Source organism: Sinisalibacter aestuarii (genome assembly GCF_027923545.1).
Classification (GTDB): Bacteria; Pseudomonadota; Alphaproteobacteria; order Rhodobacterales; family Rhodobacteraceae; genus Sinisalibacter; species Sinisalibacter aestuarii.
In genome coordinates this window covers 221,372-309,047 of sequence record NZ_BROH01000003.1, presented here as the reverse complement: position 1 = coordinate 309,047, position 87,676 = coordinate 221,372, and the positions used below count along the sequence as shown (strand labels likewise).

The 87,676-nt window shown below is 63.8% G+C and carries 82 protein-coding genes and 2 pseudogenes (1 of these 84 only partly in view); 37 read left to right on the top strand and 47 right to left on the bottom strand.

The window, feature by feature from the left end; genetic code table 11:
* The 3 genes from QMG28_RS08265 to QMG28_RS08255 form a co-directional block, all read left to right on the top strand.
* Window positions 1–281: transposase (locus QMG28_RS08265; RefSeq protein ID WP_281841745.1), on the top strand; the 281-nt coding region annotated here is incomplete at its 5' end.
* Window positions 282–928: 647 nt separating this feature from the next.
* Entirely contained in the window at window positions 929–1,294 is a 366-nt protein-coding gene (locus tag QMG28_RS08260) for a hypothetical protein (RefSeq protein ID WP_281841744.1), read from the top strand.
* A complete protein-coding gene (locus tag QMG28_RS08255) occupies window positions 1,281–2,390 on the top strand; it encodes a tellurite resistance/C4-dicarboxylate transporter family protein (RefSeq protein ID WP_281841743.1) in 1,110 nt (369 codons plus the stop codon). Before QMG28_RS08260 ends, QMG28_RS08255 begins: the two co-directional genes overlap by 14 nt.
* 91 nt (window positions 2,391–2,481) lie before the next feature.
* On the opposite strand, the pseudogene QMG28_RS08250 reads toward QMG28_RS08255, so the two are convergent.
* Window positions 2,482–2,709: pseudogene (locus tag QMG28_RS08250) on the bottom strand (DUF1330 domain-containing protein); the annotation flags it as partial.
* 197 nt (window positions 2,710–2,906) lie between these two features.
* On the opposite strand from QMG28_RS08250, the gene QMG28_RS08245 reads away from it, so the two are divergent.
* The gene (locus tag QMG28_RS08245; RefSeq protein WP_281841741.1) at window positions 2,907–3,386 is read left to right on the top strand and encodes a sulfite exporter TauE/SafE family protein; all 480 of its coding nucleotides are present in this window, start codon (window positions 2,907–2,909) and stop codon (window positions 3,384–3,386) included.
* On the opposite strand, the gene QMG28_RS08240 is transcribed toward QMG28_RS08245, so the two are convergent.
* Window positions 3,370–4,118, bottom strand: a protein-coding gene (locus QMG28_RS08240) for an IS5 family transposase (protein ID WP_434784433.1) whose coding sequence is annotated in 2 segments (ribosomal slippage) — window positions 3,370–3,800 and window positions 3,800–4,118 — 750 coding nt in all. Because the reading frame shifts where the segments join, the coding sequence is not laid out codon by codon here. The two genes, QMG28_RS08245 and QMG28_RS08240, sit on opposite strands and share 17 nt — an antisense overlap.
* A gap of 66 nt (window positions 4,119–4,184) precedes the next feature.
* Here QMG28_RS08240 and QMG28_RS08235 point away from each other — a divergent pair.
* Window positions 4,185–4,469 (top strand): hypothetical protein, encoded by a 285-nt coding sequence (locus QMG28_RS08235; RefSeq protein WP_281841740.1) that lies wholly within the window; start codon window positions 4,185–4,187, stop codon window positions 4,467–4,469.
* A 90-nt stretch (window positions 4,470–4,559) separates the two neighbouring features.
* Here QMG28_RS08235 and QMG28_RS08230 read toward each other — a convergent pair whose 3' ends face one another.
* From QMG28_RS08230 to QMG28_RS08185, 10 genes are all read right to left on the bottom strand, one after another.
* Window positions 4,560–5,285, bottom strand: coding sequence for an RNA polymerase sigma factor (locus QMG28_RS08230; protein ID WP_281841739.1), 726 nt, complete (start codon window positions 5,283–5,285; stop codon window positions 4,560–4,562).
* The gene (locus tag QMG28_RS08225; protein ID WP_281841738.1) at window positions 5,285–5,752 is read right to left on the bottom strand and encodes a plastocyanin/azurin family copper-binding protein; all 468 of its coding nucleotides are present in this window, start codon (window positions 5,750–5,752) and stop codon (window positions 5,285–5,287) included. Before QMG28_RS08225 ends, QMG28_RS08230 begins: the two co-directional genes overlap by 1 nt.
* A 56-nt stretch (window positions 5,753–5,808) precedes the next feature.
* Complete coding sequence (locus QMG28_RS08220) at window positions 5,809–6,228, bottom strand: hypothetical protein (RefSeq protein WP_281841737.1); 420 nt, start codon at window positions 6,226–6,228, stop codon at window positions 5,809–5,811.
* Window positions 6,229–6,328: 100 nt separating this feature from the next.
* The gene (locus QMG28_RS08215) at window positions 6,329–6,913 is read right to left on the bottom strand and encodes a hypothetical protein (protein WP_281841736.1); all 585 of its coding nucleotides are present in this window, start codon (window positions 6,911–6,913) and stop codon (window positions 6,329–6,331) included.
* Window positions 6,903–7,490 (bottom strand): SCO family protein, encoded by a 588-nt coding sequence (locus QMG28_RS08210; protein ID WP_281841735.1) that lies wholly within the window; start codon window positions 7,488–7,490, stop codon window positions 6,903–6,905. The genes QMG28_RS08215 and QMG28_RS08210 overlap by 11 nt, the downstream gene beginning before the upstream one ends.
* Window positions 7,491–7,495: 5 nt before the next feature.
* Window positions 7,496–8,950: a cbb3-type cytochrome c oxidase subunit I gene (locus QMG28_RS08205; protein WP_281841734.1), complete on the bottom strand. Its 1,455-nt coding sequence runs from the start codon at window positions 8,948–8,950 to the stop codon at window positions 7,496–7,498.
* Entirely contained in the window at window positions 8,943–9,473 is a 531-nt protein-coding gene (locus QMG28_RS08200) for a cupredoxin domain-containing protein (protein ID WP_281841733.1), read from the bottom strand. The genes QMG28_RS08205 and QMG28_RS08200 overlap by 8 nt, the downstream gene beginning before the upstream one ends.
* A gap of 315 nt (window positions 9,474–9,788) precedes the next feature.
* On the bottom strand, window positions 9,789–10,853 hold the full coding sequence (locus tag QMG28_RS08195) for a substrate-binding domain-containing protein (protein ID WP_281841732.1): 1,065 nt from the start codon (window positions 10,851–10,853) through the stop codon (window positions 9,789–9,791).
* The gene (locus QMG28_RS08190) at window positions 10,850–10,972 is read right to left on the bottom strand and encodes a hypothetical protein (RefSeq protein ID WP_281841731.1); all 123 of its coding nucleotides are present in this window, start codon (window positions 10,970–10,972) and stop codon (window positions 10,850–10,852) included. The genes QMG28_RS08195 and QMG28_RS08190 overlap by 4 nt, the downstream gene beginning before the upstream one ends.
* A 344-nt stretch (window positions 10,973–11,316) precedes the next feature.
* The gene (locus QMG28_RS08185) at window positions 11,317–11,772 is read right to left on the bottom strand and encodes a nuclear transport factor 2 family protein (RefSeq protein WP_281841730.1); all 456 of its coding nucleotides are present in this window, start codon (window positions 11,770–11,772) and stop codon (window positions 11,317–11,319) included.
* Between the two features lie 375 nt (window positions 11,773–12,147).
* On the opposite strand from QMG28_RS08185, the pseudogene QMG28_RS20955 reads away from it, so the two are divergent.
* Window positions 12,148–12,219: pseudogene (locus QMG28_RS20955) on the top strand (transposase); the annotation flags it as partial.
* A gap of 8 nt (window positions 12,220–12,227) precedes the next feature.
* On the opposite strand, the gene QMG28_RS08180 reads toward QMG28_RS20955, so the two are convergent.
* Entirely contained in the window at window positions 12,228–12,383 is a 156-nt protein-coding gene (locus QMG28_RS08180; RefSeq protein ID WP_281841729.1) for a hypothetical protein, read from the bottom strand.
* Between the two features lie 24 nt (window positions 12,384–12,407).
* Here QMG28_RS08180 and QMG28_RS08175 point away from each other — a divergent pair, with 24 nt between their 5' ends.
* The 5 genes from QMG28_RS08175 to QMG28_RS08155 all read left to right on the top strand — a co-directional run bounded on the left by QMG28_RS08175 (window position 12,408) and on the right by QMG28_RS08155 (window position 17,525).
* On the top strand, window positions 12,408–12,581 hold the full coding sequence (locus tag QMG28_RS08175; protein ID WP_281841728.1) for a hypothetical protein: 174 nt from the start codon (window positions 12,408–12,410) through the stop codon (window positions 12,579–12,581).
* A gap of 345 nt (window positions 12,582–12,926) precedes the next feature.
* Complete coding sequence (locus QMG28_RS08170; RefSeq protein ID WP_281841727.1) at window positions 12,927–13,955, top strand: TRAP transporter substrate-binding protein; 1,029 nt, start codon at window positions 12,927–12,929, stop codon at window positions 13,953–13,955.
* 36 nt (window positions 13,956–13,991) lie between these two features.
* A complete protein-coding gene (locus QMG28_RS08165) occupies window positions 13,992–14,546 on the top strand; it encodes a TRAP transporter small permease subunit (protein ID WP_281841726.1) in 555 nt (184 codons plus the stop codon).
* A 28-nt stretch (window positions 14,547–14,574) separates the two neighbouring features.
* Entirely contained in the window at window positions 14,575–15,876 is a 1,302-nt protein-coding gene (locus QMG28_RS08160; protein WP_281841725.1) for a TRAP transporter large permease, read from the top strand.
* Between the two features lie 23 nt (window positions 15,877–15,899).
* Window positions 15,900–17,525, top strand: a complete 1,626-nt coding sequence (locus QMG28_RS08155) for an IclR family transcriptional regulator (RefSeq protein WP_281841724.1) — start codon at window positions 15,900–15,902, stop codon at window positions 17,523–17,525.
* A gap of 6 nt (window positions 17,526–17,531) precedes the next feature.
* On the opposite strand, the gene QMG28_RS08150 is transcribed toward QMG28_RS08155, so the two are convergent.
* The 4 genes from QMG28_RS08150 to QMG28_RS08135 all read right to left on the bottom strand — a co-directional run bounded on the left by QMG28_RS08150 (window position 17,532) and on the right by QMG28_RS08135 (window position 22,593).
* Window positions 17,532–18,266, bottom strand: coding sequence for an SDR family NAD(P)-dependent oxidoreductase (locus tag QMG28_RS08150; RefSeq protein WP_281841723.1), 735 nt, complete (start codon window positions 18,264–18,266; stop codon window positions 17,532–17,534).
* Window positions 18,263–20,443: an alpha-ketoacid dehydrogenase subunit alpha/beta gene (locus QMG28_RS08145; protein WP_281841722.1), complete on the bottom strand. Its 2,181-nt coding sequence runs from the start codon at window positions 20,441–20,443 to the stop codon at window positions 18,263–18,265. The genes QMG28_RS08150 and QMG28_RS08145 overlap by 4 nt, the downstream gene beginning before the upstream one ends.
* A gap of 557 nt (window positions 20,444–21,000) precedes the next feature.
* On the bottom strand, window positions 21,001–21,888 hold the full coding sequence (locus tag QMG28_RS08140) for an MBL fold metallo-hydrolase (protein WP_281841721.1): 888 nt from the start codon (window positions 21,886–21,888) through the stop codon (window positions 21,001–21,003).
* Window positions 21,889–21,909: 21 nt separating this feature from the next.
* On the bottom strand, window positions 21,910–22,593 hold the full coding sequence (locus QMG28_RS08135; protein ID WP_281841720.1) for an EthD domain-containing protein: 684 nt from the start codon (window positions 22,591–22,593) through the stop codon (window positions 21,910–21,912).
* 428 nt (window positions 22,594–23,021) lie between these two features.
* Between QMG28_RS08135 and QMG28_RS08130 the strand changes: the two genes are divergently transcribed.
* Window positions 23,022–24,062: a TRAP transporter substrate-binding protein gene (locus QMG28_RS08130; protein WP_281841719.1), complete on the top strand. Its 1,041-nt coding sequence runs from the start codon at window positions 23,022–23,024 to the stop codon at window positions 24,060–24,062.
* Between the two features lie 273 nt (window positions 24,063–24,335).
* On the opposite strand, the gene QMG28_RS08125 is transcribed toward QMG28_RS08130, so the two are convergent.
* From QMG28_RS08125 to QMG28_RS08100, 6 genes are all read right to left on the bottom strand, one after another.
* On the bottom strand, window positions 24,336–25,040 hold the full coding sequence (locus QMG28_RS08125) for a glutathione S-transferase family protein (protein ID WP_281841718.1): 705 nt from the start codon (window positions 25,038–25,040) through the stop codon (window positions 24,336–24,338).
* Window positions 25,041–25,119: 79 nt separating this feature from the next.
* Complete coding sequence (locus QMG28_RS08120; protein WP_281841717.1) at window positions 25,120–25,821, bottom strand: EthD family reductase; 702 nt, start codon at window positions 25,819–25,821, stop codon at window positions 25,120–25,122.
* Between the two features lie 54 nt (window positions 25,822–25,875).
* A complete protein-coding gene (locus tag QMG28_RS08115) occupies window positions 25,876–26,622 on the bottom strand; it encodes an SDR family NAD(P)-dependent oxidoreductase (RefSeq protein ID WP_281841716.1) in 747 nt (248 codons plus the stop codon).
* 35 nt (window positions 26,623–26,657) lie between these two features.
* The gene (locus QMG28_RS08110) at window positions 26,658–27,650 is read right to left on the bottom strand and encodes a LysR family transcriptional regulator (protein ID WP_281841715.1); all 993 of its coding nucleotides are present in this window, start codon (window positions 27,648–27,650) and stop codon (window positions 26,658–26,660) included.
* A 420-nt stretch (window positions 27,651–28,070) separates the two neighbouring features.
* The gene (locus QMG28_RS08105) at window positions 28,071–28,700 is read right to left on the bottom strand and encodes a helix-turn-helix domain-containing protein (RefSeq protein WP_281841714.1); all 630 of its coding nucleotides are present in this window, start codon (window positions 28,698–28,700) and stop codon (window positions 28,071–28,073) included.
* Between the two features lie 27 nt (window positions 28,701–28,727).
* Window positions 28,728–29,768 carry an Ldh family oxidoreductase gene (locus QMG28_RS08100; protein WP_281841713.1) on the bottom strand — a complete coding sequence of 347 codons (1,041 nt, stop codon included), beginning with the start codon at window positions 29,766–29,768 and terminating at the stop codon, window positions 28,728–28,730.
* A 316-nt stretch (window positions 29,769–30,084) separates the two neighbouring features.
* Here QMG28_RS08100 and QMG28_RS08095 point away from each other — a divergent pair, with 316 nt between their 5' ends.
* The 9 genes from QMG28_RS08095 (at window position 30,085) to QMG28_RS08055 (ending at window position 41,576) form a co-directional block, all read left to right on the top strand.
* A complete protein-coding gene (locus tag QMG28_RS08095; protein WP_281841712.1) occupies window positions 30,085–31,671 on the top strand; it encodes an ABC transporter substrate-binding protein in 1,587 nt (528 codons plus the stop codon).
* A gap of 19 nt (window positions 31,672–31,690) precedes the next feature.
* The gene (locus QMG28_RS08090) at window positions 31,691–33,712 is read left to right on the top strand and encodes a hydantoinase/oxoprolinase family protein (RefSeq protein ID WP_281841711.1); all 2,022 of its coding nucleotides are present in this window, start codon (window positions 31,691–31,693) and stop codon (window positions 33,710–33,712) included.
* Window position 33,713: 1 nt separating this feature from the next.
* A complete protein-coding gene (locus QMG28_RS08085) occupies window positions 33,714–35,438 on the top strand; it encodes a hydantoinase B/oxoprolinase family protein (RefSeq protein ID WP_281841710.1) in 1,725 nt (574 codons plus the stop codon).
* Between the two features lie 144 nt (window positions 35,439–35,582).
* Entirely contained in the window at window positions 35,583–36,368 is a 786-nt protein-coding gene (locus tag QMG28_RS08080; protein WP_281841709.1) for an ABC transporter permease, read from the top strand.
* Window positions 36,369–36,371: 3 nt separating this feature from the next.
* On the top strand, window positions 36,372–37,373 hold the full coding sequence (locus tag QMG28_RS08075; RefSeq protein ID WP_281841708.1) for an ABC transporter permease: 1,002 nt from the start codon (window positions 36,372–36,374) through the stop codon (window positions 37,371–37,373).
* A gap of 1 nt (window position 37,374) precedes the next feature.
* Window positions 37,375–38,379 (top strand): ABC transporter ATP-binding protein, encoded by a 1,005-nt coding sequence (locus QMG28_RS08070; RefSeq protein ID WP_281841707.1) that lies wholly within the window; start codon window positions 37,375–37,377, stop codon window positions 38,377–38,379.
* Complete coding sequence (locus tag QMG28_RS08065) at window positions 38,376–39,365, top strand: ABC transporter ATP-binding protein (protein WP_281841706.1); 990 nt, start codon at window positions 38,376–38,378, stop codon at window positions 39,363–39,365. Before QMG28_RS08070 ends, QMG28_RS08065 begins: the two co-directional genes overlap by 4 nt.
* Window positions 39,366–39,375: 10 nt before the next feature.
* A complete protein-coding gene (locus QMG28_RS08060) occupies window positions 39,376–40,536 on the top strand; it encodes a M20 aminoacylase family protein (protein ID WP_281841705.1) in 1,161 nt (386 codons plus the stop codon).
* 8 nt (window positions 40,537–40,544) lie between these two features.
* Window positions 40,545–41,576, top strand: coding sequence for a trans-3-hydroxy-L-proline dehydratase (locus tag QMG28_RS08055; RefSeq protein WP_281841704.1), 1,032 nt, complete (start codon window positions 40,545–40,547; stop codon window positions 41,574–41,576).
* 87 nt (window positions 41,577–41,663) lie between these two features.
* Here QMG28_RS08055 and QMG28_RS08050 read toward each other — a convergent pair whose 3' ends face one another.
* The 12 genes from QMG28_RS08050 to QMG28_RS07995 form a co-directional block, all read right to left on the bottom strand.
* Window positions 41,664–42,014 (bottom strand): RidA family protein, encoded by a 351-nt coding sequence (locus QMG28_RS08050; protein ID WP_281841703.1) that lies wholly within the window; start codon window positions 42,012–42,014, stop codon window positions 41,664–41,666.
* A 3-nt stretch (window positions 42,015–42,017) separates the two neighbouring features.
* Complete coding sequence (locus QMG28_RS08045; protein ID WP_281841702.1) at window positions 42,018–43,319, bottom strand: ArgE/DapE family deacylase; 1,302 nt, start codon at window positions 43,317–43,319, stop codon at window positions 42,018–42,020.
* Window positions 43,316–44,827: an aldehyde dehydrogenase (NADP(+)) gene (locus QMG28_RS08040; RefSeq protein WP_281841701.1), complete on the bottom strand. Its 1,512-nt coding sequence runs from the start codon at window positions 44,825–44,827 to the stop codon at window positions 43,316–43,318. The genes QMG28_RS08045 and QMG28_RS08040 overlap by 4 nt, the downstream gene beginning before the upstream one ends.
* Before the next feature lie 79 nt (window positions 44,828–44,906).
* Window positions 44,907–46,574 carry a hydantoinase B/oxoprolinase family protein gene (locus QMG28_RS08035; protein ID WP_281841700.1) on the bottom strand — a complete coding sequence of 556 codons (1,668 nt, stop codon included), beginning with the start codon at window positions 46,572–46,574 and terminating at the stop codon, window positions 44,907–44,909.
* A gap of 5 nt (window positions 46,575–46,579) precedes the next feature.
* On the bottom strand, window positions 46,580–48,649 hold the full coding sequence (locus QMG28_RS08030) for a hydantoinase/oxoprolinase family protein (RefSeq protein ID WP_281841699.1): 2,070 nt from the start codon (window positions 48,647–48,649) through the stop codon (window positions 46,580–46,582).
* A gap of 103 nt (window positions 48,650–48,752) precedes the next feature.
* On the bottom strand, window positions 48,753–49,727 hold the full coding sequence (locus tag QMG28_RS08025) for an ABC transporter permease (protein WP_281841698.1): 975 nt from the start codon (window positions 49,725–49,727) through the stop codon (window positions 48,753–48,755).
* Entirely contained in the window at window positions 49,724–51,259 is a 1,536-nt protein-coding gene (locus QMG28_RS08020; RefSeq protein ID WP_281841697.1) for a sugar ABC transporter ATP-binding protein, read from the bottom strand. Before QMG28_RS08020 ends, QMG28_RS08025 begins: the two co-directional genes overlap by 4 nt.
* 70 nt (window positions 51,260–51,329) lie before the next feature.
* The gene (locus tag QMG28_RS08015; protein ID WP_281841696.1) at window positions 51,330–52,316 is read right to left on the bottom strand and encodes a sugar ABC transporter substrate-binding protein; all 987 of its coding nucleotides are present in this window, start codon (window positions 52,314–52,316) and stop codon (window positions 51,330–51,332) included.
* Between the two features lie 59 nt (window positions 52,317–52,375).
* Entirely contained in the window at window positions 52,376–52,933 is a 558-nt protein-coding gene (locus tag QMG28_RS08010; RefSeq protein ID WP_281841695.1) for a hypothetical protein, read from the bottom strand.
* The gene (locus tag QMG28_RS08005) at window positions 52,930–54,174 is read right to left on the bottom strand and encodes a metal-dependent hydrolase family protein (RefSeq protein ID WP_281841694.1); all 1,245 of its coding nucleotides are present in this window, start codon (window positions 54,172–54,174) and stop codon (window positions 52,930–52,932) included. The genes QMG28_RS08010 and QMG28_RS08005 overlap by 4 nt, the downstream gene beginning before the upstream one ends.
* 21 nt (window positions 54,175–54,195) lie before the next feature.
* Window positions 54,196–55,197: a 4-hydroxyproline epimerase gene (locus QMG28_RS08000; RefSeq protein WP_281841693.1), complete on the bottom strand. Its 1,002-nt coding sequence runs from the start codon at window positions 55,195–55,197 to the stop codon at window positions 54,196–54,198.
* Window positions 55,194–56,441 carry an NAD(P)/FAD-dependent oxidoreductase gene (locus tag QMG28_RS07995; protein ID WP_281841692.1) on the bottom strand — a complete coding sequence of 416 codons (1,248 nt, stop codon included), beginning with the start codon at window positions 56,439–56,441 and terminating at the stop codon, window positions 55,194–55,196. Before QMG28_RS07995 ends, QMG28_RS08000 begins: the two co-directional genes overlap by 4 nt.
* A 137-nt stretch (window positions 56,442–56,578) precedes the next feature.
* On the opposite strand from QMG28_RS07995, the gene QMG28_RS07990 reads away from it, so the two are divergent.
* Both QMG28_RS07990 and QMG28_RS07985 read left to right on the top strand, forming a co-directional pair.
* The gene (locus QMG28_RS07990) at window positions 56,579–57,298 is read left to right on the top strand and encodes a GntR family transcriptional regulator (RefSeq protein ID WP_281841691.1); all 720 of its coding nucleotides are present in this window, start codon (window positions 56,579–56,581) and stop codon (window positions 57,296–57,298) included.
* Window positions 57,299–57,490: 192 nt separating this feature from the next.
* Entirely contained in the window at window positions 57,491–58,423 is a 933-nt protein-coding gene (locus QMG28_RS07985; RefSeq protein WP_281841690.1) for a dihydrodipicolinate synthase family protein, read from the top strand.
* Between the two features lie 134 nt (window positions 58,424–58,557).
* On the opposite strand, the gene QMG28_RS07980 is transcribed toward QMG28_RS07985, so the two are convergent.
* Together QMG28_RS07980 and QMG28_RS07975 are read right to left on the bottom strand one after the other, a co-directional pair.
* Window positions 58,558–59,655 (bottom strand): M24 family metallopeptidase, encoded by a 1,098-nt coding sequence (locus tag QMG28_RS07980; RefSeq protein ID WP_281841689.1) that lies wholly within the window; start codon window positions 59,653–59,655, stop codon window positions 58,558–58,560.
* A 25-nt stretch (window positions 59,656–59,680) separates the two neighbouring features.
* Window positions 59,681–60,409, bottom strand: coding sequence for a GntR family transcriptional regulator (locus QMG28_RS07975; protein ID WP_281841688.1), 729 nt, complete (start codon window positions 60,407–60,409; stop codon window positions 59,681–59,683).
* 239 nt (window positions 60,410–60,648) lie between these two features.
* On the opposite strand from QMG28_RS07975, the gene QMG28_RS07970 reads away from it, so the two are divergent.
* The 10 genes from QMG28_RS07970 to QMG28_RS07925 all read left to right on the top strand — a co-directional run bounded on the left by QMG28_RS07970 (window position 60,649) and on the right by QMG28_RS07925 (window position 74,688).
* Entirely contained in the window at window positions 60,649–62,679 is a 2,031-nt protein-coding gene (locus QMG28_RS07970) for a hydantoinase/oxoprolinase family protein (RefSeq protein ID WP_281841687.1), read from the top strand.
* A gap of 4 nt (window positions 62,680–62,683) precedes the next feature.
* Window positions 62,684–64,396, top strand: coding sequence for a hydantoinase B/oxoprolinase family protein (locus QMG28_RS07965; protein ID WP_281841686.1), 1,713 nt, complete (start codon window positions 62,684–62,686; stop codon window positions 64,394–64,396).
* Window positions 64,397–64,456: 60 nt separating this feature from the next.
* Window positions 64,457–64,969 carry a GAF domain-containing protein gene (locus tag QMG28_RS07960; protein WP_281841685.1) on the top strand — a complete coding sequence of 171 codons (513 nt, stop codon included), beginning with the start codon at window positions 64,457–64,459 and terminating at the stop codon, window positions 64,967–64,969.
* 138 nt (window positions 64,970–65,107) lie between these two features.
* Window positions 65,108–66,496 carry an aromatic ring-hydroxylating oxygenase subunit alpha gene (locus tag QMG28_RS07955; RefSeq protein WP_281841684.1) on the top strand — a complete coding sequence of 463 codons (1,389 nt, stop codon included), beginning with the start codon at window positions 65,108–65,110 and terminating at the stop codon, window positions 66,494–66,496.
* Between the two features lie 116 nt (window positions 66,497–66,612).
* Entirely contained in the window at window positions 66,613–67,074 is a 462-nt protein-coding gene (locus tag QMG28_RS07950) for a (2Fe-2S)-binding protein (RefSeq protein WP_281841683.1), read from the top strand.
* 2 nt (window positions 67,075–67,076) lie between these two features.
* Entirely contained in the window at window positions 67,077–69,317 is a 2,241-nt protein-coding gene (locus QMG28_RS07945; RefSeq protein WP_281841682.1) for a xanthine dehydrogenase family protein molybdopterin-binding subunit, read from the top strand.
* A gap of 127 nt (window positions 69,318–69,444) precedes the next feature.
* A complete protein-coding gene (gene hpaD, locus QMG28_RS07940) occupies window positions 69,445–70,425 on the top strand; it encodes a 3,4-dihydroxyphenylacetate 2,3-dioxygenase (RefSeq protein ID WP_281841681.1) in 981 nt (326 codons plus the stop codon).
* 127 nt (window positions 70,426–70,552) lie between these two features.
* Entirely contained in the window at window positions 70,553–73,138 is a 2,586-nt protein-coding gene (locus QMG28_RS07935; RefSeq protein WP_281841680.1) for a methyl-accepting chemotaxis protein, read from the top strand.
* Window positions 73,123–74,172, top strand: a complete 1,050-nt coding sequence (locus QMG28_RS07930) for a protein-glutamate methylesterase/protein-glutamine glutaminase (protein ID WP_281841679.1) — start codon at window positions 73,123–73,125, stop codon at window positions 74,170–74,172. Before QMG28_RS07935 ends, QMG28_RS07930 begins: the two co-directional genes overlap by 16 nt.
* Window positions 74,173–74,181: 9 nt before the next feature.
* A complete protein-coding gene (locus QMG28_RS07925) occupies window positions 74,182–74,688 on the top strand; it encodes a chemotaxis protein CheD (RefSeq protein ID WP_281841678.1) in 507 nt (168 codons plus the stop codon).
* A gap of 48 nt (window positions 74,689–74,736) precedes the next feature.
* Here the strand turns inward: QMG28_RS07925 and QMG28_RS07920 are convergent, their stop codons facing one another.
* From QMG28_RS07920 to QMG28_RS07875, 10 genes are all read right to left on the bottom strand, one after another.
* Window positions 74,737–75,114 carry a DUF8776 family protein gene (locus QMG28_RS07920; protein WP_281841677.1) on the bottom strand — a complete coding sequence of 126 codons (378 nt, stop codon included), beginning with the start codon at window positions 75,112–75,114 and terminating at the stop codon, window positions 74,737–74,739.
* Window position 75,115: 1 nt separating this feature from the next.
* Window positions 75,116–75,502 carry a response regulator gene (locus QMG28_RS07915; protein ID WP_281841676.1) on the bottom strand — a complete coding sequence of 129 codons (387 nt, stop codon included), beginning with the start codon at window positions 75,500–75,502 and terminating at the stop codon, window positions 75,116–75,118.
* Window positions 75,502–76,410, bottom strand: a complete 909-nt coding sequence (locus tag QMG28_RS07910; RefSeq protein WP_281841675.1) for a CheR family methyltransferase — start codon at window positions 76,408–76,410, stop codon at window positions 75,502–75,504. Before QMG28_RS07910 ends, QMG28_RS07915 begins: the two co-directional genes overlap by 1 nt.
* Window positions 76,407–76,886 (bottom strand): chemotaxis protein CheW, encoded by a 480-nt coding sequence (locus QMG28_RS07905; RefSeq protein WP_281841674.1) that lies wholly within the window; start codon window positions 76,884–76,886, stop codon window positions 76,407–76,409. The genes QMG28_RS07910 and QMG28_RS07905 overlap by 4 nt, the downstream gene beginning before the upstream one ends.
* Window positions 76,883–78,961, bottom strand: coding sequence for a chemotaxis protein CheA (locus QMG28_RS07900; RefSeq protein WP_281841673.1), 2,079 nt, complete (start codon window positions 78,959–78,961; stop codon window positions 76,883–76,885). The genes QMG28_RS07905 and QMG28_RS07900 overlap by 4 nt, the downstream gene beginning before the upstream one ends.
* Before the next feature lie 4 nt (window positions 78,962–78,965).
* The gene (locus tag QMG28_RS07895) at window positions 78,966–79,334 is read right to left on the bottom strand and encodes a response regulator (protein WP_281841672.1); all 369 of its coding nucleotides are present in this window, start codon (window positions 79,332–79,334) and stop codon (window positions 78,966–78,968) included.
* The gene (locus QMG28_RS07890; protein WP_281841754.1) at window positions 79,331–79,615 is read right to left on the bottom strand and encodes an STAS domain-containing protein; all 285 of its coding nucleotides are present in this window, start codon (window positions 79,613–79,615) and stop codon (window positions 79,331–79,333) included. The genes QMG28_RS07895 and QMG28_RS07890 overlap by 4 nt, the downstream gene beginning before the upstream one ends.
* Before the next feature lie 114 nt (window positions 79,616–79,729).
* Window positions 79,730–80,707, bottom strand: coding sequence for a glucokinase (locus tag QMG28_RS07885; RefSeq protein ID WP_281841671.1), 978 nt, complete (start codon window positions 80,705–80,707; stop codon window positions 79,730–79,732).
* Between the two features lie 2 nt (window positions 80,708–80,709).
* Window positions 80,710–82,041 carry a GH1 family beta-glucosidase gene (locus QMG28_RS07880; RefSeq protein ID WP_281841670.1) on the bottom strand — a complete coding sequence of 444 codons (1,332 nt, stop codon included), beginning with the start codon at window positions 82,039–82,041 and terminating at the stop codon, window positions 80,710–80,712.
* Window positions 82,038–83,075, bottom strand: coding sequence for a substrate-binding domain-containing protein (locus tag QMG28_RS07875; RefSeq protein WP_281841669.1), 1,038 nt, complete (start codon window positions 83,073–83,075; stop codon window positions 82,038–82,040). The genes QMG28_RS07880 and QMG28_RS07875 overlap by 4 nt, the downstream gene beginning before the upstream one ends.
* Window positions 83,076–83,346: 271 nt before the next feature.
* Between QMG28_RS07875 and QMG28_RS07870 the strand changes: the two genes are divergently transcribed.
* The 4 genes from QMG28_RS07870 to QMG28_RS07855 form a co-directional block, all read left to right on the top strand.
* Window positions 83,347–84,615 carry an ABC transporter substrate-binding protein gene (locus QMG28_RS07870; protein ID WP_281841668.1) on the top strand — a complete coding sequence of 423 codons (1,269 nt, stop codon included), beginning with the start codon at window positions 83,347–83,349 and terminating at the stop codon, window positions 84,613–84,615.
* 134 nt (window positions 84,616–84,749) lie between these two features.
* Entirely contained in the window at window positions 84,750–85,772 is a 1,023-nt protein-coding gene (locus QMG28_RS07865) for a carbohydrate ABC transporter permease (protein WP_281841667.1), read from the top strand.
* A gap of 12 nt (window positions 85,773–85,784) precedes the next feature.
* Window positions 85,785–86,936, top strand: a complete 1,152-nt coding sequence (locus tag QMG28_RS07860; protein WP_281841666.1) for a carbohydrate ABC transporter permease — start codon at window positions 85,785–85,787, stop codon at window positions 86,934–86,936.
* 7 nt (window positions 86,937–86,943) lie between these two features.
* Window positions 86,944–87,676 carry the beginning of an alpha-amylase family glycosyl hydrolase gene (locus QMG28_RS07855; protein WP_281841665.1) on the top strand. It continues 938 nt past the right edge of the window, so the window shows 733 of its 1,671 coding nt (coding positions 1–733); its start codon is at window positions 86,944–86,946; its stop codon lies beyond the right edge, outside the window.

Here is an 87,676-nt window from a genome sequence, read left to right as displayed (position 1 = left end):
CACCAGGCACCGTTGTCATCCTCGATAACCTGGCCACACATCGCAACAAGGAGGCCGCACAGGCCTTGCGCGATCACGGCTGCTGGTTCCTCCACCTGCCGCCGTACTCGCCCGATCTGAACCCCATGGAGCAGGCATACTCGAAGCTGAAAGCCCACTTGCGACGGATCGGTACAAGAACCTTCACCGAAGTCTTCGAGGCCATCGGATCAATCTGCGACCTCTACAACCCAGCAGAGTGCTGGAACTATTTCAAGGCTGCCGGATATGTCTCAGGTTAATGTCAAAACGCTTTAGTGACAGTTTTCGCGCGGTAGATTTAGGATGCTCGACGCGGCAGGAAGCGAGAGACTGAGACTGCAGTTGGCCTTTCTCAGTCCCGAGCACCACTGGGGTGGGCAAGCTCGACAGTAGCATTGTCCACCCCGGCGTCCGGGGCTGCGCTGACGAGTTGTATCCTCCTGTAAGGAGCAATGCTTCCGGCACGGCGGAGAGCATCGTCGATCAGACTGTAGACTTCATCCCGACAATCCACGACGCGCTCGAACCGCGGTACCCAGTATCGGACGGTATAGCTGATGCCACCTTCTTCATAGGATCGCACGCGGATAGAGGTGGGATCAGCAAGTATCCGGATCCCATGCCGCGCCAGGCTTCCAGCATGACAAGAATGATGCCGCAGAGCGCCAGAGCCAGCCCGGCCCCCAAAGCCGCCCGCAACGTCTCGCGTCACCTCGGGCGCGACATGGCAGGGCCAAGCCCGCGTAGAACGCGGCGAGGATAAACACGGGAGCGACGGACAAAACGCGGGCGTGGAACTTTTTTTCCTGTTTTCTGAGCCAAGGCTGTCCTCAAATCCGGACACCGATGGCCTTTCGGCTTTCAAATCAATGGGCATTGGTTCAAACTCAATCGGAAAGGGTCGGCCATGACGCCTGACGAGCCCAGAAGTTTGTTCTTTTCATTGTTCTTCGCTCCTGAACTGCGCGCATGGCAGGGGCGGATGTCCTTGCCGGTCGTCTTCTGGGGATATGGCGTCGCGACGAGCATGGCTCTCGCCATCCTGCACGCAACTGCGCTCGATGCAGGACAATTGGCCTTTCAGCAAGTGCTGATCCTGATCTCGGTTGCCTATACGGTCTGGATACTGGTCGCGATCTGGCGCTGCGCGCCGAACGCCAGTCCGTTCTGGGGCACTCTGGCACGATGGCTGACCGTCGCCTTGGCGCTGAACACGGCCCTTGTTCTTTTCTTTCTCCAGCTTGAACTGATGCTCAGATATGCACGGGGATGAGGCGCTCGAACCGGAGAACAGAGGCGTTGAGTCTTCGGGCCTGAAGCGCCTGCTGCACGATGGCGCGGCCTCGCTGTTTCCGGGTTATTTTGCGCTGGTGATGGCGACCGGCGTGGTGTCGATCGCCTGCCATTTCATGGGGCTCCGCCCCGTCGCGCTGGTGCTGATCGCGGTCAACTGGATCGCCTGGCCGGTGCTCTGGGGCCTGACGATCCTTCGCGCCGTGCGGTTCCACGCATTGCTACTACGCGACATCTCGGATCATCAGCGCGCGCCGGGGTACTTCACTATCGTTGCGGGCACCTGTGTTCTAGGCACGCAGAACGTGGTGGTACTCGGGGCCACGGGTGTGGGCACGGTGCTGTGGTGGTTCGGGCTGATCCTGTGGTTCGGTATCATGTATACCTTCTTCACCGCAGTCACCGTGCGGGCGCGCAAGCCCACGCTGGCGCGCGGCATCAACGGTGCTTGGCTGATCGCCGCGGTCTCGACCCAGTCGGTGGTGGTGCTGCGCGGGGTGATCGACGTGGCCGCCCCTCCGCCTGAGGCGATCCAGTTCCAAGTGATCGCGATGTTCCTGATCGGCTGCATGCTCTATCTCGCGATCATCCCTCTGATCTTCTATCGCCTCACCTTCGTGCCGATGAACCGCGAGGATTTCAGCCCGCCCTACTGGATCAATATGGGCGCCGTGGCGATCACGGCACTGGCAGGCTCGATCCTGATCCTGCGCGGCGAGACCTGGCCGCTGCTGGGCCCGCTGTTGCCGTTCATCCGCGGCTTCACCTTCTTCTTCTGGGCGGTGGCAAGCTGGTGGATCCCGTTCCTGTTCGCGCTGATGACCTGGCGCTATCTCTGGATGCGCGACCGTTTCACCTACGAGCCCGCAATCTGGGGCATGGTGTTTCCGCTCGGGATGTACACCACCAGCACTTACCAGTTCGACCGCGCGATGGGATACGGCATCCTCGACCCGGTCCCCGAGGTGCTGGTCTATGTTGCACTTTCCGCATGGGTGCTGGGCATGGCGGGCCTCGGACGGCGCGTTGTTCAAGCCGGTCGCGCTGCAGGACGAAAACCGCCCCACGTCCCATGATCGTCGTTCGAGGAGCCGGGATCATCCGTTCAGTCGACGGGCCTCGGGCCGCCGCACGACTTTCGCCGGGCTCTTCATTGCAGAACAGACGTCAGTCTACCCCCTCGACGATCACGAGATCGGTCTCTGAGGCCTGTTCGCGGACCCGTCGTGCGGCTGGGTAGGCCTCGGACTCATAGAAGCGCTGCGCCGCTGCGAGATCGTCGAACTCCACCACCACGACCGTGCCACGCGGGCCGTCCTCGCGGTGATCCCCATCCGGGTTGCGGACCAGAACGCGGCCGCCATGTTCGGCGATGGCCGGGCCCGCCATGCGCTTGAACTCTTCGTAGCATCGTTATCCTGCACGCGGATGTGGGCCACGACATATCCCTTCGGCATACGATCCTCCTCCTGAGCGATACCCTAAGATCCATCGCCCCTCGTGAATCCGAAAGATCGGAAAAGACGAAGCCACGACAGGTGCGACCCGTCATGCGGTTTGTTCCGTCGAAAGGCTCCGGTATCAAGAAGGACATGGCCGACTTTTCCAATCCCATGCTTTTCGCGATCGCGGCGACTTTCCTTGCTGCGGGGTTCGTCAAGGGCGTAACGGGGATGGGTCCGCCGACCGTGGCAATGGCGGTGCTGGGCGCGCGCGTCTCGCCGCTCGCTGCCGCTGGCCGCCTCGTCATTCCCTCCCTTGTCACCAGTATCCGGCAGTTCCTCGCCAGACCGGCGCGCAGCGCGGTACTGCGACGTCTCTGGTCGATGATGCTGGCGATCTTCGCGGGGATGGCGCTGAGCGCCGGTCTCCTCGTGGGCGGTGAAACCGAAGCCACCACCACGGCGCTGGGTCTCGCGCTTGTCGCCTGCTCTATCTACACTATTTTCGCGAGACAGTTGCGCGCTCCCCGGCAGCTCGAGCCCTGGCTCTCACCGATCGTCGGAGCCGCTACCGGCCTCGTGACGGGCGGCACCGGCATCCTAGGGTCAGGACTCATAGCCAGAACATGACGATGGCGGCGAGTATTGCGACGTTCAGGAAGGTTACCGGGTTTCGGTCGTATCGAGTTGCGAGGCGGCGCCAGTCTTTGAGGCGCGCAAAGCTGTTTTCGATGCGGTGACGATCGCGGTCGCGTTCGGGATCGTATTTCCCCGGCGTGTTGTGCAATTTCCTGTAGGGGATGCAGGGTGTGATCCCTCGTTCTTTCAAGAGGTTACGGATCCACATCGCATCATAGCCGCGATCTGCCAGCAGCCAGTTCGCATTTGGGGCATCGGCCAGGAGAGCGGGGGCCGCGGCGAAATCGTTGCGCTCACCGCCGGTCAGAACAAAGCGCAGCGGGCGCCCCGCGGCATCGGTCAACATGCTGAGCTTCGAGCTCAGCCCGCCGCGCGACCTCCCGATCCCGCGCCCCCCTTTTTGCCCCGGAGCGAGGCGGCGGTGCGATGGGCCTTCAGGTAGGTGGCATCGATCATCAGCCCGTCGAGGTCTTCGCCCTCGGACAGCGCGAGCAGAATGCGCAGGAACACACCCTTCTCGCTCCAGCGTTTCCAGCGGTTGTAAAGCGTCTTCGGAGGGCCATAGTCGGCAGGCGCATCACGCCATCGCAACCCATTGCGATTAATGAAGATAATTCCACTCAGAACGCGCCGGTCATCGATGCGCGGCTTGCCGTGGGATCTCGGAAAGAAGGGCGCCAGACGTGCCATCTGCTCGTCGCTCAGCCAAAAAAGATCGCTCATGTTCACCGCCTGTTTTCCATGCAGTGAACCAGGCGCGCGGCAGAATTTCAATGGGTCCTGACCCTAGTGATCCCCGCGATTCCCTACCTTCAGGCACTCGGGCTGACGCGCGACCATCTGATCCTGGCGCTCGGGCTGTCCTATACCGTCTCCACGCTTGCGCTGGCGGCCGACCTTGGCGCGCGCGGCGCTGTCACCCTCGACGGTGCGGGGCTGTCGGCGCTGGCGGTGCTTCCGGGAATGTGGGCGGGCCAGAAGTTGCGAGCCCGCATCGACCCGATCCTGTTCCGGCGTCTTTGCCTTCTCGGCTTGTTGATGCTCGGCGTAGAGATGGTGCTGCGCGCGATGTGATGACATCGCGCTTCCTCAGCGTTGCGCGTCACGCGCCTGAGAGAGCGAACACCAGGCATTCAGACCGAGGCCCGTCGCTTGACGCAACGGCTAGAGCTTGCCTGTCTCCCTCAGCGCGTTGACCACACGTTCGGTCATGCCAGCGCAGCGGGCGCCCTCGAAGGGAAAGACTGTATCAAAACCACCGCGCAGTTCTGCCTCCAGTGAAGCGCGTAACCGGCGGCGTGCGCGGAAGAGGCGCGTCTTCACCGTGATCGGATTGAGCGAGAGATCGGCAGCGATCTGGCGCACAGGCACGCCCTCGACCTCATGCAGCAGGAAGGGCAGACGCATGTCGGAGGGCAGCGCGGTCACCGCGCGTTCCATCAGCGCGCGCATCTGCGCCCGGCCAAGGGCTGTCTCCGGCTGTTCGGAGCCTACGCGGGGGAACGACAGGACATTGGCGGGATCGGCGCGTTCTTCGGCCACCGTATCGTAGCTTTCCTGGGCGTGCGCGCGGCGCTGCTGCATGCGCGCGGCATTGATGGCGATCCGGGTGATCCAGGTGGCGAACGCCGCCTCGCCGCGGAACTGGTCGATCTTGCCGAAGGCGGCAAGGTAGGCCTCCTGCACGACCTCTTCCGCCTCCGCATCGCTCTCGACGATCCCACGCGCCACACGGAAGAGGCGCGGGTTGAGACGCCGGACCAACTCGCGCACCGCCGCCTCGCGGCGGGCATCCTCCGGTCCGGGTCGGGCGGCTGCGACCAGATCGGCCTCAGGTGTCGCGGGGCAAATCTCCGGTGCAGGCGTCTTGCTGCGGGTGGTCGGTGTCATCACGTCTCCTCGGGGTCGATGCGGCCTTGGCGCAAGATCGCCTCGACCGTTGGAAAGGCCCGCAGTGCCGCCTCGGGCAGATCGCCCGTGTCCTGCGCCACACCCTGCCAGCCCGTATCCGAGGGACGGCCGACCATGATCCGACCCACCATTCCGGCCATCTCGTGCGGCAGGCAATAGAAGTCGTAAACGCCGGGCACCGCCAGCGTCACCTCGAAGCTTTCGTCCGGCAGCAGGAAATCGCTGTCCCACGGCATGGCCCCGTCGGGAATGCGCGCAGCCCGCTCGAAAATCTCGGGATGATAGGCGGTGGCGGTGTGGCTGTTCACGGGGTCGCGGTTGACGAAGCGTAAGATTGTGCCGGGCGTGATGGCGAGGCCGATGGGATTATACCAAATGCGCTCGCCACGCGGCGTGCCGCGCATCTCGATCACTTCGACCTGTTGCGCACGCAAAATGGACGGCATCGCGAGGGTAGCGAGACCGCCACCCCCGGCCGCCAGGATATGGCGACGTGTCAGCATCACTCGGCCAAACGCCCGCGCGCTTCGTCGCCATGGAACAGCACGACATGGGCATGCGGCGCCTCGACGCCCGGATGACCGGCATTGTAATAGATATCGACGCTGGAGACATTGTGCGCGCCAACATGCAAATCGTCGTAGGAAGTGCCGTTTGCAAGTTCCTCAAGCGGGGTCATGTAGACGGTTGCGGACAGGTTGCCGTCGCGGTCATAGGCCAGGAACGGACCGGCGGGCAAAGTTGCCGGATCGACGAAAAGCGTGCCGAGGCCCGGGATGAACTCGGGCAGCGGCAGGGCGTCGCTGACCTGGATGAAGGGGGCGGGCGGCGGTGACTGGCGCAGCGCGTCCTCGGTATGGGCGAGAGCGGGGAGGGCGGTTGCGGCCAGGAGGCCGGCGGCGAGGGCCAATGCCTTGGTCATGGGTGGTCCTTTCGTGTTTGCGGTCGGACAGCGGCTTTTCCGCCGTCTCGCCCCATTGGATGCAAGCGGGCACGAAAGGTTCCCGGCTCGGGTGAATTTTTTAGTTCACGGTTCTGTGACCGCTAGTGCGATCCCGCATGCCCGTGTCGCGCGCGATCATCGCACCTCCAAGCGACCCGATGACCAGGAGCGCGGCCGCGATAAGCAATCCCTGGCCCGCCAGCCGCTGATCCGTCAGCAGATAAGCGCTGCAGAGCCGCGACGGCACGGCGAGCAGCAGCCAGCCCATCACCGCCAGCATCGCCGCTGCATTGGCGATCAAGAAGCCACGCAGCACCATCCCGGCCTGCACCCAGCCCCAGCCCAGCGGCAGTCCGGCAAGGCAGGCGAGGCTCGCGATTTTGGCGACCCGCGTGGCCGGATCGGTGAGGCTTGCGTCGATCCAGCGGGGCAGCAGCCAGAAGGCCAGCGTCAGTATGACGGCCAACAAGGCGGGCGCGGCGGTCCAGGGCGCCGGGCGATCCCGCGCGAGCCGCGCACCGATTACGGCGCCGCCCGCGATGACAACGGGGTATTGGCTCAGGATGTGGGTCGGCAGCCGCGCCTCCAGCAGCGGGCTGGCGGGCGGCAGGGCGGCGAGCGCGATCAGTCCCGTGCCCGTGATGATGACCGGATCAGCGCGCATTGCCGATCAGCCTGGCGCGCAGGCCTTCGGTGTCCTCGGGGTCGAAGACGGCGGTCAGGCGGCCATCGGCATCGACGAGATAGAGCCCGGCGTTATGGACAAATCCGCCCAACCCATCGGGGATCACCACCACCCCGGCGCGATCAAGCAGGGCATCGCGCCCCCGCGCGTCGGCGACGTACGCAACCCGCCAGCGCGGGGGCGCCGCACGATGCCGGTCGGCGAACCAGCCCAGCCGTTCGGTGTCGTCGTTCGGATCGAAGCTGATCGAGACGAGGCGCGCGTCCGCTGGCAAGGTCGCGTCCAGTTGCTCGAAGGCGGTGCCGAGTGTCAGGCAGATATCTGGACAGGTGGCATACACGAATTCCAGCACCAGGGGCGCGCCGCGATACTCCGACAGCGCCATCTCGGCCCCCGTCTGGTCGTGGAGCGTCACATCGGGCAGACGCCGCGGCGTGGCGGCGATGTCGAGCCGCCGCGCCGCTTCCGAGGTGAGGGCGCCTCCCTGGTCCGTCCCCCACCAGAGCGCCGCGGCGCCGAGGGCCGCCACCGCAACCGTGGCGAGCGCCGCGCGCATGACCCTCAGCCCTCGCGCAGGATCGCGGGGGTGCGGACGAGGAACATCGCCACGAACACGGTCGTCAGCGCAATGACGCCGACCGCCATGACCGAGGCGACCTGGTCCCAGATCTGCCATTCGGGCAGGTGCTCCGCCCAGCGGCGCGGCACGCTGGCCCAGCCGCCGATCAGGAACATCGAGACGAACCCCAGCCCGAACAGAAGGTAGAGCAGCGCCGTCAGGTCGCTGCCCTGGGGCCGCGTGTCCTCGCCGCGCGCGAGGTGGATCATGACGGCAAACATCATCGGCAGGAGCCCGAGCAGCAGGTAGAAGTGGAAATGCCCGGGCACCCACATCGTGTTGTGCATGACCGAATTGACCACCACGGTCGCGTCGACCACCGCCGGGATCACCCCGGCCATCCAGCCGAACATCGAGATCAACAGGAGCGTCGAGACCAGATCCCAGCGGATGCCCGAGCGATGCAGGATCGCCAGCGCGCCAAGGCCCGTGACGACCAACACCGGGAAGGAATTGACGTAGGAGAACACCTGTCCGATCGCCATCGCCCAGACCGGCATGGCGAAATCCATCAACAGGTGATGGGGAAAGATGATCAGCACCATGGTGGTCGAGAGCGTCCAGGCGGCCAGGAAAACCTTCGTCGTCTTCCACGGCCGGTCGGTGATCCGCGGCAAGAGTTCGTAGACCGCGACCACACCCATGTAGATCGTGGCGTTGATGAAGGTGTGGCCGAAGAAGTAGATCAGGTTCTTGGCCAAGAGCGGATTGATCTCGACCGCCGGGAAGGCAAGGTTGATCAGGCTCATCACCAGCACCAAAGCCCCTGCGATCAGCGCCAGCGTGGTGACGATCGTCACCATGGTCGCGGCGACGACGGTCGGCGGGGGCACATCCCGCATTGATCCGCCAAAGAGCACATGCCAGCCAAGACCCCGACCCAGCCCGCCATAGGTGGCAATGATCCCGCGGGCCAGTTCAAGGCACCAGATCAGGAAGCCGACCCCGATCACCAGCAGACCGCCCAGATGCAGCGCCGCTGCCCAGGCCGGCCACGCGCCCTGCGATGTCGCCGGCAGCGGGTAGAGGAACGTCCATGCGCCGCCGAAGCGCCCGGGGAAATCCGCCACGAGGATCGCCACGACGCCGATCAGGAACAGCCCGAAATTCGCCCCCATCACCCGGGAATTCAGCCGCACATGGGCCGACAGGAAATGCCACAGCACCGCGGCCCCGCCCAGGGCGGCGATGCCGACCATGCCGGTGCCGTGCACCGTCATCAGCTGATAGAACAGCGCCGGGTCGGTATAGACCCAGCCGGCCTGCGCCAGCCGCATCCAGAGCCCCGCCAGCATCATCAGCAAGAGGACGAGGCCCGTGGTCGCGAGGTAGAGCACGACCCAGCGGCGACCGCGATCGGTCGTGGCGGGGCTGTGTGTGAATGTCGTGTCAGCCATCGCTGCCTCCTTCGGTCACCACGATCTCGGCGATCATGTTGTGATGGACCAACCCGCAATATTCGAGGCAGAGCACCTGATAGGTGCCGGGCGTCTCGAAGACATGGGTCAGGCGGTTGACATAGCCAGGCATCGCCTGTGTCTGGGCGACCAGCGTGCCGGCCGCGTCGTAGATCCCGAAGCCGTGGTTGACGTCGGCGCTGGTGACGCGGAACTCCACCGGTACGCCCGCCGCGACCTCGCTCTGGTCAAGCTCCCAGTACCATTGGTAGCCGGTCACGTTGATGACCTGGGGTGCGGCGGCCTCTGCGGTGTAGGGGTTTTCGCGGAACAGCCAGATGCTGATCGGAAGCCCCACGAGGATCAGAAACCAGAATCCGAAGGCCCGGATGCGATAGGCATTGCCCTGAACCGGGGCATAGTCGCGGCCCTCATGGGCGAGACCGCGAACCCGCAGGAACACCGCGGCAAGCGCCAGGATCAGAATGAATGACAGAAGTACGGAGACGGTTTGAACGTTCATCGGCCGATCCTCCCGCCCAGATCGTGTACTGGAATTGAAAATACCGATTTGATCCAGATCAAGGTGATCGTGCGTGAACGAGATATGGCCGAGCCGTGACTCCGGCCCGACTCACCGGTATCCAATGCCGGTGACGTAATCCATCAACAGGGTCTCTTCGTGCTGCTCTGCCCCTTAAAACTGGACCATTTGAAGCTGGAGTTTTCGACTATGCTTTCCTGGCCGGCAAAAGCTGATCGCCGGCGCAGGGAAAAGACCCCACGCCGACGTAACATACGAGCCTGCGACCCGTGTTTGCTCAGACGAAGGTCACCGCTACTGGATGACGGCCGCCTGGTCCTCGCCGCTCATCTCGGCATCGAGGAACACGGCTCCGGGGAGATCCGGGCGACACGTGACCGGGTTGGGATCACCGGTCACCGAATCCTCGAAGACATCTGATGTGTAGGTTGTCGTTTCGGGAGGCGTGCCGCCCGTTGCAAGGGCAACCGCCCATCTGATTGCCAGTCGGCTATTGTCGATGCCCGCTCCCACGGTGAAGAGCTTGAAGTCGGGATTGGCGTCCTTGTTCTCTTCCCAGTAACAGCTGAGGACATTGCCGCCCTCTGCCACAACAGCGGGAATGGATTTTCCGTTGACTCCGAAGGCCGAAAGGCCACCGATGAGCGCGGACCCGAACTCAGCCAGAACCACGTCGATCCGCTCCTGTTTCACGACTTCCGCAGACAGGATCTGTTGTGTCAGCGCAGGATCCCAGTTGGTCACATGGAAAGGTTCGGGATTCACATAGACATATTCCGGGCCAAGCACTGAATTCAGCCCCTCAAGTTCCTGAAGCGAAACGCTGTTACCGGCCGGCCCGCCAAGAAAGAGGATATTCGCTCCGTCCGGGAATTCGCGCTTGATGAAGTTGCCGAAGTTTACGCCATCGTTCACGAAGGATGCACCAATGAATTTGCTGTAGTTTACACCCTCTTCGCCTCCGACTTCCTGGCGATATGGCACAACCACCGCGCCGGCTCTGTGGGCCGCCGTAATCGCCGGAAGCACTGCGGGTCCTGCATCGGGGAATACAACGATTGCATCAACTCCTCTGGCGGCCATGGTGTTGATGTCGATGATGGCCTTTTGAACATCTCCCTGAGCATCGCTATAGAGATATTCTGTAACGCTCGGGCATTTGGCGGCTTCCTGTTTTGCAGCTGCCGAGGTGATCTGCCTCCAGCCGTTTCCGCCGAAGCCATCGAGCAACGCAACCGAGACCTTTTTCGGACCGCACCACGACGGCATGTCCTGAGCCTGAGCGAATGTGGCACTGCCAGCCAAACCCAATGCGAGGGACATGGCGATCGCTATACCTGTGACTTTTTGTTTCTTCATGGCTTTCCTCCTGTTGTTACTTTGTCTTTGTCTTTGTCTTTGTCTTTGTCTTTGTCTTTGTCTTTGTCTTTGTCTTTGTCTTTGTCTTTGTCTTTGTCTTTGTCTTTAGTCCCCGGCATTTCCGTTCACGCATCCATATAGACAGACGGACTTGGCGGGTGATCCGGTGGCCAGCCACCGCTCTCCGTTTCCTGCTTACTGTGGGTGCCGTCGGGTCCGCCTCCCGGCCAATTCAAACCGAGACGTCTTGCTTCGTGCCCTTGGCAGGTCGGCGATTCCAAACCGGGTGCTGCGGCGTTGCCTGCTGGTCTCTTCGAGGGGTGCATTCATGCACCCTTCGCGCCGGTCGCAGGCAATCGCACCAATTGTCGGGAAAACGGTTGGGGCCGCTCAAAAGAGCCGGGAGCGCAAGGCGAATTCCCCGGATGGCCTTCATGCGGGCGACCCCAAACCGCCAGGTGCGTCAGCTCACTGGTAGGTCGAGATGCCACTCGAGATGGCTGATCCTCCATACCCCGTCGCTTTTTTCCAGCTTATGCAGATACCAGCCGGCGCCATACATTCTGGTCGAGTGGTTTTCCGACGCGGGCGCAACCAGCATCGAGGTTACTTGCGCTGAATTGTCTGTCAGCTCGTCAAACTTGAAGTTGGTGATGCAGTGCCTGGGTTGAAGGGCAAGATCTTTTGTGCCCTCGAACTGGTGATCCATGCGGCCCATAATACCGTCGACGATGTTCTGGCGCCCCTTGATGGGACCATAGTCATGATGCTCTTCGGTGAACCCCTTGTTCACGGCATCTTCGGTAAAGCAGTCTGCAAGCGCGTCGCGGTCCATGAAGTCCAGCGCGTGCCCGTAACGGCTTATTGTTTCCATTATTGCCAGTCGGTCAGCGACCGACTCGATTGAAACTGGGTTCATTGGTTTCCTCCCATACCCAAATGTTAATTTTGCGCTCTCAGTTCGTTGCTGAGTGCGAGGGAGAACGTAGCTCATTGCTAATGCATATTCAATTATTAAATCGCAGATATGCTATTTTGTTATCGCGTAGATGCTATCTTTGGTTCTCGTAGGAACTCGCTTGCGGTGATAGCTTGGCCGGGCAAGGCGCCCAGATCAGGACTGGGTTCTGTCCTCATTAAGTGGATTCCCAGGCGGGTGAGGCTGTGATTCACTGATCCAACGAGGAGGAGGATCATGGCACGGTTTGATTTGAGTGATGCGGAGTGGCGGATCATCGAGCCGCTGCTGCCGAACAAGCCGCGAGGTGTTGCTCGGGTCGATGACTGATGGGTTCTGAACGGGATATTTTACATCCTGCGCACCGGCTCGCCCTGGCGCGATCTGCCGGAGCGCTACGGCCCTTCCACCACCGTCTACAACCGCTGTAATCGCCGGGCCAAGGTTGGGGTCTGGGTCAATATCTTCAATGCCTTGGCGGCGAAGCCACCAGAATCCATGGTCTTCATCGGCAGTTCCATCATCCGCGCGCACCAACACGCCGCCGGCGGTAAAAAGGGGGTGAAGATCACGCCATCGGTTGCTCTCGTGGCGGGTTGAGCGCCAAGATCAACGCGGTTGTGGATGAGGCGGGCCTGCCGAACCGGCTGTCGATCAGCCCCGGTCAGGCCAGCGACAAGGCCGCCGCGCCCGCATTGATCGACAGCCTCACGTGCAGCTCTCATGTCGTGGCCGACCACACGGCCTACACATGGGACGCCAACGTTTGACAAAAGAATCTGATCAACGGGAAACAGGCGAACCCGGGGTGAGCCCCCATTGAGTTCGTCCTCGTCCGCAATGCACCTTACCAGATCGGGGATACGCCGCGCTGAGGCTCAAAAAAGGGGGTGATGCGGTGCTAAACGTGATGTCGAAATGGCGAATCGATTCGCAGTGAAGGGGTGGGCTCAAAGGTATAAGTAATTGGAAAAATATTAGATATGAGATGTGATTGTTGGCTATAATAAATAAAAATTGTAACGACTAGGGATGCGTGCTAACAATCCGGCCAGGCGGCGAGCCAGCGCGGGAGGCGCTGAGAGACTTGGCCGCATTCTAGGGAGGACATGATAATGAACCTTGCAAAAATGGCCTTGGCCGCATGCCTTTTCGCACCATCGCTGCCCGCGGCGGCGGAGACTTTCGATCTGCAAAGCGTGAATGCCCTGAATTCACCGATCATTGGTCAAAGCCCGGTCAACTGGGCTGACATGGTGCGCACGATGACAAACGGCGAGGTGGACGTGAAAGTCCATGGGGCCGGGGAACTGGTGCCGCCACTCGAAGTTCTGAACATGGTGTCGTCGGGTGCCATCCCGATGGGATACGACTGGATCGGTTACTGGTCGGACGCGATGCCGACGGCCCTTCTACTGGCTTCGATGCCGTTCGGGCCGACGCCCGAACAGGCAATGGGCTGGATGTATGCGGGCGGTGGGATGGAGATCCTGCAAAAGGCCTACGATCCGTTCAACGTGAAGGTTATTCCCTGCCATATCGGATTGTCCGAGGCTGCGGGGTGGTACAACCGTGAAATCAACACCATCGAAGATTTTCAGGGTCTGAAGATCCGCATCGCCGGCCTCGGCGCTCAGGTTATCAGTCGTCTCGGGGCCAGTCCGCAACTCTTGCCGGCCGGGGAAATCTACCTGTCTCTGGAGACTGGTCGACTGGACGCGGCCGAATTCTCGATGCCGCTCGTCGATGAGGGATTCGGCTTTCAAGATGTGGCGGATTACTATTACTTTCCCGGTTGGCATCAGCCATCGAGCTGGAGTTCGATCCTGATTTCGATGCCGGTGTGGGACGGTTTCACATCAGATCAGCAGACCTCGATGGTCGATGCCTGCCGTGCAAACGTGATGCAGAGCTTCGGCGAGCAGCTTGGTGCACAGGTTGACGCGCTGGCCCGGATTGAGGAAGCGGGCGCCGAAATTCGCAACTTCTCGCCGGAAATCCTTGACCGCCTGCGCGAAGAATCCATTATCGTGCTGGAAGAAACTGCCGCCGGTAATGAACTGCTTTCCGAGGCCTATGCGTCGCTCAAGGCCTATGTGGAAGCCACCAACGGCTATACATCGCTGCAGTCGCTCGGCCAGTAACCCGGCTGCGTGCTCCCGCCTCAAGAAACGTTCATTATGGATCGCTTTCTCAATCTCTTGTCCGGCGCTCTCGCGGCGCCGGGCCGCATCGTCGCCTGGCTGTTGCTGCCGATGGTGCTGTTCGTTTGCGTCGCGGTCTTCGCGGCGGCGGCCCGGCTCAACGGCTTCTTTACCTGGGAAACCGATATCTTCCTGCTGGGCACCGAAATTGGTCCGACCAGCGTGACCGATGCGCAATGGCACATCTTCGGCCTGTTGGTGATGCTTGGCGGAGGGTGGACCTACCTGGAAAACAGGCATGTGCGCGTCGAAGTCCTGTCTGAACACATGCCGCGCAAGGCCCGGGCAGTGGTCGAAATTCTGGGCATCGCCATCTTCTTGCTGCCTTTTTGCTGGCTCGCGGCAAATTTCGGATATCGCTTCGCGCTGAGTTCGTTCTCGACGGGCGAGGGGTCGAGCTACGGCGGCCTTCAGGACCGTTGGGTGCTCAAGGCAAGCCTTCCTGTCGGCTTTATCCTGCTCGCTCTCGCGGGACTGGTCATCCTGGTTCGCGAAGTGCGCGAGTTGTTCGCGCGTCGGAAGGATCATTGACATGTGGGAACACGCCTATCCTTTGGCCATGGGCATGATGCTGCTTGTGGGGCTTTTCACTGGCTTTCCGGTCGCATTTGTCCTCACGGGTGTCGCGGTCGTCTTCCTGTTCATAAGTGGCACACCACCGCTTTTCGTGACCACGGCGGTTGCACGGATTTTCTCTGGCATCCTGACGAACTGGCTGCTGATTTCGATCCCGCTGTTCATCTTCATGGGCCACATGCTTGAAGTATCGGGCGTGGCGGGCCGCCTATTGCGCGCCTTCGAGCGAGTTCTTAAGGGACGACCCGGAGGCCTTGCGATCGCTGTCTGTCTGATCGGTGTTATCATGGCCGCGGCAACAGGGATCGTAGGGGCATCGGTCGTACTGATGGCCACGATTGCATTGCCCGCGATGCACGCCGCCAGGTACAGCCGCAGCCTGTCGTCCGGCCTGGTGTGCGCAAGCGGGACATTGGGCATCCTTGTGCCGCCATCGATCATGCTGATCATTCTTGGCGACCAGATGCAGATCTCCATCCGTGATCTGTTCCTCGCGGCGATCGGTCCCGGCCTTATCCTTGCGGCCTGTTACCTATTGTTCATTCTTATCCTCGCCAAGTTACGCCCGTCGCTCATGCCGCGCGCCGAGGGGATAGCGGATACGCCTTTCAACTGGGGCCAGATTCTGCTGGATCTCCTTGCGCCGCTGGTTCTGATCGTGCTGGTGCTGGGCTCGATCCTCGGTGGTCTTGCCACTCCAACAGAGGCTGCTGGGCTCGGTGCGGCCGGCGCTACGCTCCTGGCGCTTCTCAGTCGTGGCCTGAACCTGGCCAAGTTGCGGCGGATTCTGCGCGAGACCACGCTGACGACGGTGATGATCGCCTTTGTCATGATCGGCGCGACCGTCTTTGCCGCAGTCTTTCGGCGGCTTGGTGGCGACGAGGCGATCACCTCGCTTTTCGGCGGCTTGCACGGGGCGCCCTATGCTCTTCTCTTCACCGTACTGCTCATCATCTTCATTCTCGGCTTCTTTCTCGATTGGATCGAGATTTCGCTCGTTGTTCTTCCGCTGATCGTCCCGGTGATCGTCGCACAGGACTTCGGCCTTAGTCGTGACATGGTGTTGGTTTGGTTCGGCATTCTCGTGGCAACCAACTTGCAGACCTCGTTCTTGACGCCGCCCTTTGGTCCAGCTTTGTTCTACCTGAAGGGGGCGGTCCCTGATCTTCCGATCGGAACCGTCTATCGTGGGATAGTTCCGTTCGTGCTGCTTCAGGCCATAGTCCTTGCGCTGATCGCAATTTTCCCTGAGTTAGCATTGACACTGGTCCGGCTGGCGGACTGAGCAGGGCGGAGATTGCGGAGCGCATGTCGAAGAAGGAGTTGGGGCGCGGGATCAAGTCGGTTGAGTTGTTCGGCACGATCCTTGCCGCGATGACCAATCTCGGCGAGCGTCCGTCACTTGCCGAGATTGCCGAGGCGACCGGCATGCAACAGCAACAGCTCCGACCCTATCTGGTGAGTTTCCAGCGACTTGGCCTGATCGAAGTCGACCCGGCATCGCGTGGTCGGGCTTTCGGTGCGCTCGCAGCCCGTCTCGGACATTGCCGGCTTGAGACGCTGGGGCAGAGATTTGGCTTCCAGCAGATTGCGCGTGAAATCTCGTCGGAGCATGACCTCCTTGTTGGGCTTGTCTTCTGGGCCGGCCATCGCCCCACCATCGCTAAGGTCATTCCGTCGCGTACTCCGCTTGACATCAACCTGAGGCCCGGAACCCCCTATAACGTGACGGGGACAGCGACGGGTCGAACCTTCCTTACTTATTCCTCGGATCCGCGCGTGGCTGCTCGTGCAGAGGCTGAACTCAAAGGCTCCGTGGATCAGCCTGCGATTGGCGATGCTCCTGACCGGGCGGAGCTTGCGCGACTGATCGGTGATATCCGGGAGAAGGAATACGCATTCGTCCGCGATGCATATTTTCCAGGCTACAATGCCATCGCGGTGCCAGTGTTCGATCAGGCGGGGCAGCTCATATGTACGATGACGATTGTCGGCACCTCTGACGGGTTGCCTGAGAAGGCCGCCGGTCCACTGGCCAGGGATATTGTCGAGAGGCTGAAAAGCTATCGTGATAGGCCGCTGAAGTTGAAGAACCTGACGCGCCTCCCTGATCCAACACTCGCCGCTGCCGCAAACGGGCAGGCCGCGGCCCTCGAAGATCGTCGCGGGGTAGGATCGGCCGAAATCGCCGGTCGGATTCTCGCCGCGCTCGCATTCACGTCAGGGCCGCGAAAACTGAAGGACGTCTGCGATGACGCAGGCATCCTGCCTGCGAAGGCACATGGGTATATGGTCAGTCTCAGAAAGACAGGGCTTGTCGAGAAGGTTCCGGAATCCCCCCGCTATCAGGTCGGGCCAGTTCCGGCCGAGATGCTGTTGGTCAGGCTGCAAAGCTACAACGCCTTCGAAACCACGCGCGCGCTCATACACGAATTGTCCGAGGACACCGGGATGATGTGCTTCCTGTCCACCTGGGGGACCTATGGACCCGTGGTGGTGGATATCGCGCGCCCCCGTGATTCCCGTCACACCGACATTCACATCGGCAGAACGCTCCCGCTGTCGGATACGGCGACTGGCATGCTGTTCAGGGCGCATACCAGCGCCGATGCGCAGCGACAGGCTCTGGCTGCTGCAAAGGCCATCGCGCCTCATCGTGAGGTCAAGGGGCTGCCGGCTAAGGACTGGGCGAGGATATCGCAGGAGGTGAGGGAGACTGGGGTCGCGGCGACCGAACAGCGAGGACAGGTTCGCTTGCGCTCGCTCGCTGCGCCGGTTTTCGACCATGATGGCGAAATCTGGTTCTCCGTCACCCTGACCGGAGACATTGAGGAGGTCGCCGCACAGGAGGCCAAGCTGCTGGAACGTCTAAGGGGAGAGGTCGCGAAGATTTCGACGGATCTCGGGTACCAGCCGGAGACCGCCACCGGATAAGGCCGGTCAACTCGAAACGACCCCGCCGTCCACGTTCAGCGTCTGTCCTGTGATGTAGGATGCATCCGGGCCGCAGAGAAAGCGGATGACAGCGGCCACTTCGGATGCCGCCCCGGCGCGTTGCAGCGGAATGTCGGCGACAAGTTTTTCCCCGCGCAGGGCGATTACGTCAGTGGTCATTCTGGTGGCGATCAGACCGGGCGCGACCGCGTTCACTAGGACGTTCGGCGCCAGTTTTCGCGACAGGGCGCGCACGAGGCCGACAATACCACCCTTGGCCGCAGAATAGGCAATGCGGTCGTGTACTCCCTTGCGAAAGGCGAGCGAGCTGGCAAGCACGAGGCGCGCAGTTGGATCGGCTATGTGAAAGGTTCCGAAGACACGTGCGAGGTCGTAAGCGTTGGTGAGGTTCGACTGGATTGCACGCGGCCAGACGTCACTTTCGTCTTCCGAAAAAGGGTCGTGTTCGTAGATTCCCGCGAGGTGAATAAGTGCATGGGCCGGGCCGCCCGCGGCCTCAAGCGCGGTGCGGCAAGCGGAAACGTTTTCCAGACCTGATTGGTGGGCGACCACCTTGCCAAGTCCGGCGAGTTCGCTCCGTGCATCTTCGAGCGCGTCGGCATTGATGTCGATGAGCGTCACAGCGTTGCCCAGTTCGAGGAAGGCACGCGCGGTCGCGCGACCGATACCACCGGCACCACCGGTGATTACGATACTGCGGTTGGAACTGGGGCCGTTCATACTGTTTCTTCCATGGACATGAGGGCTTTCAGACCGCCGGCGATCTTCTCAGCATCCGCCAGCGCTGCTGCGTTGAGAGGCTTCGATACGACAGGTGATGCGCGACCCCCTGAGATGCAGATGATCTCGTGATCGAGATAGTCGAAGAACCGCGCTTGCGCACCCGCTGCGATGCGCGGACCCAGCGAGAGGCCCTCCGCTGTCTGTTCCGCGACCATCAGCCGGTTGGTGCGGCGCAGGCTGTCGCCGATCGTCTCCCAGTCAACACCGAAGGAATCGAGGGAGCGTAGGTCAATCACCTCCGCATTGACACCAACGGTGTCTACCGCTTTCAGGGTGTCCTGCATGGACCCGGCCGTAACGAGGACCGTGCAGTCGGAGCCTTTTCTTATGACTTTTGCCTTGCCGAACGGGATAAACGCTTCCTCGGCATTTTTCGGCACCGAGCCTTTGATCTGGTAGAGTGAAGCATTCTCGATGATTACGACAGGGTCGTTGGAGCGTAGCGCTGTGTTGAGCATCCCGACATAGTCGAAAGGTGTCGCAGGCGCGAATATACGCCAACCCGGGAACATAGCGAACAGCCCCGCATGGTCGCCCGAATGCTGCGAGCCGTACCCGGTATCTGGGACGACCCGCAATCGAACGAGAAGAGGGACATCGACATCGCCACCGAACATGTGGCGTACTTTTGCGACCTGATTGAAGAGTTGGTCGGCGGCCACGAGGCAGAAGTCCGAGAACATGATCTCGATCACGGGACGTAATCCGTTAAGGGCGGCGCCCAGGCCGAGGCCTACAAATCCGTTCTCCGCGATAGGCATGGCAAGAACCCGGTCCGGGTAGGTTTCGCTGGCGTATTTGGTAACGCCGGTCACTCCGCCGCGCATCCGGTGTACATCCTCGCCGAGAACGATGATCGACGGATCGCGCGCCATGTTGCGCTCCAGCGCCCGCGCGGCCGCGTCGATAAGCGACGACGTGGCGAGGGTATCTTCTGCATAGTCCTCGACCTCGGAATACTTCAGGCTTCTCACTTCTGCGCCCGAGCCGAGGATGCCATCCTCGACGTGAGCGGGATCGGGCCAAAATTCTTCGGGAATAGCGCGGGCGTTGCCTTTGGGGACGGTCAGCGTTTCGGCCGCCTTGACGACGGCTTGGGTTGCCTTGTCGGTAAGCTCGTCCAGATCGGCGTCAGCGATGCCGTGCAGGTTGGTTAGCTGTTTTCGCAGGTGCGCGATCGGATCGCGCTTCTGCCATTCTCCTTCCTCTGACCTGGTTCGGTAGCCGAATGCGCTGCCAGGGTTCAGACCGATCTGGTGGACGTAGCGATAACACAGCGCCTCGATCATCACTGGACCCGCCCCGTTTTCGATGATGCTACGTGCTTCCCGCATCGCGAGGAAAACCGCGAGCGCATCCATCCCGTCCACCTCGATGCTGGGAATCCCCAGCATGGACCCGCGCGAGGTGAGTTGCTGGTCGCGCGTCTGTTCGTCCAGTCGGGTGGCGACAGCATAGAGGTTGTTCTCGACGAAGAAGACCACAGGCAAATCGTACAGCGCCGCTATGTTCATTGCTTCATAGCTCGCGCCCTGCATCAGGGCGCCGTCACCGAAAAAGCAGACAGAGATTTCGTCACGTCCCAGGAGCTTGTCCGCAAGGGCGTATCCGGATGCATGGGGCACGTTGCCTCCGACGATTGCGTTCGTACCGAGTACGCCCGATGCCGGGTCGCGCATGTGCATCGAGCCGCCGCGACCCCCGGCGTAGCCGGACGACAGGCCCATGATTTCGGCCATGAAACGGCGGATCGCTTCGTTCGTCGCGTCAGAGAATGGATCACGCAGGGGATTGTACTCGGCGTCGGTCCCGAGATTGACGAGTTTCGCGAGGATCTGGTGGTGTGCCCGGTGAGTGCCGTTCATGCGGTCGGAGCCGGTCAGTGCAGCCATGCAGCCTACTGCGATCGCCTCTTGCCCGATGCTGGCATGGGCAGGTCCATGAACGAGCCCCATGTTCCCGAATTCGAGGATCTTGTGTTCGAAGGCGCGGACCATGCTGGCCTGTTCAAACCACCGTGCAAGTTCGCGCATCGGGAGTTCTTCCCAATCCTGCGGCTCGGGGTGCAGGCGGACCCACTCTGTCGCAAAGGTTATCGGTTCGCGTTTCGGCAAAGAGGCCTCCCTGGTTTATGGCCTCTGAGTGAACTCAGGAGCGGCTATTTTTCATCTAAATATTTACTTTAGCCAATTAATATATGCAATATTAAACTTTTTAAGTGGAGTCAGTGTAGCCCGGGCGCGCTGGATATTATCATTCGTGTGAGGAAGCGAAGTGCCTGCAATACTTGCAGGCGGCCACCCGCGGCGCTGAGCCGGGAGTTCGGGGCTAACGTCAGGACCGTGGCGACGAGGCGGAAACGGCAGGCCGTGGAAGATTTGACGACTGGGGCCCAAGAAACCGCGCTCGACCAGTCGCAGAGCGGAAGAGGAAGCCGTCTCTATCTTGTCGCAGCCGTTGACCGCTGGACAACCACAGTCAACTCCGCACCCGCCTGGCCGGCTTTCTTGATGCGTACAACGGCGGGTGCCGCCTGAAAACACTCGTCGCCCTCGCCCGCTGCGACTACATCTGCGGGATATCGACTTCAGAACCTGATCGCGTCAGTCCCGATCCGAGCCACCGGATGCCGGGACCGAACAGTTGGCCGGTCAGCGCATTCTGCAGTTGGCTAAAGCTTGTCCAGCCGCGTATGATCGCCCGACGCCAGGCGCACTTCAGCGACGTGCTGCCCCGCCGCCGTGATCCCGGAAGGGAAGCGATCCCACGATTCCCGATCATGGGGGATCAGGACCTTGTTCATATCCCCCTGCACGTAGTCCATGATCCGCTGATAGGTCTTCATCACCGCATAGGGCCCGCCAATCGCCCATTTTGTGTTGGGGATGAAGTGTTCGGCGCCCGGAACCCCTGTAAGATTATGGGTGGAATAGATCGCGTCGCCTGTGATGATGCGCTTGTCGACACCCGCCGAGGTCTGGCTTTCGACCAGCACCAGTTGCGACGCGAAACTATGCCCCCAGCGATCCGGCCACACAGTGATTCCAGGGAACACGTCGTCCATTGCCCCGTCGATCAGGATCATCGAGCCAGCCGCGACCCTCGCTTCGGCTTCATCAATATCTCTTTCGTCCACCGCGGCCCGGAGAGGCCCGAAACTGCTCGGTTCGCCCAGCAGACTCCGCCACAATTCGATTTCCTGCGTCTGAAGGTAGGTTGTGGCGTTGGGAAACACTTCGATCCCGCCAATGTGATCCCAATGCGCATGGGTCAGGATGATGGCGTCGATGTCTTCAGGTTTGAAGCCGATCGCGCTCAGAACTTCGGCAGGGCCCTGCGTCTTGGTTACGCCGAACCCGTCCGCCATGTCCCGTTTCTTCTGTTGCGAAAAGTCGATCCCGCAATCGACGAGAATATTCTTGCCGCCGCCCGAGAGCAGCATGAAGGTAAAGGGAAAATAGAATGTCTCTCCCTGCGCGTAATAGCCTGAATAGATCGCCTCGGCAGGTTGCTCCTCCACCCGGGCATATTCCAGAATCCAAATCGAATAGTCACTCATGTGTGGCTCCTCCCGGCGCGTCTAGGTTTCGTTGATTTCAAGCGGGGTCGTCTCAACGAGATAGGTCGTTATGTCCTGAAGAAACTCGGCCCCGTGCTTCGCGGTTTTGCTGAAGGCATCTGAGGCATAACAGGCATCAAACCCCTCTCTGTCGGGAAACCAGAACTCGACAATGCCATCGACGGGGACTGCCGAGTGCGGCACCGACTGCCCCTTGATGTGGCGGTCGAGCACGAGATTCTGAACGTACCGAACATATCCCGGCATGTCGCGCACCATTTCCGAATGCAATCCCCACCACTCTGTCTGGAACTCCGCGGCGGAAATGCCGTCGGCCCGGCCAAGCAGCGAGACGCGCATCAACGATCCCGGCCTGAGGTCGGCTGGATCGGCGGCACGGTCGACCTTTTTTGCGATGACGAGATGGACGCCATCCAGAAGGCCGAGATCGCCGGCTGCGCGCCATTCCTCAACAGCGGAGCGCATGTCGGACAAGGTATCGAAATCCAATTCAAGAAATGCCGCGCACTCGACTTTGCCCCGCGCGAACGGGCTGCGCTGCTCGTCGTCCACGACCACGGTGAGGCGCGCCGATCGAACATTTCTGAGACCAAGAACAGCGGTCTGAATTTGCGAGCGTGCTTCCTCGGGTCCGCCCAGCCGTGCGACGTCTTCCGAACTCAGTAAAATAAGGTGTGTGATCAACAGATCCTCCCGCCCCTGATCTGATTGTACAGGCAAAATTTTGCCATAACAAATATCTTTGACATCAACGAATCGCGCCCTTCGTTCGCATTGGCCGCATGGGTGTATCAGTTATATAGCTCTGTTGCGAATATAAAATCTCAAGAATGCCATTAATTGTTAATTCGTTTCGGCAGTTTCGGGTCAGAGGCTGTGCCGCCTTTTCGGTGAAGGGATTGCCTGAAATGGCCGCCAACCGAGGAGGGCGCGACCGGCATGGCCAAGGCCGGCACCAGACGAGCCCGAACTCAGGCACAGGGTAAACGCTTGCTATCTTTGATCATTAACGCTAATAAGTAATAGCAGAAAGGCTAAAATAGATCGGTTTGCGATCAACACGGGATGCAAGGGGGCGGGAGGGCCGCCTTCAACTCTGGGAGGAAACCAAAATGAAATACTTTGCCGTTGCCACGGCTGCCGTTGCCGCCGTCTTGTCTGCGGGTGCGGGGCATGCCGATACCTACACTCTGCAGACCTTTGTCAATCTTCAGGCGCCGTCGATCGGACCGAGCCCGGTTCATTTTGCCGAACGGGTCTCATTGATGTCCGGGGGCGACATCACGATCGAGGTGCATGAACCCGGTTCTTTCGTGCCTGCCTACGAACTGTTCGGTGCCGTGAGTTCCGGCGCGCTCGACATGGGGTATGACTGGACCGGATACTGGGCGTCTCAGATCCCGGTTGCGTCGATTGTTGCGGCAATGCCTTTCGGGCCGTCTCCTGACGTGACCCTGGCATGGATGCTGAATGGTGGCGGCAAAGAGATCATCCAGAAAGCCTATGATCCGTTCAATGTCCATTTCATTCCCTGCCATGTGCCGCTTTCCGAAGCCGGCGGCTGGTTCAACAAGGAGATCAACTCGGTCGACGACTTCAAAGGAATGAACATCCGGTTCGCCGGGCTGGGTGGCAATGTCCTGGCCAAGCTCGGCGCCAACACCCAGGCCATCCCGCCGGGCGAGATCTACCTGGGGCTTGAAACCGGCCGGCTCGACGCCACCGAATTCGGCACGCCGCAGCTCGATGTCGGGATGGGGTTCCAGAACGTCACCAAATATTACTATTTCCCGGGCTGGCATCAGGTCGCGACCATCAATTCGATCATCGTGAACGGCACTGTCTGGGATCAGATGGATGCCCGGGACCAGCAGATCCTCGAAGAAGCATGCCTGGCCAATATCGCCTTCAACCTCGCTGACATGGTGCATGCACAGGCAGGAGCCATCGCGCAAATCCGTGAGGCCGGTGTCGAGATCAGGCGCTTCCCCGATGAGGTGCTGCAGGCGCTGCGGGTGGCCTCCGCCGAGGTCCTTGAGGAAGAGGCCACAAAAGACCCGCTCTTCGCCGAAGCGCTCGAGTCGCTCCGGTCCTACGTAGATACGGTCGGCGAATGGGAAGAACTTCAGGCTATTCCTCCCCAGCAAGACTGAGTTCATCCCGGCGGGCGCCCGAGTGTGCCCGCCAAACCCGTCCCGTCGATTGGGGAACCCCAGAATGCCGCCATCCAACTCACCGGCATCTCGGTGGTCGACAGAATGCGCAGCCTGCTCTGCCTGCCTGGCAGGATCGCCTGCGGGCTGACCCTGCCGATTGTCGTTACAATCCTGTTTCTGTCGCCGCCGCGATCAGGGGTGGTCGGTTCTGATCGACCAGGCGGGCGATCGGCCTTTGGGCGGCTCGGCGTTAGAGCCAACAGCAGAAGCTTACTCGCGCGGCGGCTGGTTCAGGCTACGGTCTACGGCAGGTCGTGCCAGACACCTGTCCAGCCAGCCCATCACGTTGGTCAATCCGCTCAGGCCCAGCGCATCGTCTTCGTTGAAATAATCCCGCGCGGTGCGCACCCAGGGGAAATTCGCGATATCAGCAATGGTTAAGTCGTCGCCCATGATATTGGCGCGATCCGAAAGCCGTGTCTCAAGCACGTTGAGAAGACGCACCGTTTCGTTGAAATAGCGCTCCCGGGGCAGCCGATCTTCCATCTCTGCGCCGCCACCGCGCAGGAAGAACGCGTATTGCCCGAACATTGGACCGATCCCCGCCATTTGGAACATGACCCACTGGATGGTCTCGTAGCGTTCAGCCGGGTTCTCGGGCAGGAACTTGCCCGTCTTCTCCGCGAGATATATCAGGATCGCGCCCGATTCCCACAAGCCGAAGGCGCCGCCGTCCGGCCCGCTTGGATCGACGATTGCGGGGATCTTGCCGTTGATGTTGAGCGTCTTGAACTCGGGCGAGCCGGCTTCCGACAATTTCACGGTATGGGCGTCGTAGGGAAGGCCGCATTCCTCCAGCATGGCCGAAACCTTGACGCCGTTTGGCGTGGGGAACGAGTAAAGCTGGATGGCACCGGGCGTTCGCGGTGCCCAGCGTTTCGAGATGGGAAAGTCGTCCAGGGTCTTCTGTGACATGGGTAACACTCCTCTGTCGGTCGCAGTGCCGGGCACCCGTATGTGGGTAGCAGCAAGGCTCTGACCCTTGTTCGGCGATCTAACTAGGTTGAGCTGCCGGGATCAGTTCGACTTCTTCGACGACATAAGTGGTCGCCGCGCTCAGAAAGACATCGCCATGCGCAACGGTGGATTTTGCTTGTGGTGAGGCAAAGGCGGCTTCCATCGCGTCGCTGTCGTCGAACCACATTTCCAGTGCGCCCGCGCAGTGGATGCCGGCTTCTGTCACCGGTCCCTCGGGGAGCGGCAGGTTCTGGACGATCAGATGTTGCAAATATCCCCGCAGGCCGGGGAATTCGGATACCATCGCCGCATGGTCATCAAACCAATGGTGGCGGAATTCGTCGATGCCCATGCCCTCCTTGCAGTAGAGCAGGGTCATGCGCTTGACGGCCTTGCCGGTCACCGATTTCTCCATCACGGGATTGGTTTCGACCGCATATTGCGACATGGATGCGGTGAATTCCGGCAAATCCGAAAACGCCGCGCGGTATTCGGGTGTGCTGCTGGCCTGTTTCATCGCCGCTTCGTCGGCGAACCAAAGCTGGGCGAAGCCGTCCACCTCGGCCCCGCCTCGGGAATGCTTGACCATCTGGCTGGCATCAACCACGTGGTTTTGCTGATATCGCAACAGACCGGGCACTTTCGCGGCCAGAGGGCCGTGAATGTCCCGCCAGTGCTGCGAGAAACGCCCTTGTGAAATGTCACTGCGCCTTTGGAGACAGCTGAAACGCTGAATCATGAGGTATTCTCCCTGTGTTCGAAAAAAATGCGTCGGCGTCGGGCATTGGCCGGGTCAGCCGGCCAGAAATCCGCCGTCGACCGGCAAAGTGGCTCCGGTGACATAACTTGCAGATTCTGACACCAGGTATGCGACCGCGCCCACCAGTTCCTCCGGCTTTCCGACCCGTTTCATCGGTACACGCTGCAGGAAGTAGCCCAGCTTGTCCGCATCCTGGCGTGTGTCTTGTGTCATTCGGGTTTCCATGATCCCGGGCGCGATGGCGTTGGCGCGGATGCCCTCGGGCGCGAGATCCAGCGCAAGGCCTTGGGTGAACTGCTTCACCGCCCCTTTCGAGGCGTTGTAGGCCAAGTTGTTGGGGGTTGCGATGAACGACGCCACGGAGGCTACATTCACGATTGACCCGCGGGTGATGCGCAGGGCTGGCAGAAACGCGCGCGTCGTGTTGAACATGCCTGCCACATTGACGGCAAATGTTATGTCGAGGCCTTCATTGAGCATGTCGTCGTCGATTCCGCCACGCCGCACGATGGCCGCGTTGTTCACGAGAGCTGCGACTTCGCCGAGTTCGGAGGCAACCGCTTGCGCTGTCGCCGTGCAGGCATCCATGTCGGAAATATCGCAGTGATAGGCCTGTGCAGACCGCCCTTCGGCGCGAATGTCCGCGGCCGTTTGATTGGCTGCGTCGCGATCGACGTCGAGCACTGCGACGGCCCAACCCTCCCGCGCCAGACCCAGCGCGATCGCGCGCCCGTTCCCATGCCCGGCACCCGTCACCACGGCGCATCTTTTTTTCGACATATGTGTTTTCTCCTGAGATTATCCCGGCCCTGTCGTCACGACAGACCACCGGTTGATTTGTGCACGAATGCTTCTGGCGAGCGGCTGATCAGCTTTGCCGTTTTCTCAACCGACTTCATGAAATTGAGCAGGGCAGGCGACAGGTAGCTTTCTTTGCGCCAGACGATGCTGACTGGTTCCAAGGTCAGCGAAAAAACGATGGGCAGCGTGACGAAGCCCTCGCTGTATTCGCAGCGACGCGCGAGACTGTCAGCCATCGGTGCCACGGCATCCGTAGCGCTGATCAAGCCAATAAAGAACGGGACTGACAGGGTTTCGAGAATACCAGCCTCGAATCGCAGCCCTTCCTTGTAGAATTTCGACTCGATCTGCTTGCGGGCCGTGAAATCCGAAGTCGGTAGAATCCATTGATATTTTGCGAGATCCGCCAGGCTTAAGTCGGAACTCCGGGCCAGCGGATGGTCGCGTCGCGCGACGATCCGGATCGGCTCGTCGTAGAGCTCGGTTGCATCGAGATGGAAATGGCCATCGGCAGGAAGGCGCAGGATCGCCGCATCCAGAAAGCCCGTGGTCAAGTCGTCTATCAACCTGTCGTTGGTGTCGTCGCGGATCGAGAAGGACACACCGGGGTTCGCCTTCTGAAACACCGCGATCGCCTGCGGTCCGAGCACTGCTGCTGCTACCGAGGCGATGCCGAGACGGATCAGCCCGGTGCTGCCACGCCCGATAGCGTCCAGCTCGTCGACCACTTTGTCTAGGCTGGCAAGGATCTGCGCGGCCTGTCTGACCACCGCCCGGCCTTCATTCGTCGGTTCCATCGATCGTGTGGTTCTGGCGAACAGACTGACGCCCAGGCTTTTCTCGATCCCCGCAAGTTGCCGCGAGAGGACCGATTGCAGCACGTCCAGTTCCTTCGCAGTCTCGCCCATGTTTCGGTGTTTTTCCAGCGCCACGAGCATTTCACATACCCGCGGTGTCAGCGGGTTGCTCGAATGCTGCGCCCTCTTTTTGTTGTTTGACGAAGCCATTCCGATCCTTTCTTCTCAAGAAGCTGGCCACTGGCGTCCAAATCGTTGCTGCTCAGCTAATAAATAATATCATTGTCGCTATTAATGCAAGTTGGAAAGCAGGTCCACCTCGACACTGTCGGGAAGACTATGCCGTTTGAACGGGCTGCACAGTACGAACCGGCCACCTCCAAGGACGCGAATAGCGGTTCTTAGAGAGCTGGAGACGTCACTTGGAGCAGGGCGTGCGACCTGGCAAGGCGAGGGCTGAGACCTGAAGTCCCTGAGCAATGGCCCTCCCGTCGCACATTGCAGCGCCCTGAATATGCGCAGTTGTGCCTTTTCGAAGGGAGAAAGCCCCTGCAAGCCAGATCAACGTGCAACCTCAGCGCGCAGAATGGTCCCTGGGGGCGTCGATATGGGGCGCCACGCCGACTAGCCCTATCCGTTCCGGAGCGGGCCGACGACGCGCGAGCAGATCCACAATACCTTGGCGTCTTCGTCGCCCTGGTTCACCAGCGCGTGGCCCATGGTGCTGTCGAAGTAGCAGCAATCTCCGGGGTCGAGCTTTGTTGGCGCATAGAATTCGGTGTGCAGTTCGATCTGGCCGCTCAGGACATAAATGAATTCTTCACCGGGATGGCTCAGCAACCCGTCGAAGGACTCGACGGAATGGGCCTTGATATCGGCCAGCAACGGAACGAATTGCCGGTTCGCGATATCGGTGCAGAGCATCTCGTAGTCGTATTGTTCCGTTGCATGGATGATCCCGTGCCCTTTGCGGGTCACCGCCTTGCGGCCGCTGACGGAATGGCCCGGCCCGCCGGACACCAGCTCGGCGATGTCGACATCCAGACCCTCGGCCAGCGACAGGATCGTGTCATAGGTGGGCGACATGTTCCCGTGTTCGATTTTCGAGAGGGTCGATGCCGCAAGGCCGGAGCGTTCCGACAGATCTATCAGCGTCAGTCCCGCGGCAGAGCGCAGATCACGCAGGCGGCGGGCAAAAACCTGGCCGCGCCGCTTGCGATTGGCGGTCTGGGCAATGGCAATATTGGAGTCATTTGCCATTTTCGCTCCTCGTCTTGTCACGTCTCTTCACCGCTCAAGGATGGCATTCGCGTTCTCCCCCGGTATGGGCGCGAGCGTCATTAGCTGTTCCCATTCCTCGTCGGTCAAGACAATCCCGTTTTTCAGGTTTTCCGCACGGTTCCGCCGGCGCCTTTCGCCGGGAAGAACGTGCAGGCCCGCCGCCGAGAGGTTCGTCATGAATTCCGACGCCCGGACGGCGAACGGGTTCCCGCCGCTCAGGGCCGGGTCGATCAACAGAATGAACTGGCCTGTCAGCGGTGTCGCTGCGCCCGGATAGCCCGACCAGTCCACCTCCGTCGAGAATTGCCCGCCGGTCAGGGCAGCGCCCAGCAGCTCGATCATCATCGACAGCGCCGAGCCCTTATGCCCGCCAAAGGGCAGGAGCGCGCCGCCGTCCAATACCCGGGCCGGATCCCGCGTCGGCTCGCCATCGGCATCGACGCCGATACCCTCGGGCAGCGGGCGCCCCTCCCGGCGGGCGATCTGGATATCGCCATGCGCCCAGGCCGAGGTTGCCATATCGAAGACGAAGGGGGCACGCCCTTCTGCGGGCGCCGCGAAGGCGATGGGGTTTGTTCCGAGCAGCGGGCGCTTCGCGCCGTAGGGGACGGTGACCGCCATGGAATTCACCACGCTCAGCGCGATGAGCCCGGCCTCGGCAAACGGCTCGATATCCGGCCAGAGTGCGCTGAGATGATGCGATTGGCGGATTGTCAGGATACAGGCGCCGGTTTTGCGCGCTTTGCCGATCGCCAGGCTGCGGGCGGCGGCCAGTGCCGGTTGCGCAAAGCCATTCCTGGCGTCGACCCTCAGGAAAGACGGCGCGACATCTTCGATCCGGGGGGTGGCTGCCGGGTTGACCCAGCCCGAGCGGATCGAGTCCACATAGCCCTTCATACGAAATATCCCGTGGCTCTTGGCCCCGTCGCGCTCACAGGAGGCGCAGTTTTCGGCAAGCAGGAGAGCGATGTCGTGCGGGGTGCCCACGGATTCAAAAATCCGGGCAAGGATTTCGCAGAGCTCTTCATACTGGACCCGTCGCGTCATCCCAAATCAGTCCCCGAGAGGTGAATTTCACTATAGGAAAACAGTAGATGCGTCCTTGCCCCCTGACAAGTCCCGTATTGGCGGCGGGTCGATCAGCTCCAATAAATACTGAATTTCCCCCGATTTCTGCGGTGGTTTCGCGGTCTGTGGGATCGCCGGAGCTGGACAGTGTATTGGTCTTGAGGGGCATCCATGTTGACAGCTTGTCTGATTCGTGACCTAATTTGCCTATAGGAAAATATCGGGACTTTACTGCGTCCCGGCCCGATCATCGGGTTCAAAATACTGTCGTACCGACAAGGGAGAACATCAACACATGCGTATCTCGTTCCGTAATCACGCGCTCCGGGCGGTGCTTGCCGCCGGTGCGTCCGTCATCGCGATGCAGGCTTCGGCCCAGTCGAGCGATCTCGTCGTCAACGCCGGTGTCGCGCCGTCGACCTTGGACCCGGCCTGGGCCTGCGGCCTGCCGGAAATCAGCTTTCTTCAGAACTTCTACGTGCGCCTCGTCCAGCATGGCACCAAGGAAAGTCATGAGGGCACCCGCGAGATCGACTACAGCGTGGTCGAACCCTATCTCGCCGATAGCTGGGAGATGAGCGAGGACGGTCTCGTCTACACGTTTCATCTGAAGGAAGGGTTCACCTTCCCCTCCGGCGCCCCGATTGATGCCGAAGCGGTCCGCTATTCGCTTCAGCGGGTCATGGACATGGCCGGCTGCGGGCGCTTTTTCCTGACCGATGGCCATCTCGATCCGGTCATCATCGAAAACATCGAGGCTCCGGACGCGGCAACCGTGGTGATCACGCTCAACGCGCCGAACGGGAACATGCTGGGAGACCTGGCCACCCATGCCGGGTCGATCGTCGATCCGGCGCTGGTGGAGGCCAATGGCGGCGTTGCCCCGGGCGAGCCGAACGAATGGATGTCGTCCAATGTGGCGGCGTCGGGGCCGTTCCTGCTGGAATCCTATTCGCCGAACCAGACGGCGCGCATGGTGGCCAATCCGGGTTTTGCCGGCATCGCACCGGCCTCGGATGCCATCACGGTGAACTGGATCTCCGCGGCGCCGACCTTGCTGCTGCAGGCCCGCACGGGGCAGGCCGACATCACCTTCGATCTGTCCAAACAGGCGGCGAAATCGCTCGAAGGCAATGAAGGAACCCGGGTTCTCGCCTATTCCAACCCCTTCGTTCAGCAATTGATGCTGAACAACACAAAAGCCCCCTGGGATAATGTGCTGGTCCGCCAGGCGGCGGCGCTTGCGATCCCCTATGAGGATATTATCGAGCGTGTGGCCTATGGCTGGGGCACCGCCTATTACGGGCCGATCCCGCCGGCGCTGCCCGGCTTCAATCCCGCGCTGTCGGCACCGCTCGCCATGGATCTCGACCGTGCGCGCGAGCTGATCGCCGAAAGCGGTCTGGAAACCCCGATTCAGGCGGAACTCACCATTCAGGAAGGCGATGCCGCCCAGCAGCAACTGGCGACGGTGGTCCAGTCCACCTTCGGCGAGATCGGCATCGACCTGTCGATCCGCGTCGCGCCGGGTGCCGAGTTTCAGGATCTGACCCAGGGGCACCAGCTTCCGGCCTTCATGCGGCTCGACGGTCCCGGTGTTTTCGAGGTGGGGTATTATTGGGGCTACGACCTCAAATGCGGCATCTCCTTCAACCTGACCGATACCTGCATTCCCGGCGTCGATGAGATGATCGACGAGATGCGGGCATCTTCCGATCCGGACCGCCGTCAGGCGATCATGGACGAGGTTACGGCCATGTGGCGGGATAACTGGCCGAAAATCCCGATCTACGAAGACAAGCCCGTGGTTGTGCTGAGCGATACCGTTTCCGAGTTCACGTTCGCGCCGCTGCCTGACTATCGCTACTGGGGCAAGAACTGAGCCTGGGGGACACAAGACTATGGCAACTCGTATCGGTGTCGACATCGGCGGCACATTCACGGATCTTGTCTACTTTGATGAAGACACGGGCGAAACCGTCGAGGGAAAGGTGCCAACCGTTCCCTCGGCCCCCGAGGAAGGCGTTGTCGCGGCGATCAGGGATTATGTGCCGCAGGATGTGATCGAACGCGCCGAGTTTTTCCTGCACGGCACCACCGTGGGGCTGAACGCCTTGCTGGAACGGCGGGGGGCGCGGGTGGGCCTCATCACCACGCAGGGGTTCCGCGACGTGCTGGAAATCCGGCGCGGCGACCGGGCGGAAATGTACAACCTTTTCTGGAAGCAGACCGAGCCGCTGGTGCCCCGGCGCCTGCGCCTCGAAGTGGGGGGGCGGATGCTGGGCACCGGCGCCGAATACACCCCTCTCGACGAGGCGGATGTGACGGCGGCGGCGCAACGGCTGATCGCGGAAAACGTCGATGCGATCGCCGTGTCGCTCATCAACGCCTATGCCAACCCGGCCCACGAATTGCGGCTGGAAGAATTGCTGCGCGCGGCCGGCTTTGAAGGCGGCATTTCGCTTTCGCACAAGATTTCCGGCGAATACCGCGAATATGAACGCACATCGACAACCTGTGTCGACGCCTTCGTTCGCGGGCGGATGGCCAATTATCTGCGCCGGCTCGACGGGCGGCTGCGCGACATGGGGTTCAAGGGCACCTCGCTGATCACCCGTTCCGGATCGGGCTCGATGACGTTTGCGGAAGCCGAGGACCGGCCTTTCGAAACCATCATGTCCGGCCCGGTGGGCGGTGCGCAGGGGGCGAGCGAGATCGCCAAACTCCTCGGCATCAAGTCGCTGGCCACGGCCGATGTGGGGGGCACCTCGTTCGATACGGCGCTGGTGATTGACGGCAACCCCCAGGTGCTTTTCGAAGGCATGATCGACAACATGCCGATCCAGTCGCCCTGGGTGGATGTGCGGTCCATCGGGTCGGGGGGCGGGTCCATCGCCCATATCGACCCGGGCGGGCTGATGCGCGTCGGGCCGAGATCGGCCGGTGCCGTTCCGGGGCCGGCCTGCTATGGCAAAGGCGGCACGGAGCCCGCGATGACCGATGCCGCCGCATGGCTCGGGATGCTGGGGCCGGGCAACCTCGCCTCGGGGATCCATCTCGATATCGGTCAGGCCAGGGCGGCGCTGGAAAAGGTCGGCAGCCATATCGGGCAAGATGCGGAAGGGACCGCCGCGGGCATCATGCAGATTTCGTCGGCGGCGATGGCCAACGCGATGCGGGAAATCTCGCTCGACCAGGGGCTCGATCCCCGCGAGATGACGCTGGTGCCCTTCGGCGGGGCCGGCCCGCTGATGGGAACGCTTCTGGCCGATGAGCTGGGGATGGACCGCATTGTCATCCCGCCGCTTGCGGGCAATTTCTCGGCCTGGGGGCTGCTCGGCGCCGACATGGTGCAGTCCATCGCACGGACACGGGTGATCGACCTCGTGCCCGGCGCGCTCGACCAGGTGAACGCGGTCTTGGCCGAGTTGTTCGTCGCCCTTGAAGAGCGCAGCGCCGCCCATGCGCAGAGCTCGATCAGGTCGGCGCGGCTCGATCTGCGCTACAAGGGTCAGGAACACACCCTGACCATCGAGGTCGCCGTGGACGGCGCATCGGTGGCGGAGGATGAGGCGGCCCTGCTGGATCGTTTCGTGGCCGAATATGCGCAGACCTTCGGGGCGACGATGAACCAGGAGGTGGAGCTGGTTTCCATCCGGGCCAGCACGACCGTGCCGCTGCCGCGCAGGGATCTGAAATACAGCCCGAAACGCGGTGGCGAAACCGATCTCGACGAGATCAATGCCTATTCCTTCGAGCGAAAGGCGCGGATGCCATTCCGCATCATTCCGCGCGGCCAGATCACCGGCAAAGTCAACGGGCCGGCAATCGTGACGGAAGACACGACGACGACATATGTCGACGCCGAATGGACGATGTCCGTGGGCAATGCGGGCGAACTCACTCTGGAACGGATAGTGTAACATGACCAATCGACACGAACCTGTGGTCCACGAGGCCGGCAGAAAAGGCCGGATGACCGACGCCAAGGCCGATCCGATCACCACCGAAGTTGTGCGCCATGCGCTGAACTCGGCTGCAAATCAGATGAAGCGCGCGCTTGTCCGCACGTCCTTTTCGCCGATCATCTACGAAGTCCTCGACTTCGCGGTCGCGATCTATGACAAGGATATCCGCCTGCTCGCCCAGGCCCCGTCGCTGCCGCTGTTCATGGGGACGCTCAGCTTTTGCATCGACGAGGCGGTAAAGAGCAATGGCGGGCCGGAAACGCTGAACCCCGGCGATGCGCTGATCTACAACTGGCCCTTCGGCACCGGCTCTCACCCGCAGGACATGGTCATCATCATGCCCGTGTTCTACCGCGATGAGGATCTGATCGGTTATGTCGCCATCAAGGGGCATTGGCTCGATATTGCGGCCAAGGACCCTTATTGCACCGATACGACGGATGTATTCCAGGAAGGCGTCATTTTCCCTGGCGTGAAGATCTACAAGGAAGGCGTGCTCAACGAGGACATCTTCCGCATGATCATGGCCAATACGCGCGTGCCGAATATGGTGCGGGGCGATCTGGATGCGCAGGTCACCGGGTGCCGGGTCGGGGTCAAATCGCTGCTGGAAGTGGTGGAGCGCTTCGGTCTGGACGAGTTTCGGGCGGCGGTCGACGATATGTTCGACCACGGCGAGCGCATCGTGCGCTCCTATTTCGAGAAAATCCCCGATGGCCGCTATATCGGCCGGGGAGAGATGGACAATAACGGCGTCACCCCCGACCGTATTCCGTTCGAGATCGCACTCGAAGTGAAGGGGTCGGAGGTCACGCTCGATTTTTCGAAAGTGCCGGACGAGCAGGTGGGGCCGACCAACTCGCCGCTGCCATCCACCATTTCGGCCAGCCGCGTGGCCATCACGATGCTGGCGGGATATGGCGAAGCGCCGCATGAAGGCCATTTCCGCTCGCTCAAGGTGATTACCCGGCCGGGCTCGATGTTCGACCCGCTGCCGCCTGCGCCGTCATTCATCTATGGCTGGCCCGCGCTGCAGGCGATCGAGGTGATCTATAACGCGATCTCGAATGCCATGCCCAAGGCCGTTCCGGCCTCGTCCGGCGGCTGTATCTGTTCGCTCGTGGCATGGGGGCAGCGCGAAGCCACCCGTCAGCCCTGGGCCGATGGCACGCCGCTGCCGGTGGGGCAGGGCGCCTGGGATGGCGGCGATGGCGGGATCATGCTGCATATCGCGGAATCGGCGACCCGGTTCACGCCGGCGGAGGTGTGGGAGCATCGCAACCCCTGGATCATCGAACAGCTCGCGCTGGCGCCGGATTCCGTCGGGCCGGGCAAGTATCGCGGCGGGCCGGGCCTCAATCTCGATATCCGGATGGTGGAAGACACGCTTATCACCACGGTTTTCGAGCGGGCCTATAACGCCCCCTGGGGGCTGAAAGGCGGCGAAGAGGCCAGGCCGAACAACTGCCTTGCGCAATTGCCGGACGGCTCTGTTCACGAGATCCCGAAGACGACGCACTTTTCCATGCCGAAGGACTCGGTTCTGAGGATGAAAACGGGCGGTGGCGGCGGATACGGCAATCCGAGCGAGCGCCCGGTCGAGGCGGTCATGCGCGATATCGAGGACGGCTACATTTCCGAGGAATTCGCCCGGGCGCATTATCCCCATGCGTTTGCCTGAGCCGGATTGACCGCAAGCCAGACGCCGCTCCGGTCGGTTGCCGGGGCGGCGCTGGCCCGTGAATAAACCAGAGGAAACCCAAAGGTGCTCCGAACTGCCACCAAGATAGTCCGCGATCCCGAAATGGCCCTGGGCGTTGCGATCATGGCCGTGCTTGTCCTTGTCGCCGTTGCCGGACCTTTCATCTGGCGTGTCGATCCGCTGAAAGTGAATGTTCTCAATTCGTTGCTGCCGCCATCCCTCGACCATCCGATGGGAACCGACGATGTCGGGCGCGATGTGTTCGCGCGGTTCATCTGGGGCGCGCAGGTGTCGATCGGGGTGGCGCTGGCGGTGACCGTTATCGGCACCCTGGTCGGCGGGGTGCTGGGGCTGATCGCTGGCCTTCTTTCGGGCGCGGTGGACCTTGTCCTGTCGCGTATCATGGATGCGATCCTGGCCTTTCCGCCGCTCATTCTGGCCATGGCCGTCGCGATCGGGCTTGGGACCGGCATGGTATCGGCGATGGTCGGTGTCATTCTGGCCGCCATCCCGTGGTATTTCCGGCTGCTGAGGGGCGAGGTGCTTCGGCTGCGGCACATGATGTATGTGGAGAGCGCGCGGGCGCTCGGGGCATCGAACATGCGCCTGATCCGGCATCACATCCTGCCGCAGACCGTGTCGACCATTCTGATCCAGGCTTCCTCGGTCTTTTCGTTCTCGGTGATGACGATGGCCGCGCTCGGCTTTGTCGGGCTGGGCATTCAGCCGCCGGTGCCCGAATGGGGCACGATGATCACCGAGGGGCTGGCCTATGCGTTGACCGGGCAATGGTGGCTCGGTCTGTTCCCCGGCCTTGGCATCTTTGCGCTCGCGGTCGCCGGCAACGTGATCGCCGACCGGCTCCGCGACATTTACGATCCGAAATCGGGTCTCGGGATAGGGGGCTGAGCGATGGGCAGGTTTCTGGCCGAACGCCTCTGGTCGGCGGTCCTGACGGTTCTCGGGGCGTCGATCATCGCCTTTGTCGTCCTGCGCGCCCTGCCGACGGATCCGGCCCGCCTTATCGCCGGGCCGTTCGCCTCCGAAGATGTGCTGGCGCAGGTCCGCGCTCAGATGGGCCTCGATAAGCCGCTGGTGACCCAATATCTCGACTATATCGTGAACTTCTTCACCGGCGACTGGGGCTTTTCCTATGCCGCCGGCAAAGACGTGCTGCCACTGGTCGCCGAACGCCTTCCCGCCAGCGGCGAACTGGCGCTGTTTGCGTTTACGATTGCGTTTTCCCTGGCGGTTCTGCTGACCGTTCTGGTGAGTTATTCCGGATCGCGCGTGCTGGACGGGCTGCTGCGCGCCGCATCGTTTGTGGGCGTTGGCGTTCCGCCTTTCTGGATTTCGCTTCTGTTCCTGATGCTGTTCTTCGAAACGCTCGGGTGGTTTCCGGGGCCGGTGGGGCGCGGTCCGGCGCCGCCGCATGTGATCACCGGATTCTATACGTTCGACTACCTGCTTGCCGGGGATATTCGCGGCGCGCTCACCGCGCTGCGTCATCTGGCGCTCCCCGGTTTCGCGCTTTCGCTGGCTTCGTTCGGCTACCTCATCCGCCTGCTGCGCGCCAATCTGCTCGATGTCGTGCACGAGCCGTTCATTACGGTTCTGCATTCCAAGGGGGTGCCGGCATTTTCAGCGCATTTCAGACATATCCTGCCCAATGCCTTTCTGCCCACCATTACCGCCGGCGGACTGATCCTTGCACAGCTTCTTGGCGGCTCGGTTCTGGTCGAGCAGATCTTCACCTGGCCCGGCATCGGCACGCTGGTGATCGACGGGATCACCCGTCAGGATTATGCCGTGGTGCAGGCCTTCATTCTGCTGTCCGCGGTGATCTACATCGTCGTCAACTTCGCCGTGGATCTGCTCTATGGCTGGATCGACCCGCGCGTGAGGAGGAGCTGAGATGAGCGAAGCGCCCCTTCTCGAAGTCGCCAATCTGCGCACCACATTCGATACGCCCCGCGGCAAGGTGGTGAGTGTCGAAGATGTCAGCTTCTCGGTTCCCCGGGGCAAGACGCTGGGGCTGGTCGGCGAATCCGGCTCCGGAAAGAGCGTGACCAGCCTGTCGATCATGCGCCTCGTTGGCCGGGGTGGCGGGCAGGTCGAGGCCGGCACGATCACGCTGCGGGGCAATGACGGCGCCGGGATCGACGTGCTGTCGCTGCCGGAGCGCCAGATGCGCGAGGTGCGTGGGCGCGACATGGCCATGGTGTTTCAGGAGCCGATGACCTCGCTCGACCCGGTCTGGTCGATCGGCGATCAGATCGCCGAATCCATCCGGCTGCACCACGGCGCCAGCAAGCGCGAGGCGCGGGCGCAGGCCGTGGAGATGCTGCGGCTGGTCGGCATCCCCGCGCCCGAACGGCGTGTGAAGGATTATCCGCACCAGCTTTCGGGCGGGATGCGCCAGCGCGTGATGATCGCGATCGCGCTGTCATGCCGGCCCGGCCTTCTGATCGCCGACGAGCCGACCACGGCGCTCGATGTGACGATCCAGGCGCAAATTCTCGATCTGATCCGCCGGTTGCAGGCGGAAATCGGCATGTCCGTGCTCTTCATCACCCACAATCTCGGTGTCGTCGCCGAGATCGCGGATCGTGTCGCCGTGATGTATTCGGGGCAGGTGGTGGAGGAGGGCCCGGTTGCCGAGATCTTCGCCAATCCGCGCCACCCCTATACCGTGGGGCTGATGGCCTCGATCCCGGGGGGCGATCACGGGCTGAAAGACGGGCATTTGCCGACCATCGGCGGCGCGCCGCCCAACCCCCTCGACCGCCCCGCCGGGTGCCGCTTCGCGCCGCGCTGCACGCTGGCAAAAGATGCCTGCCGTGCCGCGGGGCCGGCGCTGGAGGAGGTGGCGCCGCAGCACAAGGTGCGCTGCATTCGCTGGCAGGAGGTGACCCGATGAAAGACATCGCTTCCGAGACCCGCCCGCTGTTCGAAGCCCGCGATCTGACCAAGCGCTTTCCCGCGCCTTCGGGCCTGCTCGGCCCCAAAAAGCAGGTTCACGCGGTCGAGGGCGTAACCTTCTCCATCCGCAAGGGCGAGGTGTTTGGCCTTGTGGGCGAATCCGGGTCCGGCAAGACGACCGTGGGGCGGATGCTGGTTGGGCTCATTCCGCCGACCTCGGGGAACATGGTGTTCGACGGCAAAGAAATCGCCGATCTGCCGCCCGCGAAGATGCAGCCCTACCGGCGCCGCGTTCAGATGATCTTTCAGGATCCTTTCGCCAGCCTGAACCCGCGCCGCCGGGTCGGCGATCTCGTGGCCGAGGGCATGGAAATCCATCGCCTGGGCAACCGTGCCGAGCAGCGCGAGGAGGTTGCCCGCCTTCTCGATCTCGTTGGCCTTCCGGCGGATGCCGCCAGACGGTTCCCGCATGAATTTTCCGGCGGGCAGCGCCAGCGGATCGGCATCGCCCGCGCGCTGGCGGTCAAGCCCGACATGCTGGTCGCCGACGAACCTGTTTCGGCGCTGGATGTTTCGGTTCAGGCCCAGGTGCTGAATCTGCTCCACGACCTGAAGGAAAAGCTCGATCTCACCATCCTTTTCATCTCCCACGATCTCGCCGTGGTCGAGCATTTCTGCGACCGGGTGGCGGTGATGTATCTTGGCCATCTGATGGAACTGGCCCCGCGCGAAAGCCTCTTTGCCCGCCCGCGCCACCCCTACACGGAGGCGCTTCTTTCGGCGGCGCCGGTGCCGGACCCGGCCCGCAAGCGCGCACGCATCGTGATGGAGGGCGATGTGCCGTCGCCGATTGATCCGCCTTCGGGCTGTGTGTTGCGGACCCGCTGCCGCTACGCCACCGCCGACTGTGCGCAAACACGCCCAACCATGAACCAGGTCGCGCCGGGCCATTTCAAGGCCTGCCTGCGCGACGATATCCTGTAGGTTTTGCCATATGCCAATTCTGAACCGCATCAACGATCTTGCCGATGAAATCGCCGCCTGGCGGCACGATTTTCATGCTCATCCCGAACTCATGTATGAAGAGCATCGCACCGCCGCCCGGGTGGCCGAACTGCTCCGGTCCTTCGGTGTCGACGAGGTGGCGACAGGTCTGGGCAAGACCGGCGTTGTCGGCATCATCCGCGGCAGCCGGCCCGGCGCCACGATCGGGCTCAGGGCGGATATGGATGCCCTGCCGATCGAAGAGGCGTCGGAGGCGGAATATGCATCGCAGCAGCCGGGAAAGATGCATGCCTGCGGCCATGACGGGCATACGGCAATGCTGCTCGGTGCCGCGAAATACCTGGCCGAAACGCGGGATTTCGCGGGGAGCGTGGCGGTGATTTTCCAGCCTGCCGAAGAGGGCGGCGCCGGTGGGCTGGCGATGGCCAAGGACGGGCTTTTCGAACGCTGGCCGATTGAAAAGGTGTTTGCCCTGCATAACCTTCCGGGTTTCCCGGAAGGCCAGGTCCTGACCCGGCCCGGGCCATTGCTCGCCTCCGTCGACATGTTCGATATCACGCTGACGGGCGCGGGCGGACATGCCGCCTGGCCACATACCACAAGCGACCCCCTTGTCGCCGCGGCGCAGGTGCTCTCGGCGGTGCAGGCGATCGTGTCGCGCGAAACGGGGCCGCTGCAATCCGCCGTGGTTTCGTTTACCCAGATGCATGCGGGCAACGCCTACAATGTGATCCCGACCGAGGCCCATCTGGCCGGCACGATCCGGACGCTCGATCCCGACCTGCGCGATATGGCCTCCCGCCGCCTCGAAGAGATCGCGACCGGCGTCGGGCAGGCGCTCGGCGTCACGGTTTCGGTCAGGATTGACCGCGTGACCGGGGTGGTCATGAACGATCCCGAGCTGACCGATTTCTGCGCCGGCATCGCCGGAGACATCGTCGGGCCGGCAAACGTCGACAGCGCAATGGAGCCTTTGATGGGCGGCGACGACTTTTCGTACATGGCCGATGAGCGGCCAGCCTGCTACGTCTTCATCGGGCAGGGCGATACGGCGGCGCTTCATACCTCCGGATACGATTTTAACGACCGGATCATCCCGGCGGGCGTCAGCTACTGGGTCCGGCTGGCTCAGACGGCAACACTCGGTTAGGGGGTGCCATGCGCTCGACACGCAGTATCCAGGTGGTCGGCTGCCATGCCGAGGGCGAGGTTGGCGATGTCATCATCGGCGGCGTGGCGCCGCCGCCCGGCGAGACGATCTGGGAGCAATCCCGCTGGATCGCCCAGGATGGGGCACTGCGCGATTTCGTTCTGAACGAGCCGCGCGGCGGCGTCTTTCGCCATGTCAATCTGCTGGTTCCGCCGAAAGACCCGCGCGCCGCGGCCGGGTTCATCATCATGGAGCCGGTTCACACGCCGCCGATGTCCGGCTCGAATTCGATCTGCGTGGCGACGGTGTTGCTCGATATCGGCCTGGTGGAGATGCAGGAGCCCGAAACGCGGTTTTTTATCGAGGCGCCGGGCGGCCTGGTGGAAGTGCGGGCCGTCTGCAGAGACGGCAAGGCGCATTCCGTCCGGATCACCAACCATCCGAGTTTCGTCTCGCATCTGGGCGCGGAGATCGAGGTCGAGGGCCTCGGCACCCTGACCGTCGACACAGCTTATGGCGGCGACAGCTTCGTTCTGGTGGATGCGGAGGCGCTGGGGTTTTCGATCAGCCCCGATGAGGCCGCTGACCTGACGGCTGTCGGCATGAAACTGACCCGCGCGGCCACCGAGCAACTGGGGTTCAGCCATCCCGACAACCCCGACTGGCGGCACATTTCGTTCTGCCAGTTCACCCGGCCGCTGCGCTATCAGGACGGTGTGGCCGTGGGACGGAATACCGTCGCCATCGAGCCGGGCAAGCTTGACCGCTCGCCCACCGGCACGGGGTGTTCGGCACGAATGGCCGTGCTCCATGCCCGCGGCGAGCTTGGCGTCGGCGACAGGTTCATCGGTGAATCGATCATCGGAACGCGGTTTGACTGCCGGATAGAAGAAACCGTGCAACTCGCGGGAACGCCGGCCATCATCCCCTCGGTCGAGGGGCGGGCCTGGGTGACCGAGCACAGGCAGTTGATGCTCGACCCAAGCGATCCGTTCCCGCTTGGGTATCGTGTGGCGGATACCTGGCCGGGCGCTCAGTAACCACATTGGCAGGCTTGTGCGGTGCCGCCGCCCCGGGCGGACCGCACCCGGCAGGCGATGGACCATTGCCCATCGCCCGGGGCGATCTCAGCCGGGTTTCGCCGCCGTTACGATGAATTCCACCTTGTAGCCCGGCGTCGCCAGCTTTGCTTCGCCGCAGGCACGGGCCGGCGGGTTTTCCGGGTCGATCCATGCATCGTAGACCGCGTTCATGGCGGCGAAATCGGCCATGTCGGCAAGCCAGACGATGATCTGAAGCGCGTGCGATTTGCTGCTGCCCATCGCGGCCAGTACGCGGTCGACCTCGGCGAGCGCGGCCTTCGCCTGTTCGGCGACCTCCGCACCCTCCGCGCCGACCATGCCGGCGAGATAGATCGTGTCGCCATGTGCGACGGCCTGGCTCATCCGGGGGCCGGGTTCGAAACGGGTGATGGTCATGGATCAGCTCTCCTGTTCAATCGGTCTGAGGCCGCACCATTCGGCAATGAACAATGCGATGATCTTGGTGGTTTCGCGCATCGAGGCGAGGTTGGTGCGTTCGAGTGGCGAATGGGCGCCTTCGCCATGGCCGCCATAGCACAGGGTCGGGATGCCGTAATAGAGATCGTATTGGCGGGTGTCGGAGGTGGCCGTCTGGCTGAAGGTTTCCATCTCGGTGCCATGCACGGATTTATGCACGCGGGCAAGGGTCGCCTCGGCCTCGGTGCCGGGCTCGAACACATGGCCGTCGGCCTGGAAGCCGATCCATTCGATGACCGGGTCCACGGTTGCTTCGAGCCGCGCCGCGGTGGATCGGACACGCTCGCTGACGCGCGCGCGCATCTGCGGCAGGGTGATGCCGGGCAAGACCGAAATCCGGCACTCGATCTCGGCCCAGGACGGGACGGAGCCAAGCCAGTCGCCGCCCCTGATCTTGCCGAGGCTGAACTTAACCGGATTGTCGATATGGCCGAAGTAAGGATGATCCCTGGCCTCGACGTTGATCTCGGCGGTAAGCGCGCGCAGGTCTTTGACATATTCGTAGGCCGACAAGGTGGCGCTGGAACTGTCGGAGACGGTTCCCAGCACGTGGCCGGGCTTGCCGAAGAGACGCACGCGAACCCAGACCGAGCCAAGCTCGGCGCGGATCATCCTGCCGTTCATGCTTTCGGGGATAAAGCACGCCTCCGCCCGGTAGCCGCGCTCCAGCGTGGCCAGCGCGCCGTTGCCGGTGCATTCTTCCTCGCAGACGGTTTCGATATGAACCCGCGCATCCGGCACGTAGCCGAGGTCGCGCAGCGCATCCAATGCATGCACCATCTCGGCGACCCCGACCTTCATGTCATCCGCGCCGCGCCCGTACATCCAGCCGTCTTTGACGATCGGCTGGAATGGCGGGTTTTCCCAAAGCTCCGGCGCGCCGGGCGGGACCACGTCGATATGGCCCTGAAGGATCAGGCTCCTGCCTTTGCCATCGTCGACCTCGTGAGTGGCGACGACGATCTTCGCGTCGCTGTAATCGGTATCGACCACGGGCGAGGCGCCGGGCCTGCCCGCGATATCCACCTCGTCGATGGTGAAGCTGTCCACCGACCAGCCGCGCGCGGCGAATTCGCCCGCCAGCCAATCCTGACAGGGGCCGACATTGCCGCGCACGCTGTCGAAGGAGACGAGCTTCGCCAGCCAGTCGATCTGACCGGCATGCATGTCGGCAAGCCGGGCGTCGAGCCTGGCCTCAAGCTCTTTCAGCGCGGCGGCGTTCATGTCAGATCACCGGGCAGGAGGGTGTCGGGGAAGTTCTGATAGCTGACCGGGCGCAGGAACCGCCGGATCGCCATTGTGCCGACGGAGGTGCCGGCAAAGGTGGTGGCGGGGTAGGGGCCGCCATGCACCATCGCGTCGCAGACCTCGACGCCGGTCGGAAAGCCGTTGACGAGCAGGCGCCCGGCCTTGCGTTCGAGGATCGGGACAAGCTCGCGCGCAAAACCGCTATCCGCCTCCTCCATGTGGATCGTGCAGGTGAGCTGACCGGCGAGGCCGCGGGCGATCTCGCGCATTTCGTCCCGGCCGGAGGTGCGGATCACGATCCCGAGCGGGCCGAAGACTTCATGGCCGAGATCCGGGTTCGCGGCCCATTCCGCACCACTGGTGACGAAAAGCGACGGCGCGCCACTGCGCCCCTCGCAGGTTTTCGACAGCACTTCGCGGGCCGCCCCGGTGGTGATCAGCGCATCGCGCCCGTGGCGATAGGCATTGGCGATGCCTTCCGTCAGCATCGTCTGGCTGCCGGTTGCCGCGAGCGCGGTGGCGGAGGCCTCGATGAACGCATCGGCCTCCGGGCCATCGGGCACGATGGCGACGCCGGGATTGGTGCAGAACTGGCCCACACCCATGGTGAGCGATCCGGCCCAGCCCGTGCCCATCGCCCCGGCCCGGGCCGCCATGGCGGCGGGCAGGAGGAACATCGGGTTGATCGAGCCAAGCTCGCCATAGAAGGGGATCGGATTGGGACGCGCCGCGCAGAGATCGTAGAGCGCGCGGCCGCCACGCAGCGATCCGGTGAAGCCGGCGGCCATGATCAGAGGGTGTTCGACAAGCGCTTTGCCGACATCGAGCGAGCCGCCATGGACCATCGAGAAGGTGCCCGCCGGCAGGCCGCATTTCGCTACCGCGGCGGTGATCGCCTCGGCGACGAGCTCGGCCGTGCCGGGATGGGCTTCGTGGCCCTTCACGACAACCGGGCAGCCTGCGGCCAGCGCCGAGGCGGTGTCGCCGCCGGCGGTCGAGAAGGCGAGGGGAAAATTCGATGCCCCGAAAACCGCGACCGGACCCAGCGGGCGCTGCACGAGCTTCAGATCGGGGCGCGGCGCGGGGGCACGGTCGGGCAGGGCTTCGTCATGGCGGCGGTCGAGATAGTCGCCCTTGCGAATATGAGTTGCGAACATGCGAAGCTGGCCGGTCGTGCGGCCCCGTTCGCCGTCGAGGCGCACGGGCGGCAGGCCGGTCTCGGCCGATCCGGTTTCGGTGATCTCGACGCCACGATCCTCGATCTCGTCGGCGATGGTCTCAAGCAAGAGCGCCCGGGTTTCGGCATCGGTATAGCCGTAGGTCCAGAATGCCTCCTCGGCGGCGGTCGCGGCGCGGTCGATCAGCGCGGCGCTGCCGGCGCTGAAGGTGAAGGGTGCGCCGGAGACGGGCGTGGAGGTGAAGGTTTCGTCCGCGCCGACGAGGTCGCCGGCGATCAGGTGTTTGCCATGGGGCGTGTAGGGCATAGGCGCCTCTTTTCGGAAAGATGGAGAGGGATCGCCCGCCGCAGGGCTGTGGCGGGCGGATATGTCGGTGCGCGCGGGATCAGGCGTCGTAGCCGTAGATTTCTCTGGCGCGTTCCGGGGTGAGGTAGCCGTCGCGCAGATCGAGGGCGATGTCTTGCGGTGCGCGGTTCTGCGGGGGGCCGTAGCCGCCGCCATTGCCTGTGACCACGCGGATCACGTCTCCGGTATTCACTTCGACATTGGTGGCGAAGGAAAAGCGCTGCCTGCTGCCATCGGTGCGGATGACTTCGACATAGTTCGTCGAGCCGTCAAGGCCGCCATCGACCCCCCAGGGCGGGATGCGCGAGCGGGTGTAGCCGAGCGACAGGAAGTTGTTGTCGGCCCGCACGCGGTAATGCACGTCGATCCCCTTGCCGCCGCGCCACTGGCCTTCGCCACCGGGCTCCGGATTGAGCGCCACCTGATCGACCGCAAGGCCATAGCGGGCCTCGGCCACCTCCGCCGGGCAGTTGAAGGTTTCGCCATGGAAGCCGGAGAACTGACCGGAAGGCCCGTCATGGCCGTTCCAGCCGCCCCAACCGCCAACCTGCGGTTCGACGATGGTATAGTGACGGCCGGTTTCCGGGTGAGGGCCGCCCACCACAGTGCCGCAGATCGAGGCGAAGTTGCCGGCGGGCACGACACCGGGGAAATGGTGCGCGAGCGCGCGCAGCAGCATGTCGAACAGCCGGATTTCGACCTCGGAGTAATAGCCGAGCGCCCCCGGTTCCTGCACGTGGAAGATCGTGCCGGGCCTGGTGATCACGTTCAGCGGGCGGAAGAAGCCGCCATTGCCCGGCGCATCCGGGTCGGTAAAGGATTTGAACGCCAGTTGAACGGCGATCTCGGTGCCTTCGCGCGAGGAGTTGGACGAGCCCGCCTGCGCCGGGTTGTCGGTCAGGTCGACGATGAACTCGTCCTTGGTGATGGTCAGCACCACCTTGTGAACCTGGCCGGTATCCTGCTCTTCGGAGAATTCGTAGCTGCCTTCGGGCAGGTCGCCGAGGGCCTTGCGCGCGCGGGTTTCGCCAAGCGTCATGAAATCCTCGACAGCCGCCTCGAAGGTATCGGCGCCGTATTTGGTGATCAGCTCCATGATCCGGCGTTCGCCGGTCCGAAGCCCCGCGATCCCGGCCCAGAGGTCGCCCCGCAGGTAATCGGGCAGCCGGGTGTTGACGTAGAGGATGTCGAAAACCGCCTTGTTCTCCTTGCCCGCGTCGAACAGCTTGACCGCCGGAATGCGCACGCCTTCCTGAAAGATCTCGGTGGCGTCGGACGACATCGAGCCGGGCACCATGCCGCCCACATCGTTCCAATGCGCGATGTTGGAGACCCAGGCCACCAGACGCCCATCGGCAAAGATGGGGGCGGCGAGCACCATGTCGTTGAGGTGGGTCACCCCGCCGTAATAGGGATCGTTCGAGGCGAACACATCGCCCGGCCTGATCTCGTCGAGCGGAAACTTCGCGAGAATGCCGGCAATCGCCTTGTCGAGCACGCCGATAAAGGCCGGGATGCCCGCCCCCGAGGCCGCGATCTGGCCGCTGGCGTCGAGGATCGAGGAGGACAGGTCGAGCACTTCGTAGATGATCGCGCTCATCGAGGTCTTGCGCTGCGCCACGAACATTTCGTCCGCCACGGCCTGAAGCGCGTTCTGGATAATGTCGAAGGTGACAGGGTCGTGGGAAATTTGCGTTTGGGTGGTCATCGCGATCACTCCCGCGTTTCGATGTGGATATTGCCGAAATCGTCGACAGACACGGTGTTGGTGGGGTGGATCACCACGGTTGTGCCCGGATCTTCGATGATGGCCGGACCGGCAAAGCTCATGCCCGGCTCCAGTTTCTCGCCGTCATAGATCGTCGCCAGATGCACGCCTTCGGTGGCGTAATCCACGTCGCGCCTGCCCTTCACAGCATCCGCGATTGTAGCTCCCGTGGTCGGGATCGGAACGATTTCGAGCTTGCCGACCTCGCTCGATGCGATCAGGTGAATGCCGGTGACTTCCACCGCCGCGTCGAGCGTGTAGGTATATTCGCGTTCGTAATTGACGTGGAATTCCGCGATCATCTTTTCGACGACCTCCGGGGTCACCGGACCGGCAGGGATCTGCACTTCCACGCCGAATTCCTGGTTCTGGTAGCGGCAGCGGATTTGCGGCACGAGCTTCACCGCGTCGCGCGCCACGCCTTCGCGGGCAAATTCGTCGCGCGCCAGTTCCATCGTGTGGTGCAGCAATTCGTCGAGGCTGCCGGCATCGTCGGCATCGAGCAGACGGGTGACGAAATAGTCGCGGCGCAGGTCCGACATCATCATCCCCCAGGCCGAGAATACCGGCGCACCGCGCGGCACGACGACCTTCTTCACCCCGAGTTCCTGGCCGAGCGCGACGCCATGCATCGGCCCGCCACCGCCGAAGACGACGAGGGTAAAGTCGCGCGGATCGTATCCGCGGTTGACCGAAACCAGCTTGAGCGCGTTGACCATGTTCGAATTGGCGATCCGCACGATCCCGCGCGCGACCTCGACCGGGCTGGCGCCCAGCTCCCCGGCGAGCCTGTCGAAGCCGGCTTCGAGCGCGCCGAGATCCGCCTCGACCGTGCCGCCGCAGAAGTAATCCTTGTTGATCCGGCCGAGTGCGAGGTTGGCATCGGTGGTGGTCACGTCGGTGCCGCCCCGGCCATAGGCGGCCGGGCCGGGCGAGGCGCCCGCCGATTGCGGACCCACATGCATCTTGCCGAAATCATCGACCCAGGCGATGGAACCGCCGCCATTGCCGATCTCCACCAGATCGACCACGGGAACCATGATCGGATAGCCGGCGGATTTGGCGTTCCGCTCGATCCAGTAATCGGTCTTGATCTTGGCCTGACCGTTTTCGATCAGCGAGCACTTGGCGGTGGTGCCGCCGATATCGAGCGCGAGGATGTTCGGCTCGCCGATGATCCGGCCCAGTTCGGCAGCCCCCCAGAACCCCGAGGCGGGGCCGCTTTCGACCATCGTGATCGGAACCGCCTTGGTCGCCTCCAGCGAGTCGACACCGCAGTTTGACTGCATGATGAACAGCTGACCCTTGTAGCCACCCTCGACCAGACCCGTTTCGAGCTTTTCGAGATAACGCTGGGCCTTCGGCTGCACGTAGGCAGAGAGAACCGTGGTTGTGGAGCGCTCATATTCGCGCCACTCGCGGGTGATCTGGTGCGAGGCCACGACGGTCACCTCCGGCCAGCGCCGCGCCACTTCGGCGGCGAGCGCCTCTTCATGGGCGGTGTTGGCATAGGCGTGCAGCAGGCAGATCGCGACCGCCTCGACGCCTTCGGCGCGAAACAGCTCCAGCGTTTCGTCAAGATCGTCATAGGAGAGCGGGGTGACTTCGCGGCCCCGGTAATCCATCCGGCCAGTGATTTCGCGGCGCAGGTAGCGCGGCACGAAAGGGGCGGGTTTCTGGTACATCAGATTGAAGAAGTCCGGGCGGTTGCCCCGGCCGATTTCAAGCGAGTCCCGGAAGCCCTTGGTGGTGACAAGCCCCACCTTGGCGCCCTTGCGCTCGGTCAGCGCGTTGATGACGACGGTGGTGCCGTGCGCGAACATGTCGACCGCGTTCACGTCGACATCGCCGCGTTTCAGCACGTTCAGCACACCCTGTTCGAAGTTCGGCGGGGTGGTGTCGGATTTTGCGGTGCGGACGGTCTGGACGCCGGTTTTGGTATCGGTTTCGAAATAGACGAGATCGGTGAACGTGCCGCCGACATCGGTGGAAACCCGTGTGATCGTATCAGCCATGAGTGACCTCTTTGGGTATTGGGAGCCATCGGGGCGGTGAGACCGCGCCCGGCTTTGTTGCGGTTCTGCGCGCGGGGACCGGGCCCGCGCGTGTTTGACGGGTTCAGCGGCGGGATGCGCTCGCAGCGAGGGCCACGGCGATCACGATGATCACGCCGGTGGTCAGATCCTTGAAGAACGGATTCACGTTCAGGATGTTGAAGCCGTTGCCGATCAGCGCCATCAGCAGCACGCCCGAAACCGAGCGCCAGACCGCGCCGGCCCCGCCCATGATCGAGGTGCCGCCGAGGATCACCGCGGCAATGGCTTCCAGCTCCATGCCCGCGCCGGCCTGCGGCTCGGCCATCGAAATCCGCGACACGCTGATCACGCCGGCAAGGCCGGCAGCGGCGCCTGACAGGCTGAAGGTCATCACCTTCACCAGATTGGTGCGGATACCCGACAGGATCGCGGCCTCCTCATTGCCGCCGACGGCAAACACCTTGCGGCCGAATGTGGTGCGGTTGAGGAGGAACATCATCAGCACCATGAACGCCAGGAAGACCAGAACCGCGACGTTCACGAGCCCGATCTTTTCGCGGCCGAGCCACGAGAATTCGGCGATGCGCACCGGGATCAGCGCGCCGCCGGTGATCAGGATGGCGATGCCCCGGTAGACAAGGCTGGTCGCGAGCGTCACGAGGAAGGAGTGAACGCCGAAGCCGGTGATGATGAGCCCGTTGACCGCGCCGAGAAACATGCCGATCAGCGGCCCTGCGGCAATGCCGACATAGGGGTCCACATTGATCGCCAGCCAGCCCGCCGAGACCGAGGCCACGCCGAAAACCGCCCCGGTCGACAGATCGAAGCCGCCGCCGATGATCACGAGCGTCAGCGCACAGGCGATGATGGCCAGCGGGGCGGACTGGTTCAGGATGTTGAGCAGATTGCGCGCGGTGAAGAAGTTTTCCGACGCGAAGCTGAGACCGATCAGAAGGGCGGCGATGATGATCAGCACGCCGTATTGACGGGCGAAATCTCCGATGGTTGCGGCCGTGATCCGGGGTGCGGTCTTGCCCGTGGTGGTCATGTCGGTCATGGGTTCGTCCCCTTTTCCTGCTGGTCGAGTTCGCTCTGGGCGTGGAAGATGCGGTGCAGCGCCGTCTCGACGCTCAGGGTTCGGCAATCGGCTTCGGCGAAGATCCGGCCTTCGCTCATGAGGTAGCCGCGGTGCGAAAGATTGATGACTTCCTCAAGTTCCGACGAGATCAGCAGAACGCCGACGCCGGCGGCCGCCATCTCGACAATGAATTCGTGGATACGCTGGCGGGCCCCGATATCGACGCCCCGGCTGGGTTCGTCGAGGATGAGAAGCCGGGGCTTTTCGACGGCCCATTTGGACAGCAGCACCTTTTGCTGGTTGCCGCCGGAATAGAAGGCGACATCGCCGTCGATCCTGCCGGGCACGATGCCGAAGTGATCTATCATCCGCTTCACCCGTTCGCGTTCCGTCCGGGGCTTCAGGATGCCGCCTCTGGCGATCTTGCCGAGGGAGGCCAGGCTCACATTTGGGCGCGTCGTCTGGGTCAGCACGAGGCCCTGTTTGCGCCGGTCTTCCGGAACCAGCGCCACCCCCTTCGCGACCGCCTGCGGGATGGTGAGGCGCGGGTATTCGACGCCGTCGATGCTGTAGCTGCCCGACAGGATACGGTCGGCGCCGAACATGACATGTCCGATCTCGGTGCGCCCGGCGCCGACCAGCCCGATCAGGCCGACGATTTCGCCGGGCCGGATTTTCAGAGAGATGTCGGTGAGTCCGGTCGAGGTATGGACGTTGCGCAGCTCGGCGACCGGCGCGACCGTGGTTGCGGGCGCGGGCGGCAGGTCTGGCCAGATGATCTCGGACGCCTGACCCAACATGCTGTCGACCAGCGATTGCTTGGTCTCTCCCGCGATCGGATCGGTGCGAATGACCTGTCCGTCGCGCATCACCGTGACGCTGTCGCAATTGGCGATGATATGGTCGAGGAAGTGGCTCACATAGATCACCGTCGTGCCTTGCGATTTCAGGCGGGCGATCAGGGCGTGCAGGCGTTCGGCCTCGTCTTCGGTGAGCGACGAGGTCGGCTCGTCCATGATGATGACCCGTGCTTCGCGGGCCACGGCGCGCATGATCTCGACCTTCTGGCGCTCGGCGATCCGCAGCGTGGCCACCTTTGCGTTCGGATCGAGGGCGAATTCGCAGGTTTTTTCGAGATCGTGGAACCGGGCGAGATCGCCCCTGGTCAGCACGCCGCCGCTATTCGTCTCAAGCCCCAGAAATACGTTCTGGAGCACGGTCAGCTCGGGGACGAGCTGTAATTCCTGGTGGATCATGGCAACCCCGCGCTGCAGCGCGTCGCGGGGCGAAAACCTGGTGACCTGATCGCCGAATATCTCGACGACGCCTTCATCGGCCGAATAATAGCCGCCGACGATCTTGCCGACGCTCGATTTGCCTGCGCCGTTCTCGCCCACCAGCGCGTGAACCGTGCCTTTGTGGAAGTCGATGGTTATGTCGTTCAGAATGCGGGTGCTGCCGAAGCTTTTGGCGACACCCTGCACGCGAACGGCGATGTCGGTCTGGGCCATGACCGTCCTTTCGTCGATTGGTGTGCGGTGTGGCCGGCGCCGAACCGCGCCGGCCACGGATGTGAACGGATCAGCCCTGCCACTCGGCGGTGAAGTCCGGGTTCTCGTCCAGCCATTCCTTGGTCACGACGGCGGGCGAGGTGCCGAGCTTCGATTCGTCGATCCAGGTCGGAACCTCTTCGCCGTTCAGCGACGAAACCATGGCCTTCAGGGCCGCTTCGCCCATCGACACCGGGAACTGGGCGAGCGAGGCATCCCACTGGCCGCCGCGGATCGCGTCGGTTGCGATCTGGTTCAGACCGCCACCGATCAGGTAGATCGCTTCGAGATCGAGGCCCGCATCCAGGATTGCGATTTCGGCGCCCATCAGGTGCTGGTCGGCATTCGAGAGAACCGCATCCAGATCGGAATGCGACTGGAGAATGTCCTGCATCGCCGTCAGCGAGGTTTCGGGGCTGTAATTGCCTTCGCCGGTGGCGACGATCTCGATGTTGGCATGCTCGCCGAGAACCTTCTGGAAGGTCTCATAGCGCAGGTTGTCGAACGGGTAGATCAGCTGGCCGATCAGGACCACGACCTTGCAGGGGTCTTTGTCTTCGCAGAAGGCGACGACTTCGTTCGCCTGACGCTCGGCGCCGATCGACGGGTCGGAGGCAACGGTGGTCACAAGGCCCGTGACCTGCGGCTCCATGTTCTTCAGATCGGGGCCGATCGGGAACAGCGTGGCGGCAACCTTGACGCCGGCGGCGGCGGCATCTTCCAGCGCGGTCGCGATGCCCACCGTGTCGTTCGGGGTGACGATCATCGCGTCGAAGCGGCCACCGGCCACGAGGTCTTCGACCTGGGTGAACTGAACCGGGGCCGAGAATTCGCCGTCGAAGATCTCGACATTGACGTTGTCGTATTCGGCGGCGGCTTTTTCGATCCCTTCATAGATCGCCTGGTTGAAGCCGTTCTGGCTCGAAGATGCGAGATAGGCGATATTGATGTCTTCGGCCTGTGCCGCCAGCGGCGCGATGGCCGTGGCGAGGGCTGCGAGTTTGAGGGTCTTTTTCATCGTCGTGTCTCCTTGTTGGACGAATGGGGTTATGTGAGTGGCGGTGGGGTCTTTGCCTCTTATGCGCCTTCCATGACCGGGCCGGTGGAGGTCAGGTCCGGGTCGATGAAACTGTCTTTCTCGGGGTCTCCCTGCATCAGCAGCAGGAAGCAAAGCGTGGCGATCGGTTGCCATGCGAGCGCGGCGGCAACCTTGTCGGCGGTGTAGTGGCCCTTGGTGTGGAGCAGGTTGACCGTGCCGATCACCCGGCCATTGGCGAGCGCGGGCAGGTTCATGTTGCTTTCCAGACCCAGCGCCTGAATCTTCTCCCAGTCGAAGAAGACCTCGGCGATCTCCCCGATGCTGGTCGAGGAAAACGGCTTCGCGCCTTCTATGACCGTCGCGTAATAGCGGTTCCGGTCGAGCCGCTTGAAGTTGCCGGTGGGGTAGGCGTCCGGATCGTCCGAAAACACCCGGCGGCTGCGCATCGCGTCGAGATCGTAGATCGACGCGGTGGTCAGCTTCGAGCCCACATCGCGGCGCAGCCCGTCGAGCAGATAGCCAAACAGCATCCTCGCGCTTTGCGGGGCGGCCAGGATGTCGGCGACGCGGGCCATATCGTAGGGATACGCGGTCATGCCGCCACCTGCGCGGAGGCAAGGGCGCCGCGGGCGATGCGGCCCGATTTGATGACGGCTGTCAGGTGCTGGTCGGGCTTGCCGAGGATGGTCACATCGGCGAAGGGGTCGCCATCGACCACGATCATGTCGGCGCGCGCGCCCTCGGCGATGACGCCGATCTCACCATCCAGCTTGCACAGTTTCGCGCCGATCCGGGTGGCGCCGTCAATGATCTCGGCCGGGGTCAGAACCTTTGCCAGAATGTCGAATTCCATGCCGCCGTACTTGCGGAGCTGACCGAGAAGATCGGTACCGAAGGCCATCGGCAGGCCGGCCTCGCGCATGATGGCGAGGCTGTCGAGGCCCGCATCGCGCACGATGTCGATCTTTGCGATGGAGGCTTCGCCAAGGCCGAGCTCCTTGCCCTCAAGCTTCAGCCCCTCATAGGCGACAAGCGTCGGCACCGCGATACAGCCCTTTTCCGCGGCAAGTTTCGCGGTTTCGGGGGTGATCAGGTTGCAATGCTCCAGCGAATGAACGCCAAGCTCGACACAGCGGCGGATCGCGTCGTCATGGTAGACATGCGCCGACACATAGGTGTTGGCGTTGCGGGCCTCCTCGACCATTGCCAGGATTTCGGCGTCGGAATACTGGATCGAGTCGATCGGATCGTTCGGCGACGCCACGCCGCCATTTGCCATCACCTTGATGAAGGCCGCGCCTTCCTTGAGCATCTTGCGGCAGGCAAGGCGCACATTGTCGACGCCATCGACGAGAACGCCCATGTTCCCAAGCCGCCAGCCCAGCGCATCGGGGCGGGTATCGGTGCGGGCGCGCAGATCGGTGTGGCCGCCGGTCATCGACAGACCCTTGCCGCAGATGACGAGGTTCGGCCCGTCGATGAAATCATCCTCGACGGCGCGCACAAGGCCGATATCGGCCCCGCCGAGATCGCGCACGGTGGTGAAGCCCTTGCCGAGCAACTCGGTCATAACCGCGCCGGCGCGGAAAGCCGCCAGCGAGTCCGGTGCGATGCAATTGTCCCACAGGTCCAGCGAATGGGCGACCACATGAAAATGCGCGTCGATCAGGCCCGGCATCAGGGTTTTGCCGCCGAGGTCGACGATCCCGGCGGCGGCGGGGGCAGGGGTGCCGACCGAGACGATGCGGTCGCCTTCGGTCACCACGGTGGTGGGCGCGGTCAGTGCTCCGGCGTCCAGATCGGGCAGGCGGGCGTTGATATAGGCGGTCAGGGTCATGTGGTCCTGTCTTTACTTGAGTTACCTGACGACGAAGCCGTGAGCATAGGGGTCGCGGTCGTCGATGAAGATGGTGTTGAAGCCGGTCTGGCGGGCCCAGCCGCCGATCGAGGGGATGATTGCATCGCGGTCGCCAACTTTCGTGGCGGCCTCGACCCGGCCTTCGAACAGGCTGCCGATGATGCTTTCGTGGATGAAGGCGTCGCCGACCGTCAGCTTGCCCCTGGCGGCCCATTGCGCCATCCGGGCCGAGGTGCCGGTGCCGCAGGGTGAGCGGTCGATCGCCTTGTCGCCATAAAACACGGCGTTGCGCGCGGTCGCCTCCGGGTGCTGCGCCGCGCCGGTCCAAAGGATGTGGCTCAGCCCGTTGATGGCCGGGTTCTCGGGGTGGACGACATCGTATGTCTCGTTCAGCGCGGCGCGCAGCTTCGGGCTGAACCCGATCAGTTCGCCCGCGCTGTAATCGGCGATGTCGCGGAAGTTTTGCTGCTGGTCGACGATGGCGTAGAAGTTGCCGCCATAGGCGATGTCGACCGTCAACTCGCCCAGTCCCGGCACCTCGGCCGTCAGGTTCTCGGCATAGAGAAAGGCAGGCACATTGGTCAGGCGGACCTGTTCGACAAAGCGGCCTTCCTGTCTGTATTCGACGGTGACGACCCCGGCGGGCGTGTCGAGCACCAGCTTGCCCGGCTCGCGCGGCGTGACGAGGCCGTTTTCGATGGCCATGGTCACCGTGCCGATGGTGCCGTGGCCGCACATCGGCAGGCAGCCGGACGTTTCGATGAAGAGCACCGCCACATCGCAATCCTCGCGGGTCGGCGGGTAGAGGATCGAGCCCGACATCATGTCGTGACCGCGTGGCTCGAACATCAGGCCGGTGCGGATCCAGTCGTATTCGGCGATGAAATGCGCCCGCTTCTCGATCATGGTCGCACCTTCGAGGCGGGGGCCGCCGCCGGCGACAAGCCGGACCGGGTTGCCGCAGGTATGGCCGTCGATGCAGGTGAATGTGTGGTTGGTCATGCCCGCCCCCTGATGAAACGCCCGGCGCGATAGGGGGCGAGGTCGATGGCGGTGCCCCGGCCGGCGACAAGATCGGCGACGATCTCCGCCGTGCCGGCGGATTGGGTCAGCCCAAGGTGGCCGTGGCCGAAGGCGAGGATCAGGTTCGGATGCCCCGGCGCGGCACCGATGACCGGCAGGCTGTCGGGCATGGAGGGGCGAAATCCCATCCAGCGTTTGCCGCCGGTCGTGTCGAGCCCGGGCAGGAAGGATTTCGCCTTCGCAAGAAGGGCGTCGGCGCGCTTCATGTTGGGGGCGAGCCTCAGCCCCCCAAGTTCGACGGCGCCGCCGACGCGCACACCATCGCCGATCCGGCTGACCACGAAGCCGTGCGAGGAAAAGCTGACATGCGTGCGCAGGTCGAACGCACCGGCGGGCAAGGTGGTGTTGTAGCCACGCTCGGTTTCCAGCGGCAGCCGCAAGCCGAGCGGTGCGAGCAGGGCGCCGGATTGTGCGCCGGCGGCGAGAACGACGCGGTCGAAGTTTTCGGCCCCGGCGCCGGTTTCGAGCCGAACGCCCGCGCCCTGCGGTGCAAGGCGCGCGACGGCCTCGCGCCTGTAGGCGACACCGTGGCGCATCATGTCTTCGGCGATGAACTCGACCCAGGCCCTGGGGTCGGTGACGTTGATCCAGTCCGGGGTGAACACGGCGTTCGTGAAACGCTCGCTGATGCCGGGCTGGATCTCTGCAATCGCGGCGTGGCTGGTCAGCGTCTCGAAGCGAATGCCCGCGGCGGCGCGTTCGTCCCAGCCTGGCTGGCTTGCGCGGAGCTGGCCTGGCGTATCGTAAAGCTGAAGCTGCCCTTCGCGGCGAATCAGCGCGGTACCCCTGATGGCCACGAGAAGATGGTTGAGCGCATCGCTGGAGAAGCGCATCAACGCCGCTTGCGCATCGCGGGCGGCGGCATAGCGGTCGGGCATCGAGGCCCGTGCGAATCGAATGAGCCAGGGCAGGATCTGCAGCGCATAGCCGGGGCGGATCGCGAGGGGCCCGAGCGGATCGAAGAGCCATTTGGGCGCCTGGCGCAGGATGCCGGGGGTGGCGAGCGGAATGATGTCGCTGAAGGCGAAGGCACCGGCATTCCCCTGTGAGGCACCGGCGGCGATCCCCTCGCGGTCGAACACCGTGACCTCATGGCCGTCGCGCATGAGGGCATGTGCGGCGCTCACGCCGATCACTCCTGCACCTACAATGCCAACACGCATTTCGCAGCCTTTCCACCGTGGTCGAGACCTTGGATACCAATCTGCATTTGTTTTGTCGACAACAAATATACGATTTGAACTTGCCCGCGTACTTTGCAATAATTCAAAGTGTTTTCTGATCTGGATTGGGCGATGGAATGAAGAGCGGTACCAAGAAATCCGAAGCAGCCGAGAACGGGCGCAAGCGTGGATCGGGCGTTTCGACGGTCTATGAGACGTTGCGCCGGGAGATCATTGATCTGACGCTGGCGCCGGGCAGCCCGATCGACGAGGCGCAGCTTGCCGAACGCTTTGCCCTGTCGCGGACGCCGATCCGCGAAGCGCTGGTCCGGCTGGCGGCGGAGAATCTGATCACCACCCTGACCAACCGCGCGACGATCGTCTCGCAGATCGACTTTCTGAACCTGTCGTCCTTCTTTGACGCGCTGACGCTGATGTACCGCGTCACCACACGCGAAGCGGCGGTAAACCGGAGCGAGGCCGACCTGGAGGCGATCCGCGCCTGCCAGGCCGAATTCACCAGAAGCGTGGCCGCCCGCGATCCGCTCGAAATGATCTCGACGAACCGCGATTTCCATGTGGCCATCGCGCAGGCGGGCGGGAACAAGTACTACACCGATCTTTTCACGCGTCTTCTGGACGAGGGCCGGCGCATTCTCCGCCTCTATTACTCGTCGTTCAACGATGAATTGCCGCGGCAATACGTGATCGAGCACGAGGATATCATCGACGCAATCGCCGCAGGCGACATTGCCCGTGCCGATGCCCTCGCGGTGGCCCATGCCGACCAGATCGTGCGGCAGATTCAGTCCTACATCGCGGCGGACCGCCGCAACAGCATCGGCCTTTCGCTCTAGTCGGCGCGCAGCGCCTCCGATTGTTTCCCTTGGAAAAACATGTGCTTGTGCGATGTTTTTCCTGTAGATAGACTGGAAAAAATATTTATTGTCGACAATGGGTCGACGTATTGGTATGCATTCAGCATCCAATAGCTGGCATTGCCGGAGAAAACCCTTCCAGCCTTTGCCCGGTTCTTGAAAGGACGAGAGATGAACACCGATATCTTCAGCGGCTGCATTCCCGCGCTGATGACCCCCTGCACGCCGGACCGCAAACCCGACCATGCCGCTCTGACAAGGAAGGGCAAAGAACTCATCGAGGCCGGTATGAGCGCCGTGGTGTATTGCGGCTCGATGGGCGATTGGCCGTTGCTGACCGATGAAGAGCGCATGGCGGGGGTCGAGGCGCTGGTCGAGGCAGGCGTTCCGGTGATCGTCGGCACGGGTGCCGTCAACTCGAAATCGGCCGTGGCCCACGCCGCCCATGCCGCGAAGGTGGGGGCCCGGGGGCTGATGGTGATCCCGCGCGTGCTGTCGCGGGGTACGTCGGTTGCCGCGCAGAAGGCGCACTTCTCGGCCATTCTCGACGCCGCGAAGGGGCTGCCGGCGGTGATCTATAACAGCCCCTATTACGGGTTTGCGACCCGTGCCGATCTGTTCTTCGAGCTGAACGCGGCCTATCCCAACCTGATCGGGTTCAAGGAATTCGGCGGCGCCGACGATCTGAGCTATGCCGGCCAGCACATCACCTCGGCCCGCGACGACCTTACCTTGATGGTCGGCGTCGATACGCAGGTGTTCCACGGTTTCGTCAATTGCGGCGCAACCGGCGCGATCACCGGAATTGGCAACGCACTTCCGAAAGAGGTGCTGCACCTGGTGGCGCTGTCCAGGAAGGCGGCGGCGGGCGACGCCGAGGCGCGCGCGAAGGCCAGGGAGCTGGAAGAGGCGCTGATGGTGCTCTCCACCTTCGATGAAGGCGTCGATCTGGTGCTCTTCTACAAGTACCTTCACGTCCTGAACGGCGAGGAAGAATACCGGCTGCATTTCAACGAAACCGACGAGCTGTCCGATGCGCAGCGCGTCTATGTCGAAAAGCAATACGCGCAATTCAAGACCTGGTACGCCGCCTGGGCGGCCTGACCCGAACGAACACTCCCCGCAGACCCGGCGCCACGAGACATCGCGGTGCCGGGTCTTTGGTGTAAGGGGCGGGCTCACAAAGCGATGGCCCGCGAACCGGGGCAAGCCATTGGCGATCTGCGCCCGGTGCCGCATCAGCCGATGATCCGGGCTTCGCGGGGTAGCGAGGTCAGCGACCGCGATCCGCCATCGGTGACCAGCACGTCATCCTCGATCCGCACCCCGATCCCGGCGGGATCGTATAGGCCGGGTTCGATGGTGATGACCATCCCGGCTTCGAGCGGCGCATGGTTTCCGATCATGAGCTGCGGGGCCTCGTGGATGTCGAGCCCGAGCCCATGCCCGACCTTGTGGTGGATATTCGCCTCGAACCCGGCATCGCGCAGAACGCCCTGAACGGCGGCGTCCAGCTCGTGGGGCGTCAGGCCCGGACGAACCATCTCGCGGCCCAGCCTGTTCGCGGCGAGCACGGTGTCATAGAGCGTTTTGTGAGCGTCGGGGATCTCCTCGCAGAAATAGGTGCGCGTGATGTCGGCGCTGTAGCCGGCAAGGGTCGCGCCGAAATCGAACAGAAGCGCATCGCCGCGCCGCAATCTGCGCCCGGCGGAGGGCACGCCATGACAATCTGCCGCCGCGCCGCCGGCGAGAACGATCAGATCGAAGGCCGCGCCATCGGCGCCGCGCTCCAGCATGTTGATAAGCAGTTTCGAGCGGATCTCGGTCTCGGTCATCCCCGCGCCGATATGGTCGAGCGTGGCCAGCAGCGCGGCTTCGCTGATCTGCACGGCGGCCTCGATGGCCGCGATTTCGGCCACGTCCTTCACGATGCGCAGGGGGGCAAGCATGGTCGTCCCGTCCAGCGGCGCGGTGGCGAAGGCCGTGGCGAGCGCGGCAGCCTCGAACTGGCGCATCCGGTTGCCCTCGACCGCGATCCGGCTCAGCCCGGTCTGTCTGGCAAGCGCCGCCAGGGCATCGGCGTAGCCGTCGCTGTCCTGCCAGTAGATGGTCTGCGCCTGCGGCACCTCTGCAGCCCAGCGGTCGCGCTCCAGGGCTGGGATCGCTGCGTGCATGTCGCCATCGGCGGTAACGATCAGGATCGTCGGGCGCTCCATCAAAGCAAGGGTCACGCCGGTGAGATAGAAAAAGTTGGGTCCGGGCACGAAGGCGATCGCGGGGCAGTCCGCGGCCTTCAGAAGATCGGTCAGCTTGGTGAGGCGGCTTTGGTAATTCATGCGATGTTCTTTCCGTGTGGCGTGGTCAGTCCAGTGCCGAAGTCGACAGGTCGACCTCGTCCGCGATGGACGGCTCAAGCGATGCCCGGATGACGTTCAGGATCGCGGCGATCTGATCGCCGACGATCCGGTTACAGGCGGTAACATCGCCCTTGCCGATTGCGTCGATCAAGGCACGGTGAAGCTCCGCCTGAAGCCGCAGGTCGGCCTCGGCCGCATAGGGAAAGTAGTGGAGGAGGAGGGTGCGCCGCCCGGCATCGAGGCATTGCGGATAGTAACGGCCAAGAAAGAAATTCCGCGCCACATCAGTATAGCCGCGTTGCAGCCCCAGCAGCGCGAGCGCGATCTCCAGCGTTTCCTCGCGCCCGATCGTGGCCTCGAAGCTGTCGACCGCGGCCCGCAGCGTGGCGATATCGTCTTCGGTGCGCCGCCGCGCGGCATCGACGCAAATCGAGCGAAACAGGATGAGCCAGGTGTCGAGAAGATCGTTCAGCCGGTGCATTGATAGCGGCATGACGATGGAGGAGCGGTTTTGCAGCACCTTCACCAGCCCTTCGCCCGACAGCATGAAGATCGCCTCGCGCACCGGCGTGCGGGACAGGTTGAACTCGCTGGCAATGCCAACCTCGTCGAGCCCGCTGCCGGGCTCCCGCTTCAGGGTCAGGATTTCCTCGCGCAGCGCCTGATACACGGTGGTCGCACCGCGCTCGCGCTTGGCGGTGCCGGTCGAGGCGGGTTTTTCGTCTTTGGCCATCGGTTCCTCCTCTGCCGGTCAGCGCTGTGCCGGTCTCGGCTGGCATGCGAGTCTGGTAGCATAAAGTTTGCATAAAAGTCTTGCATAAAATTTGCATGCAACCTAGCGTTTCTGAAAGCAAGGTTGCGAATCCCGTTGTAAAAAAGGGGTTTCGGCTGTGCTGCCGCATGGCTGCGGTCAAGAATCAGATCCCGGAACAACCGGGCTTGCCACGAAAATACAACGGAGAGGTGATCCAGATGGCATCAACCGGATACCGCGTCTCGGCCGATATCGGCGGGACGTTCACGGATATCGTATTTCAGAATTCGGATAACGGCGACGTGCGTGCGCTCAAGGTCTTGTCGACCCCGCACAACCCGGCGCTCGCGGTTCTGGAGGGCGTGGCAAAAGGGCTGGGAGACGACGAGCATATCGACTTCTTCGTGCACGGCACCACGGTCGGCCTGAACTCGGTTCTGACGCGCAAGGGTGCGAAGGTCGCGCTGCTGACCACCGAGAATTTCCGCGATGTCTACACCATCCAGGGCAACAATCGCGGCGAGATCTTCTCGATCCGCTGGCACAAGCCCGAACCGCTGGTCACCGTCGAAGATACCTACACCGTGCGCGAGCGCATCGCGGCCGACGGCACGGTGGAAACGCCCATTGTGCTCGAAGAGCTCGACAGGCTGGTCGATGCGGTGACGGAAAAGGGCTACGAGGCAATCGCCATCTGCTTTCTCTTCGGCTTTCGCAACCCCGAGCACGAGCTTGCCGCCGAGGCTTATCTGCGCGCGCGCCTGCCGGAGATCGACATCGCGCTGTCGCATAAGGTTTCGCCCGAATGGCGCGAATTCGACCGGATTTCCACCACCGCGATGGATGCGTTCACCGCGCCGGTGGTGCGGCGCTACCTGACGACGCTGGTCGAGCAGATGCAGGGCACGCTTCCCGCAGGCGGGCAGGTGCATGTGATGGAATCGAACGGCGGCGCGATGACGGCGACCGCGGCGGCGAGCACGCCGCTGCAAACGCTTCTCTCCGGCCCCGTGGGCGGCACCATCGGCGGTCGCGCGCTGGCCGATCAGACCGGCCGCAAAAACCTGATCTGCGTCGATATGGGCGGCACCTCCTTCGATGCCAGCCTGATCGTCGACGGGCTGCCGTCGACCTCGAACGAGGCGACGCTCGAAGGCTTGCCGGTCCAGATGTCGGTGGTCGACATTCACGTGATCGGCGCGGGCGGCGGCTCGATCGCCTGGGACGAGGCCAACGCGCTTCGCGTCGGGCCGCAATCCGCAGGCTCCGTGCCCGGTCCGGCCTGCTACGGGCGGGGCGGAACTGAACCGACTGTGTCGGACGCCAATCTGGTGCTGAAGCGCCTCGACAGCGCCAACTTTTCCGGTGGCGAGCTGACACTGGATGCGCAGGCCGCGCGGGATGCCTGTCAGCGGCTGGGCGACAAGTTCGGCCTGTCTCCCGAGGCTTTCGCGCAAGGCGTGATCGACATCATCAATGCCAAGATGGCCGATGCGATCCGCACCATCACCGTGCAGCGCGGCATCGACCCGCGCGACTTCGCCTTGCTTGCCTATGGCGGGGCAGGGCCGTCGCAGGCCGCCGCTCTGGCCGAACAGCTCGATATCACCGAAGTCATCATCCCGGTCCATCCCGGCGCCTTCTCGGCTTACGGGATGTTGCAAACCGACATGCGGCACGACTTCAAGATGACCTATTACGGCGACTGGGGCGCTGTCGATCCGGCGGAGATCACGGCGCATTTCGAGGCGCTGGAGGCCGAAGGCCGCGCCCACCTCAAGGAAGAGGGGATGGCCGACGACGACATCAGCTTCGAACGCTCCGTCGATCTGCGCTATGAAGGTCAGGAATACGTCCTGACCGTGCCCGCGGGCACCGGCACCGTCGATCCCGCCACTGTCCGCGCCGTTTTCAACGACGCCTATCAGCAGCAATACGGCCATTCGTCGACGGTCGCCGGAGCCGAGGTCGCCAATCTGCGCGTCGCCGCTCTCGGCCGGCTGAAACGCCCGGGCCTGCCCAGCCCCGTCGACCGGCAAAGCCGCGAGAGCCACAGCCGCCCGGTCTATTTCGATGGCGCCGAACATGCCACCACCGTGGTGCGGCGCGAGGCCTATGCCCTGGGCGACACCATTTCAGGGCCGGCGATCATCGAGGAGGAGACGACCACCACCCTCATTCCCCCCGGCTGGACCGTCGAGGTTATCACCGGCGGCCATCTGTCCATGACCAAATCGAGAGAGGCGTGATCCCATGACTCAAGTGAAAGCAGATCCGATCACCACCGAAGTCGTGCGCAACTTCGTCATCTCCTGCGCCGAGGACATGAACGCGGCCCTTTGGCGCTCGGCCTATTCGCCGGTCATCTACGAGGGCCGCGACAGCGCGGTCGCCATTCTCGACCATGAAGGCGAGATGCTGGGCCAGTCCACCGGAGTGCCGCTTTTCGTTGGCGCGATTGACGCCTGCGTGCGTCTGGTGCTCGAAAAATACGGCGAGGATATCGGGCCGGGCGACATTTTTCTTATGAATGACAGCTACCTTCAGGGCACGCACCTGATGGATTTCACCGCGGTGGGCCCGCTGTTCCACGATGGCAGGCTCGTCGGCTTCGGCGCCGCCCGGGCGCATTGGTCGGATGTGGGGGCGATGGATCCGGGGATGCCGATGGGGTCGTCCTCGATCTTTCAGGAGGGCTGGCGGCTGGGCCCGACCCGCGTGTGCCAGAACTATGAGGAATTGCCCGACTGGATCGACCTGATCCAGCGCAACACCCGGATGAAAGCGGCGATCCTCGGCGATTTCCGCGCGCAGATCAGCGCGATCCGCACCGGCGAGCGCCGGTTGGGTCAGTTGCTCGACCGGATCGGTCAGGAGAGCTATCGCGCTTCCTGCCTGAACATCTTCGAACAGGCCCAGGCGCTCGACCGTGCCGCGATCGGCGCGCTGAAAGACGGCACCTGGTCGCGTGAAGGCTATATCGACAATGACGGCCAGAGCGACGATCCGGTCAAGGTTAGGCTGACGCTGACCATCGACGGCGAAGACATGATCATCGACATGGCCGGCTCGTCGCCGCCTGTGGCCGGGTCGATCAATTGCGGCGCGGTGCAGACGGAATCGCTCCTGCGCCTCGCTTACAAGACCATGATCAGCCCCGAACGCGCGATCACCGGCGGGTCGTTCTCGACGATGCAGGTCAGAATCCCCGATGATTGCATGTTCAATGCCCGCGAACCCTATGCCTGCGCCTGGTATTTCACCGGCCTCGGATTGCTGGCCGATCTGATGATCACCTGTCTGTCCGAAGCCATGCCGGAGCGGGCAACCGCCGCGCATTACGGCGATTCGATGGTGGCCTCGTTCTTCGAGGTCGACCCCCGGAAGCGGCAATGGCTTACGGTCGAGGCCACCGCCGGCGGCTGGGGCGGCACCAATGGCTCGGACGGGGAAAGCGCGCTCATCAACCTGGTGAATGGCGGTTTCCGGAACATGCCGGCGGAGGTCTACGAAACCAAGTTTCCGGTCAGGATCGAGGAATTTTCGATCCGCCCGGATACCGGCGGCGCCGGCCGCTGGCGCGGCGGCAACGGGGTAACCCGGAGCTATCGCCTGCTTGACGACGCCGGGGGCGCCTTGTGGTTCGAGCGGTCGAAAACACCGGCCTGGGGGCTTGCGGGCGGCAAGGACGCGGTCGGCCCGGCCAACACGCTGGTTTTGCCGGACGGGACCGAGGAGAGCCTGCTGAAGATGCGTGCCCGCGCGCTTCCCAAAGGAACGCTCGTGGTAACCCGCACCGGCGGGGGCGGGGGCTATGGTGACCCGCTGGCGCGTCCCTTCGCCGAGATCCAGACCGATCTCGACAGGGGCTGGCTGAGCGGCGAGGCCGCGCGCCGCGATTACGGTGTCGTGGTGATCGACGGACGGATCGACGTAGCGGCCAGCACGCCGCGCACCACGCTCTGACAGACCGGTCCGAAGCCCGCATTGCCGGCGGGCTTCGGACCCAGCAGGCAGGAGAGCCGCATGACCGATACCGCCCAGTCGCTGGCAGCCGCTTTGAGCCAGGCCGCCACAGCGCTTGCTACACCCGGTGCCGAGCCCGGCGCCGTGATCGCGCCGGTTGCCGAACACCTTATCCGTGCCTTCGATCTCGGCCTCGTCACGGTGACGCATCGCGACCCGTCTGACGGCTCGTTCCTGCGCCTCTATTCCTCGATGCCCGGCGCCTACGAGGCTCAGGGCCGCAAGCCCGCGAACGAGACGGAATGGAGCCGCCAGGTGATCGACGAGCAGAAGAGCTTCGTTGCGAACGATTACGAAGGTCTCGCGCAGGTGATGTTCGACCACGAGAAAATCCGCTCCCTTGGCCTCGAATCGATCCTGAACATTCCGATCGTCGTCGCCGGTGACGTGGTCGGCACGCTCAACTGCCTCGGTCCGGCCGGACATTTCAGCGACGAGGTGGTGGCAGGCTGCACCGGCGCCTGCCTGCCGGTCGCGGCCGCGCTCATGATCGAAAGCGGCGCGCCGGGGTGAGGCGGGGATATGGCGCGGGCGGCATGAGCTTTCGGGAGTGAAATTGATTTAAGTCAAGGCCAATTGTGTTTGCCGGGATCATGATTTGTATGCAAAGCAAAGTTTTAAATACGCTACAACGCCACCCGGAGTACATTCATGACACAGAGCGCCACCTTCGACACAACCGATCCGGAAGACATCGCCGGACGCCCGAAGCCCACATATCAACAGGTTCTCGACCACGATTCTCATCAGCCCGACGCCTGCCTGCGCGCCACGTCCTATGCCGATCTCGGGTCGGAGTCGGTTCCGGTCGAGCGCTACGTTTCGGCCGATTACCTTGCACGCGAAATCCGCCTGATGTGGAAGAAGGTCTGGCAGATGGCCTGCCGCGAGGAAGAGATTCCCGAGCCGGGCGATCAGATCGTCTACGACATCGCCGACAGTTCCGTGCTGATCGTGCGAACCGAGGACAACAGCATTCGCGCCTTCGTCAATTCCTGCCTTCACCGCGGGCGCAAGCTGCGCGCGGAGGCTGGCAATGCGCCGCAGATAAGGTGCAAATTCCACGGCTGGAGCTGGAACCTCGACGGCAGCGTCAAGAGCATTCCCTGCCGGTGGGATTTTCCGAACCTGAGCGACGAGGATGCGCATCTGCGCGAAGTGAGGGTCGACAGCTGGGGCGGCTTCGTCTTCATCAATTTCGACAAGGACGCGATCTCTCTTCAGGAATATCTCGGCGTTCTGCCCGAGCATTTCGCCAATTGGCGTCTTGAGGATTGCTACAAGTCGGTCCACCTGGCCGGGATCATGGACTGCAACTGGAAGGTCGCGCAGGAAGCCTTCATGGAATCCTACCATGTGATCGCCACGCATCCGCAGATTCTGCCCTTCTTCGCAGATGCCAGCGCGCAATACGATGTGTTCGGCGATCACGTGAACCGGAACCTCGCGGCGTTCGGCGTGCCCAGCCCGCATATGGCCGGCACCGAGCCCGACGAAAGCCAGATCGTCGGTGCCATGCTCACCATGTGGGGGCAGAACAAGCTGCTGGACGTGAAGAACAAGGAAGAAATCAAGGCGCGGCGGGAATTGGGCGATATCGCCCGAACGGCCTTTACCCGCGCCTATGGCAAAGACCATTCCAGCGTATCGGATGCCGAAGTGCTCGATGCGCTTGTCTACAACGTCTTCCCCAATTTCGCGCCCTGGGGCGGCTTTGCGCCGAACATCGTCTATCGCTGGCGGCCGAACGGGCTGGATGTGAACAGCTGCATCATGGAAGTGATGATCCTCAAGCGCTGCCCGCCCGACGCGCCCCGCCCGAAACCCGCCGAGATGCGCTGGATCGACAAGGGCCAGCCCTGGTCGGATGCCCCGGAACTGCCGATCCTGGGGCCGGTGATCGACCAGGATATCTCGAATATGGGGCTGGTGCAGGACGGGCTGCGAAGCTCGGCCACGGGCAAGGTCGAACTGGCGCAATATGAAGAGCTGCGCATCCGCCATTTTCACCAGACGCTTGAAAAATACGTTGGCGCATAGCCTTGCGGCCCCGGCTTCGGCCGGGCGCCGCCTCTCCGGCGCCGCGAAAATCGGGCGTTTTGTAACGCCGCGCTTGCTGTATGCTGGCCCGACAGGCTTCATCCGGAGGGACGCGCATGAGACTGACGGTAAACGGCACCTCGCATGAGGTCGATGTGGAAGCGGATATGCCGCTTCTGTGGGTGTTGCGCGACGAGCTTGGCCTGACCGGCACCAAATATGGCTGCGGCGTCGCCTCCTGCGGGGCCTGCACGGTGCATATCGACGGGGTCGCCGTGTTGTCCTGTCAGACAGCGGTGGGCGATGTCGGCGCGGGCGCGGTGACCACCATCGAGGGGCTGGGCACGCCCGATGCGCTGCACGCGGTGCAGGCCGCCTGGATCGCGCATCAGGTGGCGCAATGCGGCTATTGCCAGTCGGGGCAGATCATGCAGGCGGCTAGCCTGCTGGCCGAAAACCCGTCGCCCAGCGATGCCGAGATCGACGAGGCGATGGACGGCAATCTCTGCCGCTGCGGCACCTATCCGCGCATCCGCGCCGCGGTGCAGACCGCCGCGCGCAGCCTGCAGGGGGCCTGATCATGGGACGCGCCAGAACAATCGCCCGCCGCACCTTTCTGATCGGCTCCGCCGCGCTGCTCGGCGGCGTGGCCTTCGGGGTCTACAAGGTGAAGACGCCCTATCCGAACCCGCTGGAAGACGGGCTGGCCGATGGCTCGGCCACGTTCAATCCCTGGGTGCTGATCGACAGCGAAAAGGTCACCCTGATCACGCCCCATGCCGATAAGGGGCAGGGCGTGGCCTCGGCGCAGGCGGCGCTGATCGCGGAAGAGCTGGATATCGAGTTCGGCCAGTTCGAGATCAGCTTCGGTGCGCCGGCGAAAGCCTATTACAATACCGGCATGGCCGATGAGGGCGTGCCCTTCATGGCCAGCGACGAAAGCCGCATGGCCGAAACCGTGCGCGGCCTCGCCGGCAGCGCGATGAAGCTGGTGGCGATGCAGATGACCGGCGGGTCGACGACCATGCCCGACAGTTTCGACAAGCTGCGCGAAGCCGGCGCGGTGGCGCGCGAAACGCTGAAAGCCGCCGCCGCGCAGCAAAGCGGCGTGCCGGTGGGCCAGCTCAAGACGGCGCGCGGCGCGGTGATCCTGCCGGACGGGTCTGAGATCGCCTATACCGCGCTGGCGGCGACGGCGGCCGGGATCGCGCCGGTGACCGGCGTGGCGCTGCGCGATCCCTCCGCGTGGCGGCTCATCGGCAAGCCGATGCAGCGGCTCGACATGGTGGCGAAATCCACCGGCACGCTCGGCTACGGGCTCGACATCCGCCACGAGGGGATGCTGTTCGCCACCATCCGGCGCAACCCGCAGAAGGGCGGGGCGATGCTGTCTTACAACGCCGCCGCCGCCGAGGGGATGGCGGGCGTGAAGAAGATCGTGCCACTCGCCGACGGTGTGGCGGTGGTGGCCGACAACACCTGGCGCGCCTTTCAGGCCGCCGATGCGATCACCTTCGACTGGGGGCCCGCGCCCTATCCGCCGGAGCAGGCGGCGCATTGGGAGGCGATCGCCGCCTCCTTCACTGAGGATCGGCTCGACAAGACCTGGCGCGACGATGGCGACACCGGGGCGGCGCTGGCCGCGGGCACGCCGTTCAGCGCCGAATACCGCGCGCCCTATGTGGCCCACCAGCCGCTGGAACCGCTCAACGCCACGATCCTCGTCACCGATGAACGGGTCGATATCTGGTGCGGGCACCAGACGATTTCGATGATCGAGGGCGCGGTGGCGGCAATCACCGGGCATGACACATCGCAGGTGCATTTCCACAACCATTTCATCGGCGGCAGCTTCGGCCACTGGCTTGAACTCGGTTTTGTCGAACAGGCCGCCGAGGTGGCCAACCAGATGCGCGGCGTGCCGATCAAGCTGACCTATTCGCGCGAAGAGGATTTTGCGCAGGATTTCCCGCGCCAGCCCGGTATCGCGCGGGGGCAGGGCATTGTGAAGGACGGCCATGTCGAGGCCGTGGATCTGCAGATCGCCATGCCCTCCGTCCTCGGCTCGCAGATGGGGCGGCTCGGGATCTCGATCCCCGGACCCGACAGCCAGATCTCGGCGGGCGCGTGGAACAACCCCTATGCGCTCCCCAATTACCGGATGCGCGCCTATCGCGTGCCGGAGCTTGCGCCGGTTTCGTCCTGGCGCTCGGTCGGGGCCTCGGCCAATGGCTTCTTCTTCGACTCCTTCCTTGACGAGCTGATCCACGAGGCCGGCGCCGATCCGATGGCCGAGCGTATCCGGCTGATGCAGCATGAGGTGAGCCGCAAGGTGCTGGAAGCGGTGGCCGAGATGTCGTCCTGGGGCGGGGCGCTGGCGCCGGGCAAGGGGCGGGGCGTGGCCTTTGTCGAGAGCTTCGGCGTGCCGGTGGCGGAGGTGGTCGAGGTGACCGATACCGAAGAGGGCATCCGGATCGACAAGGTCTGGGTCGCTGCCGATGTGGGCACCGTGGTCGACCCGGTGAACTTCGAGAACCTCGTGCAAGGCGGCGTGATCTTCGGCCTCGGCCATGCGATGAATTGCGAGATCACCTATGCCGGCGGCGCGGCGGAACAGGTGAATTTCTACGATGCCGAGGGGATGCGCTTTCATCAATGCCCCGAGATTGTGGTGCGCGGGCTGGAAAACGGCCACAAGGTGCGCGGGATCGGCGAGCCGCCGGTGCCGCCCGCCGCCCCGGCGCTGGCCAACGCGATCTTCGCCGCCACCGGGCAGCGTCTGCGCGAGATGCCGTTCAATAAATTCGTCGACTTCGCCTGAAATTCCGGGCCGCTCACCCTGCCGGGCGGTCCGCAATCCCGCCGCCAGGACCTTGGCTTGACATCCAAATATAACCTTAACATGTTAAGCAAAATGATCCGGCCCCCGGGCCAGCACAGGAGCCACCATGCCCATTCCGGCCCCCAACCTCTATCCGCCCTTTAACATCGTGCGCCTCAGCCATGTCGACTTCGCGGTGACCGACCTTACCGCCAGCCGCGCCTTTTACGTGGATACGCTCGGGCTTCAGGTGACCGACGAGAGCGACGCGGCGATCTATCTGCGCGCGATGGAGGAGCGGGGGCACCATTGCCTCGTGCTGCGCAAGGCCGACGCGGCCCATGCCGGCGCGCTGTCATTCAAGGTTTTCGACGAAGACCAGCTCGACCGGGCGCATGACTGGTTCGCGGGCCGGGGCCATGCGGTGCGCTGGGTCGAGCGCCCCTATCAGGGCCGCACGCTGGCGACGCATGATTGCTTCGGGATGCCGATCGAATTCTATTTCAGGATGGACCGTCTGCCCCCCATCCACCAGAGCTATGCCCTTTATCGTGGCGTGAAGCCGCTCCGGATCGACCATTTCAACGTGTTCAGCCCGGATGTGGACAAGGCCGTCGGCTTTTATAACGAGATCGGCTTCCGGGTAACGGAATATACCGAGGACGAAGAGAGCAAGCGGCTCTGGGCGGCCTGGACCCACCGCAAGGGCGGGGTGCATGACATCGCCTTCACCAACGGCCTCGGCCCGCGCCTGCATCACACCGCCTTCTGGGTGCCCACGCCGCTCAACATCATCGACCTGCTCGATCTGATGTCGACCACCGGCTATGTCGCCAATATCGAGCGCGGGCCGGGGCGGCACGGCATTTCCAACGCCTTCTTCCTCTACATCCTCGACCCGGACGGCCACCGGATCGAGATCTACTGCTCCGATTACCAGACGGTCGATCCCGATCTGGAGGCGATCAAATGGGATCTGAAAGACCCTCAGCGCCAGACCCTCTGGGGCGCGCCCGCGCCGCGCTCGTGGTTTGAACTCGGCTCGGTGTTCGACGGGGTGGAGCCGGTGGCCTCGGGCCTCGGCGCCTCGCCGATCATCGCCCCGTGATCCGCGCCGGAAAAATGTGCATCCGTTAACCGGGTAGAAAGGGCTCCGCGCATAGCGTCTCCCCGACATGTCCCGGCGTGTCCCGGCGCCGCCGGGTCTGCCGGGCGCCAGCATGGGGGGCCGCATCATGGCAGAAACCGCGCCGAACGCCGGGCGTTTTCGTTGGAATTCGATCTTCGTCAGGCTCGGCCTGCTGGTGGCGGGCTGCGCCATCTGCATGGCCGGGCTCACCTCCTGGGCCTATTCGCGCTCCAGCGCGCGCCTGGTCGAAACCGAAATCGCCCGTACCGGCGCCGCGATCAACGGGCTGCTGACCCATGCGCTCGCGGATGCGGTGATGGCGCGGGCGGCGGGGCCGGTTCAGCGCGAATTCGATGTGCTGGTGGAAGCACAGGAGGCCGATACGCGCTTCGCCCTCGCGCTCGATGCGCAAGGTGCGGTGCTGAGCGCGCAGGGCACCGCGCCAGCGGATGAAGCGGCGCTCACGGCGCTTGCCCGCCGCGCGATGGCGGCGGGGCAGGTGGTCAGCTCCGGGGACGGGCTGATGATCGCACAGCCGGTGCTCAACGCCATCACCGGCGCGGCCTCCGGGGCCATTGCCACCAGTTGGACCGCCGAATTCGCCCTCGCCGAAGCAACCCGCCTGCAACGCATCACCATTGCCGCCGTCTCGCTGGCGATCCTGCTCGCGGCGGCGGCGATGATGGCGGTGTTTCACCGCTGGGTCACCCGCCCGATGGAGGCGCTGGCGCAATCGGTCGACCGGATGGCCGATGACGATCTGACGGTGAGGCTCGATCAGGCCAGGCGCCAGGATGAGCTTGGCGATATCGGCCGGGCGCTGCGCACCCTCTGCGACCGGCTGGTGACCAGCCGCACCGAGGCGCGCGAAAACCGCTTTCGCGGCACCGCGTTCGCCTCCTCGTCCGCCGCGCTGATGATGGTCGATGCGGATTTGCGCATCACCTCGATGAACCGGACCTTGCAGGATATCCTCACCCGGTATGCCGAGGATTTCCGCCGCGTCACGCCGGATTTCGATCCGGCCAGGGTGCTGGGGCAGGAGATGGATACCTTCCACACACCGGAGCTGCGCGCCCGGGTGCGAGCGATCCTGCTGGACCCCGCGCAGTTGCCTTACAAGGCCGATCTGGCGATCGGCGATGTCCGCTTTGCGCTGGTGATCAACCGCGTCGTCAACATGGCGGGCGAGATGGAGGGCTTCGTCGTCGAGTGGAACGACGTGACGACGCAATTCATGAACCGCGCCATCCTCTCGGCGATCGACGCCAACCAGGTCAAGGCCGAGTTCTGCCTTGATGGCAGCTTGCTGAACGCCAATGATCATTTCGCCGCCTGTTTGGATGCCCCGTTGGCCAGCCTTCCGGGCCGCACGCGCGACGATCTGTTCGTCTTCGGCGCCGATCCCGCCGGCGACAGCGACAATGTGGTCGACCGGGTGGGCAGCGGCGAGAGCGTGTTCGGCACCTTCAGGGTCCGCCGGGCGGATGGCAGCGAAGGGGTCATCGACGGCGGTTTCATCCCGGTCTTCGACGCCCGCAAGCGTCTGCTCCGGGTCGTCCTGATCGGAACCGACCGGACCGGGGCCCATCATGCGCTCGCACAGGCCGAAGCGGCGCGCCACCAGATGCAGGAGGCGCAGGCCCGGGTGGTCGACACGCTGCGCAACGGTCTCGAAAGCCTGGCCGGCGGAGACCTCACCAACCGGATCGCCGAGGCCTTCCCTCAGGAATACGAACGCTTGCGCGACGATTTCAACCTGGCGCTCGACCGGTTGCAGGACGCGATGCGCGGTGTGGTCGACAATGCCGAGCTGATCCGCGGCGAAGCCTCCGAGATTTCCTCGGCCGCCGACGATCTGTCGGCCCGCACCGAGCGGCAGGCGGCAACGCCTGAGCAGACGGCCTCGGCCCTCGATCAGCTCACCTCCTCGGTCAAATCGGCGGCGGACGGTGCGGCGCATGTGAGCGAACTCGTGGAAACGGCGCGCGAAAACGCGGTGTCGTCGGGCGCGGTGGTGCGCGAGGCGGTGGAGGCGATGGGCGAGATCGAAAGCTCGTCGCAACAGATTTCCAAGATCACCGGCGTGATCGACGATATCGCCTTTCAGACCAACCTGCTCGCGCTCAATGCCGGGGTCGAGGCGGCCCGGGCCGGCGAGGCCGGGCGCGGCTTCGCGGTGGTCGCCTCGGAGGTGCGCGCGCTGGCGCAGCGTTCGTCCGAGGCCGCGCGCGAGATCAATGCGCTCATCTCCGCCTCCGGCGGGCAGGTCAGGCGGGGAGTCGATCTCGTCGATCAGGCCGGCGCGGCGCTCAAGGGCATCGTCGACAGCGTCAAGGAGATCAGCCGCAATGTGAGCGAGATCGCCGTCAGCTCGCGCGAGCAAAGCGCCGGGCTGGCCGAGATCAACGAAGCGGTCAACCAGCTCGATCAGGTGACCCAGCAGAATGCAGCCATGTTCGAGGAGACGACGGCGGCAAGCCATGCGCTCACCCGTGAGGCCGAAACCCTGACCGCGACGATGGCGCAGTTCCAGACCGGCGCGGCACCGCGCGACCGGGGCAATGTCGTCGAGGCCGAGTTTTCATCGCGCCGCAGCGCCCCCGCGCCCGAGGCGCAGCCGGCAATCCTCACCGCAGGCGGTGTGCCAGCCCCCGAAGCGCCGGAGGATGACGGGTGGGACGAATTCTGAGGCCGCAGCCAGCCGCAGGCCCGGTGCGGGTGCTGATCGTCGACGATTCCGCCACCATGCGGCAGCTGATCCGTGCCGGCCTTGCAACCGATCCGCGCATCCGCGTGATCGGCGAGGCCGGCAGCGCCCGTGCCGCCCGCGACGCGGTCAAGGCGCTCACCCCCGATGTGATGACGCTCGACGTGGAAATGCCGGGCATGGACGGGATCGAATTTCTCGACCGGCTGATGCGGGCGCGCCCGATGCCGGTGGTGATGTTTTCCTCGCTGACCGCCGAAGGCAGCCGCGCCGCTCTGCGCGCCCTGTCGCTCGGGGCGGTGGAGTGCCTTGAAAAGCCCCGCTTCGCCGAGGCAGGCGAGACCTTTGCGCGGCTCGCCGATACGCTTGTCGCCGCCGCTGCAGCCCGGGTCGGCGGCGCCGGGCGGGGCCAGGCACCAGCCACCGCCGCGCTTCATCCCGGCTGGCGCTGGAACGGCAAGTGGGTGCTGATCGGCGCCTCCACCGGCGGCGTCGAGGCGCTTGAGGCGGTGCTGCGAAGCTACCCGGAAAACGGCCCGCCCACGCTGATCACCCAGCACATGCCAGCCGCCTTTCTGGTCAGCTTCGCGGCCCGGCTCGACAGCACGCTGCGGCCGCGCGTCCGCCTCGCCGCCGAAGGCGACCGCCCGCGTCAGGGCGAGATCTATATCGCGCCCGGCGATGCCCATCTGACGCTCAACGCGGATGGTGAAACGCTCCATCTGACCACTGGCCCGAAGCGCTCCGGCCACCGCCCGTCGGTCGACGAGATGTTCGCCGCCTTCCGCCCGCTGGCCGAGCGCATCGTCGCCGTCATCCTGACGGGAATGGGGCGCGACGGGGCTGCGGAAATGAAGCGCCTGCGCGACGCCGGGGCGACCTGCATCGGTCAGGACGAGGCCAGCGCGGTGGTCTTCGGCATGCCGCGCGTCGCGCAGGAACTGGGCGCGGTCGAAACCGTGCTGCCGCTCGATGCCATTGCCGGCGAGATCCTGCGCCGAACCGCGCGCGCGTGAGGGCCGGCGATGGAGCACCGGACATATATCGGGCAGGGCGAGCACGCGATCGACGGTGGCGACCATGCGGTGATCGCCACGCTGCTGGGCTCCTGCGTCAGCGCCTGTATCTGGGACCCGGCCCGCGCGATCGGCGGCATGAACCACGTGCTCTTCGTCGATGAAAGCGCGGATGCGGCGGAAACCTTCGGCCATGGCGTAAACGGCATGGAGCTGCTGATCAACGGATTGCTGCGCCTCGGCGCCACGCGGCGAAATCTGCGCGCGAAGGTGTTTGGCGGCGCGATCATGGTGCGCGGCCTGTCCTCTGCCGGGTCGCGCAATGGCGACTTCGTCACCCGGTTTCTTGATACCGAGGGCATCGCGATGCATAGCACCGATCTTGGCGGAACCCGGGCGCGCCGGATCGAATTCTGGCCCGGCACCGGCCGGGCGCGGCTCAAATATGTAAGCCAGGACGTGCCCGTGCAGCGGCTGGCGAAACCGGCCCATGCCTCCGCTATCGAGCTTTTCTGATCACATCCACTGAGCGGGGCTTTACGGTCCGGCCGGCATCGGCTCTGGCTAGAACCAGGTGATGCCAGGTGCCGCCGGGCGCGGCCCCGTCTTGCGTGCCGGCGCGGCGCTTCGGGCCGGGAACAGCCGCTCCGCGAGGCTCGCCAGCCGGGTGCTGCGGGCGATATCGGAACGCTGGACCGGCGTGTCGGGGGCAGCGGCGGCAGCCAGGGCGAGCACCCCCGCGAGGGCGCGCAGGGTTTGCTGCAACCGGTCGACATCCTGCAGCATGTGGATGTCCTCGCCCAGATCGGGGTGATCGGCCCGGTCGAGCAGCGTCGAGATCGCGGCCTGCACCGTAAGGCACCCCGCCGCGGCCTCGTCCAGCTCGCCGGCGAGCCGGGCAAGGAGCGTGCCGAGCGCGATGGCCTCGCCGGATCCGTCCATATTACAGGCGGCCCACGACGGCTTCGATCGCGCCGCGCAGATCGGCGGGCTGGAACGGCTTGGCCAGGAAGTTGTTCATCCCCAACCGCTTTCCCGTATCCACGATCTGCCGGTCGGCGCGGCCGGTGATCAGCAGAAACCCGACACCGCGTGTCGCGGCGCCGCTGCGCAGCGCGTGCAAAAGCTGTAGCCCGTTCATGCCCGGCATGTTCATGTCCGAAATCACCAGATGGACGGGCCAGCGCGCGATCTTGGCCAGTGCCGAGGGGCCATCGGGCGCGGTTTCGACCTGGCGCACGCCGAACCCGTCAAGCGCCTGGGTGATAAGGCCGCGGCTGGTCGACATGTCATCGACCACGATGATCCGGATCTGGTCGCGCAGGGGCATCAGGCAAGCCTCCCTTCAGGTCTGGCGGGCGCCGGGATGGCGCCCGCGCGCTGGTAGCTGGTCAGGCCGCGACTGGTGAAATGAGCCTGCGCCGCGGGCGATACCCGCTCCGAATGGCCGAGAAACAGCCAGCCTTCCGGCGCCAGGTGGTGTGCAAAGCGTGGCCAGAGGCGGGCCTGGGTCTCGGCGTCGAAATAGATCACCACGTTGCGGCAGAAGATGGCGTCGAACGCCCCGCGCATCGGCCAGTCGTCAAGCAGGTTGAGGGTGCGGAAGCTGACAAGGGCGGCGAGATCGGGCGAGACCTGCCAGCCGCCGGGAGCGGGAGAGAAATGGCGCGCGCGCATGTCGTCGGAGAGCCCCGTCATCATATGCGCAGGGTAGCGCCCCCGCCGGGCATGGGCGATGACGCCCGGGTCGATATCGGTGCCGAGAATGCGCACGTCCTGCGTGGCGGAAAGGCCGGCATCTTTGAGGCTCGCGGCGATCGAATAGGGTTCCTGCCCGTTGGAGCAACCGGCGGACCAGATCCGCACGCGCCCGCCGGCGCGCACCTTGTCGGCCAGGTGCGGCAGAAGGCGCTCGCGCAGGATATCGAAATGGTGCGCCTCGCGGAAGAAGTGCGACACGTTGGTGGTGAGCGCCGAGATCATCGCGCCGCGTTCGGCCAGTCCTCCGGCGCCCTCGACCATATCGCAATAGGCGGCGAAGCCGGGCAGGGCGAGGGCACGCAGCCGGCGGGCGAGGCGGGTGCGCACCATCGCTGCCTTGGCAGGCGCGATGTAGAGCCCGGCCTCGCGGTGGGCGATGGCGGCGATGCGGCGGAACGAGGCGGCATCGAGTTCGGGGCCATGCAGCCCGGAGGCGGGCGGCGCCTTGCCGGGCGGCGTCGACGGCAGCAGGCTCACGCCGCCGCCTCGCCGGCGGGCGGCAGCAAGGCGGTGAGATCGAGCACGCGGATCATCCGCTCCTCCACGATGGTGAGGGCCGAGACGAAGCTGCGGGCATTGTCGGCCGGAAGATCTGGCGGGGTTTGCAGCGCCTGTCCGGCGACCGACAGGATATCGGAGACCGCATCGACCACAAGGCCCATGGTACGGCCGCCGATGGCGACGACGATGATCACGTTGCGCCCGGTCTCCGCCTCGTGGCCGAGGTCGAGCCGGGCCGCGAGATCCATGATCGGCAGGACGGTGCCGCGCAGATTGATCACGCCGCGCATATAGGGTGGCGCATGCGGCAGCGGCGTGGCCCGCGCGCCACCGCGGATCTCGCGCACCGACATGATATCGACGCAGTAATCCTGCCCGCCGACGACAAAGGACAGAAGCTCGATTTCCGCGCCGGTGCGGTCCGGAGCGGCGGTGGGGATGGCATCGGTCATAGGGCGGTTCCTGTCATCGCGGGCACAAGGGCGGCGGCAGGCCGGGTGCGGCCCGTCGCGGTGGAGATCAGATCGAGGGGGTCGAGGATCAGCGCGATCTGGCCGTCGCCGAGGATGGTGGCGGCGGCGATGCCCGGCACGCGGCCATAGCTGTCCTGCAAGCCCTTGATCACCACCTGGCGCTGGTCTTCGATCGTGTCGACGGCAAGGGCGGCGGTGCTGCCGTCTTCCCGCCCGATCACCAGCACCGCGCTACCGGCATAATCGTCAAGCGGCGTGCGGTAGCCCAGCTCGGCGCCGAGATCGAGGAGCGGCACGAACCGTTCGCGCAGGGCGATGAGCTGGGTGGCGGGGCCGAAGGCGCGCAGCTCGGCCTGCGTGACCGCGAGGGTTTCGTGAATGGCGCTGAGCGGGACGACGAGCGTTTCGCCGGCGACGGTGATCACCATGCCATCGAGCACCGCCAGGGTGAGCGGCAGGGAGATCGTGAACGTGGTGCCCTGGCCCCGCTCCGACGCGATCGAAATCCGTCCACCAAGCGCCTGGATGGCGGTGCGCACCACATCCATGCCAACGCCACGCCCGGACAGGGCCGAGATCGCGTCGGCGGTGGAAAAGCCAGGCAGAAACAGCAGGTTGTCGATCTCGCCATCGCTGAGCCGCGCCTCGGCCTCGATCAGCCCGCGCTCGACAGCCTTGCGAAACACCTTGTCGCGGTCGATGCCGGCGCCATCGTCGCGCAGCTCGATCACCACCCGCCCGGAGCGATGGAATGCGCTCAGAAAGATATCCCCCTCGCGCGGTTTGCCGGCGGCGCTGCGGGCTTCGGCCTGTTCCAGTCCGTGATCGACGGCGTTGCGGATCATATGGGTGAGCGGATCGGCGAGGCGTTCGATAACGGTCTTGTCGATCTCGGTGGCCTCGCCCTCGGTATGCAGGCGAACCTCTTTGCCGATGGCGGCGGAGGCTTCACGCACGATCCGGCTCATCCGCTGAAACAGCGATTTGACCGGTTGGGCGCGGATCATCATCACGCTGTCCTGAATGTCGCGGGTGAGCTGGAGAAACTCTTCCAGCCCGCTGCGTACCGGCGAGTTCGGCGGCAGGCCCGCCGCCTCGACACTCTGGCTCAGCATCGCCTGGTTGATGACGATTTCGCCCACGAGGTTGACCAGCCTGTCGATCCGGTCGAGATCGACGCGCACCGTGGCGCGTGGCGTGGTTGGCGTGGCGGACATGGCGGGGCCAGCCCCGGTCGTTTGTTCCGGCGCAGCGGGCGGCGTGAGCGCCGTGAGATCGGGCGGGGGAGTGGCCGCGGGCATGCTCTCATCTTCGTGGATCTCCAGATCGCACAGCCCGTCGACGAACTCGAAAACCTCGCGGATATCGGCCTCGCCCGCCGCGGCCGCAAGCTCGATATCCCAGGCCAGACAGGCTTGTTCGGGATCGAGCGCGTCGAGCGGCGGCAGATCGTCTTCGATACAGCGGGTCCGGACCGGCCCGAGCTCACGCAGGGCGCGCAACAGGTGCAGCGGCTCGTTGCCGCTGGCATAGAGCATCGCTGCGGGCCGGAATCGGATGCGGTAAAGGTGCTCCGCCGCGGTGGCATCATCGCCCAAATCGAGATCGAGCGCGATCATCGCGGGCTGGAAGTCCATCGCATCGTCGGCGCGGCCATCCACGGCGGCGGCACCGATCAGCATGTCGAGGGCGGCCAGAACCGGGCCGCTGCCGGCCGGGTCGTGCGCGGTGCCATCGCGGGCCTCGCGCACCAGGTCGGAAAGCACATCGGCCCCCTGAAAGAAGGTTTTCAGCGCCGCATCGCCGAGTGCGAGCGTGCCGGCGCGCAGCGCGTCGAGCGCGGTTTCGAAGCTGTGGGCGAAGCTCACCAGATCGTCGAGCCCGAAGGCCCCGGCGCCACCCTTGATCGAATGGACGGCGCGGAAAACGGTATTGACCGTCTCGCCATCGTGTGTGCCATCGAGCATCGTCTGCAGCCCGTCCTGCAGCGCTTCGAGCAGTTCCTCGCATTCAATGAAGAAGGAGGCGCGGATTTCGGCCATCGGGTCCGACATGTGCCTACCCCGTGACCATGCGCAGCGCGCGCACGAGCTGGCTCGGCTGGAACGGTTTGACGATCCAGCCGGTGGCGCCGGCGGCGCGGGCGCGTGCCTTCATCCCGTCGGCGCTCTCGGTGGTGAGCACGAGGATCGGCACAGCGCGCAGCGCGTCGCGGGCGCGCACCGCCTCGATAAGCCCGAATCCGTCGAGCCGGGGCATGTTGATATCGGTGATGATGGCATCGGGCGGCGCGATCTCGTCGAGCTTGCCGAGCGCATCGAGCCCGTCTTCGGCAAGATGGGTGCCAAAGCCCGCGCCGGTCAGCGCCAGGCGGACCATGTCGCGCATCGTGCGGCTGTCATCCACCGCGAGCACCTGCAGGGTCATGGCAACACCTCCCATTGCGTGACGGTCGCGGCGGTGAAGCCGAGGAGCGCGAGTTGATCCGCCAGATCGTCTGAGGCGTTGACGAGGGTGAGGCGATGGCCGTCCGCGGCCCAGCTTCGGGCAGCGGCGCGGATCGCTTGCAAGGGCAGCGCGCCGAGCAGCGTCACCCCGGCGGCATCGAGATCGAGATCAGCGCCACGGGCTGCGAGCAGCGCTTGCGCCAGCGGCGCGGCACTGCGCAGATCGAGCCGGGGATCCAGCCGGAGCACCTGCGCCGTCATGCGCCGCACCCGGCCAGTTTGTGAATGGAATGAGCCACCTCAGCCCCCTGTTGCCGTCCGTTGCATCCGGCATACGGCAGGGGGTGTTAAGATTGCCTTACGCGATCCGGTTTTTTATCGCGCGAGCCGGGCGGCCAGGTGATGGGCGCAGCCGGTCAGCGCGGCGTAGTCGTCTTCGATCACGTAGACGGGGAAATTCTTCATGAAGCCTGAAAAGCGGCCCTTGTCGCGCATCGCCTCGCCATAGCCGAGGGGCCCGAGCCAGGGGGTGACGGCGCGCGCCATGCCGCCGATAAGGAAAATCCCGCCAAAGGGCAGGTGGATCAGAGAGAGGTTGCCGGTGACGGTGCCGAACATCTTGACGAAGAGGCGCAGCGTCTCTTCGGCCACCGGATCGCTGCCCGACTCGGCAGCGGCGAAGATCCCGGCGCTGGTCACCTCGCGCGGGTTGCCCGCCCGGCGCGCCAGCCAGGCATAGGTGTGAACGAGGCCGCGGCCCGACAGCACCTCTTCGACGGAGGGAAAGCCGTGGACGTTTTCCAGCTCGCGGCACAGTTCCAGCTCCGCCTCGGTGCGGATCGGCAGATTGGCGTGGCCCGCCTCGGCCGGGGGCACGTAGCGCCCGCCCGGCGTTTCGTAGACCGGGGCGCAGTTGAAGCCGGTGCCTAGGCCGATCACCAGCTTGGCCGCCTGCGGCCCGGCATCGGGGCCGTCGAGGATGGTGGTCAGCGCCTCGGGGGCGAGATGGCCGAGCGCATGGCCCTGGGCCTGCAGATCGTTCAGCACAGCCACCGTTTCGGCATGGGCGGCGCGGGCGACGGTTTCGCCGTCGATCGTCCAGTCGAGGTTGGTCAGCGTCGCCACCCCGTCGCGCACCGGGCCGGCGGCGGCCACGCAAGCCCCGGCGCAATCGGGATTGCCTTCTTCGGCGAGAAAGGTGCTGAGCACCGTCTCAAGCCCCGGATAATCGGCGTTGCGGTATTTGCGGATCGTATCGGGCAGCAGCTCGGTGCCGCGCGCCAGGGCCACGCGGGTGTTCGTGCCGCCGATATCGGCGAGCAGCGAATAGGTGTCGGCGGGGCCAGTGACCATGATCAGCTCCGGGCAAGCGCGGCTTTGAGGGCCTGATACGAGGCCTTGGGGGTGCGTTCAAGGCTGTCGAAGTCGACATGGACGAGGCCGAAGCGTTTGCCGTAGCCGAGCGCCCATTCGTAATTGTCGAGCAGTGACCAGACGAAATAGCCTTTGACGGGCACGCCGGCATCGAGCGCGCGGCGCAGCGCGGCGACATGCGCGTCGATATAGGCGATCCGGTCATCGTCCCGCACCGCGCCATCGGTCAGAATATCGGGGGCGGCCATACCGTTCTCGGTCACGTAGATCGGCAGATCTCCGGTGAAGTCGCGCGCCACCATGGTGAGGAAATGCTCTAGCCCCTCGGGGTAGATTTCCCAGCCCATATCGGTCTTTGGCAGCGGTCCTTCATGTTCGGCCAGCGCCGGCCAGGGGCCGGGCGCGGGGCCGATCAGCTTGCGGGTATAGTAGTTGATCCCGCACCAGTCGACGGGCTGCGAGATCAGCGCCATATCGTCTTCCCAGCCTTTGGGCAGATAGGCGCCGAGACCGTCGATCACCTCCTGCGGATAGCGGCCCCGGAACATGCCGGAGAGGAAAAACTGGTTGTAGATCGCGTCGTAAGTCTTTGTAACATTGCGCGCTTCCGGGCTGTCATCCAGCGCTTGCGCATATTCGAAATTGCACACAGCGCCGAGGTTTTTCATCCCCAGCCCGCGCATCGCGCCGATGGCGGTGCCATGGGCCAGCATCACATGATGCATGGCGCGGGCGGCGGCGCGGATGTCGCGCAGGCCCGGCGCGTGCTGGCCGAGGAAATGGCTGAGCCAGCTCACGCACCAGGGCTCGTTGATCGGCGCGGCCGACCAGACCCGGTCGCCGATCCGGCCCATGATGACCTCGGCGAAATCGCCGAACCAGCCGGCAATGTCGCGGTTGCGCCAGCCGCCGAGATCGGAGAGCGGTGAGGGCAGTTCCCAATGGTAGAGCGTGGCGGCGGGTTTCAGCCCGCGTTCCAGCATCCCGTCGACCAGCCGGTCGTAATAATCGAGGCCCTCGGGGTTGGGTGCGCCGCGCCCCTCCGGCAGCACCCGGGCCCAGCTTGTCGAGAAGCGGTAGACGTCGAGATTGGCGCCGGCCACCAGGTCGAGGTCTTCGCCCCAGCGGTGGTAGGAATCGCAGCCCACCGCGCCGGTCTCGGCATTGACCACGTTGCCGGGCGTGGCGGCGAAGCTGTCCCAATGGGTTTCGCCCGCGCCGCCGAAGCGATGGCCCTCGATCTGGTAGGCGGAGGTGGCGGTGCCGAACAGGAACCCGTCCGGCAGATCGGTGCGTTTGAATGTGAAGGTCATTTCGGAGGGCTTTCCAACAGGGGGCCGGTGGACTGGCCGAGGAGCAGCTCGGCCTCGAACAATTCCTGGCAGGGCTCGGCGCCGGGATTTTCGATCCGGTCGAGCAGCATCGAGGCGGCGCGCCGCCCGGCATCGCGCACCGACGAGCGGGTGGCGGTGAAGACCGGCACATCGGCCCGGTTCTGCAGATAGCTCAGATCGTCGTCATGGGTGATGACCGACACGTCGCGCCCCATCCGCAGGCCCAGCTCCTCGATGGCGCGGCGCACGCCGATGGCGGTGATGATCGACGAGACGAGAAAGGCGGTGGGCGGCGCATCGGCGGCGAGCAGGGCGCGGGCGGTATCGTGGCCATAGCCCTCGGTCATCTCGTCGGACGACATCAGGGCAGGGTCGGGGGCAAGGCCGCGCGCGGCATGGGCCTCTTCGAACCCGGCGCGGCGGCGCTGCGCGAAATCCATGCTCTCAAGCCCGTTCACCAGCGCGATCCGGCGGTGGCCGAGATCGAGCAGCAGATCGGTGGCGCGGCGGAAGGCATGGGTGTTGTTCATATCGACCCAGCAATAGGGCTCGTCGGCATCGGTGGCGCGGCCATGGACGACGAAGGGCAGGCCGATCTCGTTGAGCAGATGGATACGCCGGTCGCCGGTGCGCGGGGCATGAATGATCAGCCCGTCGACCGCGCCCTTCGTCTTCAATTCGCGATAGGCGTGCTCCTGTTCCTCGTCTGCAACGAGCGATAACAGCATGTCGTAGCCGCGCGCCGAATAGACCTCGCCCGCGCCGGCGATGAAATCGGCGAAGATCGGGTTGACCATCTCGTGCTTCGAGGTGAGCGGGATGACATGGCCGATCGCCAGCGCCCGTCCGGTCGCCAGCGAGCGGGCACGAATATTGGGCCGGTAGCCATGGGCGGCGGCGGCGGCCTGAACGCGCTTGCGCGTCGCCTCGGAAACCTCCGGGTAGCCGTTCAGCGCCCGGCTCACCGTGGTCTGCGACAAATGCAACAGCTCTGAGAGCTCTTTGAGTTTCATTGCAACCGGAATATTTCAAACCGCTTTGAAGGTGGCGTGAGACTAGTGCGGATTCTCTCCGACTGTCAAAAGAAACCCTAGGAATTCATCAACTATACTAAAAAACTGCGTATATTTTCTGCAATCACCGGATGATCATTGACAGGGGGCCTGTCCATGCGCGACTTTGGCCGCGTCCAAAGCGCTTTGGGGTGAGTCGACGGCTTTCCCCAGACGTGCTGGATTGTTTCAGGCGCCAATCCTGGCGCGCATCTGGGAGGATACGGATATCATGAAACAGACTCTGTTTACCGGCGCCGCGGTGCTTGCGCTTTCGACCGGCATGGCGATGGCCGAGCAGCTCACCGTCTTCGGCCCCTGGCTCGGGCCGGACCAGGAAAACGTGGAAGCGGTGCTCGCGGTCTTCGCCGAACAGTCGGGCCATGACGTGCGCTATGTCGGCTCCGACAGCTTCGAACAGCAGATCGTGGTCGACCTTGAAGCCGGCTCCGCGGCCAATGTCGCGGCCTTCCCGCAGCCGGGCCTCGCATCCGACATGGCAGCGCGCGGCTTCCTGACCCCGCTGGGGCAGGACGTGGCCGACTGGGTCAGCGAAAACTATGCCGCCGGGCCGTCCTGGGTGGCGCTTGGCACCTATACAGGCCCAGATGGCAGTGAAGCCTTCTACGGCTTCCCCTACAAGAACGACGTGAAGTCGCTGGTCTGGTACATCCCGGAGAACTTCGAGGATGCCGGCTACGAGATCCCGCAGTCGATGGAAGAGCTCAAGGCGCTCAGCGAGCAGATCGTGGCCGATGGCGGCACCCCGTGGTGCATCGGCCTCGGCTCCGGCGCGGCCACCGGCTGGCCGGCCACCGACTGGGTGGAAGACCTGATGCTGCGCACCCAGCCGCCGGAAGTCTATGACCAGTGGGTGTCGAACGAGATGCCGTTCAACGATGAGCGCGTGGTTGCCGCGATCGAGGAATTCGGCTGGTTCGCCCGCAATGACGCCTTCGTCTCCGGTGGCGCCGGCGCGGTCGCCACGACCGATTTCCGCGACAGCCCGAAGGGCCTCTTCTCGTCGCCGCCGCAATGCTACATGCATCGCATGGCCTCGTTCATCCCCGCCTTCTTCCCGGAAGGCACGGCCGTGGGTGAGGACGTGGATTTCTTCTACTTCCCGGCCTATGCCGACAAGGATCTCGGCACCCCGGTGCTCGGCGCCGGCACGACCTGGGCGATCACCAATGACAGCCCGGCCGCGCATGAGCTCATCGCCTTCCTGGAAACCCCGCTGGCGCATGAGACCTGGATGGCCCGCAAAGGCTTCCTCACCCCGCATACGGGCGTGAACCCCGATGCCTTCGGCGATCCGACGCTGCGCAAGATGAACGAGATTCTGCTCTCCGCCACCACCTTCCGGTTTGACGGCTCCGACCTGATGCCGGGCGCGGTGGGCGCGGGTTCGTTCTGGACCGGCATGGTCGACTATACCGGCGGCAAGGATGCGCAGGCGGTGGCCGACGAAATCCAGGCCAGCTGGGACGCGATCAAGTAAGGTGCTCCCGCACGGATGACAGCGAAAGGTCCGGGCCGCGCGCCCGGGCTTTTCACCCCACAAGACAAGAATTGCCAGCCGGGCCAAAGCATGGCTAGGCTGATAGCGACAACGAATTCAGGGGGGAGGACATCATGCATCCGGCATTTCAGGGGCTGATCACCATCGTTCTCGGCGTCGGTGGCTGTCTGGGATATTTCTGGTTGTCGAACCAGTTTCTCGACAAGGTGCTGTTCCCCGCGCGTGGCAAGGATATCGGCAAGAACATCAACCGGGCCAACATGATACGGCCCTGGCTTTTCCTGCTGCCCGCTTTGCTCGCGCTTGGCCTTTACCTGGCCTATCCGGTGTTCGAAACGCTGCGCCTCAGCCTCACCGACCGGGTGCCGATCCCCGGTGGCGGCGGCGCCTATACCTATGAATGGGTGGGCGGCGCGAATTACGCCCAGATGATGAACGAGCCGAAATTCTGGGAGGCGGTGCGCAACAACTTTTTCTGGCTGCTCGTGGTGCCGGCCATGTCGACCGTGTTCGGCCTGTTGGTGGCCCAGCTCACCGACCGGCTGAGCTGGGGCAGCATCGCCAAGTCGATCATCTTCATGCCGATGGCGATCAGCTTCGTCGGCGCCTCGGTGATCTGGAAGCTGGTCTACGATTTCCGGCCCATCGAGCAGGAGCAGATCGGCATTCTGAACGCCCTTGTCGTATCGCTCGGCGGCGATCCGCAGACCTGGCTGACGGTGCCGTTCTGGAACAACTTCTTCCTGATGATCGTGCTGATCTGGATTCAGACCGGCTTTGCCATGGTGATCCTCTCGGCCGCCCTGCGCGGCATTCCCGAAGAGACCATCGAAGCCGCCATCGTCGACGGCGCCAACCCGTTCCAGATCTTCTTCAGGATCAAGGTGCCGCAGATTGCCGGCACCATCCTCGTGGTCTGGACGACGATCACGCTCACCGTGCTCAAGGTCTTCGATATCGTCTTCGCCATGACCAACGGGCAATGGGAGACGCAGGTGCTCGCCAATTACATGTATGACAAGCTGTTCCGCGCCGGCGATTGGGGCGTGGGTTCGGCCAGCGCCATGGTGATCATGCTGCTGGTGCTGCCGATCCTTGTCTGGAACGTGCGCAACGCGCGCAAAGAAATGCGCTGAGGGGGCGGGATCATGGACAATATCGCCGGTACGAAATCCTCGCTGACCTGGGCCGTCAACATCTCGGTGATCGCGCTCGCGCTGCTGTGGATCATGCCAACGCTCGGGCTTTTCATCTCGTCCTTCCGCACCGCCGACCAGATCGCCACATCCGGCTGGTGGAAGGCGCTGTTTCCCTCGGAGCAGAACCTTGTGCTGCGCGCCGACGACCCTGAGGGCAACCGTGTCGAGCGCGCTGGGGTCTACGTCGTCGAGGGCCAGCTGTTCGAGGCCGGCCACAGCGCCGAGATCAGCGCCTGGGGCATCTCCTCGCGCGAGATCTCGGCCTATGTGCCGGGCGAAACCGCCGATCTGGGCGACGGCGAAACCCTGACCGTGCAGGCCGACGGCGCCTATGTCTGGACCGGCAATGCCGACCAGCTCAGCGGCCGCGGTCAGCGCATCTTCGTCACCGCGACGACGCCGCCGGAATTCACCACCGCCAACTATAACAGGGTGCTGTTTTCCGGCTCGACCACCGACGGGATGGCCAACGCCTTCTTCAACACGCTGACGGTCACCATTCCCGCCACGATCATTCCCATCGCCATCGCCGCCTTCGCGGCCTATGCGCTGGCCTGGATGGATTTTCCCGGCCGGGGGCTGCTGATCGCGGCCATCGTCGGCCTGCTCGTGGTGCCACTGCAGCTCGCGCTCATTCCACTGCTGAAATTCCATCTCGGCATCGGGATCGGCAAGGGCTATCTCGGCACCTGGATGGCGCATACCGGGTTCGGGTTACCACTCGCCGTCTATCTGCTGCGCAACTACATGGTCGGCCTGCCGCGCGACATCATCGAGAACGCAAAGGTGGACGGCGCGACCGACTTTCAGATCTTCACCCGGATCATCCTGCCGCTCAGCTTCCCGGCACTGGCCAGCTTTGCGATCTTCCAGTTCCTGTGGACCTGGAACGACCTGCTCGTCGCCAAGGTCTTCCTGATCGACGCGACCGGCGAGACCACGGTGATGACCAACCAGATCGTCGAGCTTCTGGGCACGCGCGGCGGCAACTGGGAAATCCTCGCCACCGCGGCCTTCGTCTCGATTGCGGTGCCGCTCATCGTGTTCTTCTCGATGCAGCGCTACCTGGTGCGTGGCCTGCTGGCCGGATCGGTGAAGTGAGGCAGGAATGACAATTCAAGAGGATGCGCCAAAGATGACACATCTGGCGAAAGACCCCGATTGGTGGCGGGGCGCGGTGATCTACCAGATTTATCCACGCTCCTATCAGGATTCGAACGGCGACGGGGTGGGCGATCTGCTCGGCATCGTCCAGCGGCTGCCCTATATCGCCTCGCTCGGGGTGGACGCGATCTGGATCAGCCCGTTCTTCACCTCGCCGATGAAGGATTTCGGCTATGACGTGTCGGATTACTGCGATGTCGACCCGATGTTCGGCTCGCTCGCCGATTTCGACGCCGTGGTGGAAACCGCCCATGCGCTCGGCCTGAAGGTGATGATCGACCTCGTGCTCAGCCACACCTCCGACCAGCATCCGTGGTTCAGGGAGAGCCGGGCCTCGCGCGAGAATGCCCGCGCCAACTGGTATGTCTGGGCCGATCCAAAGCCCGATGGCACGCCTCCCAACAACTGGCTCAGCATCTTCGGCGGCCCCGCCTGGCAATGGGATGGCGGGCGGATGCAGTATTACATGCACAACTTCCTGACCTCGCAGCCGGATCTCAACTTTCACGAACCGGCGGTGCAGGCGGCGCTGCTCGACGTGGCGCGGTTCTGGCTGGAGCGGGGGGTGGACGGCTTCCGGCTCGACACGATCAACTTCTACTTCTGCGATGCGGAACTGCGCGACAACCCGGCGCTGGCGCCGGAGGCGCGCAATGCCACGATTGCGCCCGAGGTGA

Excerpts from the sequence above, each read along its gene's own strand:
- QMG28_RS08260 (WP_281841744.1), top strand. The coding sequence starts at position 929 with ATGACGCCTGACGAGCCCAGAAGTTTGTTCTTTTCATTGTTCTTCGCT.
- QMG28_RS08255 (WP_281841743.1), top strand. The coding sequence starts at position 1,281 with ATGCACGGGGATGAGGCGCTCGAACCGGAGAACAGAGGCGTTGAGTCT.
- QMG28_RS08245 (WP_281841741.1), top strand. The coding sequence starts at position 2,907 with ATGGCCGACTTTTCCAATCCCATGCTTTTCGCGATCGCGGCGACTTTC.
- QMG28_RS08230 (WP_281841739.1), bottom strand. The coding sequence starts at position 5,285 with ATGACACCGACCACCCGCAGCAAGACGCCTGCACCGGAGATTTGCCCC.
- QMG28_RS08225 (WP_281841738.1), bottom strand. The coding sequence starts at position 5,752 with ATGCCGTCCATTTTGCGTGCGCAACAGGTCGAAGTGATCGAGATGCGC.
- QMG28_RS08220 (WP_281841737.1), bottom strand. The coding sequence starts at position 6,228 with ATGACCAAGGCATTGGCCCTCGCCGCCGGCCTCCTGGCCGCAACCGCC.
- QMG28_RS08215 (WP_281841736.1), bottom strand. The coding sequence starts at position 6,913 with ATGCGCGCTGATCCGGTCATCATCACGGGCACGGGACTGATCGCGCTC.
- QMG28_RS08210 (WP_281841735.1), bottom strand. The coding sequence starts at position 7,490 with ATGCGCGCGGCGCTCGCCACGGTTGCGGTGGCGGCCCTCGGCGCCGCG.
- QMG28_RS08205 (WP_281841734.1), bottom strand. The coding sequence starts at position 8,950 with ATGGCTGACACGACATTCACACACAGCCCCGCCACGACCGATCGCGGT.
- QMG28_RS08200 (WP_281841733.1), bottom strand. The coding sequence starts at position 9,473 with ATGAACGTTCAAACCGTCTCCGTACTTCTGTCATTCATTCTGATCCTG.
- QMG28_RS08195 (WP_281841732.1), bottom strand. The coding sequence starts at position 10,853 with ATGAAGAAACAAAAAGTCACAGGTATAGCGATCGCCATGTCCCTCGCA.
- QMG28_RS08190 (WP_281841731.1), bottom strand. The coding sequence starts at position 10,972 with ATGCCGGGGACTAAAGACAAAGACAAAGACAAAGACAAAGACAAAGAC.
- QMG28_RS08185 (WP_281841730.1), bottom strand. The coding sequence starts at position 11,772 with ATGAACCCAGTTTCAATCGAGTCGGTCGCTGACCGACTGGCAATAATG.
- QMG28_RS08170 (WP_281841727.1), top strand. The coding sequence starts at position 12,927 with ATGAACCTTGCAAAAATGGCCTTGGCCGCATGCCTTTTCGCACCATCG.
- QMG28_RS08165 (WP_281841726.1), top strand. The coding sequence starts at position 13,992 with ATGGATCGCTTTCTCAATCTCTTGTCCGGCGCTCTCGCGGCGCCGGGC.
- QMG28_RS08160 (WP_281841725.1), top strand. The coding sequence starts at position 14,575 with ATGGGCATGATGCTGCTTGTGGGGCTTTTCACTGGCTTTCCGGTCGCA.
- QMG28_RS08155 (WP_281841724.1), top strand. The coding sequence starts at position 15,900 with ATGTCGAAGAAGGAGTTGGGGCGCGGGATCAAGTCGGTTGAGTTGTTC.
- QMG28_RS08150 (WP_281841723.1), bottom strand. The coding sequence starts at position 18,266 with ATGAACGGCCCCAGTTCCAACCGCAGTATCGTAATCACCGGTGGTGCC.
- QMG28_RS08140 (WP_281841721.1), bottom strand. The coding sequence starts at position 21,888 with ATGAGTGACTATTCGATTTGGATTCTGGAATATGCCCGGGTGGAGGAG.
- QMG28_RS08130 (WP_281841719.1), top strand. The coding sequence starts at position 23,022 with ATGAAATACTTTGCCGTTGCCACGGCTGCCGTTGCCGCCGTCTTGTCT.
- QMG28_RS08125 (WP_281841718.1), bottom strand. The coding sequence starts at position 25,040 with ATGTCACAGAAGACCCTGGACGACTTTCCCATCTCGAAACGCTGGGCA.
- QMG28_RS08120 (WP_281841717.1), bottom strand. The coding sequence starts at position 25,821 with ATGATTCAGCGTTTCAGCTGTCTCCAAAGGCGCAGTGACATTTCACAA.
- QMG28_RS08115 (WP_281841716.1), bottom strand. The coding sequence starts at position 26,622 with ATGTCGAAAAAAAGATGCGCCGTGGTGACGGGTGCCGGGCATGGGAAC.
- QMG28_RS08110 (WP_281841715.1), bottom strand. The coding sequence starts at position 27,650 with ATGGCTTCGTCAAACAACAAAAAGAGGGCGCAGCATTCGAGCAACCCG.
- QMG28_RS08105 (WP_281841714.1), bottom strand. The coding sequence starts at position 28,700 with ATGGCAAATGACTCCAATATTGCCATTGCCCAGACCGCCAATCGCAAG.
- QMG28_RS08100 (WP_281841713.1), bottom strand. The coding sequence starts at position 29,768 with ATGACGCGACGGGTCCAGTATGAAGAGCTCTGCGAAATCCTTGCCCGG.
- QMG28_RS08095 (WP_281841712.1), top strand. The coding sequence starts at position 30,085 with ATGCGTATCTCGTTCCGTAATCACGCGCTCCGGGCGGTGCTTGCCGCC.
- QMG28_RS08090 (WP_281841711.1), top strand. The coding sequence starts at position 31,691 with ATGGCAACTCGTATCGGTGTCGACATCGGCGGCACATTCACGGATCTT.
- QMG28_RS08085 (WP_281841710.1), top strand. The coding sequence starts at position 33,714 with ATGACCAATCGACACGAACCTGTGGTCCACGAGGCCGGCAGAAAAGGC.
- QMG28_RS08080 (WP_281841709.1), top strand. The coding sequence starts at position 35,583 with ATGGCCGTGCTTGTCCTTGTCGCCGTTGCCGGACCTTTCATCTGGCGT.
- QMG28_RS08075 (WP_281841708.1), top strand. The coding sequence starts at position 36,372 with ATGGGCAGGTTTCTGGCCGAACGCCTCTGGTCGGCGGTCCTGACGGTT.
- QMG28_RS08070 (WP_281841707.1), top strand. The coding sequence starts at position 37,375 with ATGAGCGAAGCGCCCCTTCTCGAAGTCGCCAATCTGCGCACCACATTC.
- QMG28_RS08065 (WP_281841706.1), top strand. The coding sequence starts at position 38,376 with ATGAAAGACATCGCTTCCGAGACCCGCCCGCTGTTCGAAGCCCGCGAT.
- QMG28_RS08060 (WP_281841705.1), top strand. The coding sequence starts at position 39,376 with ATGCCAATTCTGAACCGCATCAACGATCTTGCCGATGAAATCGCCGCC.
- QMG28_RS08055 (WP_281841704.1), top strand. The coding sequence starts at position 40,545 with ATGCGCTCGACACGCAGTATCCAGGTGGTCGGCTGCCATGCCGAGGGC.
- QMG28_RS08050 (WP_281841703.1), bottom strand. The coding sequence starts at position 42,014 with ATGACCATCACCCGTTTCGAACCCGGCCCCCGGATGAGCCAGGCCGTC.
- QMG28_RS08045 (WP_281841702.1), bottom strand. The coding sequence starts at position 43,319 with ATGAACGCCGCCGCGCTGAAAGAGCTTGAGGCCAGGCTCGACGCCCGG.
- QMG28_RS08040 (WP_281841701.1), bottom strand. The coding sequence starts at position 44,827 with ATGCCCTACACGCCCCATGGCAAACACCTGATCGCCGGCGACCTCGTC.
- QMG28_RS08035 (WP_281841700.1), bottom strand. The coding sequence starts at position 46,574 with ATGACCACCCAAACGCAAATTTCCCACGACCCTGTCACCTTCGACATT.
- QMG28_RS08030 (WP_281841699.1), bottom strand. The coding sequence starts at position 48,649 with ATGGCTGATACGATCACACGGGTTTCCACCGATGTCGGCGGCACGTTC.
- QMG28_RS08025 (WP_281841698.1), bottom strand. The coding sequence starts at position 49,727 with ATGACCGACATGACCACCACGGGCAAGACCGCACCCCGGATCACGGCC.
- QMG28_RS08020 (WP_281841697.1), bottom strand. The coding sequence starts at position 51,259 with ATGGCCCAGACCGACATCGCCGTTCGCGTGCAGGGTGTCGCCAAAAGC.
- QMG28_RS08015 (WP_281841696.1), bottom strand. The coding sequence starts at position 52,316 with ATGAAAAAGACCCTCAAACTCGCAGCCCTCGCCACGGCCATCGCGCCG.
- QMG28_RS08010 (WP_281841695.1), bottom strand. The coding sequence starts at position 52,933 with ATGACCGCGTATCCCTACGATATGGCCCGCGTCGCCGACATCCTGGCC.
- QMG28_RS08005 (WP_281841694.1), bottom strand. The coding sequence starts at position 54,174 with ATGACCCTGACCGCCTATATCAACGCCCGCCTGCCCGATCTGGACGCC.
- QMG28_RS08000 (WP_281841693.1), bottom strand. The coding sequence starts at position 55,197 with ATGACCAACCACACATTCACCTGCATCGACGGCCATACCTGCGGCAAC.
- QMG28_RS07995 (WP_281841692.1), bottom strand. The coding sequence starts at position 56,441 with ATGCGTGTTGGCATTGTAGGTGCAGGAGTGATCGGCGTGAGCGCCGCA.
- QMG28_RS07990 (WP_281841691.1), top strand. The coding sequence starts at position 56,579 with ATGAAGAGCGGTACCAAGAAATCCGAAGCAGCCGAGAACGGGCGCAAG.
- QMG28_RS07985 (WP_281841690.1), top strand. The coding sequence starts at position 57,491 with ATGAACACCGATATCTTCAGCGGCTGCATTCCCGCGCTGATGACCCCC.
- QMG28_RS07980 (WP_281841689.1), bottom strand. The coding sequence starts at position 59,655 with ATGAATTACCAAAGCCGCCTCACCAAGCTGACCGATCTTCTGAAGGCC.
- QMG28_RS07975 (WP_281841688.1), bottom strand. The coding sequence starts at position 60,409 with ATGGCCAAAGACGAAAAACCCGCCTCGACCGGCACCGCCAAGCGCGAG.
- QMG28_RS07970 (WP_281841687.1), top strand. The coding sequence starts at position 60,649 with ATGGCATCAACCGGATACCGCGTCTCGGCCGATATCGGCGGGACGTTC.
- QMG28_RS07965 (WP_281841686.1), top strand. The coding sequence starts at position 62,684 with ATGACTCAAGTGAAAGCAGATCCGATCACCACCGAAGTCGTGCGCAAC.
- QMG28_RS07960 (WP_281841685.1), top strand. The coding sequence starts at position 64,457 with ATGACCGATACCGCCCAGTCGCTGGCAGCCGCTTTGAGCCAGGCCGCC.
- QMG28_RS07955 (WP_281841684.1), top strand. The coding sequence starts at position 65,108 with ATGACACAGAGCGCCACCTTCGACACAACCGATCCGGAAGACATCGCC.
- QMG28_RS07950 (WP_281841683.1), top strand. The coding sequence starts at position 66,613 with ATGAGACTGACGGTAAACGGCACCTCGCATGAGGTCGATGTGGAAGCG.
- QMG28_RS07945 (WP_281841682.1), top strand. The coding sequence starts at position 67,077 with ATGGGACGCGCCAGAACAATCGCCCGCCGCACCTTTCTGATCGGCTCC.
- hpaD (WP_281841681.1), top strand. The coding sequence starts at position 69,445 with ATGCCCATTCCGGCCCCCAACCTCTATCCGCCCTTTAACATCGTGCGC.
- QMG28_RS07935 (WP_281841680.1), top strand. The coding sequence starts at position 70,553 with ATGGCAGAAACCGCGCCGAACGCCGGGCGTTTTCGTTGGAATTCGATC.
- QMG28_RS07925 (WP_281841678.1), top strand. The coding sequence starts at position 74,182 with ATGGAGCACCGGACATATATCGGGCAGGGCGAGCACGCGATCGACGGT.
- QMG28_RS07920 (WP_281841677.1), bottom strand. The coding sequence starts at position 75,114 with ATGGACGGATCCGGCGAGGCCATCGCGCTCGGCACGCTCCTTGCCCGG.
- QMG28_RS07915 (WP_281841676.1), bottom strand. The coding sequence starts at position 75,502 with ATGCCCCTGCGCGACCAGATCCGGATCATCGTGGTCGATGACATGTCG.
- QMG28_RS07905 (WP_281841674.1), bottom strand. The coding sequence starts at position 76,886 with ATGACCGATGCCATCCCCACCGCCGCTCCGGACCGCACCGGCGCGGAA.
- QMG28_RS07900 (WP_281841673.1), bottom strand. The coding sequence starts at position 78,961 with ATGTCGGACCCGATGGCCGAAATCCGCGCCTCCTTCTTCATTGAATGC.
- QMG28_RS07895 (WP_281841672.1), bottom strand. The coding sequence starts at position 79,334 with ATGACCCTGCAGGTGCTCGCGGTGGATGACAGCCGCACGATGCGCGAC.
- QMG28_RS07890 (WP_281841754.1), bottom strand. The coding sequence starts at position 79,615 with ATGACGGCGCAGGTGCTCCGGCTGGATCCCCGGCTCGATCTGCGCAGT.
- QMG28_RS07885 (WP_281841671.1), bottom strand. The coding sequence starts at position 80,707 with ATGGTCACTGGCCCCGCCGACACCTATTCGCTGCTCGCCGATATCGGC.
- QMG28_RS07880 (WP_281841670.1), bottom strand. The coding sequence starts at position 82,041 with ATGACCTTCACATTCAAACGCACCGATCTGCCGGACGGGTTCCTGTTC.
- QMG28_RS07875 (WP_281841669.1), bottom strand. The coding sequence starts at position 83,075 with ATGAAACTCAAAGAGCTCTCAGAGCTGTTGCATTTGTCGCAGACCACG.
- QMG28_RS07870 (WP_281841668.1), top strand. The coding sequence starts at position 83,347 with ATGAAACAGACTCTGTTTACCGGCGCCGCGGTGCTTGCGCTTTCGACC.
- QMG28_RS07865 (WP_281841667.1), top strand. The coding sequence starts at position 84,750 with ATGCATCCGGCATTTCAGGGGCTGATCACCATCGTTCTCGGCGTCGGT.
- QMG28_RS07860 (WP_281841666.1), top strand. The coding sequence starts at position 85,785 with ATGGACAATATCGCCGGTACGAAATCCTCGCTGACCTGGGCCGTCAAC.